Source organism: Pseudomonas sp. NPDC087697 (assembly GCF_044743155.1).
Taxonomy (GTDB): Bacteria; Pseudomonadota; Gammaproteobacteria; order Pseudomonadales; family Pseudomonadaceae; genus Aquipseudomonas.
Map to the genome: position 1 here is coordinate 114,640 of NZ_JBIUVW010000001.1, position 115,343 is coordinate 229,982.

Below are 115,343 nucleotides of genomic sequence, written 5' to 3' on the forward strand. Positions count from 1 at the left end.
TCTCCAGTGACGAGAACCCTGCGATCAGAGCCTTGATCCTGCGTCGCCTAGCATATCTGCAGAGCCAGGCTCCCGAGCTGGGCTGGGAACTTTTCCACAGCTGCATGCAAGGGGACACCACCGGGCTCTGGACAGTTGCCGAACCTTGCCTCTATTACTCCTACTATAAACATTTCGAGCGAGTTTCGCCCTTGCTAACGCGGCTTTGCGAAGAAGGTGTTGGAGAGGATTTGGAGGTTTGGGGGCGAATATCGGCGTTGGCGGCGCTGTCGGATCGTGTCGAATTTTCTGTTCTGCTACAAAATCTGGAGGCTATTGAAGCTACCACTGCGTGGAGCGGTGCGGCAGCAGTCTGGACGCACGCAGAGAATCTCAAACAACATCGCGAACAGTGCTTTGCGGGACTTGAAGCAGGTTTATCTGCGAGTGCTCCGCATGCAGGCGCCGTCGCGGATCAAATGAGTAGCTTGTTCCGTATCGATGGAGTAGGTGTTTCAATAGAACTACTTAACCATTACTTTGCTGCCTTAGAAAGCAAGGGCACGAACAACCACAACCATATCTATGGATTGGACAAATGGTTGACTACGGTTGCGCAACGTGATCCAGAAGAAGCACTTACTGCAACAGAGATCTATTTAGCCTATGTTCGACGTAACAGCTGTCATATGTACGACGATGGAAATAATTTAACTCAGCTGTTGAATCGCTTGTTTGGAGAGGCCGAAGAACGAGAAGAAGCCGACGAAGGCGTCATGTTACAACGAGTGGTTAGCGTGCAAGACGACTTATTAGCTCTAGGAGTTACAGCCGTGAGCGATTGGCTTAAAGCCGCAGAAAGACCATAGTAAACGTGGCGTCCCTGATTATCCTCCTCGTCGCCAACGAGTCTCATGCTTTTTGCTTGATTGACGCCCGACATGAGGTCGCCAATATGCAGCTAACCATGGTTTCGGCCCCCTTGCCGGAAACCACAGACACGCAAGCTAGTGTCGAGAAAAGCTAAAAATGCGAAGGCTGTTGTCAGCGTCGTTAATTAAACGGAATGCCCCGCTGCTTCCTATGCAACTGATTTTAAAGAAAAAATTTATAAGCTGCATGAGCTGTCCTCCGTATGGCCATTAATTCACCGGACATCGGCGCTGGAGATTCATACCGTTTACAACGCTGTTGACGCTATTCCGGCGAATTAATCGTGCTTTTCCGGTGATTTAAATGCTCGTTTCTGAATGCCAAGTCCCTTGTAAACCTTATGCAGCGTGCTCTGGAGCCATTTCCGTAGCGGGAATATTCCTGTTAAAAAATAATGATGGTTTGCGTTTTTCCGGTCAATTACTGCATCGAATCCAGTAACGGCTTTGCCTCATGTCGTCGTCTGACAGCGCACAAAGCTACTTCGTAGGGCTATGGATGATCCGTCATGCCCCCGCGGAGTCACGAAAAAGCAGTGACGTCGAACCCGCTGGTGCTAACACGTGCAGCTTGTGGAAAATTCAGGCGAACGGAATAATGGCAGACATATCAGGCTCGCGCACTGTCAGCCCAAACGCTAATTGCACATATTTTTTAATCATGTTGGCCGCTCTAGAACAGGAATTTCAGTGCTTTTCAGCTAGAGCTTTCTTCATATATTTCTGCGTATATTTTCAGGATTTCGTCTTGACCCTTTCTCGACGCATGAGAGCGCACCCGCTTCCCCCTTGAAACTCGACTTTATCTGCCGCATCAACGGCTATGGTACAGCTCTGAGCCTTCAACTGAGTGTTGGCGAGGCTGGATATGCAGCGCCGAAGTGGGCAGAGACAGCTCACCTCAAGAAAAAGCCGCATGCAGATGTTTTTTTATCAGTGCACTCGAGGATCGCGGATGATGAAAAATCTCGTGATTCTCTCCATGACAGTGACCTTCCAACCCACATTACCTGCTTGTAGTTTTCACCTAGATCAAGTCGCATATTCAGATATCTACCACCAGATGTAACGTAGATGCAGCTGCTTAAAAAACCACTGCTGTCGACGCCTTCGTGAGTCAGTACAAATAATCCTTTCTTGAAGTTCGTAACGCTTTCCATCGCACCGCCAACCAATACACCCACCCATTCTGCGCCGTCGCTTCTAGCTGGCGCGGTGAAAATCTCCACCCTGTTCTTGATATCTCGCGGTGAGGGGCATGATTCCTGACTGCCCGGCCAGGCTGGAGTATTGAAATATTTATTACCAGGTGCAGCAGCATGCACGAATACAAATAATTGTGAACACAGAAAACTCCAGCGTATAAATCCAAGCACGTCTATCTCCCTCGTAATTTTCAGAAGGAGACTATTTATCAGCTGGAGCAAATTTAGTATCTAGGATACTTCTTAAATTACTCGAGATGCCTCTGTAGTAGGCTACCGAAAGGTGACTGCCCTGACCTATATCTGGCATGACAGATAGTTCAGCAGGAATTCTAGATAGTTCCTAGATCTTTGGCACTGAAAATATGTAGACAATCAACTCAACGCCTGGAGCGACCAAGCTCTTGAGTTAGTTTTTACATTGAAATCAGCCCCTCAAAGCCAAAGAGAAGACCCCATGATAGAGATCACTCAGAACGTCGGTGAAGCCATACGCATCGACGACGAAATTCAAATCAAGGTGTTTGGGACTAATGGCAACAAAGTGACTCTAGGATTCAAGGCCCCGAGTCACGTCAAAATCTATCGGGCGGAGCTCTATCTGCAAGATCCGGGCAAGAAAGGCAATAACCCGAAGTAAGCGAGATAACCGTTACTAACGTCGGCTCCGACCGCGACCAACTCAGTTCGATGGTCAAGCAGGCCCGCGAAGTGATGGCGCCAAAAAATCATGCGTTGGTTCGATCAGACTGCCAGTCCGTTCATGACTTTAGAAGAGTTACTTAACAAGAAGGTTGACCAGGAGTTGAAATCGACTTCCCTTTCAACAATTTTGGTTCACCTGGGTAAACATTAAAGGGATCCACTGAAGAGCCATCCACCTTAACGCCCTTTACGGGGTAACGCACATTTCCGCTGGCGGTCAGGAGAGCGCCTGAACCTTCGCAGGTTACAGACAACCGGGATTTTTCGTCGCCCGGTAGTTGACGAACCAGTCCGCTGAAGCTGAGGTTGATCAACACGTTACCGGACGACGCCCGATGTTCTGTCTCTTTCAGGCTGATGACGGGGGTGACGTCCAGACGATACACCTGTTCCCGCTCAACTTTTTCCAGTGGCTTCAGGGTAATAGTCTTGCTTTGTCCGGGAGCCAGTGTGATGCGGAAAGGATAGGCATAGAGAATCGGCTTGCGGGCCAGCGTAATGGGCTCCAGCCGTTCGCTGCCGACCTCCACCCCGGGGTTGAGCAGACGCGACAGAGTGATGGATACGTACTCCGGACGTTCGCCTTTATTGATGATCTGGACGGAAGTCGGTTTGTCCTGGACGACGATTTCCTTCGGTGAAATGTCGATCAGCGCAAAAGCCGGCGCAGGAATAGCCCCGCAGGATAATAAAAGCAGAGCGGAATAAGCGGACAGGCGCATGTTCATTCCTCCTTAAATGGCATTTGAATGGGCATCACTCAGGGTGCCTTCACCACCGGTTCGAAGGTCAGCGACAGGACCCCACTGTAGATACCCACGGTATTCTTGAAGTTGCCGTCGGGAGGATACGCTGAGATGGCCAGCCCGTAGTAACCGACTGAATCCTCTCCTGCCGAGGGCGGGGCCGGGTTGCGAAATTCAGTGCCCTGGCCGACCGCAAGGACTTTCAGGTCCTCGCCCGCCACCCCAAGACTGACCTTCGGCGTGCGGAAGACCAGTGTGGGGTTGGCCTGGTTGCGTATCTGCAAGGGTTCGTCCAGACGCACCTGGAACAGCCCGCTGGTGGATACCACCCGCAAACGTGTGGCCACCTCGTAAGGGGTAGTCCAACCACCGAGCTGCTGCATTTCCAGCCCCTGTTCGAACCAGCCCCCCTTATCGTCGGTCACGAGCAGGTTGTTGGGGCGGCTGACATGAGCCGTCACCTTGCTGCTGGTCTTGCCGTTGAGTATCACCGCAGCCGGCGCCATTGCCGGTAACAATCCCAGTGCCAGGAACAGGTACGCGAAGGTTTGTCTTTTCATAAAGCCCCCTAGGACTTCGTGGTGACAGTGAAGGTCAGCACGTCGTTGTAGTCGCCTTCTTTCACGGTTTTCCCCACTTCAGTTCTGAAGGTGGGCACAAAACAGGTACGGTTGCCGCCATTGAGTGGGAGCGCCGTACCATTGTTAGGTAACTGAAGACGCGTGCCGCCACTGTCCAGCGTCAGGCGGTAGGGCACCGTCTGGGAGGTGTCCGACAAATGCCGGAGCCGGTAGCGATTATTCACCACACCATTGGCGTTGCGGGCGCTGATGATGAACTTCTCGCCCTGGACATCCGCCGCGCTGTAGCTGAAACAAAGCTGCTGGTCAGAACGGCTGAAGGTCGTGTCAGACTGACCTTGCTGCAGATCGCCCAGATTCCAGTCCGGTGCGGATACGCTGATGTTTATATCAAGCGGTGGCGATGTCTCCGGATTGGTAATTACTTTGCAAGAGCCATTGTTACTTGCGGTCGTGGAGATATAAGCTGCACCTTTGATCTCTGCAACATTAGTTTGAATGTTGCCATGCTCGGCATACCTGTTAGCAGCTCGAACAGAAATGGCTGGCCACGCAGAGAGTTCTTTAGTATACATAGTGGCTACGACCCTTGCGACAAATGGATCTCTATTCCACCACGAATACTCGTAACCTAAGTACATCGAGTAAGTCGAGTACGGTAGCGTTTGCCCATAACTCGTTCCATTCATATAAAGCCAATAAGCTGGCGTCGAACCTAACATGGCGTTTCCATTTTTATCGTATTTATACAACATAATCCCTCTTCCTTGGAAGCCAGCCAAACCTACATGCCCATCGGCCGCCTTATAAGAAATATCTACCGAAACTGTGCTGCTGCCATTACCATTATCTCGATAAGAACAGTTGGAGTATGAATTGCTGATATCGTCAAGCATTAAAGGCTTTGACGCACATGCCTCGCCTGAAACTAGAACTCCAAATATTGGCGATAGCACACAACCCATTAATTTTGAAAGAACTCTTCCTTCCCAATGCATCTTATTTATCTTCATAACTCCCCAACCTCCGCTTGAACATCAATCACTAGGCGTGTCGAGATTCAACATCTTTTTCTTTGTCGTTTTTACGAGACTTCTACAGGTCCCTTAACTTCTTGGAGAAGTTCTACATGCACTCATCATGGGCGCCCTAACTGATAGATCACCGCGCCATAGCCGACGCTGACGACGAGCGGCGCCGATACATCGCCGGCATCAATGATCAATCGCTCCCTCGGACGGAAAGTCACTCGCCATACCAGCGTTCGCGAGGGAGCCTCTATCTCTTTGAGCAGCATGCGGTGTTTCTGCCCCGGCGCCAGGACCAGCCGGCCAGGCGTAACCAGCAGGCCCGGTCGCTCCACCTCCTGGATCGGTACCAGGCGTTCAGGAGCCTGTCCCGGGTTGAGCAGGAGCTCCTGTTTCACATCCAGATACAGGGGCGTATCTCCGGTATTTTCGACGTACAGCTCGTGTGCTGATTTACCGGGCTCCAGCTTCAGCTCGGTACGCGAGAGCTTCAGTACGCCCGCCGCCATGCCCTGCGTGGCGAATAGGGCCAGCAACAGCCCCAGCAACGATCCGGTCACGCGGTTCATCAGAGGCAATCCAGAGTCCGGGCCTGGTCATTGTCGCGCAGGCTCAGACTCTTGCCCGGAAACTGATGGGGGGTGCCAGGGAACAGGGCCACGGTCTCTCCGATCTTGCCGACGTCCGACAGCACATGGCGCACGTTACCGGTGTTGGTCAGGGTGATTCCGCTGACGTCACAACTATGGCTCCAGCCGGTGTGCTGCTTGTCCGGGGCCGGCATATGCCGGACCAACACACCGTAGCCAATAGAGACCGACATCGGTGCGCTGATCTTGTCGTTGGGGGCATCGTCCACCTTCAGCGACCTGACCGGCACGATATACAGGCGGTACAGTTCTTCCTCCACTGGCTCGAACAACGACTTGAGGCTGACCTTACGGCTCTGGCCCGGCCCCAGCGTCAGCCTTTCCGGACTGGCCAGCATCCCGGGGTGCTCAAGCTCGCCCAGAGGCACCTTCGTTTCCGGCACCAGTCCGGGGTTCATGACCTTTTGCAGGGATATAGAGAGATACAGCGGTGCGTCCCCCATGTTTCTCACGGTGACTTTCTGCTCATGGTTGTTGAAGACCCGAGTAGTGGCTGGCATCACCATCAGCTCGCCCTCGGCCTGTGCCGACCCGCAGGCCAGGAGCAGCAAGCCGATCAGCATCGGCAGGGAAGTTCGCAGTTTCATCGTTCGTTCCTATTCGTATGATCGATCACAGGCAGTGGTAATAGCTGCCGGTGGCGTTTCTCAGGTCACAACTGTAGCGACGCCCCATTTGGTCAACGGTGATCTGAGCGAGCACCGCCTTACTGAAGATGGAAAAAAGGCCGTTGGGATGGGCTATGTCGCCAGTTTCCAGAATCGTTCCACCTATTGGACGACCGCTGGCGTCCACCAGGAAGCCGCTGTAAATCATGTTGATATCGACCTTGGCCTGTGCCGCATACACTTGGCCAGGATGGGCACGGACGATATTCGCCGGCACCTCGATGTTCATGTCCATGTCTTCACTGTTGCTCAGCACTCTTGCAAAGGTAACGTCGCTGTAGCTGTTGAGCGGGACCGCATAGGTGCTGTTACCCGCGACCGGATGGCCCTCGACGTTGAAGCCGTATTCGGTACCCGCAATATCCGGCGTCTTGAGCAGCATGGCGCTGCCGCTATTGCTGTAACGACCCAGTGCGACCCCGTCGGCGTTGGCCGCCAGCATGCCGCGGTAGTTCATGTCCAGGTTGCTGGCGGTGTCGCTATGGCCCAGATTGAGGGACGCGTCTCCTCGCGTGCCGGAACGGCTGCCGTAGAGGTTGACGTTGTTACGCTCGTTGATGCGGCTGACCGTCACCCCGCTTGTAGTCGTACCGAAACTGTCCTGGAAATCCTTGCGGTAGTCGCCGCTCAATTGGGTTTGCCCGCGGTTGTGCGCGGCGCTGAAACTGGCCTGAGCGTTGTCCAGCATCCAGCTCATGTTGAAGTACACGCCATAGTCACCCCTGGCTTGTGTGTAGCCGTCTTTCTGAATACCGACCGAGAATGTCGACCACAATCCGTTGGGGCGATAGTTCCAGCGTACTTCGGCCTGTTGCGATTCACCTCGGCTGTACTTCTGGTAGTTGTAAGCCAAGGTAGTGCCTGCCACGTTCCGGCTATAGGACAGGCTGCTACTCGGAGCCCCCCAATAGAAGCGGGACACGTTGTTGTTCTGGTAACGGCTCAGCATGAGGCTGCCCAGCTTGTCGTCGGACATCGATAGATTGAGGTAACCGCCAGTCGTGCGTTCGCCGCTCAACATACCCAACGTCGGGGTGATGTCGATGTTCCCGAGTTTGCTCGGGCGCGTTACGTTAACCTCGCCCGCCCAACTGCCCTGGCCACCACTGACAGCCGACGCATTCAAATAGAATTGACGCATGTTGCGGCTCATCGAGCCCTGGAGCAGTTGCCCTCCTCCTTCTTCCATCTCATTACCGGCGGTCACACTCCATGCATTGCCGCTGCCGTTGGCATCGAAGTTAACGTTGTTGATCTCACGGTTTTCCTGGTTCACCAGGTTACCGTTGCGGTCGACCAGACGGACCTCTACGGGGTAATACCCGCCGGGCAGGTCAACAAAACTGATCTCGTTGCGCCCCAACGATGCTGGGCGCTTGAGGATCAGACGACCGTTGCGGTAGAACTCATAATTGCCTTCGGACGTGGAATACAGAATGAGAGAACCCGCATTGCGGCTCGCATTCAGATGGGCCTGGCTGCCGAAGGTGACAAATTGGTCGAAACTGGGTGAAAGCAGTGTGCTGACCGAGCCTGAGGCATAGTCGATACTGTTCTGCTTGCCCGTCCGTAAATAGGTGCTGGTGAAGTTTTTCTGGAGGTAGTAAGACGACACCCCCTGACTGCGATTATTGGAATTGCGCGTTTGGGTGTTGTTGGCAAACCAGTTCATATAACCGAAGCTGCGCGAAGGCATACCTAACCAGGTATTACCCGCCAGGTTCAGGGCACGGTAACCTTCTGAGGAAGCACGAAGATCCAATGCCTGGTTGTTGACCAGCCCCCAAGTAGTGGTTGGATCCAGATAGTCATTATTCGAATCGCGAATGACGAGCGAGCGTCGTAACTTGTCAATAGTAACGTAGTACTCCCCCAGCTTCAGGTCACATCCATTGTGGCAACGCTTATAGTCAATCTGGGAAAATACCCCACGGATAATGTCTATGTCCTGTCGGGACACGCCATTCTCTTCATAGCCGACGGCGTCGAATACAAGCGCACCGTCCTCTGGAGAGTAGCTGGTAAAACCAGGCAGCGTTCTTCCATTGAAGGTAGCCATATATTTTGCGTTGTTGTCCATTTCGGCTGCACTGAAGCCTTCTGGCACGCCGTAAGATACTTTGACTTGCGCTCCCGCTTGAAATGAAACAGCCAGAAAAGCAACTAACCAAAGCTTATTTAGTCGAAACTGGGACCGATAAGCAAACATGCTATTTTTCTTTCAGAGAGAAAAACCTTTGAGAGGAAGCCTCGAACGAGTCGAGGCTTTACCGTGCGGAGTTAATTACGGAGTTACGATGCCGGTGGCGGTGAGGCGGCCGCAACTGGCTCAAACAACATCACCAAGTCACCGCTGTAACTGCCGTTAGTGCTCAGAGTGCCAACCTTGGCCGGGGCATCGACGCTGATATTCAGGTCATGGATTTCATCGTAACCATCAGCGGTGCTGACTACCTGGGTGATCTTCTGAGCGTTGCCAAAGGAGAGAACCTTTTCACCTTGGACGCTATCCAGGGATACCTTGGCGTTGGGCATTTCATAGCTGCCATTAGACATTTTCAACGGCTGGGCAAGGGAAACGTTGAAGTCGGCGTTCTTGGTCCAGACACGAACAGGCAGGGTCTTGCTGAATTTTTTCTGCTGGTAGTTATCAGCGTCCAATTCTTCAGTACCGTACCAGGTCGAACCATCCGGCTTGGAAACGAAAATGGCATCGTTGATCTGAGCAGTCAGGGTGATTTTCTTGGAAACGGTATTGGTAGGCAATGGCGCGGCAACGACCGTACCGACAAGTACACTACCCATTCCCAGGGCCAGAAGCAGTTGGCTGATTTTCATTTATTTAGCTCTTTATATCTGTGCGTTGCTGCTTCCAATAAAGAAGCAGGATATTTTTTGCGTGGGCTCTTGCTTTCCACGGAGAGCATTAAAAACCATATTCCCTGCACAAAAAATCAGCCCAATCCCATCAGCGCATAAGATAAATCCTACAGTCCATAGGTACAGATCCTACAGACCAATATCATTGACTCCCGCGGATTAAACCCGCGAGCCATTTTCGTCAGCATCAAAAAACGTGAGCGTGCTGTATGTCTTAAAGAACAACCCAGCTCGCACGCCAATTAATTAGCTCACTGGAAAGCCAATCTTAAAACCACCAACGATTATTCCGCATTGGGCACAGGAAGATTCAATCGCAGGCACAGGAACTTACTGCTTAGTGCTTCTAACTTATTTCACCTGCGATATTTGGTGTAATTTTTATGCCTGACGTCCGCTGGGCAGATAGGACCCCTTCCTTAATAGCGAAGCGTTAAGTTTCCTGGATAAGTCTTTTGAATTGCACCCCACTTCCATCTTTGTAGCTTTAGAAGTCCACGTAAGAAATGAGTCTATTTGATCCACAGCTTGGCTGAGTACGGCTGCGGATAGTCATTTCTCTTCGATAGGACCGGACGGTTTTTATGAGAGCTTATGTTTCAAGTATAGGGATGGCGCTGTACCTGTCCTCCCCTGCGGTCTGGGCTCATCTACCCAACGCCGGTCAGATCATGCGTGATATCGAAAGCGAGCGGCCGAGCCTGCCGGCGCCGGCAGATCTGACGCCGCCAATACCCAAGGCACAGGATGCCCCCGCAAGCGAGGCGGCCGAACAAGGCCCACGGATCAGGGTCGACGGCTTCCAGGTCGACGGTAACTTGCTGTTCGACTCGCAACGCCTTCTGGAACTGCTCGACGATCTGAAAGGACGCGAACTGAACCTTGCCGAGCTGAACGCCGCAGCCGAACGTATCGGGGAGTTCTATCAGGCACGGGGTTTTGTGCTCGCGCGCGCCTATCTTCCACAACAGGAAATCGAGAACGGTCTGGTCCGCATCGAAGTGCTCGAGGGCCGTTACGGTCAGGTTGAGCTCCTGAACCATTCGCGTACTCGGGACCACGTTCTTCGCCACCCTCTGGCGGATCTGAAGAGCGGAGCAGCCGTTCAGGGACAGAAACTGGAACGCAGCCTTCAGTTGCTCAGTGATATTCCAGGCGTCCAGGCCAAGGGCACTTTGCGCCCTGGCGCCATGAGCGGAACCACCGATCTGGTTGTCGAGACGGAGTCCGCTCCGCTGATAAACGGCAGCCTGGATGCGAACAACTATGGCGACTATTCCACCGGCGAATACCGCGTGGGGGGCAGCATCAGCGTCAACAGTCCGATGCGCCTGGGCGATCAGTTGAACCTGCGTGTGCAGAGCGGTGACTGGCGTCAGCGCTACTACCGCCTCGCCTATCAATTGCCTGTTGGCCCCTCTTCCACCCAGGTCGGAGTAGCCAGCTCGGAAGCCTACTACCACGTGACCAAAGGTCCGGAGGACCTGAAGAGCATGGGGATCCATGGCCGCGCGGGGATCCAGAGCATTTTCATCACGCAGCCGCTGCTGCGCAGCCGAACCTTCAGTCTGTCTGCACAGCTGCAATACGAAGCCAAGCAACTGCGCGACGACATCAATCAATTTTATGTGCGAGGCAAAAAGGATATCGGCCTGTGGACCGCAGGGCTCAGTGGCACCAGTCAGGATCGGCTGTTCGGAGGCGGACAGAACGGTTTTTCGCTGACCTACGGCCATGGCCGTCTGAGTATCGACGACCCGCTGCAGCGTCTCCAGGACCAGTACAGCGCCGGCAAGGCTGGCAGCTTCGACAAAGTGAACCTGAATGCCGTGCGCCTGCAAAGGCTGACCGACCGCTTCCAGCTCTTCACGCAGCTGAACGCCCAATGGGCCTCGGGCAACCTGGACAGCGCGGAAAAATTCACGCTCGGCGGTCCATACGGCATACGCGCCTATCCGGCCAGTAGCGCCGGAGGCAATGGCGATGAAGGCTGGCAGGCCAGCGTGGAACTGCGTTACAGCCTGGCGCCCGGCTGGCAACTGAGTACGTTCGTGGACCAGGGTGCCGTGAAGTTCAACAAGCAGCCCTGGACCCGGGAAGGCAATACCAACCAGATGGCCGGCGCCGGTGCTGGCGCCACCTGGTTCGCCAACAACCACCAGGTCAGCCTGACCACCGCCTGGCCGCTCGGCCAGGTCGAGAAGAACATCGAGCCGAAACGCAGTCCGCAGATCTGGATTCAGGCCACCCAGTACTTCTGAGTTTCCACCCGTTCTGCTGGGGATCAGCAGAGTTTACGTAAGAGGGATTTACCATGAACAAGACTTATGCACTGGTCTGGAACCAGGCTCTGGGCTGCTGGAATGTCGCCAGCGAGTGGGCACGACGTAGCGGCAAGGCGGGTCGAAGCAAGACGGTGGTTGCCGCTGCTGGCCTAGCACTCTTCGGAGTGCTGGGTCAGACGCCAGCCTTCGCCTTACCCAATGGGGGAGCCGTTGTCGCGGGTAACGCAAGCCTGCAAACCTCTGCTGACGGGAAACAGATGGTCATCAATCAGCAGAGCAACAAACTGATCGCCCAGTGGAACGAGTTCAACGTCGGTGCCGACGAACGCGTCAGCTTCCACCAGCCCGGCAGCGACTCCGTTGCGCTCAATCGCGTGATCGGCACGAATGGCAGTAACATCCAGGGCAACATCGATGCCAACGGCAAGGTATTCCTGGTCAACCCCAACGGCGTCGTATTTGGCAAGTCCGCCCAGATCAACGTTGGAGGTCTGGTAGCCTCCAGCCAGAACATCGCTAACACGGACTTTCTCAACGGTAACTACCGCTTCGCCGGTAACTCCACGGCCGCCGTCAGCAACGCGGGTACTCTCATCGCCAGCGAAGGCGGCAGTGTGGCGCTGCTCGGCGCGCAGGTCAGTAACACCGGCGTGATCCAGGCCCAGATGGGCAGCGTGGCGCTGGGCGCGGGCAAGGACTTCAGTGTCAACTTCGACGGCAACGGCTTACTCAACCTGCAGGTGAACAGCGGTGTAGTGGATGCACTGGCCTACAACGGCGGTCTGCTCAAAGCCGACAGTGGTCAAGTGCTGATGACTGCCAAGAGCGCCGACAGCCTGCTCAAGACCGTCGTCAGCAACCAGGGTGTCATTGAAGCCAAAACCCTGCAAAACAAGGCCGGCAGGATCATTCTGGATGGCGGCGATAGAGGCACCGTCCAGGTCGCGGGCAGACAGGACGCCAGCGCTCTAGGTGGTCAGGGTAACGGCGGCACGGTAGAGAACCGCGGTGCGAAGATCGAGGTGCAGTCAGGTGCGCAGGTCAACACTCTGGCTGACAAAGGTGCGACCGGCACCTGGAAAATCCGCTCGAACGACGTGGTTGTGGCTGAAGCGGGTTCCAATAGCGGTAATGCGGCGGTGAATACCAACGGCAATCACAGCGTTATCAGTGACGGAAATATTGTCAACAGCATCATTGGCAACAGCAACGACAACAGGATCAGCGTCTCAGGTTCCGGCCATATTGTCAGCAGTGCGATTGGTAACGGGAATGGCAACAATGTCAGTTTGAATGGCTCCGCAAGCATCGTTGATAGCCAGATTGGCAACGGCAATAACAACAATGTCAGCCTGGCTGGGGCTGGAAATATCATAGGCAGCCAAATCGGCAATGGCAGCGGCAATCACGTCAGCCTGTCGGGAGTCGGGAGCATTGTTGGCAGCCAGATCGGGAACAACAACGGCAACGGCAACGGCAACGGCAACGGCAGCAATTGGGCTGGCAACAGCATCATCGGCAGTCAGATCGGTAACAACAACGGCAACGGCAACGGCAGCAACTGGCCGAGCGGCAGCATCATTGGTCAGCAAATCGGCAACAACAACGGTACCGGCAACATCTGGTCGAACGGCAGCATCATTGGCCAGCAGATCGGCAACATCAATGGCAACCCGCTGGCCTCGACCAATGTTGCCCGCGGTAGCACCCGCAACGTCAGCGTCGGGGACAGTGTCACCAGCAGCAATGGCGGTACTGTCTCGACAGGTAACAGCACACCTACCATGCACGCCGATACGCTGGCAAAAAACCTGGCCACTACCCATATCGAACTGGTCAGCACTCACGGGGATCTGGCGCTGAACGCTCCGGTCTCCTGGAGCAGTTCCAACACGCTGGGGCTGACCGCCGAGCGCGGTAACGTACAGGTCAACGGCGTCCTGAATTCCAGTGGTTCCAACGCTGGTTTACAGTTGAATGCAAAGCAGGGCAGCCTTCAATTGAATGAGAATGTCTCATTGACTGGGGCTGGCTCCAACCTGGAGCTTAACCACGGTGGCAATGGTTATTCCCTTAAGGACGGCAAGGCGGTGACGCTGTCGGGCAGTGGCGCCTCGTTCCAGGCCAATGGCCAGTCTTATGAGGTCGTGCAGAACCTGGAACAGTTGCGCAACGTCGAAAACAACATGGCTGGCCGTTATGTATTGGGCAACGCTATTGGCGGGACCGGGCACTTCAAGACCATCGGTGATGGCAAAACGTTTACAGGCACTCTAGAGGGTCTGGGTAATACCATCAGCGACCTTTCCATCTATGGCACCACTGGCTATGTCGGCCTTTTTGGCGCGAACAAGGGCCAGATCAGTAACCTGAACCTTGAGCGCATCTCGGCCAACGGTGACTCGTCGGCCCATAACAACACCCAGGTTGGCACACTCGTCGGGCTTAATACTGGTGCTATCCGTAACGTCAAGGCTAGCGATGTCCACGTAACCGGCGCGCCCCATTTCAACACTCTCGGCGGCCTGGTGGGCATCAACCTGGGCGGCACCATTGAGAACTCAAGCGTCAGCGGACAGGTGACGGGTAACCGGAACACCTTTGCCATGGGCGGCCTGGTCGGTGAGAACATCACTGATGCCAACGGTATGGGGCAGGTCATCAACAGTCGAGCCGACACTATTATTTCGGGAGAAATGTCGGGCAGCACTTCTTATTACGGGAATAGCGCGGGCGGCCTCGTTGGGTTGAACGATGGAGGACGTATTACCAACTCCAGCAGCCAGGGTTCGGTCAATCTGGTCGGCGATAACCTGAACATCGGGGGCTTGGTAGGTCACAACATCGGCAGCATCTCGAATGCCACGTCTTCAGCCAGTGTTTCGGCCGGTAAAAATAGCCTGCTCGGTGGCCTGGTTGGCTTTAACCGGCAAGGCGCGGTAGCCAACTCCTCGGCCAGCGGCCAAGTGGTGGGCAATGCGGCACAAGCCATCGGCGGGTTGATCGGGAAAAACCTGGGCAACGCCCTTGCCAATGTTTCGGCAAGTGGCAATGTCAGCGATGGCAGCAGTCTTAATGTCGGCGGGCTGGTTGGCAACAATGATGGCGGGGCTATTGTGAATGCCACGGCAACCAACACAGTCACCGGCGGCAGCAATGCCAATGTCGGTGGTCTGGTTGGCTACAGTCGTAATGCGGCAATGACCAATGCCGCTGCATCCGGCAGTGTAATCGGTGGAAAGGATGCCTTTGTTGGCGGCCTGGTCGGCAACCTGTCTGGCGGGAGAATTAATGCATCTTCTGCAAAAGGCAGCGTTTATGGCGGGCAAGGTAGTCGTGTAGGTGGCCTGGTTGGAGTCAATAGCGGCCAGATCAGCTCGTCTTCGGCATCCGCGACGGTCAGTGGTGGTGACTATGCCACTCTCGGTGGCTTGGTCGGAATGAATAGTGGCTCTATCCTGCTGTCGTCAGCCAGTGGCAAGATCGATTTTTCGCCGACCTACGGGCAGCTCTACGGAGGGTTGATCGGGATGAACTTCGGCCAGCAGTACCTCAACAACACTTCAGGGGAAGCGCTCGCAGTACCGATGATCGGTCGTAACTTCCGCTTTTAACGCTCGCTACACGTCCAAATAGGACAGATGGCCTGTCATGCGAAAGCGTGACAGGCCATTTTTCGGTTGTATCTGGAAAATTGCCTACTCGAATCGAGCAGCAGAGCGTTCTATGGCGGTCGCCGGACCTGTGTGTCAGGTTAATGGGTATCCATAAGGTCGTTCAGGAGTGTTTGAAAGCGCCCAAGCAAACGCTTCAAACCAGGCATCGATGAAACAGTCACTCCTTGCGCCAAAGCAGTTTCTACCTCCCGACTGGCTGCTATCAGACCGGGGATTCTGGCAACAGAAAGCGCCCCGCGAATGCGATGAAGCAGACGTATGATTTCGCCGATATCGTTATGCTCCATGGCTGCGTGAATGGCATCGAGATCTTCTTCCATCGAGCTGACAAACAGTGCACGGATCCGCTCCGGTAACGCCGGGAGGTCTTCTGCATCGCCTTGTGGACGGGTTTCGTTGCGCGGCTGCGCCCTGATCATCCTGACTGCTTTTTCGTTTGTCACTTTCCTCAGGCAGGTAAAAAGGGCATGCAGACTGATGGGCTTCGTCAGCCAGGCGTTCATTCCCGCCGCGATGCAACGATCACCCTCTTCCTGAAACGCATTTGCGGTCACGGCAACAACCGGCAGAGCACAGTTGGTCAGTCTCAATCGCGTGGCAAATTCGTAGCCGTCCATTACCGGCATGTTCACATCCGTCAGCACCACATCGAACTCGGCATCTTCCAGGCATTCCAGAGCCTCCAGCCCGTTGCCGACCAGCGTAACCGAACAGCCGAGCTGTTCCAGTTGCTCGGTGAGCAGTACCTGATTGACCGGATGATCTTCCGCCAGCAATACCCTCAAACCCAGTGTTCCCTCGGGGCGGTCCGAATTCGAGGCCGTGGGCAATACCACCGGCCAACCCAGGGCCAGTATTACGGCATGGGTCACACCCAGGCGGCTGTGCACATTGACCCGCCATCGGTGCTCGCTCAGCAGCGGTCGAACACTGGCATCATGCCCGGCTACGATCCGGGGGCCCTGCCAATCCACCGCAGGCAATGTTTCTGGCAATAACTCCAGCAGCAGCGCTGACCGGTCCGGTGGCTCTTGTGTCTGTTCATCCCACGCGACAACGTTACCCACTGACATCTCGAGCCACTGGCAAACATCTTCGCTGAACTCGGTGACTGGAGAGCGGACGTGGATCTTTGTGTTCCCGGCCTGGATGACCTCTGGAAGCTGAACACTGCTTTGCATTTCCTGCAGTTCCACTTCAAAACTGAAACTGCTGCCCAAACCCGGTGCACTGACCACTTCCAGAGTCCCCTGCATCATCTGGCTGAGTTGGGAACAAATGGACAAGCCCAGTCCAGCGCCACTTGAGGCATGCTGTTGGTTATTGGCCTGAAAGAACGGCTCGAACAGATTGACTTGCTGCTCTTTGGAAATGCCCACGCCCGTATCGACAATCTGCCACTGGAGGCGTACGCGCCCTCCTTCGCGCCCGAGCACGTTCAAGTAAAGCGTGACCCTGCCAGCCTGGGTGAACTTGATCGCGTTGTTCAGCAGGTTATTGATGATCTGGCGAACCCGCATGCCGTCGCCCAGAACACCCCCTGGCAGGTCCGTATCGACGCAGCTGTACACGAGTAATCCCTTGCCATCGGCAATAGCCGAATAGTTGCGCATCGCCTCCTCCACCACCTCCAGCGGAGCAAAGTGCCCAGGATCCAGCGACATTTCTCCGGCTTCGATCTTCGAGAGATCAAGAATGTCGCTGATCAGTTGCAGCAGAATGTTGGAGGAGCCCTTGATCGTTCGCAGGTAACCCTGTTGTTGCTGGCTAAGGTGCGTCAGCCCCAGTAGCTCCAGAGTGCCGACAACTCCATACAAGGGGGTTCTGATTTCATGGCTCATGGTCGCCAGAAAGCGGCTTTTTTCCGTATTGGCGGCGTTCGCTATATTTCGGGAAACCAGCAGTTCGGATTCCGCCTCTTTATGCGCTGTTATATCAATGAACGCACACAGCGATGCAGGTTCACCTTGATAGGTCGTTGGCGCAAACCGCGCATGTAAACAGAGCGAACCAATGATGGCGCAGGTTTCGCCATAGACCGGATCGCCGCCCTCGAACATGTGCCAGTCGCGCGTCAACTGCGCAACATCGTCCCGGTCTTCGAACCACTGCAACACCAAAGTGTTGTGCATGACCAGTTGCCGGCCGCTCTCCTTTATCACACACAGTGCCACAGGTATTGCCTGGATGATGCCCTGGCTGAACTCATTGCGACTGACCAGAGAACCGTAATATTGATCGGCCGGCTTGACGATATTTTGCCGTTGCCACCGCAGCAGCAACCAGCCCAATCCCAGGCAGGTGATGAGCAGTAACGCCACGTTGAACAACTGCCATTTGGCGTCCTGGAAAAGCTGCTGATAACCGATGTGATAAAGGGCATGCCAGCTGTTCTCGGCCCCTGAACTGCGCTTGATCAACAGCCCCTTCCAGGTGAGATAGATACCGTCTTCATAGTCAGACTTCGAGCTGCCAGAGCCCAGCAAGACCATCCCATCTGGAGAGATCAGATCCAGTGCATCGAAAACCGGGGTCTGCAGCAGTGGGCTGTAATCATTGATGCTGTTCAGCTCGAAAAGCGTGGCGGCAACTACCCGGGGAGACGCGCCGTTCATGACCCAGGAATCATCGGGCACCGCGTCCGAAACGTAGGCGAGCATTTCCTGATTATGCCTTCCAAGAAACGCCTCACCCGAACGCCAATACACTCGATGAGCTACAGGATCCGGTGGGTTGTCATGTACGGCACGACTCACCCTTTCAACAACGCGTAGAAGGCCGTTACGGGCCGTTTCGCCGCGTCCAGCCCGACGCTCGATGGCCGGGATAGCCATCCCAACCTTACTGTTAAGGTCCAGCAAGAACATCTGTGGCGCTGAATAAGGTGAATCGATCCAGAATCCATTATGAAAGTTCGACAGCACCCTGCCGAATGCCAGCTTCCGGGACGTGGCCTGATGATCAGAATCTTCTGCTGCAGATTCGGGCAACACCAAAGAAAACGCTGACGTGCGCTCTCCCCCGGCCACCTCATAAAGCGCCAGATGACTTGACTCCACTTTGGTGATGATCGACGTCATAGCCTCGACATCCGGTTTGTAGGGCGCGGAGGTCGACCGGATGACTTGCAGCAGAAAAAGCTCGTGCTCGTGGATCGCGCCGATCATTCTGAAATAGTGATAGTTAACCTTGGCTCGTTGCGTTTCCAGCACCTTGTAAATGGCCCAATAACTGGCACCAAAAAAGAAGGTCGTCAGAAGAAATGAGAACAGCAAAATAAAATTGAAGCGCAGTGAAGACCTGGACAATTTGCGCAGATTTGAACGAATGGATTTCATGGACAGCCCAAGTCAAATTATCAGGTGCACCCTGTCGACGACTGCTGTCTGCCGCCAAACCGCGTGTTGTGTTTCTGCCCATCAACCCGGTAGTCGCATATAGCCCGAAATAAACCCGGTGGCAGCAGATTAACGGGTTTTGCGATAAATCCTAAGCGTTGACAGGATAAATCCTAGTCCTCGCACGGAAAGCGCTGATCGTCACCTAGGCGCTTTTCCTTCAAGGTAGGTCCATCGCTTACTTCCGGTTGACCCCTCATGCAGCCCATCAGCTTTCTTGTACTCGACGCACAGCGCTGTGAAAGGCAGCGAATCGTCGCGCTTTTGCAACCGCTCGAACCGGGGCCAGTACATCAAGCCTCGACCAGCCAGGAAGCGCTCGAAGGACTTCATCGCTGTGGCGGGGTCGATATCGCTATCTGCAATCTGCGCACGGCCGGCAGGGATTGCTTGACCTTCCTGCGCGAGGTCAGCAAAACCCACCTGGTCCGAGCCATTTTGATCAGTGGTCAAATGGACGCCTCATTGCGTAACGCGGCCCACTCCATGATCACTTGCCTTGGCATGCACGTGCTGGGGGGCCTGGAACAAACCAGCGATATCGACCAGGTACAGATTGCTATCGATGAGTTTCGTGTCTGCGGCGACAGGCTCGTGACACCTCAATTGAATACTCCGCCTTCCATCGCGCAAATCCAGCGAGCGTTCGATGACGATGAATTCGAGCCCTACTATCAACCCAAAATCATGCTGAACGGCGGCGAGCTCAAAGGCGCGGAAGTCCTGGCGCGCTGGAACCATCCGCGGTTGGGGCTCCTGTCACCCGCCTACTTTCTGCCAACCCTCGAAGCCCATCACCTCATTGACAAACTGCTCGCTCGGTTGCTGGAAAAGGGACTGATGCTACAGAAAGCCTTGGCGCTAATTCTCCCGCCCGTTGAGTTAGCGTTCAATGTGCACGCCTCGCAACTGGGCTCCACAACCTTTGTCGATCAGGTTGAAAAAGCCTTGAGTGAGCTTAGGCTACCCGCCCACGGACTACTCTTCGAGATCACCGAAACAGGCTTGGTCGATTCTACGGCCAATAGCCTGGAAAACCTGATACGCCTGCGATTGATGGGATGTGGCCTGGCGATGGACGACTTCGGCAGTGGTTATTCATCACTGCAACGACTGTGCGATCTTCCGTTCAGTCAACTCAAATTGGACGGTTCCTTTGTGTGCGAACTTGAGTCGCACCCTGGTCACCGCGCCATCATCGAAAGCGCGGTCAGGCTGGCCGACTCCCTGGGTCTGTTACTCGTGGTGGAAGGCGTGGAGACGTCGGAACAACGGGAGCACTTGCGCCAGATGGGGTGTTCCATTGGTCAAGGTTATGGCTTGGCACGACCGATGTCCGGGACGCATTTTTTCCAGTATTGCCTGGATGCTGAACGCGGCAAGCGTGATTACCTGTTTACGGCCTGAACGCCTCTCTCTGAATCGCCCGCCACATCTCTCATCTGAAGTCCATCAGGTCAGGCTCATTCGGCCTTTAATCAGCCATTTGCAAGCTGTGTGCTCGTTACCTTGAGGCCACGTTTTTTTATCCATAGACAGCGTCGTGCAAACACGCTGTGAACATTCTTATGACAGCAAGCCCATCAAGGATGGTGACGGGCGCTCGACCTCATTCTGGTAACTTCCATGTTCAAACCCGGCTCATTGATCCGTCTTTCCGTAGTGCTGTGCGCCCTGTTCCTGATGCTGCCAATCATTTCTGCCTGGGGCGCGACCAAGACACCTGAGCGCCTCCATTTGTTGAGCCAGCTCTCTTCAGAACATCAGGACATACAACTTTCCGAACAGGACTGGGCGTGGCTGAGGCGCAAACACAAGCTGACGCTTGGGGTGGCTCTGCCAAGTTTCCCTCCACTGGATATCGTGTATGGCGACGGTGATTACGAGGGTATCAGCGCCGACGTGGTTGCCTTGCTCAGCCAGCAATTGGGCATCGAAATCAGCGTGCTCAATCTGACGGATCGGGCCGAGGCACTCGAGGCGCTCCGGTCCGGAAAAATCGACCTGCTCAGCGGCGCCAACAACTTTGAACTTGACGCCTACTCCGTGGTGTTGAGTCGTCCGTACGTGGAAGACTCCCCGGCCATTTTCCGTCGCCAGGGCGACAGTCGCTTGCTTGCCAAAAACCTGAGCGGAACGACGATCGCCATGGCCGAAGATTATCGATCCCTCGAGGAAGTGCAGAATTTGTTTCCGCAAGCGCGACTTGTGCAATTCAAGTCACAGACCGAAGCCATGGCGGCGCTGGCCTTTGAGCAGGTCGATGTTTATCTGGGGGACTCGCTTTCGGCCTACTACATGATCAACCAAAGCTTTTTCAATTATGTAAAGTTCGATCGCCCCGTGGAAATGAACTCCAATGGGTTCAGCTTCGCCGTGAAGCAGGACAATACGCGTCTGCTGCAAATCCTGAATAACAGCATCGATGCGCTGGGCCAGGCAAAGCTCTCCCATATCATCAAACGCTGGGCAGGCGGCGGCTTTGTCTTGTCCGGGGACAAAGTGACCTTGAGTGCCCAGGAACAGCGATGGATAGCGACGCATCCGGTGGTTCGGATGGTCGTCAACGATGACTTGGCACCCGCCGCCTTTTTTGACGCCAACGGCAACTTCAACGGCATTGTCGCTGACTTGTTCGACATCATTTCGTTACGTACCGGATTGCAGTTCGAGGTTGAGCGCACGGGTAGTTTCAACAATCTTCAACAGGCTCTGAAAGCTGGAGAAGCCGACCTGGCGATGTTGATTCCCACGCCGGAAAGGGAAACCTTTCTGCGCTTCACCCACTCCTTTGCCAGCAGTTCATTTGCCGTGGTCAACGCCAGGGCGAACAAGACATTCAACGGACTTCAGAGTCTGAAAGGCAAGCGCCTGGCCATCGCCAAGGGCCAGGCTGTCATTGCACAGATCCGCAGCGAGCATCCGGGCATCCGCCTTGTTACGCCGGCCACCACGCTGGACTCACTCGGCATGGTGGCCGAAGGCAAGGCAGATGCGGCCATGATGCCCCTCTCCTCCGCGCGCTATTACACCAGTCGACTCTACGACAATACCTTGCAGATCGCAGGGATCACGAACGGTAACGAGGCCACCAACAACTTTGCCATGCGCCGCAGCGATACCGAATTGCAGTCGATCCTGAACAAGGCGATTCTAAGTATCCCGCCCGACGACATGAACTCGATCACCAACCGCTGGCGCGCCAATACCGCCATGAGTGGCCAGACCTGGCGAGATTACCGTCAGGTGATTGCAGAGATTATCGCCGTGGCGTTGACCGTGGTCGCGATCATTCTGCTCAAGGTGTTTTTCCTGCGTCGGGAGATCAAGAAACGTGTGGCTGCCGAACAGGCATTGAATGATCAATTGCAGTTTCTGCAAACACTCAGCGACGCCATGCCGCAACCGGTTTACGTGCGTGATCAGGTAGGTCGTATGCTTTCCTGCACGCGAAGCTATGAGCGAGCCCTTGGCCTTTCCTTGAACGACATACTAGGAAAAACCGCCCTGGAAATGCCCATCGACTGCTTCGAAACCGTCTCGGACTTCCATCGCAACTACCTGCTCGCCATGGAAAGCGGAGATCCGATCCGGCAACGCTGCGAGATCACCCTGCGTGACAGAACCCTCTGGATCGACCACTGGATTCAGCCATTCCGTGATTCGGGCGGCACAATCAAGGGCGTTATCTGCGGCTGGCTTGACACTACCGAACAGCACTCGCTGATTGAAGAACTGCGAGCGGCAAAAGTTCAGGCCGAGGATGCCAGTCGCGCCAAAACCACCTTCCTGGCCACGATGAGTCATGAAATCCGTACCCCGATGAGCGCCGTCATCGGGACCCTCGAGTTGGCGTTGAAGCGCGCGGACCAAGGCGTACTCGATCGTGCCGGTATCGAAATTGCCCATACGGCTGCGAACAGCCTGCTGGAGCTGATTGGTGACATCCTCGATATCGTGCGTATCGAGTCCGGTCGTCTTAGCCTTGCGCCCAAGCGCATCAACCTGCGGGAACTGGTGGAGTCGGTGTTCCGGATTTTCGATGGGCCGGCTCGGCACAAAGGCCTGGAGCTGATCCTGGACATTGACCCTGACATCAACGACGATGTGCTCATCGATCCGCTGCGTTTCAAGCAAGTGCTGTCCAATCTGGTCAGCAACGCGATCAAATTCACCTGCGAAGGTTTCGTAAAAATCACCGTGGGCGGCGAGTTGGTTGAACCGTTCAGCCTTGCTCTTACGTTGCGGGTTGAAGACAGCGGAATCGGCATCTCGCAGGAAGACCAGCTTCGGCTGTTCAGCCCGTTTGCGCAGGTGAATCAGGACTCGACGAACGTACGAGGCGGCACGGGGTTGGGGCTGGTCATCAGCCGCTCGCTGTGCGAAATGATGGGCGGCACGCTGCACATGACCAGTGCGCCAGGCAACGGCACCCGGATCGAGGTGCATCTCACGCTGACACGACTCGACGCGATACTGCCACTGGAGTCCCCACCCCCTTCGATAAGCGCACCACCGCGTCATGGCCGAATGCAAATACTGGTCGTCGATGATCATGTCATGAACCGCCAGTTGCTCCTTCAACAACTCCAGTTCCTCGGATATGAGGCTGCAGGTGCCGAGAACGGCGACGCGGCCCTGGCGGCATGGCGCGATCTTCGCTGCGATCTGATCATCACCGACTGCCATATGCCGGTCATGACGGGGGCCGAGCTGACCCTGGCGGTGCGCGAGGAAGAACGGCTGTCGGGCCTCACTCCGACAGTGATCCTGGGCTTGACTGCCGATGCCCGGCAAGTGGACATCGAGCGCTATCTCTCGATCGGCATGGATGACTGCCTGATCAAACCGATGAGCCTGGATGAGCTGGAAGCGCGCCTGTCCTCTTTCACGTTCAGCCGCGTGCCAACGCAAGAATACGACATTGCCAAACCTCAACAGCTGGCGAATACAGAAGACAATCGGTATCACATTGGCGTCGACGCCTTGAGTCGGCTGGCCGGAGGGAATGCTTCACGGGTGCAGGAACTGGTGCGCGAGTTACTGAGTAGTAACCGACAGGATCTGGGGACGCTCCAGGTGCTTTTGCAAAAGCGAGACATCCAGGCACTGTGCGAATTGTCGCATCGGATAAGGGGGGCCGCCAGCGTCGTTAAGGCCGAGCGGTTGATCGCCCGTTGCCGGGAAATGGAAGAGGCCTGCTCCAGCGACTTGTCGGGGCTTGGAGAGAAAGCTGCCCAGGTAGAACAGGCAATGGTCGAACTGGAGCGCGGCTTCAGCCTGATCGACTGAGGGATTGCTGACGACCGGCGCCCCATTTTTCCAGCAGGCCAAGCAAGGTCTTGCTGTCCATCGGTGGATTGGCGACATCGAGCAGCGCAATGCCCTTGTCCATTCCCCAGGCCAACAATCGGTGACGGGGCGCGGCGGCGATATGAGTCAGCACAATGATCTGCCGAGCCAACCTTCGTTCAGCCAGACGTGGCAACACATCGCTCAGACACTCCTCGACACCCGAATGGTCGTACAGCAGCAGATCGTAGCGATCGGCTGATGGCGGACGCTGCATGAAGGTTGCCCAGATGGAGCACGGTGTTACGTTGTAGATTCCAAGGGCATTGAGCGAAGCCCAGTACTGCAACAGCAGTCCCGGGGATTGGCTATACACGATGAATTTTGGATGGACAGTTTCGTTGATCGACATCAGGCCGAGCCATGGATAAGGGGGGTACCTGATGTTATCCATATACCGCCAGGCCGAATGTCAGCAGATTATTCGCGACCCTAAGGATCAATCGCAAAATCACGCAGAATTATCTGATCGCTTGCCGATCGGGGAAGTGGAGTCGAGCCTGGCTACGATCACGCAACGCCGTTGCGCTTGGCCAACTCAACCAGCGCCACGAGGTTCGGTGCGTTGAGCTTTCTCTGCAAGCGAACTTTATAAGTGCTCACGGTCTTGTGGCTGATGATCAGGGTCTCGGCGATTTCCTGGTTGCCAAGCCCTTGGGCAAGCAGCTTCAACACGGTAATTTCACGGTCGGAAAGCTGCGCAACGAGGGTGCTTTCCTGGTTGGCCGCCTGGACGTTTTCCCGCAGCATGAAAATGGTGTCCTCAGGAAAATAGGAGTACCCCGACAGCACTGCCTTGACCGCCCCCACCAGCTCATCCAGGTTATCGTCCTTGCAGATGAATCCAGCCGCTCCAGCCTGCAGGCAGCGCATGGCGAAATTACGCGAGTCACCCGAAGTGAGGATCAGGACCTTTACCGCCAGACCGATGGATTTGAGGTGGGAAATAACCGCGAAGCCATCCATGTTGGGAATGCTGAGATCAAGGATGATCAGGTCGGGCAGAAGCTTGCGCACGATCTCCAATGCATCCGAGCCATTATCGACTTCGGCCATGATCGTATGGCCTTCTTTCTCCAGCATCATCCTGACCGCCAAACGGATCAGGGGATGATCGTCAACGATAACTATGCTTCCCATGTGCAGTTTTCCCTAAAAAATCGATGCCTGTTGTCTGCAAATGTCGAAGGCGCAGTTCGAAGCTCTGGTGTTTACAGCGCAAAGGGCTCTTCCCTTCACTCCCGCGACCACGCAAGACTATAAGGTTCCGACGAATCGTCGCACAGAAAAATAAGCTGGGTGTGTAATGTAGCCATACTTAATTGGCCGGTAGATTAACTTCTGCACTTGATATCTGGGGAGCTAGAAAAATCTTACCCAAATAACCACTTGGCAAAAATTGCACGTTTCCACATACCCGCCCAGACAAAACGAACTCCCTCATCAGATGTATCCTACAGCCGCCAGCCCAATCCGAAACGCTAGCGACGCAGGCTCACCCCCTGGCGAACACGCCGAATACCCCATACCACCAGCATGCACAAGGTCAGCAGCAACGGAACCAAGGCGATATTGACGACCTTCACCAGCCGCCCCAAGGCATCGATATCGACATTTAATTGATACTGCACCTCGCGCAGTTGCTGACGTATGTGCATTTTTTCCTGCATGAACTGATGGATCGTCGACTGCCGCTGCGCATCCAGCGCCTGGGTTTTGTCTCCTCGCTGCTCCTGCAACTGCCCCAGCTTGCGCTCGGTCTCATCGAGGCGCAGTTGAAGGGCCGACTGCTTTTCCCTGAAACTTGCTTCGGCCTTTCGATGCATCTGCTCCACCACAACAAAGGGACGGTTGTAGTGGCCACGAGAGCGGAGGCTATTGAGCGCATCCGACCCGCTGAGGTTATCCAATGCATTGATCACAAAGGACGCATTATCCGTCCAGGGAAGCTGTACGGGGCGCCCGTTGGCGTCTTGAGTTTGCAGCCACATCCGGTCACTCAACAGGTCGGTATCGGCCACCACAATCACGTTGATTTGCTGCGCCTGCTTGAGGCCGTTCCGATGGCCTTCGATACCATCGGCAAATGCCGACTTCGCAGGTCCTTGAACTCGCGCAGCCATGACGTACCGCGGACTACGAAGTGGTAGCTCCTGCATCAACCGATCCGGGTCAACGGTCTTTTCGAAGCGGCTTACCTCCATGGGCATCGCGTAATCCGAGCTGTGCATCAGCGGCATAAATTGCGTGGTAGCGCCTTCTAACGGCTCGATTATTCCGGTAGTGGTCAGGCTGATGCGTTCCAATCCGGAAGTGCTCGGATCATCCTGGCTCAACGCCGCCAGTGGCAGTTCGAAGGTGAAGGGTCGGGGAATCGGGCGCAGCCCTTCCCCTGTACTGTCGAACAGCGCATAGGAGCCGTCCGCCAGAAGCTTGCCCAACTGCATCTGAACGCCCCAGGTCTTCAACAACGGCGACAGGTCCGAGGACTTGTCCTTGCTGGAGATCCCGAAGTGCTCCGCGCCGGGATCCTGTTCGCTCAGCGGGTCAACAAAGGCCAGAAGCCTGCCACCACGCAACACGAATTGATCGATGGCGTACAGCGTCGACTGCGTCAATTTTTTGGGATGCACGAGCATCAGCACAGTGACCTCAGGCGGTATCTCCTCAATGTCAGTCACCAGCTCTCGAAGGTCGAATTCCCGGCGAACTTCCTGGATCAGCACCCAAGGTGCGATCCTGCGCTGCAGGCTCGTATCGAAGCCGCCATTGACCGGTAAGGTGGAGAGCAACCCCACCACCGGCCGCTGTGGTTGGAGCAAAGTTTGTATCAGTCGGCTGATGTCGTACTCAAGCCGCTCTTCCTGCTCCTGGGGAAAGAACGGGATCACTTGGGCATTGTTCTTTGAATCGGTACCGACCAGACCGAAATAAACAGGCGCCACGCCCTGCCTCAGAGGCATCGCCTGAAGGCCGAATCCGTTCGCCCGGTCCTCCTCATCCGAAAATGGCAGCGGGTCAATGATGTGCAGACGTATCCTGCCACCGGCCTCACGCTCATAAACCTTGAGCAGCTCCTCGACACGCAAGGCGTAACCTCGCAGTGGCACCAGCTCCTTTGAACCACTGTTGGAGTAGAAAAAATACAGATCGATGGGTTTTTCCAGGCCAGCAAGAATCTGGCGGGTACCGGGGCTGATGGAGTAGAGCTTGTGCTCGGTCAGGTCCAGGCGAACGCCCGTGATCCACTTCCCGATCCCCATGTTGAACGCCAGGAACAGCAAGGCAATCATCACCAACGGGCCGGCGCCGGAATACATCGCACGTTTCATGGATTCTTCCTTATTCGGCTTTCTTCAGGTTGACAGTTACGACGGTGGCCGCCAGCCAGGCCACGATCACGCTGACAAAATAGAGCGGATCGCGCAGATCGATCACCCCCTTGCTGATCGCATCGAAATGGGTCAGGAAACTCAGCGAGGCCAAAAGGTCCAGGAGCCATTGCGGAGCCCACGAATTGAGTGCATCCAGCGCCGGAGGAAAACCGCAGGCGATAAACAGCAAGCACACCACCAAGGCAAGAATCAACGCGATGACCTGGCTCTTCGCCAATGCCGACATGCAAGAGCCAATCGCCAGATAGGCCCCGGCGAGCAACCAACTACCCAAATAGCCGGTTAGAATCGCGCCATTGTCTGGGACCCCGAGATAATTCACGGTGAACACCATGGGCACCGTCAGAACCAGGCTGATGCCGGCAACAACCCATGCCGCGAGAAACTTGCCGACCACCGCATCGAAGCAGGAAACAGGCAAGGTCATCAGCAACTCGATGCTGCCGGACTTGCGCTCCTCGGCCCACAGGCGCATGGCCAAGGCCGGAATCAGGAAAAGGTAGAGCCAGGGATGAATGCCAAAGAAAGGCGCCAGATCCGCCTGGTTACGCTCATAGAAATCGCCCAGATAAAACGTGAAGACGCCGGACAGAACCAAAAATATCTCGATGAACACATAGGCCAGCGGCGACGTAAAGTAGCTGGCCAACTCACGCTTGAAAATCACCGGCAACTGCTTCATGCCGTTTCTCCTCGGGTCAAGCACTGGAAGACTTCATCAAGGCGCCCCTGCTCCAGATCCAACCTGTTCAACCGCCATCCACGAGCAGACACCAGAGCATTGACTTGCGGAAAAATGACCGCACCAGGCTGGGCCAGCACCGTGAAACTTTGTTCTTCCTTGTTCTCTTCGACCCCGGCGACACCTGGAAGCACTGCCAGGGCCAGCCAGTCCAGCGGCTCGTCAGCCTGCAGGGTGACGGCCTGGTGATAACGAGAGCGACTTTGTAATTCGGTGGGCGGGCCATCTGCCAGGACTCGGCCATTACTGATGATCAAGGCACGCGTACAAATGGCCGAGACCTCTTCGAGAATATGCGTAGAGATAATGACCGTCTTGTCCCGCCCCAGCCCCTGGATCAGTTCGCGAACCTGGTGTTTCTGGTTCGGGTCGAGACCGTCGGTGGGTTCATCGAGAATCAACACCTTGGGGTCATGCAGGATCGCTTGAGCCAATCCGACTCGACGAGTAAACCCCTTGGAGAGTGTTTCAATGGGCTGTCTGCAAACGCCTCCCAGCTCCAGCAGGTTTATCACACGGTCCACGCGCTCACGCCTTTCTGCTCCGCGGTAACCGCGGATGCTGGCAATGAATTCGAGAAAGCTCTGGACCCGCATGTCGTCATAACAAGGGGTGCCTTCCGGCAAATAACCCATTTGGCGCTGAGCCAGAAGCCTCTGCTTGCGAATATCAAATCCGAGAATGCTCGCGGTGCCAGACGTCGGCGCAAGGAAGCCTGTCAGCATTCTCATTGTGGTGGACTTTCCGGCACCGTTTGGCCCCAGAACGCCCAGAATCTCTCCGGGTCCGATATGAAGAGACAGATCGTCTACTGCTATATGTCCTGAGAAACGCTTGGTGAGTTTGGATATTTCAATCATGGCTTCCGAATTCAGCAAAAAAGCCCTTGATAATTGAGTCTCTAAATACAACTCATACATCAGAGGGCGAAACGAATGTTCATGTCCAGGAACGTTTCGACAGCAAGCGGTGATTACGCCACGAACAGTTCTGAATAAGCCCGAGACAATAAACATTACAGCTGATGGCTGCCGGACGGATCGGTCGCTATCAGATAAATCCTGCTGAATTTAAGATTTATCAGCATCAACGCCAGCAACGGCTTAAAGCCTTGCAAGGTCAATCCTTCGTATTCTTGCATGCATATTATTTTTAACTTCGTGGTGCCCACATGCTGGTACGAACCCTTTCCATCAAACACGATGAGCAGAACGTCTTGACGGCGGCGCTGCTGTTCGGCTTCGCGATTCCGGAACTAAACCGAAACTTCCTCGCCTACAGCCTGAACGAGGACGTTGATGACAATAACTCCCGGGTTTATCTCGTCTCGTTGCATAAAGAGGTCGATGGTTACAGTCTGCACACCCTGACTTCTGATGTGGACTGGCAAGGGGCGGCGCAGGCGTTCAGACAGATCCTGCGGGAGGCCGCCACGGGGGAACCCGGAGTGACCAATGCTTCCTTCTACCTCTTGGACTTGGGTGAACAGACAGTGACCTCAGGCGTAATGAAAGAGCATCGCACCCTGAACGTCGCAAAAAACCGGATTGTTAAATTATTCAATTTCCAGCCCTCAGCCTCCTTTGGGCCGGCCCTTGAAACAGGTGTACCCGTTTCACCTGGTGATACCGAAACCCATCCGCCAACGGTTCAGAAACAGCCCGGTCCGAAATCCAACTCCGAAGGGGACGCAGACGCCGCGTTATCTGATCTGGCGTCTTTCAGTCAAGATACTCAAACCCAAGTAATAAGCGATGAGGAGTCAGTGTTCCAGGATCTTGACGCCGAGCACTTTCTGACTGAAGTACAGACAACATTTGAGGAGTTTTCTGAACTGGCAGAAAAATTGACGCTTCAAAAAAATCAACGTCAAATCCAACAAGAAACATTGGCATCCAGAGAATTACAGCTGCAAGAGAAAGAGCTTCTGTTTAATCAGAAAAAAGAGGTATTACTGCAAGAGCTGCAAAACCATAGTGAACAGCAACTACAACAGAACAGACGACAGTCCGAATTGGATCTGCGTGAAAAGGCGTTGCAACGTAAAGCCATGGAATTATCGATTAAACTGAAAAAACTGGAGGATGCGAAGAACAAGCTCAGCACTATCCTCAAGGCTTTGCAATTCGACTCAAGCAAAAACTAGGTTTGCTATATACCTATCCGCAAGCGCTGCATGACACCTCCCCACCAGCACTTCAATCATTCATCAGTCTGGTGGACCAGCGCGCCGCGCTGGTAATAACCCGCTCAATCAGCGCCCCAGCAAGGGGGCTTCGTCCCGGTGTTGACCCACTATTGGGCGCGCTGCAACCCTCACTTTACATTTAGCTATAGGCATAAGAAATTCCTAGAAGGCAGAACGCCGACGGCTCCCTACCATGCACCACGATCTGCAACACAGATCACAACTGACACTGGCCAGCGGGCATTCGACCCACGTGCCTTTGACATGCAGTTACTGGCGGAGAGCACCATGGAAAGAACAAAAAATACGGGGACTATGTATCCCCAGGCCCTGGCACTGGCGGTCGCACTGGCAATCACGCTACCGGTGCATGCCGAGAGCTTCGACATTGGGGAAATCGAAGGGAGTTTCGATTCGTCACTGTCCGTTGGCACCAGCTGGGGAATGAGCGATCCTGATCGCGCCTTCATCGGGGTGGCCAACGGTGGTACCGCTTCGACGCGCACGTCTGATGATGGGCGACTGAACTTTCACAAGGGCGAGGCGTTCTCGAAGATTTTCAAGGGTGTCCACGACCTGGCACTGAAATACGGTGATACCGGGGTATTTGTCCGTGGCAAGTACTGGTACGACTACGAACTCAAAGATGAGCATCATCACCTGTACGACATCGACGACAACGGCCGCGATCCCGCCGCAAGGTCTTCGGGCGCGCAGTTTCTCGATGCCTTCGTGTACCACAACTACAGCATTTCCGATCTTCCCGGCAGCGTGCGCGCCGGCAAGCAGGTGGTCAGCTGGGGAGAGAGCACCTTCATCGGCAACTCGATCAACAGCATCAATCCGGCCGACGTCGCCGCCTTGCGTCGCCCAGGGTCTGAGATCAAGGAAGGCCTCATCCCGGTCAACATGCTCTACGTCTCCCAGGGCGTGAGCGACAACCTCTCGGTCGAAGCCTTCTACCAACTGACGTGGCAAAAGACCGTACTGGACAATTGCGGCACATTCTTCGGAGGCGATATCGCACCCCACGGCTGCGACAAGGGCATGACGGTAAACGGCAGCGACTTTGATCGCGATGCCCCGAGCTATGGCTATGTCCCTCGCCTGGGTGACAAAGATGCCCGAGACAGCGGCCAGTTCGGCGTGGCCCTGCGTTGGACGGTTCCGGAGCTGAACGAAACCGAGTTTGGGTTCTACGCGTTGAACTACCACAGCCGCACTCCGGAAGTCTCCTGGGTGACGGGTAAGGGTGCGCTGCAAGATCCGGTCGGTGGGTTCATTGGCCAAGGGGGGGGCAGCACCGCGCGCTACTTCATTGAGTACCCGGAAGACATCCATCTGTACGGCATAAGCTTTGCCACCAACATTGGCGCCACGGCGGTGTCCGGCGAGATCAGCTACCGGCCGAACATGCCGCTGTCGCTCAACGGCACTGACGTGTCCGCTGCCGCCACCCTGGGCACTGCTGCGACCAATCCGCGGGTCAATGCCGGCCTGCCGATCTTTACCACAAACTGGGCTAGCTCCGCCTATGGCTCGGTGATCGAAGGTTACAAACGCATGCCCTACACCCAGGCCCAGATCACGGCGGTGCGCACTTTCGATCATGTGCTGGGCGGCGATCGCCTGAGCCTGGTCGGCGAAGCCGGGGCAGCGCATATCAGCAACCTGGGCAATACCGACGGCTCGGACCTGCGCTTTGGCCGCAACAGTGTCTACGGCAACGGTGAACTGGCCGATGCTGGCACCGCCGCCCTGCTCGGCGGCCTGTCCGGTAATCAGATCTGCAGCAAGGCACTGAACACGGCCAACCCCAGCCAGTGCACCAACAAGGGCTTCTACACGCCGTACTCCTGGGGCTACCGCCTGCGTGCCGTGCTGGAGTTCAACAATGCATTCGCCGGGGTCAACCTCAAGCCCAACCTGTCGTTTTCCCATGACGTCAACGGCTACGGGCCAACCTTCACCGAAGGTAATAAGGCAGTGAGTATTGGCCTGGACGCCGACTACCTGTCCAAATACACCGCCAGTGTGAACTACACCGATTACTTCGGCGGCGATTACAACACCAACACCGATCGTGACTTCCTCGCCATCAGTTTCGGCGTGAATTTCTAAGGCCCGCGGTTCATGAGGTTTACCATGACACACCAGCAACTGATGCAGATCGGCTGTTTCACCCTCAGCCTGATTGCCGGTAATGTAATAGCCGCCGCCCCGGCCGACCAGGTTGCCCGCTTGGGTGCCGACCTGACGCCCGTCGGCGCAGAGAAAGCCGGCAATGCCGATGGCAGCATTCCAGCCTGGACCGGAGGGCTGCCAACCACAGCTGGCAACAAAGACTCCAACGGTTTCCTACCCGACCCGTTCGCCAGCGAAAAACCGCTCTTCATCATCACCGCCAAAACCGCCGAGCAGTACAAAAGCAAACTGACGCCCGGCCAACTGGCGATGTTCAGCCGCTACCCGGATACCTACCGCATTCCTGTCTACACCACACATCGAAGCGTCAACCTGCCGGAAAAAAACCTTGTGACGACCAGGCTCAATGCCGCCGAGACCACCCTGATAGAAGGCGGCAATGGCCTGGAGCACTATCACCCCGGCGCTGTACCCTTTCCCATTCCCAAGGACGGTCTGGAAGTCATCTGGAACCTGATCGGCCGCTACCGCGGCGAAAACTTCAAACGCATCGTTGTTCAGGCCTCGCCGCAAACCAACGGCAACTTCACGCCCAACGTGGTCAAGCAGGAACTGGCCTTTCCGAGCGGATTGACTGACTACCAGCCTGAGGAGATGGCCAACATTCTCAGCTTCTACCGTGAAGAGTTCCTCTCCCCTGCGCGCATGGCTGGCGGCGTGTTGCTGGTGCATGAAACTATTAACCAGGTCAAGGAGCCCCGCATGGCATGGGAATACAACGCCGGCCAGCGCCGCGTTCGCCGTGCACCGCAAATTGCCTACGACAGCCCGGCGGCTGAAGGTATGCGCACCCTCGATGACTTCGACCTGTTCAATGGCGCACCGGATCGATTCAACTGGAAACTGGTCGGTAAGCAGGAACTGTACATTCCCTACAACAGCTACCGTCTGGAATCGCCGAAACTCAAATACACCGACATCATTCAGCCCGGCCACATCAACCAGGACGACACCCGCTACGAACTGCACCGGGTCTGGCACTTGCAGGCCACCCTCAAGCCAGGTGAGCGCCATGTCTATTCGCGTCGCGATATCTACATCGACGAGGACAGCTGGCAAGGCGCCGAGGCCGACGCCTACGATGGTCGCGGTGCGTTGTGGCGAGTGTCCGAAGGCCACGCCAGTTTTTTCTATGACGTGAAGGTGCCGTCCTTCGCCGCCGAAACCCACTACGACATCCTTTCCGGACGCTATGCAGTGAACTCGCTGCGCAACGAAGAGAAGAACAGCTACGAATTCAACGTACCGGTCAGCCGCAAGGAATTCACCCCTTCGGCACTGCGCGTGACGGGAATACGCTGATTTTCTTGCTCCAGTGATCCTGATATTCGGCGGCCCATGGGCCGCCTTTTTTTGGTTCATAAAAGCGCCAGATCTCGAAAAATCGATGCACATTCACCGCCAAAGGGCTCAAATTTTGCATTAAATTCAAACACTCACATTCGAAGTCCAATGGAAATCCTATGAAGCTTCATCAACTGCGCGCCCTTGTCTCCATCTGCGAAAGTGGCAGCATTCAGGAAGCCTCGCGCATGTTGCACATCTCCCAGCCGGCGCTTTCCAAGGGCATCAAAGAGCTGGAAGCCGAGCTCGGTGTGCCTTTGCTGATCCGCTCCAACCGCGGCATCACTGCCACCGAGTACGGCGAGCGACTGGTCAGGCGCGCCCGATTGATCCTTGAAGAAGTGCGCCGGGCCAGCGACGAAATCGACACGCTCAAGGGCGTGATGGACGGCAAGTTGTCGATCGGTGTGTCACCGGTCACCCCAAGTGCCCAGTTCGTCAACAGCTTGAACCGTTACCGCAAGCGTTACCCCAAGGTGAAAATCCAGATCCACGAACTGCGCCCCTCCAAGTTGATGGAGGGTTTGCGAGAAGGCCTGCTTGACATGGCCCTGACATCCCTGCCCCAGACGCGCAACACCGATGGTTTCCATTGGGTTGAGCTGTACGCGCAACCGACCGTACTGGCGGTGCGCAAGGGGCACCCACTGCGCCATGCCACCTCCCTGACCCAGCTGCGCGAACAGGATTGGCTGCTGCAGGACTCGCCGGAGCAATCCAGGGTGGGGGTGATGTTCGAAGAGAATGGCATCGCCTTGCCGGAGAACGTCATCGAATGCGCGTCGGTGGTGCTGTTCACCGAACTGGCCGCTACCAGCGACGCGGTCAGCTATTGGTCGCTGCGCATTCTGGAGAAAGCCCGGCAGCTGACGGAGGGCATGGAAGTGCTGGACATCGTCGAGCCGGTGCCGCCCATGAACATCTCCCTGGTGTGCCGCGATCAGGAGCTGATGACTCGTGAGGCCAAAGCCCTGGCCGACGAATTGATCTATGTGTACACCAGTCCGCAGACCGCCAAGGCGAACGAGTCACGCGCCATTGCTTGAGTCGCGCCCCGCCGTTTCCCTTCTTGATAACCAGCCCTGATAAGCATGCGCAGAGGTGATTATTCAGCTGCGCAGGCCTAGGGCATGCTGCGGACCCTCGTCACTGGATTGGACAAGACGCCCCATGAGTCAGCACGCATCGCCCCTGATACCACAAATCCTGGCTTGGCAAGAAGAGTTCGCGCAGATTCGCCGGCAGATCCATCAGCACCCCGAGCTGGGCTTCGAAGAACGCCAGACCAGCGAACGGGTGGCCGAACTGCTGCGTGAATGGGGCTACGACGTACACACAGGCGTGGGGGGGACCGGCGTGGTCGGCGTGCTACGCAATGGTAATGGCGCGCGCAGCATCGGCATCCGCGCCGACATGGATGCCCTTCCGATCATGGAGGAAAGTGGCATGCCGTGGCAAAGCCTGCATAAAGGCACCATGCATGCCTGCGGGCATGACGGCCATACCGCCGTTCTGCTTTGCACCGCCCGCTATCTGGCGCAGACCCGGCAGTTTGACGGTACCGTCAACTTGATCTTCCAGCCCGCAGAGGAAACCCTCGGAGGCGCCAAGCGGATGATCGCCGACGGACTGTTCGAGCGTTTCCCCTGCGATGCGGTGTACGCGCTGCACAACATGCCGACTCTGCCCGTGGGCCTGTTCGTCACCCAGGCCGGCGCCATGAGCGCGTCTTCCGATATAGCCACCATCCGTCTCAATGGTGTCGGCGGTCACGGCGCCATGCCGCACAAGGCCAAGGATCCAGTGATAGCGGCGGCGGAAGTGGTGCTGGCTCTGCAATCGATCGTGGCGCGCAATGTGCCCCCGGGCGAGGTCGGGGTGATCACTGTCGGTTCGTTGCATGCGGGCGAGGCGGCCAATGTGATTCCCGACCACGCCACGATGAAACTCAGTGTGCGTGCCACCGACCCAGTCATTCGCGCCCTGTTGAAAAAACGCATTGGCGAAGTCGCCCATGGTGTGGCCGCCACCTACGCTCTGGATCTGGATTACGACTATGAAGAGCGCATTGGCGTACTGATTAATACGCCCGCCGAGACGGCGCTGCTGCAACAAGTCACCCGCGACCTGCTGGGCCCTCAGAGCCTGCTTACCGAAGTACCTCGTGGTTACCTTGGCAGCGAAGACTTTGCCTCGATGCTCGAGCACAAACCCGGTTGTTACATCGCCATGGGCAACGGTATCAGCGGCCCCCATGGCTGCATGGTGCATAACCCCGGCTACGACTTCAACGACGACGCCATCCCCTACGGAGCCAGCCTCTGGGCGCGACTGGTGGAAACCTACCTGCAAGCAGCTTGAACAGCGCAGTTGTGCATTTGCCAGAAGGAACAGGAGCCCCCATGTCAACATCAGCCGCAAGACCCCGCAGCCTGGTAGTCGCGCTGCTGATGGCCGTGATGGTCATCAGCGTACTCGACAAGACCATCTTCGCCTTCGCTGGCGTCCAGATCATCGATGAGTTGCAGCTCAGCCCGGAACAGTTCGGTTTCGTCGGTAGCGCGTTCTTTTTCCTCTATTCGATTTCGGGAATTCTCGTCGGTTTTCTCGCCAACCGTTTCCCCACCCGCTGGATTCTGACGGTGATGGCACTGGTCTGGACCAGTGCGCAACTGCTGGTGACCTTCGCCACCAGCCTCGCGGCGCTGACCACCAGCCGCCTGCTGCTTGGCGTCGGTTGCGGGCCAGGAACGGCGGTGACCCAGCACGCCTGCTTCAAATGGTACGGACCACACGAGCAGGTTTTACCGGCGTCGTTGATTCAGGTATCGATCATGCTGGGTGGCTTGCTTGGCGCGATCACCCTGCCGTTCGCCATCAGCCACTTCGGCTGGCGTCCGGCCTACCTGGCCCTGGCGGCGCTGAGCCTGGCCTGGGTATTGGCCTGGCTGCTGTTCGGTGCCGAGGGTAACCACTGCGACGAGCAATCCGCGCAGGCACCGGCCGAGGCGCCGCTCAAGTACCGTCACCTGCTGCTCAACCGCACCTTCCTGTGGATCTCGCTGATGTGCTTCCTTGCCTACCTGCCCAACGCCCTGTCCTTCAGCTGGTTGGCGGTGTACCTGCAAAAGGGACTGGGACTAAGCCCGATGCAAACCGGCTACCTGATGTTTACCGCGACCTTCAGCATCATCGCGCTCAATCTGCTGGTGTCCGCACTGTCGCAGCGCTTGCTCAAGCGCGGCGTCAGTCTGCAACGCAGCCTGGTGCTGCCGCCCATGGCCTGCTGCATCGTCGGCGGTTTTGCGTTCTGCACCATGGGGACGCTATTCACTGACTTGCCCGCCAAACTGACGCTCTATGTGATGGGTGGAGTGCTGCTCAACGCCGTGTTCGCCTTCGGCATGACCATCACATCGCACATTTCTCCGACCCGCCAGCGCGGGGCAATGCTGGCCATTCACGTCGGCAGCATGACCTTCTCGGGCATGCTTGCGCCATGGATGGTCGGCAAGCTTGTCACGCTGTTCAACAATGACATCGCCCGCGGCTTCGAAACGGCAGTGCACGGCATTGGTGTGGCAACAGTGATCTGCGCGGTACTCGGGCTCTACGTCATCACCCCGGTGGCCACCCGCCAGCGCCTGCTGGCACGTTCGCCGCTCAACCTTGAGGGGCCACTTACAACGTTGTGACCGCAGTACCCGTTTGACCCCACCCTATCTATCGGGCCCCACAGCGCTGGCTTGCGGCTTGTGCGTGGTTTCCCTGCGTCCAGGTTTTACCGTCGATCGGCGGCAGCCTATTACTCATCAGGAACATTCCATGAACCTTTCAGTCTTTTCCGAAAGCTACGCACAGGCTCGCCAACAATTCCTCGAAAGTTGCGCCCGCCGCAATCTGGCGGCGGAATCCTATACCCACCCCCTCAAGGGCCGTGACCAGGAAACCTTGGCCATCGACGTCTGCAGAGTGGGCGCGGCCAACGCGCGCAACCTGGTGGTGATCAGCAGTGGTTGTCATGGGATCGAAGGGTTCTGCGGCTCGGCCGTTCAGGTCGATCTATTGAACGATGACACTTGGGCCACACTGATCAATCAGCCAGACCTGGCCGTGCTGTATGTACATGCCCTGAACCCGTACGGGTTTTCCTGGCTACGCAGGGTGACCCACGAAAACGTAGATCTGAACCGCAACTTCCTGGATTTCGACCAGCCGCTGCCGGACAACCCGGGGTACAGAGCCATCGCCGAGCTGCTGGTGCCCGCGCGCTGGCCGGGCAGCCTCGCCAGTACGATACAATTGATGCTGTTTGTCGCCCGCAAAGGGCGCAAGGCGCTGCAGTCGGCCATCTCCAGCGGCCAGCACAGCCATCCGGACGGGCTGTTCTTCAGCGGCACCGAGCCGACCTGGAGCAATCGTCAGATACGCGCCATCCTGCGCCAGCATGGGCAACAGTGCCAACGCATCGGCTGGATCGACGTACACACCGGCCTCGGCCCCCTGGGGTTCGGCGAGAGGATCTACAAAGGCCGCGACAACACTCAGGATCAGGCACGCGCACGCGCTTGGTGGGGCCCCCGGGTTACCAGCACTTTCGATGGCAGCTCCACCTCGACACAGCTCAACGGCACCCTGGACATGGCCGTGATGGAGGAATGTCCGCAGGCGCAATACAACGGCCTGACCCTGGAGTACGGCACCCAACCCGGCGCCCAAGTACTCAATGCACTTCGCGCCGAACAATGGCTGCAGCGCACCCCCCAAGCTGGCCAGGAGCTTCACGCGCAGATCAAGCAGCAGATATGCGAAGCCTTTTACATACAAACCCCGGAATGGAAACGCAGCGTGCTGGAACAGGCCCGCGAAGTCTGTTGGCAAACGGTTGAGGGGATGCTTGGCAAGCGAGAACTGAAGGAGTCAGTTCCAGGTTGAAAGGTGTTCTTCAGGTTGGTTGTCGTAGGTAATGCGGTCGTGATGAACGGGGAGCTGTAACGCGCCAATACGGGGCGAACCTACAGGACGTTCTCAATCAGGCCAGCCAAATGACGGCAGATACAAGACTCAACGATGCCAGTGGCCATTGAGACTACGCGCACCCACCGGACTTGTATCAGTGACGCAATCGTCGCGACTTTCGGGCAGCCATAAGCGAACCGAGCGATGAAATCGCTCAGAAATCACAGCAGGGTTCGCTGAAGCGCTTTTACACACTCGGCATTACTTGGCGACGCTCTTGCAGCATTTAATCCTGAGGCTGCTCACGGAAGGCCTGTAGAGCAATAATACTGATGACAAGGCAACTTGTCAGATACCAAGCGGGGGCCATTGGATTCCCCGTGACACTGATTAACCAAGTAACGGTGAGTTGAGCAAAGCCACCAAAAAACGTCACACCCAGACTATACACAACAGCCAGGCCACTGACCCTGATAGCACGGGGGAAGCCCTCGAGCAGGAGCAACGTACCGGCGGGAGCAATCAACGATTTGAGCATCACCACCACCCCGACGACAACTAAAATGACCGGCAACGATGGGTGTTCCTGAAACAACAGAAATGCCGGATAGATGATCACTAGAAGCAGGATCGAGAGGAACATTAACAGCGGTTTACGCAAGCGCATGCGGTCGGCAAGAATGCCGCCGAGAGGCGCGAATACGAACATGATTGCACCCGACAAACAAGACGAAAGGAATGATGTCTGTGCTGACAGGCCCAAGGTCTTGATCATGTAGGACGGCATGTAGAACACCATAATGTACATGGTTGAAGTACCGCCGATCATCATGCCGATACCCAGCAGTACACGCTTCCAGTGCCCTAAGATCAGATCTCGGAAGGCACTATGCTGACACTCTTCCTGGGTATGGGTCTCTTCTAAATGACGACGAATAAACAGGCCAACTGGGCCGATCGACAAACCCAGTAAAAACGGAACACGCCAACCCCAGCTTTCCAGCGAAGCTGGCGATAATTTAGTGGACAGGAGAGTAGCAAAGAGTGCACCAATCAAGGCGGCAATGCCTTGGCTGGCCAACTGAAAGCTGACCCGATAACCACGCCCATGATTGCTGCCGGACTCCATCAGCAGCGTAGTGGCGGCGCCCACTTCACCTCCCGCTGAAAAACCTTGAACCATCCGCCCGGCAAGAATTATCAAGGGGGCCGCAATGCCGATCTGCGCATAGGTTGGGGCCAGGCCGATCAACGCGGTACCCAAAGTCATCAATATAATGGTCAAGGTCAGTGCAGCCTTACGTCCATGCCGATCCGCATAGTTGCCAATCAATATTGCACCGATAGGACGGGTGATAAAGCCTACACCAAAGGTAGCTAACGACATCATCAGGGATGTGTACTCGCCTTCCGCCGGAAAAAACAGCTTGCCGATCAGCAATGCGAAAAAACTGTAGATGGTAAAATCGAATATCTCTAGCCCGTTACCCAGTGAGGTGGCGATGATCAGTCGCCGCTGCTTCCCTGCGCTGGCGGTAGGTGTTGTCGCCGGGGTAGACGCTGAATTTATTATAATTGTGTCGTTCATTTTGCTCGCGCACTCAGCAATGGTTTGAATATAGATCAATCTTTTTTCAAGTAGTGCTCTACCAAGTTGGCCCAGTAACTAGCTCCAACTGGCAAGGCTTCATCGTTAAAGTCATAACCCGGGTTGTGGTTCATGCAACCGCCAAATTCGCCTACACCGTTACCGAGAGCTACGTAACAACCCGGTACTTTTTCCAGCATCCAGGAAAAGTCTTCCCCTCCCATGTTTTGCATGTTCCTAGGGGGGGTGAAGATGTTCTTCTCGCCCACTTGGGCGAGGATGACTGCACGCGCAATCGCTGTTTCTTTCTCGGTATTCACCAGCACGCTAGTGACATAGTTGTATTCGATTTCGGCGGTCACCCCGAAACTAAGCGCATGCGACTCGCTCAACTCGCGAATCCGCCGCTCAAGTAGTGCGCGAACAGCGTGATCCATTGCCCGCACCGTCAGCAGCAGCGTGGCCTGTTCGGGAATCACATTGTGGGCATTACCGGCATGAATGGCGCCTACGGTAACAACCGCCGCCTCACTCGCGGGTACGTTGCGCGATACGATAGTCTGAAGCGCCATCACCAGACTAGCAGCCGCCACTATTGGATCATGACCGAAGTGAGGCTTAGCACCATGTGCGCCCTTGCCCTTGAGGGTGATAGTGACAGTATCGGAAGACGCCGCTACTGCGCCTGGCAGCACAGCGAACATACCCACCGGCAATCCTGGCGTATTGTGTAAAGCGTAGATGCCATCGCATGGAAAGCGCTCGAACAAGCCATCTGCCATCATTCGCAACGCCCCGCCCTGACCTTCTTCGGCCGGCTGAAAGATCAGGTTCAGCGTGCCAGAGAACCGGCGCGTTTTGGCCAGATAATGTGCCGCCGCCAGGAGGATAGCAGTGTGACCATCATGGCCGCAGGCGTGCATTTTCCCAACAAATTTGCTGGCATAGGAAAGCCCTGTGGCCTCCTCTATCGGCAAGGCGTCCATATCGGCGCGAAGACCAATGCTCTTTGGGCTATCGCCGAGTTTGAGGCGTCCAACCACCCCGGTTCCACCCATCCCCTCATGCACTTCGTATCCCCATTCTTTTAAATTGGCGGCAACCAACCGGCTGGTTTCGACCTCTTCAAAGCCCAGTTCAGGGTGTGCATGGATCTGCCGACGGATGCGAATGAACTCATCTTGCGTCTTCTGGATTTCAGGAATGACATAAGTCTGGTTGGGGCTGCGATTATCCATAACGGGAGTCCAGGGAGTATTTACAGGAATAACTGGCAACGCGTTGGGATATCCCAGATGTCGCACAGCCGTGCTGGCATTAAGCATTGCAGGATGCTATCCGGCCATGTACACACTGGACACTGAAAAAAAATTATTGCGATAACCAAAATAGGCAACACACAGAGCAATCGGCATAACCAGAATCACCAGACAGGCACCTACGAGAAATCGCCGCTCAACGTTAAAAAACTTCGCTGTACAGCCCCTAGATGCTTGATAACCAGTCGCGATAGGCATGCACGGAGGTGATTATTCAGCAAGACAGACCTCCGGCATTCTGCGAACTACTATCAATTGGTCGCCACTTTCGACTCTTCGAAGTGCTGCGGCAGGTAGCCGCCCTGGATATAGGTTTGCGCCTGATCCGCATAGTGCCGATCGAACAGTACACCGACTATCCGACCTTGGCCGAATCCCGATTGACGCGATGAGCCAGATCCTGAGTTAGAAGTCCGCCGGTCCCCAGACTGCTTTCAATTTCAGGGACTTGTAGAAACTAAATTTAATAATTCTTGGGCAAAAAAAATCCTCCTCTCATGCATCTTTTCGATGCATGAGAGGAGGTATGAAACGATTTATTCACCGGAAGATTGAGTCACGAATACGGCCCACTCCGACATCATTGCTTGACGCTTCTCAATCAAATCCCCGCGAAAATAGGCCGCCTCCACCTTGTCTTGCCGCACATGTGCCAAGGCCAGCTCACAGACCTCTCTTGGGTATTGAGTCTATTCCGCCGCCCAATCGCGAAACGTGGAGCGAAAGCCGTGCATGGTTAAATCGGTGCGGCCCATGCGGCGAAGCCCCATTAGCATCGACATGTTGGACAGATGCTTGCCTTCCCGAGCCCCGGAAATACGTGGGCATTACCACTGAGTCGGACTAAGCCATTGAGTAGAACTAGGGCGTCTTTACTCAATGGCACGCGACGCTCTTTCGCAACCTTTATCCGATGGGGGGTATTTTCCAGACCCTTTTCTCCAAATCGAACTCGTCCCAAGTAGCTCCGAGAACCTCGTTTGTTCTGCATGCGGTCAAGATGGTCAGTTGCATGGCTTTGTAGCTGAGGTCGTCATGCTTAATTATTTCTTTCATAGACGTAGGCATCTCTACCCAAGGTAGGGCTGGATGGTGGGTTGTGCCCGTGGACGCCTTGGAGTCTGTACGGGGGAAGCGCTGGACAGCTTTTGCTCTGTATAGGATGGTTCTCATCACGCGGAGTTAATCGTGGCACCATAATCTGTCAGGGATCGCTCTTCGGCATGGGTTTTCTGGTGCTCGGCTTACGTTTGGAGCCGGGAGCCTTACGCACCTGCGTCAGTTGTTGCTCCAGGGTTTCAGCACGGGCCTGCTGTGCCGCGGCACGTTGTTGGGTTTGACTGAGCTCGATTTGGATCGACTCCAGCCGCCGTTGCAACTGCTCCACGTGCCGACCGGCCTCTTTGAGCTGGATTGACATCGCCTTGCCCTCCTCCCGCGCGCGGTCGACCTCTCGGTGCGCACGATCTTCGACTCCGCGGACGTAGCTCTCCTGAGTGACGCGCTCCTGCTCGGCCTTGAGCCGCAGCGCTTGCAGATCCTGCTGTAATGTCTGGCTGTGCTGCTGAGCTTCACGGCGCTCGCGCAGCAAGCTTTCGCGCTGCTGTTGCAAATCCTCGATCTGCAACTGGCGCTGCGCCAGCAGCAGCTCAAGGTCGGCCAGGCGCGACTCGGCTGACTGGCGCCCAGCTAAGGCCTCCGCAGCCTGCTGACGAAACTGCGCCCCATCCCGACGCGCCTGATCCTCAACCTCGGCGACCCGCTCGCGTTCTGCGATCAGCACCTGATGTTGCTCCGCCAGCGCCTGTTCGGCGACACCCTGCGCCAGCTGGATCGCCTGCTGCCACACAGCAACAAAGGCCTGCGACACCTCTCCAGGCAATGCTGGCAGGCGGGTCTCGCCATTTAGGCGTTCGGCCAGGCGGGTCCACCATTGATCGAGCAGCCCGCCAACCCGCGCCGGGCTACCGCGACCCAACTCCAGGCGCACGCGCTCGACCGTCGGCCGTTCACCGCGGCCCAGTACCGCATCAGCAGCGGCAAACACCTCGTTTTCCGGCACCCCTACCGCCATGATTGTCCTCCCGATATATTAGGTCTGATAATCGAATGTTATCCGACGTTATTTTTTGAATTCTGGAATTATAATACGTTGAACGTACTAAATATTACAGATCAGTTGCCGCTGGTCGACGAAACCCCGCTGGACCCACATTTCCTGGCCATTAACGCGCAGGAAGCGGCGGCAGCCTTTATCGCCGCCGGTACGGCGGCCAACACCGTGCGCAGCTACCGCAGCGCCCTCGCCTACTGGTCGGCCTGGCTGCAACTGCGTTACGGCCAAGCGCTGGGCGATGCCCCGCTGCCAGCCACCGTGGCGGTGCAATTCGTCCTCGACCATTTGGCGCGGCCACTGGCGGACGGCGATTGGGCGCAACTGCTGCCCCCAAGCATTGACGCGGCGCTGGTCGCCGCACGGGTCAAAGCCAAGCTGGGGCCGCTAGCCTTCAACACGGTTAGCCATCGCTTGGCGGTGCTGGGCAAATGGCACCGGCTCAATGGATGGGACAGTCCATGTGAGGCCGCGGCGCTGAAGACCCTGCTGCGCGAAGCGCGCAAGGCCCAGTCGCGCCAAGGCATGACCGTTCGTAAAAAAACCGCTGTGGTGCTCGAGCCCTTACAGGCGCTGCTTGCCACCTGCACCGACGGCGTGCGCGGGGTTCGTGACCGCGCCCTGCTCCTGCTGGCCTGGAGTGGCGGTGGCCGCCGGCGTTCCGAGGTGGTGGGCCTGCAGGTGAGGGATGTGCGCCAGCTGGATGCCGACACCTGGCTGTATGCCTTGGGCGCGACCAAGACCGACACGGGTGGCGTCCGTCGCGAGAAGCCGTTGCACGGGCCGGCGGCGCAGGCGCTCGCCGCCTGGCTCGACGTAGCCCCGGCTACCGAAGGGCCGCTGTTTCGACGGCTGTATAAAGGAAACAAGGTCGGGTCCACGGCCCTGTCGGCGGACCAAGTGGCGCGCATCGTTCAGCGCCGAGCGAAGCTGGCGGGCTTGGAGGGGGATTGGGCGGCACACAGCTTGCGGTCGGGTTTTGTCACTGAGGCCGGGCGCCAAGGCGTGCCGCTGGGTGAGGTGATGGTCATGACCGAGCACCGCAGCGTCGGCACAGTGATGGGCTACTTCCAGGCGGGTTCATTGTTGGCCAGCCGAGCAACTCAGCTACTGCCAAAGTCCGAGACACCAGTCGAGTCGAAAGAGGGCTCGCCGGCAAACCATTCTTTTGAATAAAAGGGGGACTGGAGATACCTCCGTACGGTTGTTGCGCTTACCGGACTCGATCATCCCGGCGGCCAAGCGTTACCTCACTTGCTCTCTTTGTTTTCTAATAAATATTTTAGATCTGCAATTTCTTTTTTTAGCTTGTGCTGCAAGTCTGAAAGTTCACTAATATCATGCACATTGACCATTATTATCGTGTGAGCCAACGATAAAACCTGACTAGCCCGGCTAAATGTTTCGTCCATTCGATCTTGAAGCTCGTTAATCGCATCCAAAATCTCGACAAGCTGGCCCGGCACACCTGCGTTTTTTCTTAAATTCTCCGACAATATTGTCGCTATTAACTTATCTGAAGCTTCTGCCGCTGATAACCGGTTGATTGCAGGTTCGTTTAACAACCGCCAAAGCATCTTAATTCTTTGGCGGTCGCCGCGCCCTATAAACCTTCGAATAGCAGCGATACTCACAGGTTTATTTTGTCGTATCAGCGAATCCACCGCTATTGCAACATCCTTGAATGTGATACCGCCGTCACTGGACATACCACCTCCGAAGCTTGACTGAGAGTCTGTGTGCTGCATCAATATCTTTGATCCAAGGTATGATCGTTCGATTGTTGACTTACCCGTAGAGCCTAGAACCAAAGGCTTTCTGGACGCACGACGCTGCACTCACCAATGTAAAATAGGAATCAACATTTTAACTATGGGCTCACAGCAAAAAAGCCTCATCAGCCTACCCTCTACAATGCGCTCATGCATTATATAAATACCTCGACTACTTCTTCACCATGTGCTGATTCTTGCTTGATTATGAAGTGGTGATCCCCCAGGCGAGAAAACTGGCATTCTTCAACGATGAGTCCATTATCGCCTGACAAAGCTGCGGTGCAACTGCGTTGGGATAGCGGGACAATACCTAAGTACGTCTCACTCATGGTATTGTTTTTCATAGACCTTGCAACCAAGTCATAGAACACCCCCTTCCAAGGCTGCATGGCGATGCGGACAATATAACCAGTGCGCAAATAAAAATGGATATGAAAGAGTAGCTTTAAGAAATAGACACGAATCAGTTCGCTTGGGATAAATCTAAATCCGGCAAAGCTGTTTTCCAGCGCTCTAACATAGTCAAACGATAACGAGTCCAACTTGCTGGCGTGTCCTTGTTGAAGGGTAAGCGAGGAAAGCCGCAAACGAACAAAAAAGTACACAAGAGACATCAAGCAAACTTCGTCAGAATCGACCTTACCGCCCCAGTAACGAAGATATCCATCATAGAGGCGAAGACACTCCTCATGATACCCGAGGTGGGTTTGCACCAATCGATCACATGCTGTAAACCAGTTAAGGTCTGAATCCTCCTCACTCGGAAACATCCAGCGCAGACAACGCAGCGAACGATTCAGCGCATTGGCTTCGCTTGTCCTGTAGGGAAACAGCTTAAATCGCACGGTTAGAGCTGCGAGCGACGGCGTTGCTTGGTAACTATCTGTCGCATCTAACATCCTAAAAAAAGATTCACCATCGCGGGCCCTGGTCACGATGAAATCGAACCATTTTTGTTGGGCAAGCCCTGCGTCGTAAAGACGATAAATGAGCGCGTGATCCGCACGAGACGATAGTTGTTCGATCGCCTTACCCAAATAAAATCCACAATCATCACAGGCCTCTATGGGTGCATGCAGATTTGAAAATTTTTGGTAACAAGCGCCGCACAGCTCCTCCAGCTCTCTTCCATGGATAAGGCAAATTTCCACTTGCGGCAGACAAAAGAACACCGAATGGTAGCCGATGCGCATGCAGTCTCGGCAGAATCGAATCCTACGTTTTTTTGTGTCAAAGCGAACGGACCGGAATGCCGAAGGAAAATGCTCCACACGAGAGTGAAGCTTGTTTTTTGGTAGTAATTCCGGGGTATTGTTGACATACAATAAATCCTCCGGAAACTTCAGACGCTTTCCAGAAATTGCTTTGAAGACCTCTACTGGGCTGGAACCGTAGATCGACGCAATATTTAGGAGGATGCCGATCGCAGACTCATAAGGGTAGGCACCTCGTTCAAAATAAACGGGAGCTTTCACGCTAATTTGCCTCCATTTAATTTGGTAAATTCAGCCAGCTTGCTGTGTGCTACTGCACTGTCAAAATTACCCTTAGTAAGCGTTAAGGATGGCCTATCATTTATAATGCAGTGGCGCAGCAGGTAACGTAAGGTCATAAATACATGTTCAAGCGGGAGGTTTTTTCTGTAGGCTCCTTGGGCCTCCGCGTTCAATGAATCCCACATGAGTTTTGAATACGGAGCGAGACGAAAGCCGTACGCATAGGCCGTGGGTACTAAGCTACGCGTGTAGGGGATGCCGGAAAACTTAGGATATTCTGATGTTTCATCAAAGGTATCTAAGATGACCCGTAGTTCGCTTTCACTTTTACAACCTGGGAATTCAATAAAATCACTCATAAACCGAGAAATAAGCTTTGCTCCGTCCTTTTCTCGTGCGACGTCTTTTCGCAAGTCTGAGACGCCAGGCATGGCAAAAGATATTAACGTCATAATAACTCCCCTACCTTCCAGCATATTTAACAAGTCTGCGAGTTGGTGCAGGTCAAAGACCCTCAGCCGCTGAAACTCATCGAGTATTAAAACCCATTGATTGCAATTACGCTCCGCGCATTTTAAAGCGATCACATCGACGATACGTACAAATCGAGGAACTGCCAATTCACGGGTTTTAAACTCACAGCCTTCTGCTAACCCTATTTGGAGTGCGATACTGCTTGTGTAAGACTTATCTTTTTTTATCACTTCGATCTGGGTCACATACGCTCTAGGCATAAATCCAGCAAGTTTATTTTTCAGTATTCTCACGCAACGGGTTTTTCCTACGCGCGCCAAACCATAAAATACAAGCCCGGTCCTGCGCATGAACACAGCGTCCATGGCAACACTGCATGCTTCCGCAAGCGCAGGGGTAATCACCGTAAAATCTTTGGTGAATACAGGGTGATCGCTAAAATTTAGTGGTTGCATCATCAGTTCCTCCAGGTACTTGCCAGAATTCCTCCCCTAAAGACTTCAAACTTTCGCCCTTTCCGTCCAACTCAGTGTCGATAGGCTCATTCCCAGTAGAGTTGTTACTTGATGCCTCACCTGATGAACTAGCATCACTGGACGGGGCAGACGTACTCGGATCCTGAGGACCAAACGCGAGTTCATAGTACATTCGAGTGAACTCTAGATTATTCTTCTTGTTCGCGTTTTTGGTGAGGTGATAGATATAAGACAACACAATGTCATCCAAATAAACCAACTCAAAGGTTCGATCCAGATATGCCTTGTTAATTATTTTTCGCGTAATTACGCTATGTCGGTTTTTTCTCCAAAAGCCGAGCACGGTCAACGTACCCAATGACATGCCGTCCGGCAAAATTGCTTCGACGTAGCGATAATCATCAGGATTTATTTTTATCATCAATTCGGTATGGATCAAACTTGGGGATCTAGCCAGTTGGGAGTTTGTATACTTAGCCTTGTCTAAGGTAATATGAGGAGCAACCCCTCCGGCAATATTTCCTTGCACGCGGCGCATTTCAATATCTTTTCTGAGTTGAATTTTGCTTGTGGTGCTTTTATCTGCCAACGGAAATATTAAACGTTGTTTTTTATTGTGAATGTATGCATGCAGAAGCTCTGCAGGGCTTTTAGAGAAGTTGCTGCCAGATTTAGGTGTAATATTGTACGCCGCCACCCACACGTCTAAAACCTGTTGAGCCTCATCAACAAACACCTCATACCGCTCGGCCATCTCTTCAGGGTTTTTCACCCTTCCATCAGTCGGACTGCTCCCGGTAGTGGACGGTATCCGATGCATGATTTTGTGCGCTATTTGATTAAAAGTGTTCTCAACTAACCAGCGGCGCTCGGGATGCGCAAGCTGGCCGTAGTTAATAGAAAACCCCAAGCTGTCGCGCACTTTTTCTTTGACTTTATTAGCGTGGTGCGCCATTGCATTGTCAAGAAATAAACCGCCCCATAACATACGTTGAGTTTCAGGCAAAATATAACCAATCATACCGCTGCCTGGCGCATAGGCTAAATCTTCAACGGTAATTTCTTTCATTGGCTGCCAATCACCTACAAAAGCATCTATCAGTATGTCATGGACATCTTGAGCACGGACTTCACTACTGAAAACAAACCTACATGCAAGAATGCCTTTCGAAATTCGCTCTACAACCGCGAGTAACCAGAACCTTTCAACCAACCGCGACACATAAATCCCTGGGAGCGGCTCAACGTTTATAATGCAGTACTTGTCAACCTTGTAGGCATCCAATTCCACTATATCGAAGGGAAGATTGGCATCAATCAACCCTATTTCACCCGAAGCCAGACGAGCATGGGTTCTACCTTTCTGACCTAAAGTCAGTGATGCTCTAATAAAGTCCGTTTCGAGAACTTTATTAATCAATTTTTCGATAGTGCGACGGCCACCACGCTTTTCATTAAATGGCCACTCGTCTAACGTAGCACCAGCCTTAAGCAGTAATTTGCGAAATTTCGCATAAAGCATGGAATGATCGAATTTCATTCCTTGGTGCTCACTATGATGAGACCATATTGCCTCTATGAAGTCGGTTTTTACTTGAGGATATTTGTCGAGCGTCGCCGTTAATACGCCCGATAGTGAACCCTGTTGTGATGTACGCTTCTCGCCGAAGGGTGCCTTCCTTTGATAACCATTTATATGCGCTCTTGGAAGCAGTGCCCGATCTCCCCAATAACAGCCACTTTCATCAAGACTGATAAATCGCTTGTAATACCGCGTCTGCTCGCTGTTGCTTATTCTAGTTTGTTGATAAATTAAATCCGCACTGCATCCCGCCACCCTTAACTCCATTGCTTTCAAGCGCTTCAGAAACACCTTTCTAGTATTGAAGTCCAACCGATCTGGATCGACATATATACTTGCAGAAAAAACCAAATCCAGAGCTGATATTTTCATATCAATTCCCATCTTGTTTCATCTGCGAAAAAATGCGGATTCAATTCAACCGTGATAAACGCATCAGCGTACATTTTGGCAAACAAATAGCAGGTGACAGAACCACCATAATTTCCGAAGGTTTTTAAAATATCACCCAAGCAGCCTTCACGATGCGTTCTAACATAGACGTGCATCTCTTCAGATAAATTGAACGGGAGCACGATGTTTTTTGCTGCAGACAAGCACGCCGCCACCCGCATTAGGGGCATGATTTTATATTTGAGAGGAATTATTTGCTCTATAGTAAATGTACAGAACTGTACACCGTTTTGTTTGGCAAACTCCTTTAGCGTATTAATGGATGTGTTGTGCTCCAAAATATCCAAGCTAGCCACTTTGTGCCACTCCAGACTGCCATCTCTAAGGGCAACCTCGGCATTCAATTGTAACTGGTGAGGGCGTGGATCAAGGATCAGGCGCGGAGTAGGATAAAGGTCGAAAGTCTTAACGCGCGGATCAAATTCAAGAAACAAAAGCCAATGCGCCAGCTCAATATCACTTGTGATTCGATAATGGCTATTCGTTTTATAACTAAATACACTCCAAGCATTGCCGAAAATTTGGCCGCGATTGGTAAATGAAGACGTCTTTGATTTTTTAGTAGGCATAACCCATCTCCCGAGTTTACGGAATGATGGGTCTATTTGATCTCTTATTAAGCGAAATAACTTCGCCTCAGGAATAGCCCAATCTCACTATAGACGAAAAAAATCGACGCGTTATGAAATGATCATCTAAGAGGCATTTTTGATAAGGTGTGCTGTTAGTTTTTTATGTTTTTTTGGAATTGACCATATATTTAATTTGAAAACACTGATTTGGATTATCTCTTCGGTGGTTTTCATCTGAGGTAAAAAATGATACCAAGACAGCGAATCTCCAAAATTCGACCACCGCAACCATTCAAACCGAATGCAAAAATAATTTTAGAAATCAATAACGTATCTCATTTTGCACTTTTCGTATTTTAGTTCGGAGGGCTTCATTTTCACCATTCTATGCCCCAATGCTCGAAGGAGACTGTGCACGCCAAAGGAAGCGTACAGGCACCGCTTGTAGTAATCGTCGGGAAACTGGGCCTTTAGACATCTAAAGGCCACGCAGAGAACGCGCTCAACAACCGCAGCATCAACCAAAACAAGCCCCTTCTTGGAAACGATGAGTAAATACTAATGTGGCGGCCATTGCATGGCATAGGCTAGGCAAAATCCACCCCAAAGATTCTAGCGCCAGCGTGAAGGACGTAACGGTCTTTACAAAGGTGATAACTACTTACGGAGCTAGCTCCAGCGCTTTAGGTCGTCACACGCCAAAAGCTCCTTTCAAACCGATCGGAGAGTCATGCTCTCTCAAGCTCTTAAGGCCTTTCTGTTTGCCGATGGGACGGGCGGCCATTGATATCTGGTGCCGGCGGCATCCAGCTTCATAATCGGAGTAAGGGAGCCGAATGGCTCAACCCTTTCTATGAGCATTTGGGATAGACGCTGATGAGCGAATTTCCAATCTGATGTGCCTTCATCATGGCTACGTGGATTCCCTGTGATCTGATCCATGCTTCATCTCCTGGGTCGTTTCGAAGGCTTGGCGTGCCCGGCAACTTTCTTATCCTCTACCCCTGAGGAGGCATCGCTACCCTCCTCCGGGCCTGGCTCATCAATCCCAACCTGCCGCAGTTGCTCATTCTCTTTCTGTACAGCCGCCAGCAGCACCGCGGTTTCTTGCTCACGCAGCTCGGCTACAGCTGCGGTCTGGTGGAGTGCCTTGACCTCTTCGCGCAGCGCAGAGATCTGCTCCATGAGGTGCTCAGCCACCCCAGCGGACTTGGCCTCACCCTGGCGTAGTGCCTGAATTTGAGTGTTGAGAGACTGAACCAAGGCCTCCTGAGTGTGCAGGGCTTTGGTTTGCTGCCTGGCTTCACCGAGCAGGCGTTCATTGTCACGATTCAGTCGCGTCAAATCGTCCTGTTTCACGGCGATGGTCTCCCGCAGCTTGCGCTGCTCAACTTGCATCTCATGCAGTTGAGACTCGTGCTTGCGTTGATCCTGATCCCGCTGATCCTTCACCGCTTCCCGATAGTGCTCGAGCGCCCCACGGGCCTGAACGTGCTTTTCCTCCAGTGATTGAATGTGCTTGTCCTTTTCAGCAACCAGAGACTCTACGTCGGTGCAGCGCTGACTGAGGCCTGCGTTGCGGGTCAGCTCAGCCTGAAGCGAGGACTGGGTGGTTGCAAGTTCAGCGCTCAGCGTCTCTATCGCGGCCTGTTGGGTGGCCGACTCACGTTGAGCGGTAGCCAGCTCCGATCTGAGCTCGGTGATCTGGTTTTCCAGCGCGGCCCGCTGCAAGTCAAAAGCTGCGGTCGCCTGGGAGATTACTTCCTGGCCCTCCTCCATAAGCTGATCCAGCAGCGTTTGCACCATACCGTTGAGCGTGTCGCCTATACGTTTACGTGATGCCACGGGCTCTGGACTGGAGGGCTCAAGCTCTTTCAGGTACCGAGAAATCGTTGTCTTGGAGCCCGTATTTCCGAGCTCTACGCGCACTGCGTCGATGCTGGGGTTGGCCCCCCTGGCCAGCAGCGCCTGACGTGCTCTTTGCACAACAGCTTTATTGATTCCGCCTCGGGCCATGGGGGTCTCCTACGATTTCGTACTGTGTTACATGTCATGTAGGTACATAACACTCTATAGAAATTTTACGCCGTTTGATCTTGATTTGCTAGAAGCCCATAATAGTACTTTATGGCTTCTTGACCCGCCGTGGTGCCCGCAAAACCGCCCAATGGCGTATGCAGGCAGAAACGCTCCGATTTTGAAGGCAAAATACGATGGAAAAGGCAGACCGGTACCTCAGCGCCGGCACCAGGGAGAACACCCGGAAAAGCTATCGGGCAGCGATCGAGCACTTCGAAGTGACTTGGGGCGGCTACCTGCCCACGACTGGCGACGGCATCGTTCGCTACCTGGCCGAGTACGCTGACAAGCATGCAATCAGTACGCTAAAGCAGCGGCTGGCCGCGCTGGCGCAATGGCATATCACCCAGGGATTCCCAGATCCAACCAAAACGCCAAACGTGCGCCAAATGATCAAGGGCATCCGTGTCGTGCACCCCGCCCAAGTGAAGCAAGCCGCTCCGCTTCTGATCAGGCATCTTGAACAGGCAGTCAAATGGCTGGAGACAGAAGCCGCTGCCGCTCTGGAGCGTGGGGACTACAAGACCCTCCTCCGTCACCGCCGCTCGGTAGCAATGGTGCTCATCGGTTTTTGGCGCGGTTTCCGCGGAGATGAGCTGGCCAGGCTTACGGTAGAGAACACGAAAGCCTACAGCGGTGAAGGCATCACCTTCTTCTTGTCTCACACCAAAGGTGATCGCCAGCACGAAGGGACAACCTTTCAGACGCCGGCGCTGACGATGCTCTGCCCCGTCGAGGCCTATATCAACTGGGTTACCGTTGCCGGGATCGCCAAAGGCCCCGTGTTTCGGCGCCTTGATCGTTGGGGAAATCTGTCGGACAAGGCCATCCAACCCCATAGCCTGATTCCGATGCTGCGCCGCATCTTCAAGGAAGCTGGTCTGCCCGAAGAACTGTACAGCACCCACTCAATGCGACGAGGTTTTGCGACCTGGGCGTCAGCCAATGGGTGGGACATCAAGGGCTTGATGAGCTATGTGGGCTGGAAGGATATGAAGTCGGCGTTGCGCTACGTCGATTCAAGCGTATCGTTCGGTGGGTTATCGGCACCAGCAGCGAGGAGGCTAGCAGAGAGCCCACAGCTAGGATGATCACCCGGTACAACTGTGTTTCGCCAAGAAAAACTGTGACGAACACCGGTTCGTCACTCTGATTTTCTGATCCTATAGAGCAATTAGTGCGTTCCATCACCCCCCAAGCGTCAGTAATGCAGACGCCCCACCAAGGCCAGCCTGCTCCACGAAGCAAATATCAGCTTCAGGCTACAATTCATCCGTCTTGGGCTTAAGCTGAAGGTGGTCACGCTCGACAGTTGCCACCCCCTGATCCGTCAGCAAAACATAAACGTGGCGCCCGCGGGCTTTATTGAGGTAATCCAAAAGCCGACCTTCCGTGAGCTGAGGTTGAGCAGGATCGTTGATCAATAAAATTGAGTCGGTGAACCAGCCTTTAGGATGCTTGTAGTCCTCAACCGGTTTGGGTGTTTTAGGCTTGTCTGCATCGTTTGAACCGAAAGGGTCGGCAGGGTCGAAATCGTTCGCCCAGTCGTACGGATCGACGATGGGAGCCGCATATTCGACTGTGTAGGTGCCCACTGTGCCACTCTGATGGCCTACCATATTCTGAGTAAACTCATGATCATTCATGCTTATGGCCCGGATGGCGTGCGCTTCTATACCAAGCGCAAGGCCATCACTCAGCGGCGGCCCAAGCGTGCCAATCACGAAGCCTCACAGTTTGCATTCCCTAGTCTGTAGGCAATCATCACGCCCTCGTTACAACCGCTGTACTACATGCAATGCCAGCAACAAGAATGCGCCATTTTTTGCTGAGCCCAAAAAACCGACGCAGGGCGTCGGTTCATGTATTTCTCGGATGCGGCCTAGGGGCCGCGCCATCAGTTGTTTGCGAGCTGAGCCACTTCGCTGGATGAAACGAGCGCCTTCAGTGACGCATCAAACTGCTTCAGCGCGTTCAATTGGAGCTCGGTTTGCTGGTCGATCTGCGCGGCGATCTCCGGAGCTGCTTTGCCATGAACCCAGACCGAAGGCATTTGTTGTTCACGCGAGCCTTCGGCCTTGCCGATGTATTGCAGGTTCGAGTCGTAGAACTTGGCCATGAATCGCGCTTCAACCTGATTGTTGCGCTTTGACACCAGACGGCTGTAAGTGTCCAACATCACCACCACGTCAGGATGGGCTTGCACCAGCGCATCGAGGTTGTCGTAGACGGTCACCGAGGCGAACTCTTTCTGTAGCGAACCCATGAGCCAGTTGATCGCGAGTTTCGGATCGGAGCTGTTGACGAACGCGTTGCTAATGCGCGAATCGAGCGCAGGGTTCTTCGCGCCGTTCAGCGCTACCGAATGGTACTGCTCCAGGTATTCGAGGGTGTTGACGGTGTTTTCGCTATAGAGCACACCCACCGATTGGGCATGCTGCAGGCCAGTGCTGCTGTCAGCCATCGGTAGAAAATGGCAGGACTGTTCGGCCGCGTAGACCGGCACGGTGGCGGCAACGCTGCCGGTCAATACGGCGACAAGAGTTAGCAGGGTAGAAATTCTCATCGCGCAGGTTCCTTCAGAAGCGGCTTCGGTATAGCGCCATCCTCCTCCTTTGCCGGCAAAACAGAACTTGCATTTCTTGATGATAACTATCGACTGAACGAATGGTGGAAAGCCGCGGGTGGCATGGGCTGACGATCGCGCCGGTCTGCTACAGGCACAACCATCTCTTAATCTGAACGCCAGCTTATCCCTTCGACAAACCCTTGCTCCGAGGCCACAAGCAGTCGAACAGGGACATCGCAAACTTCCTGAGGAACAAGTAATCAACTTGGGGAGAGTTGATCATTGGGCCTGCTTCTCAGGTAAATGGGTATCCAGTTTCATTAGACCACTACAGGAAGACTCGTGTTGCGGCCCAGACTAGACGCCTCGGTCAGTTTTTCCGACAGAAGCAGTACACGAAATTTTGAGTCGTTCCAAACGGGGTATGGTGTTCTTCCTTCTCATGCCTGAGCAGTTCAAAAGGGGCTCCAAACTCATCATGCAGCTCATCGGCGGTATACCTTCTCACCGGTAAGCCACTGCACTGGGTCGGCCCATCTTCCGAAAACGTAGCCACAATCACGAAACCGCCGGGCTTAACACACTTCAAAACGGCTTCGACATAAGCTGCACGCTCAGCCTCATCAGTAAGGAAGTGAAAAACGGCTCTATCGTGCCAGACGTCATAGGACAGAGGAGGAAGCTGAACCTTCGTTATGTCTCCTTCTATCCATTTAACATCATTGGCATGCATGCCTAATCGCTGCTTTGTGGTCGCTAGAGCCGCCTCTGACAGGTCAAGGACACTCAGATGGGTAAATCCTTGCTCAATCAGGTCGTCTACCAGCGTGGAGGCGCCGCCTCCTACGTCGATTATTTCCGCCGATGAAGACACACCTGTCTGTTGGATCAGCCGCAGGGAGCTTGCCGCATGCTCCTGATACCAGCTCACACCATCGGTTGGCTTGCTGGAGTAGACCTTGTCCCAATGCTCTTTCGACTGCACAAAAGTGCCCTCTTTTGTAGCTCAATGAGTAATTCATAATCGCACAAATCTTGAATTCTTCACCTCAAAGACCGTTGATCTTGACTAGACCACGAGCAAGACGTCCAGCGAATGTGAACTGCAAGCCATAGCGAAGCCAACCGCTCACTACGGATTGTGCTCGATGCGCTGTTACTGGGAGCCCGACTTCGCAGAGTCGAACTGAGTAATGTGCTGAACATGGACAGGGGCGTAGCGCCTATGCGCTCAGTGCTCTGGCGGGCAGCATTCACGTTGCTGCTGGATCGGCGGACACTTCACCGAGCCGAACGAACAGAACACACAGCAGTCACCCGCATTAGGGCGTAACAGCGCCTTGCAGTTGCTGCATTCGTAGAAAAACTGGCAAGCGTTCGTAGGCATGGTTTCCAGCTTCGCAAAACCGCATTGCGGGCAGGTCAGCACGGACTCAAGAACGATGGTGTTCATTAACGCCTCACTTGTGGACAGTCGAGGGGTAACCCGCGTTTGTGGTTGCCTTGGTCAGTGCTTCGGGCTGGGACAGGTCAGCGTCATAGGTGACGGTGGCTGTCTTCTTGTCGAAATCGACCTTGACCGCGCTCACTCCAGAGACTTTTTCCAGCGATTTTTTGACCGTGATCGGGCACAGCTCACACGTCATGTTCTGTACATCGAGCGTGACCGTCTGGGGAGTCGCAGCCAGCACCGCGAAGGGGATGGCGGTCAGCATGGCCATTAGTAGTTTGCGCATGGGGAACTCCTAGTAAAACAGTGGAGCCAGTGACGGTACGGCAAGTAGAGCGAGTAACAGTGTGGCAACGATCCAGAATGTGAGCCGTTGACGCTTGATTATTCGAGCATCGGCGCACGGCGTACCCGGTGCGCAGACTTGTGGCGCCACATAGAGCTTGCGGAATGCCAGGCCAAGGAACAGCAGCGTTAACCCTATAAATAGAGGCCGGTATGGCTCCATTGCTGTCAAGTTTCCTACCCATGCTCCGCCGATGCCGAGTGCTAGCAATATGAGGGGGCCAACACAGCACACCGACGCGCCGATAGCGGCTAGTACGCCGGCGATCAACGAGCCTTTCCCGGTGAGTTGCATCCTATTCACGCCTTAAATTTGATAGCCCATATATCATTCTAGATCCCGTACTTAGGTACGGAGACAAGGAGTATGTAATGGTGACAGGTTTGCCGGGGTTACTCCGACCATAAGCACGCAGCCATGCCGGACTGAAAAAACGCGGCCAGAGGACATACCAGCATTGGTGCTTTAGCTGGATAGGTTTTCGAGCACATATTCGGCTGCGGCCAAATCCTGCGCACCAATACCAACGAGTTTTACCACCGTGATATCTGCACTCTTCGTGCGTCCAATCTTGTGCCCAGCCAACACCTCACCTATTTCCCCCGCTACGCTCTCAGGACGGTATTGTCCTTGTTGAATGGCGCGTAAAACATCTCCGTTCGAAACCGTCGTCTCGATCGAATCTACGAAGACCCGAGCACGTTGCAATGCCACGGCGTCTAACTCGCACTTGGTCGGATCGTCTGCGCCAACGGCTGTTATGTGCTGCCCTTCGCGTAACCATTCCCCTCGTACCAGTGGTTCCCTGGAGAGCGTCGCAGTGATGAGCACATCGGTGCTGCGAACTGTTTGCTCCAGGTCGCTGGCCACACGAATTTCGACATTGGGCAACCTCTCAATCAGGCGGTTTTTCAGAGCGTTGGCTTTGTCTGCGTTGCGTCCCCAGATCAGCAGTGTCTCGAATGGGCGCTCGCGATAAAGAGCTTGCGGCTGCCAATATGCCTGCACACCCGATCCGAGAACGGCTGCTGTTTTGATTCGGGTTGGCGCGAACGCTCGAGCAGCTAGCGCACCCGCTGCGGCAGTGCGTATGTCCGAGAGGTAATGTTCTTCATTGAGCAATGCAAGCGTATGCCCCGTGTCTGCGTCGAAGACTCCAATAAATCCCCCTTGGGGCTGGCCCCGTTCGAGGTTGACCTTAAACCAGGGTGAAACCTTGACGATGTACACGCGATGTCCGCGTAAGGTTCCGGTTTTGATGACAACATCACCCAACTCTGGTGTAGCGGCGGGAAACATTACGATCAAGCCGTTCTCGGCCTGCTTAGCGCTGGATTCCTGAAAGGCGCGGGAAACAGGTTCGATTAAGTCCTCAAATTTCACAAGTGCCCGAAGTTCATCGGCGTTTATTACGCGAACACTCATGGCAGCACCTCCAGCGTGCCACGCCCAACGAAGGCAACGTCCCCGCCGACCTTAACCGTAGTGACTGCGCTGCTGCTGCCTTCGGGCTTCACACGAAGCACACTCGGGCGCCCAGTGAAGCGCCCCTGATGAAGCGTGAATATTTCACCAGGTCTAGCCAAACCATGTTTTAAACGGTACGCACCGATAACTCCTGCGGCGCTGCCGGTGGCGACATCCTCCATAATCCCGTCATTGTTCCAGTGCCGAACTTCGAGCGCCGTCTCGTCGAGCAGTACCGCAAATTGCGCGCCTACGTCTAATAACAGTTCAGTGATGTCCGCCACGATACGCGCACGTTCAAGCACGTCGGCTTGAACTGGCACAACCAAATAGCGCAGGCCCGTACTGACCACCTCCATAGGAAGGTCGGCATGTAAATCGCTGAGTTCCAGGTTAAACGCTTGAGCGATTACATCGCGGTCACATACCGAACCGAGGAATTGCGGAGCTCCCTGATCGAGCAGACCGTAGAAGCCGCGATCAGTACGTTCGGTGGTAACGCTGACAGTTTTGCTTGGCAAGATCACTTGCCAGGTTTGGCGCACGGCCTTCTTTGTGGAATCGAAAAGCGTTGCCGCTGCCCCGATGATGGGATGACCCGCAAAAGGTAACTCTCCGAACAAATCAAAGACTCGAGCGCGAACCGTCTGAGGGTGTTCGGTCTGCTCAAGAAAAATCGCTTCGAAGTGTCGTAGTTCTTGCGTAATACGTAGCATCTGCTCGGAACTCAAGCCTCGAGCATCGGGGATGACCGCAAGACTGTTCCCGCTGTATGGAGTAGAGCTGAAAACATCAACGTGAATGAATTCAATGGTCATGGTGATCCTTCACAGCTCTTTAAGGTCTTGGGAGAATTGCGTGATTGCTACCTCATTACGTCGGTAAAACACCCAGCCTTTTTTACGTGTCGCAATAAGCAACTGAGCATCAGTTAGAAGCGTCAGATGACGTGAAGCAGTGGCAGCCGCAACGCCGAGCTTCTCGCGGATGTAATCGGCGCAGACGCCGTCAGCCTCAAAGTCGCCATCCACTTGCGGCGGGAAATGCGTCACGGGCTCTTTGAGCCATTCGAGAACACGAAGACGTGGCTCGCTGGCCAATGCCTTAAGCACAACAAGATAACTCATCATAATCCAGCCTTTTAGTCATTTCGCATAATTGCTAAATAATAACCGTCGCGCCGAGTAAGTCAATGCTGACGAGCATGCCATTCAATCCGAGCACTTTAATCCGAGCTCGACATTGGCTCGTCCACCTCACGAAAGGATTCCAATGGTGCTGATCAGTATCGAAGAAGCGGACACAAGCTCCGGCTGGCTTGTCGTGATCGACGCGTGGCGCGTCAGATTTCGTAACTATGCGGAGGCCGAAGCCTTCGTGGAAAAGCTGAAAGATCGCATAAATGCACCACACCCCTTGCCTATCAGCATCAACAGGCCTGTAGCGCAGCCGTCTTGAGGAATGATCTCGGACGCCCCAACAAATGCGTCATCATTTTGTAACCAGTCGACAGCAATACTCACCCTACACAACGCGGGCTCTTTTTTTTTGCTGCCATCTAAGGCAGCTTTTTTTTGCCTGATAGTTTTGGCAGCTGCTGCGCCAGATCTACCAATTGAGCCTCGGCTTTTTCAAGGGCGGAGGTAGCAGAAGATAACCAGGTCTGCTCCAGCGGCCGCAGGTCGGTTTCGACCAGCGCTTTTTGACACCACTGATAGTGGTCATGCCAAGAGCCCAATGCTGATTGCAGCTCCTTTAGCGATCTAGCTGCATCCCTCGACAAGGGAGATAACTCGGGGAACGCTTCGGTCAGATAACGGGTTCGTTTGACCAGGATTCTCAATTCGTGCCGATCGAATTGCACGTCATCCACGGCAGCATGTAATCGATCAATCTGCTTTCGAAGCGTTTTCTTGATTTGAGGCTGAATAGGCTTCAACCCGCCATTGATCTCAACCAAGCGAAAGCGCGACGGCCAATCATCCAGTTGAATCAGCAGGTTCTTGATGGACGAGCCTTTAACAATTTCGTCGTAGCTTGAGCCTAATCGAGACGCTCTGGATTGCGCCTGCTTCACAAAGCCTCTCTCCTCCAGCTCTTGAATCATCACCTCCAGGTCGCGGGCCGGTGTCGTCTGCCTTCCGACCTCTGCCGCAGCATCGCCCAGAGCTACAACTTCATTCATTGACCGAAATGGCTTCAACAAACTCCTGATCCGTCTGACGGCTATCCTCAGATCGTGCAACGCTTCGCTGTCGGTACGGGATTCCAAGCGAGCGTGCGCGTGATACACAGCGACCTGAAGGGTCAATATCTCCGCCACGAACTTGTCCACAAATGACATTCAGTGAGATCCCATTGAGAGGTTGTGCGATGAGGTTAGCAGAGGCCTGGAGCCCTACCAGCACCTGCACAGGGATCAAAAAGTGCTTTCCGGTTCGATTGCATCTCTTCAAATTCAACGATCTACCCACGAAAACAACACGTCCAGGGCTCCCTGCGCTGCCTACAGGGGAGACTTGCCGACTACAACGCGTGTGCACCGTAGCCATCTGTCCCTTCGAGCGTCGACGCAGCCACCGAAAGGGTCTCTGCAATCATTGATACGCTTCTGGTGGGATTTAAGGCCAATCCGATACTCGGCCCGTTGGCCGACCAACTGAAATCTCAATATCTCGACGCGATTCAACACCAGGTTGCTTCAGCTCAAGGAGGGTGAAATGACAGAACCCCAGCGTTGTTGGAAGGCCTGCTTGGCTTTAGAGATTTGCCATTAATCTGATATCGCCCGCCTGCCTTATTTCTGTCACACAAGCCCCGTAGCGTTCCATCGCCAACACGCTAGAGGGTGATCTTATGAACGCAGAGTGCCGGAAAAGAATTCGACGTTTAACTGCGAACACAGGCTCACGGAAGAGAATGATCGGCGCACCATGGAGGAATCAAATGCCGATGATGCCAACGGCTGAGTACAGAGCTGCGCTATTGCAACGATATCCAGTAGGGCTGATAGACGATGCTGAACTCGAAGCATTGCTGAAAAGCTGGCCCCATCGTGCCATCGCGCACCGAAATCTTGCGTAGGCCAATCTGGCCGGAATTGGTATCGCGTGGATACCGGAATACCACGTGACCGAGCACGTGCGCGCGGGGCGACTGGTGCACCTGCTTCCCGAGTGGAGCCCGCTACTACCGGGGTGCCGTGTCCATTACCCCGCGAATCGTCATCCGCCGTTGGCACTCAAATTATTCATGCAAGTTGTGCGTGAATGGGAGAACCGACGGAGGGAAAAGAACTAAATCCTCAGGCAGAAATGGATCGATTGCAGCCCTTCGATACAGGCAGCAATCGGCCAGAAGCCAACATTCGATCTTCATTTATTGGCCCGATATCCGAGGCAATACCTAAGTCCATATCACCTCAACGTATCCAACGAAAAGGGCCCTCGAAGGGCCCTTTTGTACTCAAAACGAATTACTTGGTCAGCCAGGACTCGACGTCATCCGGGCCAAATTTCAATGCCTTCGGCCCTTGGTGATAGGCAACTGGTACTGGAAGCGGTACGTTGATGCCAACCATACCTACCTTGATGTTGTCAGAGAAATAACGAGCAGCTTCACCATCTCTCGTAATGACTGTTCAACGGATCGATAGGCCCCCACGACAATCCGGGCATCACGTAATGATCTGGGTGAAGCCAACATGAAAACGGTCACGGCCTTTTTCACCTGTCTGCTCGCTGCCAGCGTGTGCGCGGCGACGAGCACCTGTGCAAATGCTGCGCCCCCTTCGCCAATCTTCAAGACCAGCTTCGACTGCGCCAAGGCAAGGGCATCCGTCGAAAAGCTTGTCTGTCGCGATCCGCAACTGGCGCAGATGGATATCGAACTGACGCGTCTTTATCGCCTGGCACTCACGGATGAACATTCAGTACCGCGTCCAGACAAAGTCATGATCGACCAGCAGTTCTGGATCGAGGCCCGCAATCAGTGTGCCTCCGAGCCTGCGCCCAAGGCGTGCGCGATCCGAAGTTATGCCGAGCGCGCGTACCAGCTACGCCTAGGCTCGGCAATTGTGAGAACCAAGGATCCAGACAGACTCACCGAAGGCCCCCTGGCTTTTCGTTGTACAGGGTTTAATGCACTGATTGCCGCCACCTTCTTTAGCACGCAGCCTGGTGTGGTGTATCTGAAATGGGCGAACACCTCGATCACCCTAAGCCAAGTGCCGAGTGATTCGGGAACCCAATACACTGGCAAGGATTACCTGGGGAACTACAGCTTCTGGCAAAACGACAACGTGATCCTTTTCCAGAAGCCAGGCTCAGGGGAAATGAGTTGTACGGCCGAGCCGGTCGGCTGATTGCTCTGGCGCAAGTACGGTAAAGTCGTCTCGGCTAGGCCAGATCAAGAACTTTCAAAAGGACCGCAAAGAGGATGTATAGCAAAACCATCGATGCCAACAGCCCGCGCGAGATGATGCCCTTTCGGAAAGCCAGGAACATGATGCCCACACCTAGCAGAGTGATGACTCCCGCCAAAACCAGCGACTTGTCCAGCGCCCAAGGAGTGAAGAACAAACCGAATGCAGTGGGCACTGTGGCTTGAATCATCATGGCGCCACTGATGTTGGCCAAGGCCAGTCGGTGCTTGCCCTGGCGAACCCAGATGATGGCATTCAGTGTCTCGGGTAATTCGGTCGCAATTGGGCTGAGCAACAGGGCCAGCAGTTGTGGGTGAATACCCAGCATTGGACCCAGGGCATCGAGCTGTCCAACAAAGAAGTGAGAAGCCGCAAAGATAACCGCCAATGCGATAAGCGTTTGAGTCACCGCAGCCGACGTCGACGGAGTCGCTTGGCCTGGCGATAGTTTCAGGGGCTCAAGCTCATGCTCTTCTTCATCCTGCTCAGCACGCATTTCCTTCCAGAAATACGCAGCATAGGCAGCCAGGAAAAGAACACCCAGCCAAGGTTTGTAGGCGAACACGACAAGACCGAGCGCGATCTTCGCCACAAAGATCGTGAGGAACCATCCTTGATCACGGCTGAGTCGTTTGAAGTCCTTGCGGATCGCCTCGGTATTCGCCAAGCGCTGACGACACACCAAGAGTGTCACACCCACCACCGCATAGGCGATTGTAGCCAGGACCAAAGGGCCGCCAAGTGCAGCACCGACACCGAGGGACTTCTGCTCTGGCGTGTCGCCAAACACAACGGCAATGAACGTGATTACACTTTCGGGTAACGCCGTACCGAAGGCCGCCAGAATGGAGCCCGTGGCCTGCTGCCCGACCGCAAGTTTGCGACCGACCCACTCGACGCCATTGACGAAGTATTCACAAGCCAGATAGATGACAACCGCGGAGCCCAACAGCAACGCAAACGTCATGGGCATTGAATGCATGAGAAAACCTGAGGGGTCGGACACAAGAGCCAATGGTTCAGACACCCGCGTCCGACCCACAGACAGGTATCTTCACCAATGGTCTTGCCAAGTCATACGACCGGTCACACGCCATGGCTTGCGAGCCAAGTATGTTGACGTGACCCCTTCCGGAAACGAAGGCGGCTACTCCCCAAGGGAGCGGCGATCCTAAAGATGAAGCACACATGCGTCAACGGCTTAGTTGCGAGCCTTCAAACTCAGGACCTTATTATTTTGTTGCAGGCTTATATATAGCTAGAGCAGGCGGTACTTTAAGCGCTCGACACAAATATTTGTAACATGTTATATCTAAAAAGCGCTTCAGCATAATTTTCTGAATGAACGCTGAACACTATCCATCGAGCGGGTTACAGCAAAAGCAATCCCTCTTACTCTTGTTCCTGAAGTAATCCGTTGGGGGTTGTCCAACAGTCTTGAGTGGTAATTCTTATATAGGAGGTAATCAAAAAACAGTGTGTTCACACCGGCGATGCCTGAATCCAGATCGGCCCCGCCCTGGTTTATTTAATGTTGCAGTATCTCGTTCGGCGAGGCTCCTATACAAACACAGGTCACTGATCTGACGACGTCGAGAGACGCCCAAGGTTAAGACAGGCTCTATCGGATTAAGGTTTAGCCCAAGTGACTTCCGGCCGGATTGGCCCGGATACGTTGTACAGTGCCGAAACTTAGACGTGGAGATCGCTTTCTGCACTCTCTTCTCTGGTTTACGCCCCTATGTGAGAACTGTTTGTGGTCAAAACAGCTACGGGGACTACCTCAAATGTCAATTACAAGCGCTACCCCTCCTACCCTCAAAGACATCCGCCTGAAAGACACGGTGGTGTCTTATATGAGCCCTCTCCTCATCACCGTGACCGGCAGCATGACGGTCAGTCAGGCCAGGGAGCATCTGCTCAAGCAACTGCCGGACGATGATATCCCGGCTCACATCTTTGTCACCGACCCGCGCAGCGCTTTGCATGGCCAGCTGTCGGTCAAGAAACTGCTCACCGAGAAAAGCACGGACCTTTGCGTCCGCGAACTGATGATGCCTATCCGCTTTTCGGTTTCGCCGAATCAACTGCGGCGCGACATCGTGCCGGAGCTGATCGAGAAAGGCGTGGACATCGTTCCTGTCGTCAGCGAAGGCCGGCTGCTGGGTGTGTTGTATGAGAAAGAAATCGCGGCGCTGATTCAAGACGAAGGCACCGACGACGCCCAACGCCAAGGCGCCAGCCTGCCGCTGGAAACGCCCTATCTCAGCACCAGCCCGTGGAGTTTGTGGAAAAAGCGCTTGCCGTGGCTGTTGCTGCTGTTCCTCGCTGAAGCCTACACCAGCACCATTTTGCAAGTATTCGAAGAGCAGCTCGAAGCCGCTATCGCCCTGGCCTTCTTCATTCCGTTGCTGATCGGCACCGGCGGCAACAGCGGTACGCAGATCACCTCCACCCTGGTGCGAGCCATGGCCTTGGGCGAAGTCAGCCTGAGAAATGTCGGCACGGTGCTGCGCAAGGAAGTGACCACCTCCTTCATGATCGCGCTGGCCATCGGTATCGTGGCCTGGATTCGGGCATGGATGCTGGGAGTGGGATCGGAAATCGCCATGGTGGTCTGCCTGACACTGGTCGCCATCACCATCTGGAGCGCAGTCGTTTCGTCCATCATCCCGATGCTGTTAAGAAAGATGCGCATTGATCCGGCAGTGGTCTCGGCCCCCTTCATCGCCACCTTTATCGACGGTACCGGCCTGGTCATCTATTTCAACATTGCCAAACTGGTGATGACTGACCTGCCGGTTTAAGCCGAAACCACCCTCTGTTAAATGGCGGAAGGCAGCGGGAGTCGAACCTGCCCGGGAACGGCTGCCGCCCCCAACCGGGTTTGAAGCCCGGCCGCGCCACCGGGCGCGATTGCCTTCCTTGAAGTCAGTCCTCGGGGTGCTGTGCCAGAGCGTTGTCCGCACGAATGCGGCGCTGGTCGCCAAGCCGTCGGGTCAAGCCGATCCGGTCGAAGAACTCGAGAATCTGGATGCTGCGTTTGCGACCGATCCCTACCTTGTCGCGAAACACCGCCGCCTGAATCACCGGGTTGTCGGTCACCAGTTGCATCAGCATAGTCGCCAACTGGCGCACCGTAGCGTCCACGTAAAACAGGTCACGAACGACCTGGTGAACACGCCCTAATCTGGCCATCTTGCGCAGCAGCAAGCGCACGGCAGCTTCGTCATATCCAACGGTGCTGGCCAGGTTGCGGACCCAGGGTGGATCGAAGCCTGCCTGTTCGAACAGTGGCTGCAAGCGTTGCCACAGGACCTCGTCTTCTTCGCTCAGTCGCACCTGGTGTTCGGGTAAATGCAGCCACGGTCCACTGGTGGCAATGGCGCCGCTGGACAGCAGTTCGTCGAGCAGGCTGATGAATGTCGGTCGGTCCAGCGGTGTGGCTGCGAACCTGCGCAAGCGATCTCGGTCTGGCCCCAGCTCGTCCGGTTCAAGCTGATGAAAGCGAGCCAGGTGCTCCAGCAATGAAGCTTTCAGCGCCTCCCAACGTACAGTGTTGAACAATAACGGACCTTGGCGCGTAGCAATGACACGGACATCTGCCGGTAATTGCCAGGTGCTGCGCAGTCGATTGAACTGACGCTCCAGACGCAATGGGTCGAGCCCGCTGTCACTATTGGCAAGCAGTACTGGCAGTATTTGCTCCAGACTTTCGCTTGCGGCCAGGGTTTGCAACTGCATCAGTCTGGTCGGACTGCGGCGCTGGCGGGCCGGTGCAAACGGGTCGAGCACCCGCCCGCCGCCGAGGGTGCGCCGCGCGCTCTGGTCGCGCAAAACCAGATGGTCGCCATGCACCGCCTGCAACGGCGTGTTCAGCAACAGTTGCGCGAACATCCGCTCACCCGGTTCCAGGCGTGTGCCCTCCAGTAATGCGACCCGGGCGGTGACGTCCTGAGTGCCCAGATGCACGTGCACCGGGCTGAAATGTTCGAAGGCGCGTGGTTCGCTGGCCAGCAACTGCATCTCGATGTCCAGGCGCTGCGTAGGCGCGAACAGCCACTCGGCCAATAACCAGTCACCACGGTGGATTTGTTCCAGGGCCAGGCGCTCGGCACTCAGGTTCAACGCCACCCGCTGCCCGGCCCAGGCCTCGACAACGACGTGGTTCTGCGCATGCAAACTCCGCACTCGCACAGGCTTGCCTGTCCGGCCCAACAGGAGTGTATCGCCCACCTTGACCTGCCCGGCCAACGCTGTGCCGGTGACCACAATACCGGCTCCGGCTACGCTGAAGGCGCGGTCGATTGCCAAACGGAATCCTCCGCAGGCGCTGCGCTGTCGGACCTCACGCTGGGCGGCCAGCAATGCCTGGCGCAACGCCTCAATGCCCTCCCCGGTCAGGCTCGACACAGTGAACTGCGGCGCGCCGTTATAGGACCCTGGCGCCAGCAACGCGGCGACCTGGGCTTGTACCGACTGCACTCGGGCGGGCTCGACCCGGTCACATTTGCTGATCACGACCAGCAAATGGGGGATGCCCAGTAGCTCGACGATTGCCAAATGCTCGCGGGTCTGGGGCATGACCCCGTCATCGGCAGCCACCACCAGCAACACCAGATCAATGCCTTGAGCGCCAGCGAGCATATTGTGAATGAAACGCTCGTGACCGGGCACGTCGATAAAACCGGTCAGGGCCGCACCGGGTTCCAACGGTGCATAAAGAAACCCCAGGTCGATGGTGATGCCGCGCTCGCGTTCTTCCCGGCGCCGGTCACCGGCCTGCCCCGTCAGGGCTTCGAGCAACGCTGTTTTTCCGTGGTCGATGTGTCCGGCGGTGCCGACGATCACCTTGCCTCCCCCACCCCTTGCAGCAGGTCCAGTTGAGCGAGCCAGGCCGCCTCGTCGTCCAGTTGGCGCAGGTCCAGCCACAGGGCATCGTCGTCGATACGACCGATCACCGGAATGGGCAAGGCTCGCAAAGCTGCCTCCAGAGCATGCAGCTGCCGTCCGCGCAAGCGTTTAGACACGTGTGGACGCAGGCTCAGAGCGGCGCTTGGCAAGCGTGCAATCGGTTGGCTGCCGCTGCCAATCATGCCCAGTGCCGGCAGCGCGGCTACCCCCCAGCCATCGCCCAGTACGCGCGCCAACAACGGACGCAGGCGCTCGGCCTGAGCAAGGATCTCGGCTTGCGGGCGGGTGAGCAGGCGTAGACTGGGCAGACGCTCGGCCAATCGGTCGGGGTCGCGATACAGCCCCAGCACGGCTTCGAGGGCGGCCAGGGTCAGTTTGTCCACTCGCAAGGCGCGCTTGAGCGGGTTCTTTTTGATCCGGGCGATCAGGTCCTTGCGACCGACAATCAATCCCGCCTGAGGACCACCGAGTAACTTGTCACCGCTGAAGGTGACGATATCGGCCCCGTCGGCCAGCGCCTGACGCACTGTAGGTTCGGCGGGCAGGCCCCAGCGGGTCAGGTCCAGCAGACTGCCGCTGCCCAAATCTTCAAGCAATGGCAGTCCGTGTCGGTGAGCCAGTTGCGCCAGTTCGGCGGTCGGTACCTGGGCCGTAAAGCCCTGAATGCTGTAATTGCTGGTGTGTACGCGCATCAACAAGCCACTGCGCGGGCCGATGGCGGCTTCGTAGTCTCGGGCATGGGTGCGGTTGGTGGTGCCGACTTCGTGCAGCTTGACGCCGGCCCGAGCCATGATGTCGGGAATGCGGAATGCACCGCCGATTTCGATCAATTCGCCACGGGAGATGATGCCCTCTTTGCGCGCTCCCAGACTGTTGAGCGCGAGCAACACGGCAGCAGCATTGTTGTTGACTACCGTTACCGCCTCGGCACCAGTCAGCTCGCGTATCAGGCCTTCGATCAGATCATCGCGATCACCGCGCTTGCCACTTTCCAGATCGAATTCCAGATTGAGCGGATAGCGGGCAGCCTGTTGCACTGCTTCGATCGCTTCCTCGGGCAACAGCGCCCGACCGAGGTTGGTATGCAGCACCGTGCCGGTGAGGTTGAACACCCGTCGGACCCGACTGCGGTGTTGGATTGCCAGGCGCTCGCCTGCCCTCCCCGCCAATACATGAGCCGTGAGTTCAATGGCGTCAAGCTGGCCTAGTTGAACCGGTTCGCGCAGGTCATCGAGCAACTGTCGCAGGGTGGTGAGCAAGGCATCGCGGCCATAACGTTCGGCCAGCGGCTGGCAAGCGGGGCTGCGTAGCAGGCTATCGATTGAGGGCAAGCGCGTGGGGACGGTGGCGAGTCTTGCGGGCATCAAGGGCTCCCTGAAACGGTTGACCGTCGCGGGAGCGGAATTAAACAGTTTCCTGCTCCGGGAAACCTGAGTGTAGCCGCTGCGATCAATCTCCCCCAGGCGTCAGCATCAGGTTCGGCGCCAGGCGTTGGTAGCCTTCCAGATCCAGGCGCATGTCCAGCGTCAAGCTCGCCAGATCCGCCGAGAGAGCTTCAGCTTCAGCGTCATTTTCCAGGTAGAGCAGTTTCAGATAGCTGTTGCAGCCGGGGCAGATTTCAGCCCGCAACGGCGCCTGATTGGCGGTATGGCGATCATCCTCGAAACTGACGTAATTGAGCCCCTTGCTCTGCTCGCAGTAGACGCATTTGACCCGCACCACATGCCATTCGCAGGCACACAGCGAACACACCAGATAACGCAGCCCGTTGTACTTGCCCCGCTGGTGAATCACCCCGGCCATGGCCGGCGAACCGCAGGCCGGGCATTGGCCAAGGCTGGCGCAAGGCTTCAGTTCGCAAGCCGGCATGCTGAGCAACCAGTGGCTCCATGCCGCCTGCAAGGCCGCGCCGAGAAACGGCACCAGTGCCGCCGGCAGTCCCGCGTACTGGCCGCTGAGCAAGGCAATCGCCCAGACTTTGCGCTGCCCGACGCTGGCGTTGTGCAAGGTTGCCACGGCATTTTTCACTGCAGATCGCGGCGGTGCCTGGTAACGCCGCAGCAAGACTTCCAGGTACGGTAGCCAGCCGTCTTCGCGCACCAGACTGTCGGCGGCCAGCGGTGGCAAACCATGTTCCTGGCACAACAACAGGCGTTCGGGGGCTGGGGCTGGAGTCAGTGGCGGCTCGTCCAACAGGCTCTGCTGGACGTGGCACAGACCGGCGACCAGACGCAGGTAGTCGGCCAGTGGATGCCCGCTGGCCAACTGTTCCAGTCGTGCGGCACGCAAGCTGAACAGGTTGTGCGGCGGCAGGCGCAGGAACGGCGGTGTGCTCGCCGATGCTTCGATCTGGCCGGGCTCGAGTATCGTGCTCAAGGCATCATCCTTTTTTGCTTATCGGGCGGTCGGGTGTCTCGTCGCGCGTCACCTCGCGGTACCAGAGAGCATGGTGTTTCTTCGCCCAAGCGCGGCTGACCCAGCCATGCAGCATCGCGCTGACCGAGCCCTTGATCCAGATGCCCGCATAGATGTGCACGATGATACTCAGCACCAGCACGAACGCCGCCAGGGCATGCAACAGCATCGCCAGGCGAATCGAAGTGATACCGAAGTATTGGCTGAAATAAGCCCGCCAGATCACCACCCCGCTCAGCAGCAGTACCAGCATGCAGGCCAGCAGGGTCCAGAACAGCAGCTTCTGCCCGGGGTTGTATTTGCCGATTGGCGGTACGCCCTCCTCCTCGTTGCGCATCACCCGATCGATCCGCTTGAGCCACAGGCGGTCGTTGGCGATAAAAAAATTGGCCCGCCAGAAGCTGATGACCAGCCCCATGAAAAACACGAACATCAGCACGCCCATGAAAGGGTGCAGGATGCGCGTCCAGGGCCCGCCGCCGAATAGCTGGCTGAGCCAGAACAGCGACGGGTGGAACAGTGCCAGACCCGACAGGGCCGCCATGAAGAATAGAATCGCCACCAGCCAGTGGTTGGTGCGCTCGTTGGCGTTATAGCGCTGAATCGTTTTGTCTTTCATGGTCGTTTTCCCTCCTGCGATCCAGGCGTGTTCGGGTCATAGACATGCACGGCCGGGTCGACTTCGTGCACGCTGGAGTCCTTGCCGGGAGGGTGTTCGTCTTCCTCGACGCGCTGCGGGCCGATGCGCACGTAGTGGAAGAATCCCGCCAGCACCGCTGCCCCCATGGCCAACAACGCCAGGGGTTTGCTCACGCCTTTCCACAGTCCTACCAATGGACTGATCACCGGCTGATTCGGCAAACCGGCGTACAACGATGGCTGGTCGGCGTGGTGCAGCACGTACATCACGTGGGTGCCGCCGACTCCGGCGGGATCGTACAGACCGGCGTTCTCGAAGCCCCGTGACTTGAGGTCAACGATACGTTCGGCGGCATGCTCTTTCATGTCCTCCTTGCTGCCAAACACGATGGCTCCGGTCGGGCAGGTCTTGACGCAAGCCGGCTCCAGCCCTACCGCCACCCGGTCCGAGCACAGCGTGCACTTGTAGGCCTTGTGGTCCTTCTGCGAAATGCGCGGAATGTTGAAGGGGCAGCCGGTGATGCAATAACCGCAGCCGATGCAATGGTCCTGGTCGAAGTCGACAATGCCGTTGGCGTGTTTGATGATCGCACCGGGACTTGGGCACGCTGCGAGGCAGCCAGGTTCGGCGCAGTGCATGCAGCCATCCTTGCGGATCAGCCATTCCAGGTTGCCGGCGTCGGTTTCGTGCTCGGTGAAACGCATCAGGGTCCAGGTCTCGGCGCTGAGGTCCTGAGGGTTGTCGTAGGTGCCGTGGTTGTGACCCACCTCGTCGCGCAATTCATTCCATTCCGAACAGGCCACCTGGCACGCCTTGCAACCGATGCACTTGGTAGTATCGATCAGCTTGGCGACTTCCTCCTGTTGACGTACCGAGGGTGGCAAGGTGGTGGTGGCCGAACGGGCAATGATGTCTTGGTTGGCCATCAGATTTTCTCCACGTTGACCAGGAATGACTTGGATTCCGGGGTCTGTGTATTGCCGTCACCGAGAAACGGCACCAAGGTGTTTGTCAGGTAGCCATGCCGGGTTGCCCCGGTGAAGCCCCAGTGCAACGGGATGCCAATCTGGTGCACGGTCTGGTTGTTGACCTGCAGCGGACGGATCCGCTTGGTCACCACCGCCACCGCCTCGATATGCCCACGCTTGGAGCTGACCCGCACCCGATCGCCGGCAGCAATGCCCTTCTCCTTGGCCAGGGCTTCACCAATCTCGACGAACTGCTCGGGCTGGGTGACGGCATTGATGGGGCAATGCTTGGTCCAGAAGTGGAAGTGCTCGGTCAGCCGGTAGCTGGTGGCGGCATAGGGGAAGTCCTTGGCCGTCCCGAGGCTCTCCCAGACCGAATCGAAGATGCGCCCGGCCGGGTTGCTGGTCGCCTTTTTGTTGGTGGGATGCAGCGGGTTGATGCCGATAGGCGTTTCGAACGGTTCGTAATGCTCCGGGAATGGTCCTTCGTTCATCTTGTCGAGGGCGAAGAAACGCGCCACCCCTTCGGGGTTCATGATGAAAGGGTTCATGCCTGCTTCCGGCGGCACGTCGGCCTTGTAGTCGGGCACATCGGTGCCGCCCCAGGTCTTGCCGTTCCACCACACCAGGCGCTTTTTCGGATCCCAGGGTTGCCCCTTCGGGTCGGACGAGGCGCGGTTGTAGAGAATGCGCCGGTTCATCGGCCAGGCCCAGGCCCATCCCAGGTTCTGCTTCATCCCGAAAGGGTCGCTATTGTCGCGGCGAGCCATCTGGTTGCCCTGCTCGGTCCAGCTGCCGCAGAAGATCCAGCAGCCGGACGCCGTGCTGCCGTCATCCTTGAGCTGGGCGAAACCGGACAACTGTTGTCCGGCCTTGAGCGTCGTACCCGTGGCATCGGTAACGTCGGCAATCGCGTAGCCGTTGAACTCCTTGGCAAGCTCTTCCGGCGTAGGATCGTCGGGCACCTTGTAGGGCCAGCTGAGCTTGAGAATCGGTTCGGCGAAGGCACCGCCGTCAGCCTGGTAGCGCTGACGCAAACGGATGAACAGATCGCTCATGATCTTTATGTCGGTGCGCGATTGCCCCGGGCCGTTGGCGCCCTTCCAGTGCCATTGCAGCCAGCGGCCGCTATTGACCAGTGAACCGTCCTCTTCGGCGAAACAGGTGGTGGGCAGGCGGATGACTTCGGTCTGGATGCTGGCCGTTTCGACATCATTGTAAGGCCCGACATTACGCCAGAACTCCGAGGTCTCGGTGGCTAGCGGGTCCATCACCACCAGCCATTTGAGTTTGGCCAACGCGGCCATCACACGGTTCTTGTCAGGCAAGGCGGCGATGGGATTGAAGCCCTGGCAGACGTAGCCGTTGACCTGCCCCTTGGACATCATGTCGAACACTTTCAATATGTCGTAGCCGGGGATGTCGAGCTTGGGCAGCCAGTCGTAGCCCCAGTGGTTGTCGGCGGTGGCGTTGGCGCCGTACCAGGCCTTCATCAGGCTGACGTGGAACTTGCCGTAGTTCTGCCAGTAGGACAATTGCCCGGGCCGTAACGGTTTGAGCGCTCGCTTGGCGATGTAGGTGTCGTAGTCCTGCTCGGCATCGCCCGGCAGGGTCAGGTAGCCGGGCAGCAGGTTCGACAGCAGCCCAAGGTCGGTCAGGCCCTGGATGTTGGAGTGCCCGCGCAGGGCATTGACGCCCCCGCCCGGCATGCCGACGTTGCCCAGCAGCAGTTGCACCATGGCCGCACTGCGAATCATCTGTGAGCCGGTCGAGTGCTGGGTCCAGCCCAGGGCATAGAGGATCGTCATGGTCTTGCCCGGTTGCGAGCAGGTGGCGATCTCTTCCCAGATCGTCTTCATGGCGTCTTGCGGCATGCCGCAGATCTGGCTGGTCAGCTCCAGGGTGTAGCGGCTGTAGTGCTGCTTCATCAACTGGTAGACGCAACGCGGGTGTAGCAGGGACGGATCGACTTTGGCGAAACCGTCCTCGCCGATTTCATAGCCCCAGCTGGACTTGTCGGTGTAGGTGCGCTTGGCCGCATCGTAGCCGGTAAACAGCCCGTCCTCGAAGCCGAAGCCCTCCTTGACGATGAACGACACGTCCGTATAGGCATGCACATATTCGTGCTGGATTTTGTTTTCAGTGAGCAAATAGTTGATCAGACCGCCCATGAAGGCGATGTCGGTGCCGGTGCGAATCGGTGCGTAATAGTCGGCCACCGAAGCGGTACGGGTGAAGCGCGGGTCGATCACGATCAGTCGCGCGTGATTGTGCGCTTTGGCTTCGGTCACCCATTTAAAGCCACAGGGGTGGGCTTCGGCGGCATTACCGCCCATGACCAGGACCAGATTCGCGTTGGCGATATCGGTCCAGTGGTTGGTCATCGCACCACGGCCATACGTTGGGGCAAGACTTGCCACCGTCGGGCCATGTCAGACACGTGCCTGGTTATCGAACCCCAGCATGCCCAGACTGCGAACGACCTTGTGGGTCATGTACCCGGCCTCGTTGGAGGACGCCGAGGCGGCGAGAAAGCCCACCGAAAGCCAGCGGTTGACCGTCTGGCCCTGGGCGTTCTTCTCGATGAAGTTGGCGTCGCGATCGACCTTCATCAGGTCGGCGATGCGATCCAGCGCTTCATCCCAGGACACCCGCGTCCACTCCTTGCTGCCCGGCTTGCGCACCTGCGGATATTGCAGTCGGCTGGGGCTATGGACGAAGTCCAGCAGGCCTGCGCCTTTGGGGCAGAGCGTGCCGCGATTGACCGGGTGGTCGGCGTCACCTTCGATGTGGATGATGCTCTGGGTGACGTTCTTGGCCGCATCGCCCTGGCTATACATGATCAAGCCGCAACCCACCGAACAGTAGGGGCAGGTATTGCGGGTTTCATGGGTATGGGCCAGCTTGAAGTGGCGGACTTGTTCGGCGAAGGCTGGCGCTGGTGCCATGCCCAGCGCGGCCAGGCTGGAGCCTCCAAGGCCGATAGCGGCGACCTTGAAGAACTGACGACGGTTGAGGTCCATCGTGCACTCCTGATCAGGTGGAGTTACCCGGTATTTAGCCGGGAAATCTTGGACGATCACGGTGGCTGCAATACGGCCGCCGACACTTGAAACTTTAGTCAAGATTGCACGGGATGTAACGAAACCCGATCGTCGGCGGTGTACTCAGAGTCCCAGGACACCTGTGCGCTGTCAGCGATAATCCGGGACTTCGGAGTCCGGAACGGCATTGCCGCCTTTCCCGAGCACATCGTCCACCCAGCTCATAGCCGCAATGACCGTTGGGAAACCGATGGTGCTGGTCAGTGCGATCAGTGTGTGATGGATCTCCTCTGTCGTGGCGCCCGCCGCCAGAGCTCGTCGGGTATGACTGTGCACTGCGCCCTCCGAGCGAATGGCCGACGCTGCACTGAGCTGAATCAGCTGAATGGTTTTCTCGTCCAGCGGACCGGCATGATGCACCGCTGTACCCAAGGCCTCCATGGCACTGAAGTAATCAGGGTATAGATGTTTGAGGCGTTGGTACGTGTACGGGTTGTGATCGCTCTTGCTGTCCATCTTTCATCTCCTCGCGTTGACGGTTCGATTCAGTTCTGGCCTTTCACTTCAAGCAGCGCTCTACAAGCTGCTCGGCGCTGGTGACTGGGGCTTCGCATGTGTGGTTTCGGCAGACATAGGCGCTGGTTTGCCCCGCGAGCGGATGCCGGTCCACGCCGATGGGCACATCCTCGGCAAAGGCCAGGACGCGTGCCGGCAAGTAGCGGCGCTGCAGGCTCGCCACCAAGGCATTGGCGGCGGAGCGTTCACCGGCAATGACGATGCTGATCGGACCACGCTGTACCCAATCCTGTGCCGCCAGTAGATGGGCGAAACCGAAGGGATTCTGGGCGGCTGCGGCACGGTACATCGTAAATACCTGCTCGGCACGCTCGCGGTAAAGCTCGCGGCCGGTCAGTTCAAAGAGTCGCAAGAAAGCGAACACGCAGGCCGAGGTTCCCGATGGCCAGGCACTGTCGTGCGGCGCCCGAGGCCTGTGCACCAGCGTCTCGCCATCGCTGGGCGTGAAGTAGAGTCCGTCATCCCAGAACTTATCGAGGATCCGCTCGACCAACTGCGTGGCGCGTTCGAAATAGCGTTGATCGAAGTCGCACTCGTAGAGATCGATCAAGGCGTTGGCAAGGACGGCGTAGTCATCAAGGAAGCCTGGAACCTTGGCCGTGCCCTCCCGCCAAGCCCGGTACAGGCCGCCTTCGGGAGTCAAGAGTCGGTCCAGAATGAAGTCGGCGGCGCGCCTCGCGGCGTCCAGGTGGGCTCGGGTTCCGGTCGCCTGATAGGCGGCGCAGAGCCCCTGGATCATTAGCGCGTTCCAGCTGGTGAGGATGTTCTCGTCGCGCCCCGGACGAATACGTTGGGTTCGCGCCAGCAATAACCTGTCGCGCAGACCCGCCAGTTGTACTTCCTGCCTCGCGTCCAGTACGACTGCGCGGTGCAGCACGGTGCTGCCATGCTCGAAGTTGCCGGCGGCGGTGACGCCGTAGGCCCGACAAGCCAGCGCGGCGTCCGGGTCGCCGAGCACGGCCTGCACCTGAGCGGGTGTCCACACATAGAACTTGCCTTCCTCACCCTCGCTGTCAGCATCCTCACTGGCGTAAAAACCGCCTTCAGGGTGGGTCATGTCACGCAAGATGTAGTCGATCGTCTCCTCGAACACCCGCCTCCAGGCAGATTTACCGGTCTCGCGATAGGCGTCGGCATAGAGCTTCACGAGCTGGCCATTGTCGTAGAGCATCTTTTCGAAATGAGGTATGGCCCAGCGCTCATCCACGCAGTAACGAGCAAACCCGCCGCCCAGGTGATCGTAGAGCCCACCGGCGGCTATGCGATCGAGGGTCAGCTCCACAGAACGCAGCAGATCCGGCTCATGCAGGCGCTGATAGAGGCGCAGGACGAGATCATGGCAGCCTGGGTTGGGAAACTTCGGTGCGTTGCCCAGGCCGCCATGCACAGGGTCGGTGTTTCTGGCAAACAACCGGGCTGCGGCGGCCGGCTGGTCTTGCTCCAGCGGAGTATCGCCTTCCAGCATTGACGCCTCCAGCTTGCGATACCCCTGAAGGAACTGTTCGACGTTCATCTGTAGCGCCGCGCGGTTGTTCTGCCAGGCGTCGCTCAAACCGAGCAGGAGTTGAGTGAAACCTGGCTTGCCATAACCCTCCTGTGGCGGGAAGTAGGTGCCGCCGAAGAACGGCTCGCGCTGCGGAGTCAGGAACACCGTCAGCGGCCAACCACCCCCCTGCCCCATCATCTGTACGACTGTTTGATAGATGTCGTCGAGGTCAGGCCGTTCCTGGCGGTCGACTTTGATGTTGATGAAACGCTCATTCATCAGGCGCGCGATCTGCGGGTTCTCGAACGACTCATGAGCCATCACGTGACACCAGTGGCAGGCGGCATAACCCAGCGACAGGTGGATGGGCTTGTCCTCGTCGAACGCGCGGCGGAACGCCTCCTCGCCCCAGGGATACCAATCCACGGGATTCTCTGCGTGCTGCCGCAGATAGGGCGAAGTTTCTTTGGCGAGTCGATTGCTCACGATTGGCTCCTCACACCGGGTTCCTCAGAACAGCCCCAACTGCAAGCGCGCCGCCTCGGACATGCGGCTTTGATCCCAAGGCGGATCCCAAACGATCTCGACCTCGACCTCACTGACCCCAGGGATAGTCTCGACTTTGGCGCGCGCCTCCTCCTTCAACACGTCGCCCATTCCGCAACCGGGCGCGGTCATGGACATCTTGATCTCGACTCGCTGGCCGCCGTCGGCGAGTAACCGGGTTTCACATTGGTAGATCAACCCGAGATCGACCACATTGACCGGAATCTCCGGATCGTAGACGGTGCGCAACATGTCGAGCACCTGCTGGATGTCGAAGGCACCGCTGATCGCCGGTTGGCCGCCCGCCTGGGGCTGCCCTTGCTGATGAGCATCCTGACCCAACGCATCGGCGTCACCGGAGGCGATCCGCGCCAGCCGGCCCCTGGAGATTTGAACCGTGAAGCTGCCACCGAGCGCCTGGGTCACCACCACACGCTCGCCGCGTCCCAACTGAAGCCGCTCCCCTCCGGGAATCAGCGTCACCACGCAGTCCCGCGTGAGCTCGACCGGTTGCAGATAGCCCGGCTTATTCGGGTTATCGAAGTGGAAGCCGGCGCCATGCAGGTCATACTCGAAATCGATCGATACGCCATCGGCTCGCCCTGCACTCGCGGGGTCGAGCAACAGCTTGATGCCATCTGCTTCGACCGTGATATCACCTTCGGCAGCGCGCTCGAAGAAAAACTCATGCGCGAAGTGCTCGTCGATCCTGAGCCGCACCCCGCGCACGTGCCCACCCGCCAGAGCATCGAGCAAGACTTTTCGCGCCGGGTCGCTGAGATGAATGCCGGGGATTAGTAATGGGGTTGCCATGGCTGATTACTCCGTCGTGACTTGCGAGGCGCCGCCGCCTTCGAGGGCGCTCCGCAGCGTGTGCCAGGCCAGGGTGGCGCACTTGACCCGCACCGGGAACTCCCATACCCCCGAAAGCACCGCGAGTTTGCCGAGCTCTGCCGGCGTCATCCGGGCGTTTGGCCCTTCGGTGAGCAGCGTATGCACCCGGGCAAAAAGTGCCTTCGCCTCCTCTGGCTTTTTCCCCTTCACTGCCAAAGTCATCAAGGATGCCGAGGCCTGGGAGATTGCGCAGCCGGCCCCCTGAAAGCTGATGTCCTCAATCACGCCGTCTGCAAGCTTGACGTAAATCTTGAGCTGATCGCCGCACAGCGGATTGAAGCCTTCCGCCGTACAGGTAGCATCCTCGATCTGACGGAAATTGCGCGGCCGCTTGCCGTGATCGATGACCACGTCCTGATAGAGGTCGCGCAGTTCATCGCCGCTCATCGGAACACCTCCTGCACCTTGGCCAGACCGGCCACCAGCGCGTCGATATCGCGCTCGGTGCTGTAGCAGCCGAGCGAGGCGCGAGCGGTAGCGGCCACACCGAAGCGGTTCATCAAGGGCTGTGCGCAGTGGTGCCCAGTGCGAATCGCGACCCCTTCGCGGTCGAGGATGGTACCGATATCGTGCGGGTGGATGCCGTCGAGGACGAACGAGAGGACGCCGACCTTCTCCGCTGCCGTACCGATCAGCCTGAGGCCGGGCACCGCCGCCAGCGCCTTCGTTGCATAGGCCTGCACGGCCTGCTCGTGGGCAGCAACGGCCTCTGGCCCCAGCTCACCGAGAAAGTCGATCGCCGCGCCGAGGCCTATCGCGCCGGCCATGTTCGGTGTCCCCGCTTCAAACTTGTACGGTGGCTTGTTGTAGACGGTCTTCTCGAAGCTGACCGAGAGGATCATGTCGCCGCCGCCCTGGTAAGGCGGCATGCTTTCGAGCAGCTCGTGGCGGCCGTAGAGCACGCCGATGCCGGTGGGGCCGTACATCTTGTGGCCCGACAGCGCATAAAAGTCACAACCCAGTGCTCGCACGTCGACTTTAAGGTGGGGAGCTGCCTGGGCGCCGTCGACCAGCACGCGTACGCCTTGGGCGTGGGCAAGTTCGACTATGCGCCGGATCGGGTTGATGGTGCCCAGCACATTTGAGACATGGGTGACGGCCACCAGCCGGGTCCTGGGTCCGATCAGCCGTTCCAGTTCATCGAGCTGGAGTTCGCCAGCGTCGTCGATGGGCGCCACCCGCAGTCGGGCGCCAGTCTGTTCGCAGAGCATCTGCCAAGGCACGATATTGGAGTGGTGCTCCATGGCAGTGATCAGTACCTCATCGCCGGCATGAACCTGAGTCTTGCCATAGGTTTGCGCCACGAGATTGACCGCTTCGGTCGTGCCGCGAACGAAGACGACCTCCTCGACATGCTCGGCATTGAGGAAGCCCTGGACCTTGGCCCGAGCTTTCTCATACTCCTCGGTGGCGCGCACCGAAAGATAGTGCACGCCACGGTGCACGTTGGCGTTCTCCTTCAAGAAGAAGTGCGACATGGCATCGATGACCGCCTGCGGCTTCTGGCTGGTTGCGGCACTGTCGAGGTAAATCAGCGGCTTGCCGTAGATCGTCTCCGCGAGGATCGGGAACGCCTTGCGCACGCGCTCGACGTCGTAGCCTGGCGCAAGGTCGAGCGGTTTCGATAGTCCTTGAAGGCTGTTTTCGAGGTCACTCATGCTGATACCTCCCGCCCCCGCAATTGCGCGGCAACCAGTCCTTCGACATGCTCGCGCAGCGGCGCCAGCTGGATGAGCTCGAGCATCTCGCTGACGAACGCAAAGGTCAGCAAAGACCGCGCCGCCGCCAGCGAAATCCCTCGTGAGCGCAGGTAGAAAATAGCCTGCTCATCCAGTTGGCCAACGGCGGCACCGTGAGCGCATTTGACGTCGTCGGCGAATATCTCCAGCCGAGGCTGGGTGTTGACCTGGGCCGACGTCGACATCAAAAGATTCTTGTTGGTCTGGCTGGCATCGGTCTTCATTGCATGTGGGCGCACGATGATTCGCCCGTCAAAGATCCCATGTCCATGATCATCGATCACACCCTTATAGAGTTCGCGGCTGGTGCAGCGCGGAGCCAGGTGCTCGATGGTCGTCTGGTTGTCCAGGTGCTGCTGGCCGCGCGGTAGATACAGACCATTCAGAGCCACCTGCGCACCGGGGCCCTCAAGCATGATCCGCACTTCCTGTCGTGCCAGTGCCGCGCCCAGTGCAAACGAGTGCGCAGCAAAGTGACTGCCCTGAGCCTGGCGCACGCTGAGCAGTGCGACATGGAACGCCGCCGTACTCTCGTTCTGCACCGTGTAATGTTCGAGTACAGCGTCCGCGTCGAGCACCACCTCACTGACAGCATTACTGAGGTAAACCTCGCCTCCACTACCGACGTGGCTTTCCACCAGGATCGCTCGGCTTCCTTCGCCCACCTGCACCATCGTGTGCGGATGCGATACCCGCGGCGTGGCGCCCGGGTCCGAGAAGAACACCAGGTGGATCGGTGCTTCAACCGTCGTGTGGGCAGGTATCCGCACCAGCGCCCCGTCCTCGGCGAGTGCCGCATTGAGCGCCGTAAAGGCCTGCGGCTGCGAGCGGAACGCCTGCGCAAACACGGATTCGAGCGACCCGCGGTCGGCACGCAGCAGCGGCGCGAAATGGGTGACTTGTGTGCCTGGAGGTAGCCACTCAAGTACCGAGATCTCGGCGTCGAAAAAGCCATTGACGAAAACCAGTCGCGGGCCGCCATAGTCGCCGACCAGCCGCTCCACGCTGGCAGCGGACGGGTACCGGCTCTCGGCCGGCTGGAAAGCGGTCTCGAGGAAGGGCGCGAGTCGTGTGTATTTCCAGGACTCGTCCTTGGCCGTGGGAAAGCCTTGTTCGGCTACCCACTGGAACGCTGCATCGCGCAATGCTTGCAACCAGGCAGGATGCCGGGCGTCGACCTCGGGCTTGAGCCGGGCGAGGAAGGCTACGCTCGCCGCGGTGTTCATGACCCGGCTCCGGGTACTGGCGTGGCCTGTTCATAGCTCGCATAGCCGCGCTTTTCCAGCTCGACAGCCAGCTCCTTGCCGCCGGACTGCACGATCCGGCCGTTGGCCATGACATGCACACGATCCGGGACGATATAGTCGAGCAGTCGTTGATAGTGGGTGATCACCAGCAGTGCGCGATCCTTGCTCCGCAGCGCATTGACGCCGGCCGCGACTATCCGCAGCGCGTCTATGTCGAGGCCCGAGTCGGTCTCGTCGAGGATCGCCAGCCTGGGTTCGAGAATCGCCATCTGGAAAATCTCGTTGCGCTTCTTCTCGCCACCCGAGAAGTCCACGTTGACCGAGCGGTTCATGAAGCTCTGGTCCATCTCGACCAGCGCCATGCGCTCCTTGGTGAGCTCGAGGAAATCCAGCGCATCGAGCTCTTCGAGCCCGCGCTGCTTGCGCACGGCATTGAGCGCCGTGCGCAGGAAATACAGGTTGCCGACGCCGGGAATCTCAACCGGGTACTGGAACGCGAGAAAGATACCGGCAACCGCACGCGCTTCCGGCGGCATGGCGAGCAGGTCCTGGCCGTCATAGAGCACCTCGCCACTGACCTCGTAGGTCTCAAGGCCCGCGAGCACCTGGGCCAGCGTGCTTTTGCCGGAGCCGTTCGGCCCCATGATCGCGTGCACCTCGCCCGCTTCAACCCGCAGCGTGATACCCCGCAGAATTTCACGGCCTTCGACACTGGCGTGCAGATCATTGATTTCGAGCATGCTCCCACCCCGGGCCTCAGCCCACGCAGCCCTCCAGGCTCACACCCAGCAGTTTCTGGGCTTCTACCGCGAACTCCATCGGCAGTTCCTTGAGCACCTCGCGGCAGAAGCCGTTGACGATCATCGGCACCGCGTCCTCCGCGCTGATGCCGCGCTGCCGGCAGTAGAAGAGTTGCTCGTCGCTGATTTTCGAGGTGGAGGCCTCATGCTCGACCTGGGCGCTGGGGTTCTTCACGTCGATATAGGGAAACGTGTGCGCGCCGCACTGGCTGCCCAGCAGCAAGGAGTCGCACTGCGTATGGTTGCGGGCACCGGTCGCGGCTTTCTGGATTTTCACCAGGCCGCGGTAGGTGTTTTGCCCATGGCCGGCGGAAATCCCCTTGGAAAGAATGGTGCTGCGCGTGTGCCGGCCGATGTGGATCATCTTGGTGCCAGTGTCCGCCTGCTGGTGATTGGCCGTCAGGGCGACCGAGTAGAACTCGCCGACCGAATAGTCGCCCTGGAGAATCACCCCCGGATACTTCCAGGTGATCGCGGAGCCGGTTTCAACCTGAGTCCAGGAAATCTTCGAATGCGCACCTGCGCATTTGCCGCGTTTGGTGACGAAATTAAAGATACCGCCGCGTCCTTGGGCATCGCCCGGGTACCAGTTCTGCACCGTGGCGTACTTGATCTGGGCGTTATCCAGCGCGACCAATTCGACCACCGCCGCGTGCAGCTGGTTATTGTCGCGCATCGGTGCGGTGCAGCCCTCGAGGTAGCTCACGTAGGCGCCCTCTTCGGCGACGATCAACGTGCGTTCGAACTGGCCGGTGTCTGCGGCGTTGATGCGGAAGTAGGTCGACAACTCCATTGGGCAGCGCACGCCCTTGGGCACGTAGCAGAAAGAACCATCGGAAAACACCGCCGAGTTCAGTGTGGCGAAGAAGTTGTCGCTGTAGGGCACAACTGAGCCCAGGTATTTGCGCACCAGCTCCGGATGGTTTTGCACGGCTTCGGAGAAGGAGCAGAAGATCACGCCGACCTCGGCGAGTTTGTGCTTGAAGGTGGTCGCCACCGAGACCGAATCGACCACGGCATCCACCGCAATGCCGGTCAGGCGCTCCTGCTCGGCGAGCGAGATGCCGAGCTTGCCAAACATCTCGCGCAACTCGGGATCGACCTCGTCAAGGCTATTGGGCCCCGGCGTTTTCGGCTTGGGCGCCGAGTAATAGATGATGTCCTGGTAGTCGATGGGCTCAAAGTGGACGTTCTGCCAGGTGGGCTCGCGCATCGTCAGCCAGTGGCGATACGCCTTCAGGCGCCAGTCGAGCAGCCACTGTGGTTCGTTCTTCTTCGTCGAGATCAGGCGAATGAGGTCTTCGTTGAGCCCGCGCGGGGCCGCATCGCTCTCAAAATCAGAGACAAAGCCGTACTTGTAGGCCCGGTTGCTGAGTTCGCGGATCCTGGCATTGTCAGTGCTCATCGCTGATGCCTCCTGCTGTTGGCAGGACGATTTGATCTTTTAACTATACTCCTTCCCTATTCCTTGCGACCCGAGCTCGTCCGTAGCGTTCAAACATCCGACGATTGCCGTATCAGGATGTCGTTACCGTCCACCCGGACCTCGAACTGTTCGACTCGATAAGCCGGTTCTGTGAGGCATTCGCCGCTGGTGACGTCGAACTCGTAGGCGTGAACCGGGCAAATCACCACGTTTTCCCAGAGTATTCCCTCTCCCAGCGGGCCATCTTCGTGCGGGCAGGTGTTGTGGATGGCGAAATATTCGCCATCCACATTGAACAACGCGACAGGCGTTCCCCCAAGGTTCACGGTTTTGCCGGTACCCGGTTCGATATCGCCCACGCAGGCGACCTTGACGAATTCACTCATGGTGGCAGCTCCTCTTGATTGTCATTTTAGCTTCTGGAAGCGGCTGCTGATTCGTCAGGTTTCGATCACCAAGACTTGCACACAACAACAGTAGGCTACGCTTTCAGCAGCTATTCATGGGTGTACGCGTTCGCCGTAGGAGCTGCCGCAGGCTGCGATCTTTTGCCCCGGAAGATCAAAAGATCGCAGCCTGCGGCAGCTCCTACAGGTATTGCGTACAGCTGACAGTTCAGACAGGCCCAAACATTTCACGCAGGACTGACGTGATGACCGAGCCCCTCCTCAGTTTCGAAGCACTCAAGCGCGCTGCTGCCTCCGGTGAGATCGATACCGTGCTGGTCTGCATGGTCGATATGCAGGGACGATTGGTTGGCAAGCGATTTCAGGTCGAGTTTTTCATCGACAGCGGCCATGAAGAAACCCACTGCTGCAATTACCTGCTGGCCGACGACATCGACATGGAACCGGTGCCGGGTTACGCCGCGGCCAGTTGGAGCAAAGGCTATGGCGATTTTGTGCTGAAACCCGACATGGCCACGTTGCGTCGTGTGCCGTGGCTGGAATGTACGGCGCTGGTGCTCTGCGATGTGCTCGATCACCACCACCGGCGGGACCTGCCGCACAGCCCGCGGGCGATCCTGAAAAAGCAGGTCGAGCGACTGCATGAGCGCGGCTACAGCGGCATGTTCGCCTCTGAGCTGGAGTTCTATCTGTTCGACGAAAGTTATGAGGCCATCCACGAGCGCAATTACCACAAGCCGAAAACGGCCGGCCACTACATCGAGGATTACAACATCCTGCAGACCACCCGCGAGGAGCCGGTGCTCCGGGCGATTCGCAAACATCTGCAGGCATCCGGCATTCCCGTGGAAAACTCCAAGGGTGAATGGGGCCCGGGCCAGGAAGAGATCAACATCCGTTATGCCGATGCCCTGACCATGGCCGACCACCACGTCATCATCAAGCACGCCTGCAAAGAGATCGCGCAACTGCAGGGCAAGGCGATCACGTTCATGGCCAAGTGGCGTTATGACGCCGCCGGTTCCAGCAGCCATATCCACAATTCGTTGTGGGACAAAAATGCCAAAAAGCCGCTGTTCTTCGACCCCAAGGCTGAGTTTGGCATGTCGAAGCTGATGCGCTCCTGGGTTGCCGGGCAACTTAAATACGCCAACGACATCACCTGTTTTCTCGCGCCTTACATCAATTCGTACAAGCGCTTTCAGGCCGGCACCTTCGCGCCGACGCGGGCGGTGTGGAGTCGGGACAATCGCACGGCAGGCTTTCGTTTGTGCGCCGAAGGCAGCAAAGCCATCCGCATCGAGTGTCGTATTGGCGGCGCTGACCTCAATCCCTATCTGGCCTTCGCTGCCTTGATCGCCGCAGGCCTGGCCGGTATCGACGAAAAGCTGAGCCTGGCGCCACCCTTTGAGGGCGACGCCTATCTCGACGAGCACCTGCCTGAAGTCTCTAAGACCCTGCGCGATGCCAGCGCCGCGCTCCGCGCCTCGAGCATGTTGCGCGAGGCGTTCGGCGATGAAGTGATCGACCACTACGTGCACACCGCCGACTGGGAGCAGAAAGAATACGACCGGCGGATAACCGACTGGGAACTGCAGCGCGGCTTTGAGCGCTATTGAGCAATCCATTATTGAGGCAGCCATGACGTCGATGATTCAACTCATCTCACCGGTCGATGGCCGGGTTTATGCCGAACGTCACCGCGCCGGCGCGGCACAGATCGAGCAGGCTCTGACAGCTGCCGCAACCGCCCAGGCGCTATGGAAACGTCGGCCACTGAGCGAACGCGCGGCTTTATGCAGCGCCGCCGTGGACGCAATGCTGGCAATGAAGGCTGAAATCGTACCGGAACTGGCCTGGCAGATGGGCCGCCCGGTACGCTTTGGCGCCGGCGAGCTGCGCGGCTTCGAAGAGCGAGCCCGCCATATGATCGCCATTGCGCCTGAAGCGTTGGCAGCGGTAGAACCCACGCCTGTCGCGGGTTTTCGACGCCACATCAAACGTGAACCGCTGGGTACGGTGCTGGTCGTCGCACCCTGGAATTACCCCTACCTGACGGCGGTAAATACGATTATTCCGGCGCTGATGGCCGGTAACAGCGTCATCCTCAAGCACGCTTCGCAAACGCTGCTGGTCGGTGAACGGTTCGCCGAAGCGATGCGCCGCGCCAATCTGCCAGCAGGCCTTTTCCACAACCTGCTGCTCGATCATGGGCAGACAGCCGCGATCATTGCCTCAGGACGAGTGCAGCAGGTGAATTTCACCGGTTCAGTCGACGCCGGCAAGGCCATGGAAACCGCCGCCACGGGGCGCTTCCTCGGCATGGGGCTGGAGCTCGGAGGCAAAGACCCGGCGTACGTACGGGCGGACGCCAACCTTACGCATGCGGTGGAAAACCTGGTGGACGGTAGCTTCTTCAATTCAGGGCAAAGCTGTTGCGCCGTCGAACGTATTTATGTCGATGAAAAAATTTACCCGATCTTTGTCGAGCGCTTCGTCGCCTTGACCCGCCAATACGTGCTGGGCAACCCACTGGACGAAGCCACCACGCTTGGCCCGCTGGTCACGCCGAGCGCCGCTGAATTCGTGCGCGGGCAGATCGCCGATGCACTGTCAAAGGGTGCCAGGGCACTGATCGATCCCAAAGCCTTTCCCGCTGATGTACCGGGCAGCGCCTACCTCGCGCCGCAGGTATTAGTCGACGTCACCCATCAAATGTCGGTGATGCGTGAGGAAAGCTTTGGTCCGGTGGTCGGCATCATGCCAGTTACCAGCGACGACGAAGCCATCGCCTTGATGAACGACAGTGAGTTCGGGCTCAGCGCCTCCCTCTGGACCCAGGATCTCGCCGCCGCCGAACGTATCGGCAACGAGATCGCCACCGGCACGGTATTCATGAACCGTTGCGACTATCTGGACCCGGCCCTGGCCTGGACCGGAGTGAAGAACAGTGGGCGCGGCGTCACGCTGTCACGCCTGGGCTTCGAGAACCTGACCCGAGCCAAATCCTTCCATCTGCGCCACGAGATCTGAGCCATGAGCCTGACCGCGAACTGGAACTACCCCACGAGCATCCACTTCGGTGTTGGCCGTATCGCCGAGCTGGCCGAAACCTGCCGCAGTCAAGGTATCCAGCGACCATTGCTGGTCACCGACAGCGGTCTTGCGCGTGCGCCGATCACCACGGCGGCGCTGGAGTCCTTGCGCGCCGCCGGCCTTGGCGTAGAGCTGTTCTGCGACCTCAAGCCAAATCCGGTTGAAGCCAACCTGGCCGGTGGGCTCGACGCCTGGCGTGCGGGCAAACACGATGGCGTGGTCGCCTTTGGCGGTGGCAGCGGGCTGGATATGGGCAAGCTCATCGCCTTCATGAGCGGCCAGACCCGACCGGTGTGGGATTTCGAAGACATTGGCGATTATTGGAAACGCGCCGATGAAGCCAACATCGCCCCGATCATTGCGGTGCCGACCACTGCGGGTACGGGATCCGAGGTCGGCCGTGCAGCGGTGATCATTGATGAGAGTACGCATACCAAACGCATCATTTTCCACCCGAAAATGATGCCGCGTGTGGTCATCAGTGACCCGGCCCTCACCGTCGGCATGCCGGCAAAAGTCACCGCCGGCACCGGCATGGATGCGTTTGCGCATTGCCTGGAGTCGTACTGCGCGCCCGGTTTTCATCCCATGGCCGAAGGTATCGCGGTGGAAGGCATGCGCCTGGTGGCCAACGCCCTGGTGCGGGCAGTGCGCACCCCCTCGGACCTTGAGGCGCGCGCGGAAATGCTCGCGGCGGCCGCGATGGGCGCTACCGCCTTCCAGAAAGGTCTGGGCGCGATACACGCACTCTCACATCCGGTAGGCGCCCTGTACGACACCCATCACGGTATGACCAATGCCACCTTCATGCCCTATGTATTGAAGTTCAATCGCCCGGCCATCGAGGAACGCATCACCCGCCTGGCGGCTTATCTGCGTCTGCCGACCCCAGGCTTCGACAGCTTCCTGGCCTTCGTCCTGAAGTTACGCAAGGACATCGGCGTGCCGCATACGCTGTTTGAGCTGGGGGTAGATGATCGACAAGCCGACCTGATCGCGGACATGGCGATTGTCGACCCTTGTGCCGGCGGTAACCCGCTGCCATTGACACGCAACGGCGCGGTAGAAATTTTCGACGCGGCTTACCACGGCCGTCTTTAGCGCAATCATCTGATCAAGATCAGATGCGACTGACCGACTGACCGACTCACCGCACATGAACAAACTGCACGATGACTTCAAAGCCATCGTGTTTGCCCGTCGCGGGAGACACGAGCGTCAGCGTCGCGTTGACGCCCTGGGCAATCGTCAGCGCGATGGCCAACCCAAGCCCCGAACCACTGACACTACTCTCACCTCGTACGAAACGTTCGGTCAGGCGTTTCAATACCTGCTCAGGCACCAACGAACCGGCATTCACCACCCTCAGAAGCGCCTGATTTGAAAGGCTCACCTCAATGGGGTGATCCGGCGCGCCATACTTCATCGCGTTCTCGATCAGGTTGCGCAGAAGAATGGCAAAAGCGTCTGGATCAATCGCCGACAGCACACTTTGTGCAGGGGGCAGATCCAAATGAATCCGCTGATCGGCCGCGTGATTCCACTCATCAACAACATGAACCAGTAGCGGTATGAGGTCCTGGGGCATTTCGGACAGGAGTCCGCCACCTTCGGCCTTGGCCAGTTGCATCAGTTTTTCGGAGAGCCTGGCCAGTTCTCGTAGCGAGGCCTCGATCTTTGCTGCACGCACTTGAAGCGGACCTTCAGGCGCCTCGCGGCGTAACCGCTGGATTTGCGCCAACGTCGCCGCCAACGGGGTGCGCAGCTCATGGGCACTGTTAGCGGTAAAACTGCGTTCGGCTTCCAATGCCTTGCGCAGCCGCTCCAGCAGATGATTGACCGCTACCGCCAGCGGATCGATCTCTGCGGGGAGTCGAGCGACCTTGATCGGAGATAAGTCACCGACTCCACGCGTTTCGATTGCGCGCCGGTAAGCCAGGACGCTACGCAGACTCCAGTGCACGAACAGCCAGGTGCCCACCAAGCTGATCGGAACCAGTGCCAACAACGGAAGTAGCATCGCGAGTAGCGCCTCCTGCGCCGCTTCGCGTCGATGGGCCAAGGGTTCGGCTATCTCAATGGAAACGTCTTCACGCAGAGCGCTGACCCCGTACAAGCGGTACTTGGGAGTGGTCGTGAAACCCTCCACCGGCAGCGTATTGAATACGCTCGGGTCGGCATCATGGGACTGCATAAGGATCTCGCCCTTGGCATCACGGACCAGGTACGTCAGGTATTCCTTGCGCACTTTGAGCGTTGCAATATGTCGAGACTGGCGGGGCTCAACTCGGTTGCTGATCTCGAGTACGGCCAATGGCAGAATCCGCTGTGCCGTCTCCTCCAGAGCGCTGTCGAAGGCCTCATTCAACTCGTGTTGCACCACCAGCCAGGCACCTGCGGTAGCTCCCAGCCAGAGCAGGGTCATGCCCAGAGTCAGCCCCAGACCCAGGCGCTTTTGCAGACTTGAGGCCGGCTTCATACCGGCATCAACCGGTAACCCATCCCACGGACAGTCTCAATCCTGTCGCGCCCCAGTTTTTTGCGCAAACGGCTGATATAAACCTCGATGGTGTTACTTTCAATTTCGGCCCCAAACGCATACAGACGATCTTCCAGCTGGGATTTGGAGAGCAACGCGCCAGGGCGCTGGATGAAGGCTTCGAACAATGCCCACTCGCGAGCGGTCAGGTCCACTGTAATGCCGGCGCGCTGAACCGTGCGAGCGGTCATGTCGACCTGCAGCTCTCCTACTTTGAGTTGCGGGTTGGGATTGCCGCTGTAACGCCGCGCCACCGCCGCAACTCGGGCGGACAACTCAAACAGATCAAAGGGTTTGACCAGATAGTCGTCAGCGCCCGCATTCAAGCCCTCAATACGATCGGATATTTGATCCCGAGCCGTGAGAATGATCACGGGCGTAACGTCCCCTGCCCCGCGTTGCTTGCGCAAAAAATCCAGCCCTCGCCCGTCCGGCAACATCAGGTCGAGCAAGATCAAGTCATAGCGAGTCGTTCGCACACTGGCTTGAGCGTGATCAAGGCGCTGCACCCAGTCCACCGCGTGGCCTTCATCCGCGATTTGTTCACGCACCGCTTCGCCGAGCCCCACTGCGTCCTCAACCAACAAAACCCGCATGTCACATCTCCTTGATTGTTCGTCGTACGACACGTTAGCGGGCAAACCTGACAAACGCCTGAATCACCCTTCAGGTTGCTGTCAGCTTACAGGCGCAGGATCCAGCCACAACGCTTGAACGGGAAACCCACCATGGAAAAGATTATTACTGCTGCAGTGTGCCTCGTCGGTGCCATTGCGCTGCCAGGGCTGGCCCAGGCGCGCGAAGTCACCTTGACCACGCAGCTGAAAAGTTACGACGGCAATGATGCGTATCTGGCGTTTTATGTGACCGATGCTAACGGTAAATACCAAAAAACCCTTTGGGTGGCCGGCAAGAAAGCCAAGTACTACAAACATTTGTCCGACTGGGCGCGTGGCAGCGGCTTGAATCCCGGCGAATTTGACGGAGTCAGCGGTGCCAGTGTTGGTAGCGGACGCACCCTGAAAGTCAGCGTTGAATTGGCTGATACGTTGATTGATGCCGGATATCAGATCCGCGTCGACAGTGCTGTCGAAAACAAACGTGAGGCCCGCTCCGATATCGCCGTGCCATTGACCACCCAAGGTGCGGGAAAACCTTCGGCAGGCAGCGGATACATCGAGTCCTTTACCTACGACATGTGACACCGGCATCCCCTGGAGACTGACCATGCTACGCCAGTTTCACTCACTGCCCGGCCTTGTCGCAGCCTTACTGGTCATGCTGTTGGCGATAAGCGGCGCGATCCTGTCTATCAATCCAGCCATGGAACGATTGAACGCGACAGTTCCTGCTTCCGGCCAGATGAACGTTGCCGAGGTGGCCGGTCGAGTCGCGAGCCACTACCCGGGGGTCGAACAAATCCGGCGCACCCCTTCGGGTTCAATCATCGTGTATTACACCCGCAATGGTCAGACCGGCACCGAGCGCGTCGACCCGCTGACCGGCGCAGGTCTTGCGGCCTATGCGCCCTCCGCATTCTCCCGTTGGGTAAAAGACCTGCACAGGTCATTACTGTTGGGCACGCCTGGGCATGCGGTATCAGGCATCGGCGCCCTTTTCATATTGATACTGTCGATTTCCGGAGCAGCACTCCTGGCAAAACGCCTGGGCGGCTGGCGGCGCATGATGCGGCCACTACGCGGGAATTTTAATCAGCGCTGGCACGCTGAAGTCGGGCGTTTCGCGATCCTGGGTCTACTGTTGTCCGCGTTGACCGGGATGTATATGTCCGCAACCACGTTCAGCTTTATCTCGGACGGGATGGAACGCGAGCCCGTATTTCCGACCACGATCAGTGGCGGCCCGGCAGCATCGGTTGCGACATTGCCAGCGCTATTGGCTATCGACCTGAACGACCTTCGCGAGCTGGTCTACCCCAGCGCAGGTAATCCTGACGATGTCTTTTCGTTGCGTACCGCGCAGGGCGACGGTTATGTCGACCCCGCCAACGGAGCACTGTTGTCTTACTTGCCCCATGACCGCATGCGTAGTGCTTACGAGGTCATCTACCGGCTGCATACCGGCGAAAGCCTCTGGTGGTTGGGCCTGCTCCTCGGCGTTTGCGCACTCAGCGTGCCGTTGATGAGCGTTACAGGTGCGCTGCTCTGGTGGTGCCGTTGCCAGTCAATGCCGAAAATCCGTCATAACAGTGGCGCACAAACCGCCGACACGGTGATTCTGGTTGGGAGCGAAAGCAACAGCACGTGGGGGTTTGCAAAGACCTTGCATAACGCCTTGAGTCGAGCTGGCCATCGGGTACATACCGCGACCATGAACCAGCTCAAGGCTGAGTATCGTAGCGCGCAGCGTCTGTTCATCCTGACGGCCACAACCGGCGACGGCGATGCACCCGCCTCTGCCTCACGGTTCTTGAAGCGATTGGCGAATGTCCGCGTAAAATCTGATTTGGGTTTCGCTGTACTGGGATTTGGCGATCGGCAGTTTCCGAAGTTTTGTCAGTTTGCCAAGGACACTCAGGCCGCTCTACTTGCTTCAGGTTGGTCGCAGTTGTTTGAGCTTGAAACCATCAATCGCCAGTCACCTCAGGAGTTCACACGTTGGGGCACCGCCGTCGGCCGATCAATGGGTCATGAACTGACGTTTGTACACACCCATCTTCTGCCTGCCACCACAACCTTGGCGTTGGTGGATCGCATGGAGTACGGCGAGCAAGTGAACGCGCCAACCCATATTCTGCGTTTCAAAGCGCTAACCCCTTCTCTCGCGGCGGGTGGGTTCAAGCGCCTGCGAAAAGGAGGCGACCTGCCCCATTTCGAAGCAGGTGACTTGGTAGGAGTTTTGCCGCCCGGCTGCCTGGTACCGCGATTCTACTCACTGGCCAGTGGATCGGATGACGGTGTTTTAGAAATTTGTGTGCGCAAACACGAAGGTGGTTTGTGCTCCGGCCTCCTCCATGACCTGCCGGTGGGGGCTCGGATTGAAGCCTTCATACAACCCAATCCTGATTTTCGCCCCGCGGCTGGAAAAAAGCCGGTAATTCTCATCGGTGCCGGTACGGGAATCGGTCCTTTAACGGGGTTTATCCGCAACAACAAAGCCAGGCACCCAATGCATCTGTATTGGGGTGGACGTCATCCGGCGTCAGACTTCCTCTATGAGTCCGAACTCAACTGCTATTTGGCGGATCAACGTCTCACTCGGTTACGAGTCGTATTTTCCCAAGCGCATGAGCGTAGCTATGTGCAGGACCGGCTCATCGCCGATGCCCTGGCATTACGCCGACTGATTGAAAAAGGCGCCCATGTGCTGGTGTGTGGAAGTCGCGAAATGGCCAAAGGCGTGATGAGCGCCCTGGATGAAGTGCTGGCCCCTCTCAACTTGAGCGTGCTGACGCTCAAAGCACAAGGGCGTTATCGTGAAGATGTCTACTGACCCCCACGAGCCTTCATCCTTGCAGCGCTATAGCCTGAACGGGGAGACAATGGGCACCCGTTACAGTGCGTTGTTTTATGCCGAACCACAGTTAGATGAGGCCACCCTCAACAAGAGCCTGTTTGCGACCGTCGACAATGTGGATCAACAGATGTCGACCTGGAAGGCGCAGTCCGCTCTCAACCGTCTCAACATGGCACCTGAACAGCAATGGCTACCCGTACCTGACGAACTGGCCATGGTCCTGGCAACTGCTCTGCGTGTGGGCCGTCAATCCAACGGTGCGTTTGATATCGCGGTGGGTGATCTGGCCAATGCCTGGGGCTTCGGGCCCGGCAAACAGCAACCTGCCGCAGAGCAAATCAGCGCACGGGATCGCCAGGCGCGGACGCCCGCCACTCAAGCATTGGAGATTGATACGATGCGCAACCTGGCCCGTAAACGCTCAGCGACCACCCTCGATCTTTCGGGCATCGCCAAAGGTTTCGCGGTGGATGAAATGGCACGCTGCCTCGATGGCTGGGGGATGACGAACTACCTGGTGGGAATCGATGGCGAAATGCGCGCACGTGGGGTCAAGCCGAATGGACAGCCTTGGGTAGTCGCCATTGAAAGACCCCGCCGTGGCGTTCGTGAAGTTATGGGGGTGATGGAAATCAGCGATGCGGCGATTGCCACGTCCGGGGACTATCGACACTGGATCGAGGTTGCTGGTCAGCGATACTCACATACGATGGACCCCGCTCTCGGTGCGCCCCTGTCCAACTCACTCGCCGCTGTGACAGTGGTTGCCTCCACCTGCATGCTTGCCGATGCATGGGCCACCGCATTGATGGTCCTGGGTGAAAAAGCCGGTCCCGAGCTGGCGCAGGAGCGTGGCATGGACGCATTGTTCGTACTGCATGATGGCGAGCAGTTCAGGGAAATATCGGTTGTTGCTGGACGCCTCCAGGCGCAGATTGAAGTTCGCTGAAACGACCCGGCCACCGGTTCATTTTAACGGGCAGGTTTTTAATCGGCATTGACTCAACGACAGTGAGTAGATTTCAAAGATGAAGTTCTTTCGCAAACACGCCGAGTCCCATAAACATGATCGGATCGGCTGGCTTAGAGCCTCGGTACTGGGCGCCAACGACGGCATTGTATCGACTGCCAGTCTGTTGATCGGGGTTGCCGCAGCCAATGCCACCCACAGCACGTTACTCGTCACTGGTATCGCCGGGCTGGTGGCGGGTGCAATGTCGATGGCGGCAGGAGAATACGTCTCCGTGCACTCCCAGGCGGATACCGAACGGGCTGATCTTTTGCGCGAACAAACAGAGCTTGAGACGGCGCCGGTTGCTGAGCATAGGGAGTTGGCAGCCATCTACATGGGTCGTGGCGTTGAACCCGAGCTCGCCAGAAAAGTCGCAACGCAACTCATGGCGCACGATGCACTGGGATCACATGCACGCGACGAACTGGGCATTTCTGATGTGCTCAGCGCAAAACCGCTGCAGGCGGCATTGTCCTCGGCGGTCAGTTTTATTGTTGGCGCCGCATTGCCGCTGGGTGTAACCATCCTCGCACCGACTCACAGTGTGATCCCGTGGATATCGGGCATGTCACTGATATTCCTGGGCACATTGGGGGGTATTGCCGCCAAGGCTGGCGGCGCCAATCTTCTGATGGGCGCATGGCGGGTGACGCTGTGGGGCGCGCTGGCGATGGGCATTACTGCTGCAGTAGGTATTTCATTCGGTGCGGTTGCCTAGCGTTTATATGAAATGTACTTGAATACCGCGCGGTCACGGTCGCCGACGAATGGCAGGACTTGGGGTTTCGGGCTGCCTTACTGGCGACGCTTAACTTGATATGGATCATATCGTGGCACTTCGGCGCGCTGTAGGTTGAAAAAACCAAAGCCTCCCGCCAGACCGCCTGCACGCCTTATTTTCGTTCGTTTCAACGACTATACCGACCCTCTGTGCACCGCGTGGCATTACCAGTGTTGTCCTCACCCGTTGGAGATTGCCATGCATACCTCATTGAAGTTGATCCTCGCAGCCCTGCTCGTGAGCAGCCCACTCTTGGCCTCGGCCGTCGATGAGCACCACCCGGAGCAGAACTCGACCGAACCCGCTCAAACCAGCGCACCAGCCACACCGATGCAGAACAAAGCCATGGCCGAGCAAATGCAGAAAATGCAGGCTGCACACGACAAAGTCGCCGCCGCCAAAACCCCTGCCGAGCGGCAGGCTGCCATGCAGGAGAGCCTGAAGACGATGAAGGACGGCATGACCATGATGCATACAAACTGTAATGACATGGGTATGTCCGGCAACAAGGACGGTATGGGAATGATGAACATGATGATGAAAATGATGGATCAGCAGTCGAGCATGATGAAGATGCCGATGAGCAAGTGATGCGGACAAACCTGAGTGGATCTCACCTGTGTCCATTAAGCGGGTCGTCATTCTTCTGATCTAAATCAATTCCCGGCAGGTCATTCACGTAGAAATTGAGAATCAGTGTTCGCAATGCCGCATTCGCGGTGAGCGCGAAATCTCTCGTCTCGTGGAGGCTTCCTATGGCTACGCACCTGCATGGCATGCAACCGGTAATCCCGACCGTTTCACCTCGTCCACTCGCAGGAAGCTTACCGAAACTGGAGCCCAAACGTCTGTCTTTGAGCCTGTTAATCGCCCTGGTGGTCGGTTCGATGATCGGCAGCGGCATTTTCAGTCTGCCCCAGAACATGGCCGCCAGCGCTGGTGCCGGCGCGATCCTGATTGGCTGGTTGATCACGGGCGTCGGCATGCTGTCACTGGCGCTGGTCTATCAAACCTTGTCCAACCGCCAGCCCGAACTGGACAATGGCGTGTTCGCTTACGCCCGCGCATTAGGCGGTGAATTCCTCGGTTTCAACTCGGCCTGGGGTTACTGGATCAGTGCCTGGATCGGTAACGTCAGTTACCTGGTGATTCTATTCGCGGCGCTGAGTTACTTCTTTCCGATGTTCGGTGAAGGCAATAACAAAGCGGCCATTGCTGCGGCATCCCTGGTGCTCTGGTCCTTGCACTGGATGATCCTGCGGGGCATGCGCACCGCAGCGCGGGCGAATGCGCTCACGACCCTGGCCAAGATTGTACCGTTGCTTCTGTTTATAGGCTTGGTGTTTGCGGCCTTCCAGCGCGAGACGTTCATGGTCGACTTCTGGGGCGCGCCTGCTCTGGGCAGCACTTTGGACCAGGTCAAAAGCACGATGCTGGTGACCGTCTGGGTGTTTATCGGCATCGAGGGGGCCAACGTGTTCTCCGCCCGTGCGGCAGAACGTGCAAATGTGGGACGTGCCACTGTCATCGGTTTCGCCCTCACCTTATTGCTACTGATTGCGGTGTCCCTGCTGTCACTGGGCATTCTCAGACAACCGGAACTGGCCGCCCTGAAAAATCCGTCGATGAGTGGCGTGCTTGAAGCAGTAGCCGGTCCCTGGGGTGCGATGCTGATCAGCATCGGCCTGATCATCTCGGTCGGCGGTGCCCTGCTCGCCTGGACGCTGCTGGCGGCAGAGTCCGTTTTCACACCGGCCAAAGAAAAGGTCATGCCGGGGCCACTGGCCCTGGAGAACACCCATGGCGTGCCTGCCAATGCGCTATGGATTACCAACGGTTGTATTCAGCTGTTCCTGCTGCTGACGCTGTATTCGAGTGCCAGTTATCTGGTCCTGATCTCCCTTGCCACCTCGATGATTCTGCTGCCATACCTGTTCAGCGGTCTGTATGCATTGAAGCTGACGTGGCAGGGCGCGACTTACGCAGGACACAAAGCCTTGCAACTGCGCGACATGACTATCGCATCGGTTGCAACGCTGTATTGCCTGTGGCTGCTGTTCGCCGCCGGACCTAAATACATGCTGCTCAGTGCCCTGCTCTATGCCCCCGGCTCACTGATTTACCTGGCCACCAAACGGGCTCGCCAGGGACAGGCGCTGAACGGCTTTGAGTGGGGACTATTGATCGTTATCTGGGCGGCAGCAGCCTTCGCTGGCTGGATGTTGTGGTCAGGGAAGCTGGCGCTGTGAAGCCTGGCGGCACAGTTGATGCGGGGGCTGAAGGCAAGTCAGGACGACGGGAGGCGATCTTCAAAATACCCAAACGCTACACAGCCCCTTATTTTTTGCGCCGAGTGTCGCAATGTAATGAGCGACAGATTCGGCATCGGCGTCAGACAGCGAATGAGTGACCTGCTTCACTACCGCCATCAGCAATACAGTCTCTTGAACTATGATTAATCAATCGGCTCTCGACGGGAAACTGCTATGCAGACGCTACCTGCAAGTCGCCGCCAATGACATCGTCGAATGCAACGCGCCTCCCTACGAAGTGGCGTTTTGCATCGAAGCTCTGCGTCATGGTGCCGCCCACTGACGGCGTACCCTGCATCATATGGACGATGCTGCGCTCAACGCACACTGGATATGCCTCGCTTTCGCGAGATGGGCAACGCAGGTGAAAATGACCTGCGCAGGAGCACTGACATGTACGGAAAAATCATGGTGTGTATCGACGGCAGCGTCGCGTCGCTCTTGTGCCGGCTCGCGCCCCGTCCGATCCTGTGGGCGTCAGCCACAGGCGGTGGGTTGCTTATATGAGCCGCTCGATCCGGCTTCTGGTGTGCGCTGTACTGGTGTGCATCTGCGGGCTTGCCTTGGGAGCGGACGGCACCGCGCAGAGCGCCGGAACGCGCGTCCCGATCCTCGTTTACCACCGCTTTTCGCAGACGCTGGACGACTCGATGACCGTGCGCATGAGCACCTTCGAAACCCAGCTACGCTTCCTGCACGAGCATGGTTACCACATTGTGCCACTGCGTGAAGTTGTCGACTGGCTGCGGGATCCGAATGCGACGTTACCGGAGAAACCGGTGGCGATCACCGTCGACGACGGGCATCGTTCGGTATTCGAAAAGCTGCTGCCCATCGTGCTGCGCGAGCGTTTTCCGGTCACGCTGTTCATCTACCCATCGGCGATCTCGAACGCGTCCTATGCGCTGACCTGGGAGCAATTGCGTACCTTGAGACAGACCGGGCTCATGGACATCCAGTCGCATACGTACTGGCATCCCAATTTCAACGTTGAGCGCAGACGCCGTACGCCGGCGGATTTCCAGCAATTCGTCCGCACACAACTCGACAAATCGCGTCGACGTATCGAGTCGCAAACCGGCGCACATGCCGACATGCTCGCGTGGCCGTTCGGCATCTACGATGACGAGTTGATCGCGCTCGCCTCTGACGAGGGTTACATAGCAGCCTTCACCCTGGACGCGCGCAAGGCAGACCGGCATGCGCGGCTACTCGCACTGCCGCGCTTTCTGATGATCGATGCCTATGGCGCAAGGGCGTTCGCGCACCTGCTCGGCGAACCGAACACTCTGCCGATGCCCGCAGCGGGGAACGCACGATGACCTTCATCCGCGCATTGAGACACTATGCGATCCCGGCGCTGCTCGCCGTCGCTGCCCTGCTGACCGAGCGAGGCGCCTTGGCCGTCACCGGCGTCGTGCTCGACTCAAGCACGCAGAATCCGGTCGCCGACGCAATCATCACGACATCGGCCGGCGTGATGCGGACCGACGAACACGGGCAGTTCGAAACCGCTCAGGCGGTCGAGAGCGTCGCGGCCCGCGCCCCAGGGTATCTGCGCACCGAGGCTAAGGTATCCGGCGAAACGCCCGTGACGCTCGCATTGACCCCGTTTCGCCCGAAAGCTCTCTATCTGTCGGTGTTCGGCGTGACCAGCGCGACGCTGCGCAACAAGGCCGTCAGCCTTGCCGAAAGCACCGAGATCAATGCATTCGTGATCGACGTCAAGGGCGATCGCGGCATGACGCCGTATCGCAGTGCGGCGCGCGAGGCGATCGGCGCGGCGGCCCGCGTGATCAAGCGCGCACCACAGGAACAGGACTTTCCGGCGCTGCTCGCCAGCCTGCATGCGCAACATTTGTACCTGATCGCGCGCATTGTGGTGTTCAAGGATGATCCACTCGCCGACGCGCATCCGGAGTGGAGCGTGCATACCGCAGAAGGCCAGCCGTGGCGGGATAGCGAGAACCTGCAATGGATGGATCCGTTTTCGCAAGACGTATGGCAGCACAATCTCGATGTCGCCGAGGAAGCTGCGCGGATGGGCTTCGACGAGGTCCAGTTCGACTATGTACGCTTTCCCGACAAGAGCGGGCTCCGCTTTGCCCTCTCGAACACCCGGCGCAACCGGACCGCGGCGATCGTCGGCCTCCTGCAGGCCGCGCGCGCACGGCTCGCGCCCTACAATGTTTTTGTTTCCGCGGACATCTTCGGCTACGTATGCTGGAATCTCGACGATACCGCGATCGGCCAGCAAATCGAATTGCTGGGTGAGCCGCTCGACTATATTTCGCCGATGCTCTACCCGTCCGGTTTTACCTGGGGGCTCCCGGGCTTGACCGACCCGGTCACCGATCCCGGCCAGATCGTCAGGCGCTCCCTGGCGGAGGCGATGAAGCGCACCCGTCTGCCGGGCGTGCGTTTTCGTCCGTGGCTGCAGGCCTTTCGCGACTATGCGTTCGATCATCGCCCGCTTGACGCGGCGGCGATCAGTGCGCAGGTAAACGCCGCCGACGCAGCCGGCACCGATGGATGGATGTTATGGAACCCACGCAATCACTACGACGCCGCCGATTTGCCGCACCGTTGATCGGTGCGCTGCAATGCTGGGCGATGCTGGTTGGAATAGCGGCGGCGCAGATCGCGGGAGCCGCCGATTTCGATGCGGCGGCGCGCCTGCAAGCCGCACAGATCGTCGAGGGGCAGATCGCCGCCGGACGCGTTCCGGGTGCCGTCGTCCTGATAGGGGACGCCACGCACGTGCTCTATCGCCAAGCCTTTGGACAACGCGCGACGACGCCCGCCCCCGAGCCGATGACGCTGAGCACCGAATTCGATCTCGCGTCGCTGACCAAGGTCATCGCGACCACCACGGCAATTATGCAACTGGCCGAAGCCGGCCGCATCGACCTGAACGCACGCGTTGCACAGTATTGGCCGGCCTTTGCGGCATTCGGCAAAGACGCGGTGACGGTGCGTGACCTGCTTGCGCACACCTCCGGGCTGCTGCCAGACCTGCCTGTGCGACCACTGCATCCGGGCCGCGAAGGCGTGTTGAGCGCCATCGCGGCGCAGCATCTGCGTAGCGCGCCAGGTGAGCGTGTCATCTACAGTGACCTGAATTTCGTGGTGCTTGGCGAACTGGTCGAGCGCATCACGCACCGCCCGCTCGACGCGTATTGCCAAGCTTACATCTTCGGGCCGCTCGGTATGCGTGACACGCTCTTTGTGCCGGACGCCGGGCGAGCAGCCCGCAGTGCGCCGACACTCGCGAACAAGGCCGGTATCCGCCGTGGTCGCGTGCATGATCCGACGGCCGAATGGATGGGCGGCGTCTCTGGCAACGCCGGGCTGTTTTCCACCGCGGATGACCTCGCCCGCTTCGCGCAGATGATGCTCAACGAAGGGCGCGCGGGCGGCCTGCAGATTCTGCGGCCAGCGAGCATCGCCGCGCTCACGAGTGCCGCCTCGCCGCTCGCGACTCCACCGTGGCGCGGACTCGGCTGGGACCTGGCCGCACCGTTCGCGTCGAACCATGACCGTCTGCCGCCGATTGGCCTGATCGGCCACACCGGATACACCGGCACGGGCCTGTGGATCGATCCGCTGACGCGCCAATTCATCGTTATCCTGACCAACCGCGTGTACCCGGACGACAGCGGTGACGCCCGACCGCTTCGTGCGCAGTTGCTCGCGCTGCTGGCAAGCAGGGCCGCGCCTGCGAGCGTCGAGCAAATCGGCCGGTTGCTGCCGTCGGCGTTGCCGGCGCTGCGTGCCGCCGATCGCCTGCCGACCTCGACGGGCCCGGTGCAGACCGGCATCGACGTGCTCGAGACGCAGCAGTTTGCGCCGCTCGCCGGCATGCGCGTGGGTTTGATCACCAATCGCAGCGGCTTTGACGCCGAAGGCAGACGCACCATCGACGTACTCGCACACGCGCCAGGCGTCAGGCTGGCAGCGCTGTTTTCGCCGGAACATGGGCTGAACATCGACATGGACGAGCGGGTCGGCGACACACTCGACGCGGCGACGGGCCTCACCGTACACAGTCTCTACGGCGCAGCGCGGCGCTTCCCGGCCGGTTCGCTCTATGGACTGGATGCGCTGATCTTCGACATTCAGGATGCCGGCGTGCGCTTTTTCACCTACGAAACGACGCTTGGCTACGCACTCGAGGCCGCAGCGGCGCGGCGCATTCCGCTGTTCGTGCTGGACCGGCCGGATCCGCTCGGTGCGCAGCGATTCGGCGGGCCGGTGCTGGAGAGCCGCCACCAATCGTTCACCGGCTATTTCCCGGCGCCGCTGCAGCCCGGCATGACGGTCGGCGAGCTGGCGGGTCTGTTCAACCGCAACAAGCACATTGGCGCGGATCTGCGTGTTGTGCCGATGCAGGGCTACCGGCGCGCGATGACCTTCGCCGACACCGGTCTCGGTTGGGTGCCGCTATCACCGAACTTGCGCACGCTGCCCCAGCTTGACCTATACCCGGATGTCGGTTTGCTCGAAGGTGCGAATCTGAGTGTGGGGCGCGGCACACCGCATCCGTTCGAGTGGATCGGCGCGCCGTGGATCAACGCGACTCAGCTCGCAAGCACGCTGAATGCGCTTGACGCCGGCGCGCATTTCGAGCCGGTTGACTTCGTTCCCACCGAGTCAACCTGGCGCGGTCAGCTCTGTCATGGCGTGAGCATCACTCGCGACACGGCGCCCGCGCGACGTCCCGTAGCAAGCCTGGGATTGGCGCTGCTCGTCACACTGCACGCGCTCTATCCCGACACGTTCAATCTTGCTGCGACCCGCGATTCGATCGGCTCGCAAACCGTGTGGCAAGCGATTCGCGACGGCGCAGCACCTGACGCGGCGCAAGCGCGCGACGCGGCATCGCTTGAGCACTTCGCACGACTACGGCAGGAGAACGTGCGCTATTGACGATCACGATCACGCCAACCGCCTGGCCCATCCGCTCGCTCAGCCCCTGAAAATGTCGAATGGCTCGATTCTGAGCACCTTGCGTATTCCACATAACTGGAACCCCCCGCAATCAAAAGTACCAGACCAAATGCCAGCCCCAGGTACCAGAAAGTGATGAACGTTTCAGACTGTCAAGACTGCGGCTTTACAATCATCAAACTGCACGGAGCCCGGTTCAGCGTGCTCTCGGCGGTACTGCCGATAAATACGTTTATTCCCCGATGGTGCACGGTTCCCAGAACAATCATGTCGAATGCATTACTCACTGCGAAACGCTCGATCATCTTGTGGGGAATTCCGGTCAGCAGATGCCGTCGCGCTGGTGGAACCCCATAGCGTTCGGCAAGCGTCTCAAAGGCTTCCTCCTGGGCGTCGCTGACGGCGTCCCCCAAGCTTTCTTCTATGGTCAGTGTTTGTATGTTCACCCCGGAGTCGCCTGTCACAGTCCAGCCACTGACATTGAGCAGGTGCAACTTCGCTCCACAGGATGAGGCCAGCGCCGCAGCCATGCCGAGGATCCGGTCATTGAGGCCCTGCGTCAGCTCTTCAAGATGGGAAAGGTCGATAGCCGCCAGTATTTTCAAGGGCAACGGGTTTCTTGCATCGGTAACCAGGTGCAAGAGGGCCGGACAGTCGCGCAGCAGTAACCAGTCCAGAGGCCTGTAGAAAACCCGCTTGAATGCCGACACGCGCTGTACATCCTTGATCACGATGTCCGCATGAAAGTCATTCACGTACTCAAGTACCTCCTCGATACTCGGTTTGGCCCAGATCACTTCTGTGGTCACATTCAGCCCCTTGCACTGCCCAAACCGGGCTTGCTGCTCAAGCCAGTGACGATGCACCTGCAAGTACCCCTCGCGTGCCTGTGCCATGGCCTCAGGGTCAAACAGGCCCGCGACAGCCAGTGCTTCGACATAGTCGAACGCGACGATATGCAACATCGCGCCTGTCGCTCTTGCCAGGGACTCTGCCCGATCCAACGCAGGAGTACGGGACATCTCGCTCGGGGTGATCAACAGTAAACGGCGAATTTCAAACATCACACACCTCGTCTGCAGACGTGTTATCAGTTGAGCGCGATGAACAGCACCCTGTGCTGACGATCCATCAGCAAACGAATCGATGAAAAAGCAACACTGATGAACTTCGATAGTGAGCGGCAGGCGTTGAATGAGGTTGATAAAAATCACATAAACCGCTCGTCGTGCTCTAAAGGCAGAGCATGCCCCGCTTACAAACGCTTTACTGATAAAGCTCAAGGAACCGCGCCCATCAAGGCGTAGGAATGGATCAATCCTTGCCGTGATCGGTGCCTGGATCGGCACAGGAGCTCGCACTTTCGAGGTTCGTCATGCTTGCAGTAACGCTGATCAATACGCTGGTGGTGATCGTGGCGGTAATGATCCACTACGAATGTCTGTCACGCCTGAACGACTGGCTACCCAGACTTAAGGTCTGGAGCCGATTCAGAATCGTGCTTGGCGTATTCGGTGCGCTGCTGGGCCATGTGCTGGAAGTCTGGTGCTTCGCACTGGTTTATTACCTGATGGCCGGCTCTGGCGAGTGGGGAAGTCTGAAGGGCAACTTTGACGGCTCGTTCATGGACTGTGTGTACTTTTCTTTCACCACCTTCACCACGATCGGTTTCGGCGATATATCCCCCATGGGAAAACTCAAGTACCTGACTGGACTGCAGGCACTGACCGGCCTGGTACTCATCTCCTGGACCGCATCGTTTCTGTTTCTCGAGATGCAGAGGTACTGGAAAGGCAAATGACGTTTTCCCGCTTCCTGTTGCCAATGACATCTTGAGCGAGGAGCCTCTTCGGGTTCGCGTCTTCGCATCTGGATCATCAGCGTCCCCATCCCCGTTCGTCGCCCCTCCCCTATAGCGCTCAAATGAAGTGTTTGTCTGGACTCACAACGCCTATGCTGTGTTCATCCGCTGAGGGGGCTGCATGTCACCGTCTGAGGTTCGACCACTTCAAGTTCACTATCTCAAGGCTGCCTGCTCAAACTGCAGTGTGTTGGAGTTGTGCCTGCCGATTGGTCTGAGCGGCCAGGAAGTCGAGCGGCTGGACATCTTGATCGCCCAGCGCGTGAAAGTTAAAAAAGGCGCAGCGTTGTACCGCACAGGCGATCCATTACGCTCGCTTTACGCGGTACGCATAGGCTTTTTCAAAACCAGTGTGCTGTCACTTGATGGCCGCGAGCAGGTCACCGGCTTTCAAATGCTCGGCGAGATGCTAGGCCTGGATGCCATCAGTGCAGAGCAGCACGCCTGCAATGCTTTCGCCCTTGAGGACAGCGAGGTTTGTCCCATCCATTTCGCCCAGCTGGAGAAGCTCGCCCATGAGCTGCCTTCACTTCAGCACAATCTGAACAAACTCCTGAGCAGGGAAATCGTCCGCGATCACAGCATGCTGATGATGATGGGCAACATGAGCTCGGACGAACGCCTGGCGGCTTTTCTGCTTAACCTGTCTCAGCGGTTCAGTATTCGCGGTTACTCATCCACGGAGTTTGTCCTGAAGATGCGGCGCGAAGAGATTGGCTCCTACCTTGGACTGCGTCTGGAAACCATCTGCAGAGGCATTGCCCATCTGAGGGATCAGGCACTGGTCGAGGTATCGGGCCGTAACGTCAAAATCCTCGATATGGACGGGCTCAAGCATCTGGTCGCCGGCTGTCACCGGGACACGCCTCTCTAGAAGTGACGCCGCTGGAGGCCACCGTCAAGGGTGGCTGTGTGATTTGCGCCGGCATCCATATGATGCGACACCCCCGCGCACTCCCTGACTGCCAAACCCGGTGACCTGACCGCCAGAATACTCCCGGGCACCGAATAAAGGGCCCGTTCGATGGTGCTACCGATTAACCGATCAAATCCGACCCGGTGAACAGTGCCCATCACCACCACATCGGCCATGTACTCTTCGACAAACGCACTCAGCACCGGAACTGGCTGGCCCATGACGAAGTGCCGGCGCTCGGGCGGTATACCGTAGCGGTCGGCCAGAGTCACGAACGCCAGGTGCAGGGACTCACGCAGCTCATCGATGTAATCCACGCCCCATCCACCGCTGACCAATGGTGCATCGCCATTGAAGGCTGGCGACAGGTCATAGGCGTACAGCAGATGCAGCGGTGCATCGCACTGCAGGGCAAGGTCGTTCGCGGCCTGAATGATGGTGTCGTTGAGGCCACTGATTTGGGTTTGCGGATCGAAGGGATCCACCGCCGCCACGATCCGCTGAGGCAAACCGTAACGAGCCTGGTTGACCAGGTGCACCGGCACCGGGCATTCGCGCAGCAGGTGGCAATCGAGTGGCGTGATAAACACCCGTTTGAGCACAGGCTCCAACGTGGCGTCCTTGATCAGCAGGTCAGGCTTGAACTCCTCGACATGCTTCAGGATATCCAGCAGCGGATGGGTCGTGAAAACCACCTCGACCGTGACCTTTAGCCCTTGACCGCTCAGCCGCTGGATTTCTTCCGACAACCACCGGCGATAGCGGCGCAGATAGCTCTGATAAGCCGCCTCGTCGATTTTTTCTTCCCACAAATGGATGATCGGCACCGGCTCGACAAAGGCGCATACGTCCAGCGCCGCCCCGCTCGCCTTGGCCAGGGCGACAGCGCGCAGCAAGGCGGGAGACTGATGCAGAGTTCGGTCGGCAATTAGCAGCACACGTTGATATTGACCCATGACACACCTCAGCTCGGCACCGGTCGATCCCGCCGGCATGTTCCAAGACTGCACCCATTCCACAGTCACTGGGGTTGATTTACATCAAATTCGAGCGATTGAGCACGCCCCGCCGAGTGTCTGATCCAGATCAGATTTGCTCACCGTCATCAGCGTAAAACAGTATGAACCGCGTGGCCTCTTGTTGCCGCACGCGAACCTTTTACGCTGGATGGAGGATCGCACCATGCTTAATGTCAAAGACCACAACGATCGGGCCGCAGCCGTCTATGCTGCAGTCTCCGGACACTACTGGATTGAAGCACTCACGGACGGACGGCATGTACTGATCCGGCCGCTGACGGAAAAAGACCGCGAGCGCGAGTACGCCTTCATCAAGCGCTTGTCCCCCGAATCCCGGCATATGCGTTTTCTCGCACAAATCAACGAGCCGGGTGCGGCCATGCTCGATCAGTTGATGGACATCGACTGTAAGCAGCGCATGGCTTACATCGCGCTGGTCCATGAGAACGGCAAATTGATCGAAATCGGCGTCAGCCGCTACGCGGCCACAGGGGAACATGAGTGCGAATGCGCCATCAGCGTCGCCGATGAGTGGCAGCACCTGGGGCTGGGGACGATGTTGATGGAGCATTTGATCAGGACTGCCCACAAGAACGGATTTCGTCAGATGTATTCCATCGATGCCTCAAGCAATGTCCCTATGCGTGATTTGGCAAAATCCCTGGGGTTTGAAACCCACATCGATCCTGACGATACCCGGCAGGTCATTCACCGTCTCACCCTATAAAGAAATCGCTCCCCGGAGGGCCGGACATCCAACAAGGTGTCCGCCCACATCGCCAGCGTCAGTAATACCGTATCCCTGCCTCGAAAAACTCCATCACGGCGTAATAGCGACCTTCATCACCCCGTCACGTTGCTGGGCAAACAGCTCATAAGCCGCTTCGATATCGTCCAGTTTGAAACGGTGGGTCACCAGTGGTGACAGATCGACAGCGCCGCTGGCCACCACCGCCATCAAGCGGCGCATACGCTCTTTGCCGCCGGGGCACAGCGTGGTCACGATGCTGTAATCCCCCAGACCAGCAGCAAAAGCATCCAGCGGAATTCGCAGATCGCTGGAGTACACCCCCAGGCTGGACAGCCGGCCACCGGGACGCAGTACCCGCAGGGCGGACTCGAACGTGCCCTGGGTTCCCAGCGCTTCAATGGCCACATCGACCCCCCGACCATCGGTCAGGGCCATGATCTGCGCAACTACATCGCCATCCTTGAAGTTGACCACATGGGACGCCCCCAAGCGTCGGGCAACGCTCATCCGCTCGGCCACGGCGTCGACGCCGATGATCGTGGTCGCGCCTTTAAGGCGCGCACCGGCCACTGCACACAGCCCGATCGGCCCGAGGGCAAATACCGCCACCGTATCGCCAATACTCACTTCGCCCCGCTCCGCCCCGGAAAAACCGGTGGACATGATGTCCGGGCACATCAGCACCTGTTCATCACTGAGGCCGTCCGGGATCGGACACAAATTGGCCAAGGCATCCGGCACCAGCACGTACTCGGCCTGGCAGCCATCGATGATGTTGCCGAACTTCCAGCCACCCGTGGCCCGGAAGCCATGACGGGTGTCCGGACCATCCTGTGATGCACAACCGCACAGGCAGGCATAACTTTGGCCGCTGGGGGTGATTGCCCCGGCGATTACCCGCTGCCCTTCAGTAAAACCGCGCACCTGGGAGCCGAGGCGTTCAATAACGCCCACCGGTTCATGACCGACGGTCAAGCCTTTGGCCACGGGGTACTCGCCGCGCAGGATATGCACGTCAGTGCCGCAGATTGTCGTCGTGGTGATACGGACCAGCGCATCCAGTGGGCCGATTTCGGGGATCGGTTTGTCATCAAGGACGATCCGGTTCTTCTCGACGAATATCGCCGCTTTCATCATTGCCATGACCATCTCTCCTGGCCCTGTACAGGGGCTTGAATTGAGCACAAACCTCAGACTGCGCCGGGGTCGCGGGCGAGAGATTGATCATGGTCAATAATTATCGGAAAGGACCCTGCACACGTGAAGGTGCACAGCAAAACCGACGGACGGCTCCGTACGGCAAGGTACGCAGCGCGCCATGGATTAATCTGTAGGTATCGGGAAACTCACCTTCGGACGGTGGCTGAAATGCTTGATGCTCCCAAGCCACAACAGAACCATCTGCTGGCAGCTCTTCCTGCGCAAGCGCTGGAGCGCTTGTTGCCCTACCTCGAACTGATCACCCTGCCGCTCGGCAAGGTGCTCTACGAGTCCGGAGATGCCTTGCGGCACGTCTACTTCCCCACCGACTCCATCGTATCCCTGCTGTATGTGATGGAAAACGGCGCATCGGCGGAAATTTCGGTGGTCGGCAATGAAGGCTTGATCGGCATCGCCGTATTCATGGGCGGCGAAAGTACGCCAAGCCGGGCGATCGTCCAGAGTGCCGGGCATGCGTTCCGGTTGCCCGGCCAGCGACTCAAGGATGAGTTCAACCGCCACGGGGAGATGCTCCTGTTGATGTTGCGCTACACCCAGGCGTTGATCACGCAGATGGCCCAGACCGCGGTGTGCAACCGACACCACTCCATTGATCAACAATTGTGCCGGTGGTTGCTGCTGTCTCTCGATCGCCTGCAAGACAATCAACTGATCATGACCCAGGAATTGATCGCCAACATGCTCGGCGTACGCCGCGAAGGCGTGACCGATGCCGCCGGCAAGCTGCAACGCCTGGGTGTTATCGAATACAGCCGTGGCCACATCAAGGTGCTGGACAGGGCCGTGCTCGAGCAACTGAGTTGCGAGTGCTACGCCGTGGTCAGAAAAGAAACCGAGCGCCTGCTGCCCTACGTTCCGGTAAAACCGACTCGCTGACTGCCAGCGCCCCACGCCTGCGTGTTCTAGCGAACAGACCGCCCTGCCGGCGTCGCCCACACTTAAAGCATGAGACGGCTCGGCACCTGTCCCGCCCAACCCGGGCCCACTGTGCTGCAGGATGCTCGTGTGCCAAATACAACAGGACGGCCAGTAGAAAACCGACTACTCCAGGGGCTGTCGAAAATTGACTACGGCCGGCTGGAGGCGCAGTGCGATAACGTCGAACTGACTTTTGGCACCGTCCTGTGTGAACCGGGCCATCCGATCCTGCATGTGTACTTCCCGCAAACAGCGTTCATCTCTCAAGTGGTTACGCTGTACAGCCACCCTCCTCTTCAAATGGGCCTGATCGGTAATGAAGGGATGCTGGGGGCAACGCTTGCTCTGGGGGTGAATACCGCCCCGATGCGCGCCGTGGTGCAAGGCGCCGGCACGTGTCTGAGAATGAGTGGCTTACAGCTGCAGGTCGCACTGCGCGAGAGCCCGTTATTATTGCGCAGGCTCAATCAGTACCTGTACGTGCAGATGATGCAGCTCGCTCAAACCGCCGCCTGTACCCATTTTCATGAGATCGAGCCGCGTCTGGCGCGCTGGTTGCTGATGACGCACGATCGTGCGCATTCCAATCACTTTCATCTGACCCACGTGTCCCTGGCGAACATGCTTGGGGTTCGGCGCAGTGGCGTGACGCTGGCCGCCGGTGCGCTGCAACAGCGTGGATTGATCCGCTACACCCGCGGCGATATCACAATTCTTGACCGCAAGGGATTGGAAGCGGCGTCATGCGAATGCTATAGCGACACCCACTCGACTCCGTTATGACGCGGCTATCGCAGCAAGGGAAACGTCGCCGTAAACGTGGTGCCCCCTTCTATCGAGGAGGTCACCTTCACATCGCCGTGATGCGCTCTGACAATCTCTCTCACGATGAACAGGCCGAGCCCGACACTGCGCAGTCCCGCATTATCGTGACTGCCGCGAATCATCGGTTCAAACAGGTTGTCGAGCAGCTCCGAGGGGATCGGCGTGCCAAGGTTGTGCACGGCAATAGTCACCTGGTCCTCAAACCGCGAAGACACCGTGACCCCACCCTCAGCCGTGCCATAGGCCATCGCATTGGCAACCAGATTGCCAATAAGCTGGTAGAACCGGTCACTGTCGGCGAAGAATTTACCTTGGCCGACGCAGATATGGGTCAGCGTGTGTCCGGGGAACACCAGACTCAGCTCGCCCAGGCATTCGCCCACCAGATTGTGCAAATCAACCGGTTTGAGGGAAACCGCAATGCTTCGCCCGACTTGCCTCAGGGTGAAGTCCAGCAGGTCTGCCACCAGACGCTGCGCGCGCTCTGCTGCCTGCGTGATATGGCCGAGTATTTGTGCTTGTTTAGCAGGCAAGTCACGGCATCCGAGTAATTGCGAAGCCATTTTTATCGCCGCCAGCGGATTGCGCAAATCGTGACTGACAATCCCGATCAACTGTTCGGCGAACAGCGCCCGGTCTTCTGCCGCAGCATAGTTGCTACGTACCGCGTCCCGCGCAACGTCCAATGCGTGTTGGGCCTTGAGATTCGTTGCCAGATACCGATCAGCAAGCATGCGTGCAGCGAGAGGCCGGTCGTCAGTCTTGAACAGCCTCATCTCTTGAAACGTGCCGTGATACGTAATGCTGGGTTGCACGCTATTCACTCCAATGCACGTTCAGCGTTCCGACGGACTTACCATCGAGTGCAATCGTGTGGCGCTCTTCATGGCCATTGAAACTGGCAATAACCAGGTATTTGTTTGCCGGTAACTGAACGTACACGATGGGTCCGACCTGACTCAGCGACAACAACGGGCTACCTTTCTCACTCTGGATCACCACGTCGACATTGCTTTGGTACTGATTGCTCTTACCCGTTGAAAAGGTCATGTGAAGGTTATAGCCCTGGGTCTGGAGCAAGGCCTTTGACTCATCCAGGCCAATGCCGCCTGATATATAGTGGATGCCATTCTGTTCCTGCGGATCCAACCGTACGACCGACAAGTCCGTCGATTCTTCGGTGGCTGCATGCAGCACCACGGGAGACAAACCCAGCAACAGGGCCAGGGCGAGTCTTGAAAGCGTCAGTGAATGACTGAACATCATGATGGATTTCATATTTTCTCCGATAAATGACCAGCAGCAATCTGCCTGGCACTCAGCGTGCGCGTAGTAGCCAGATTGGGTCTGTGCGCTAGTGCACGGATACCTGTTTGTTTTATTAACAGGTTAATAACGAAAAATAGCGGTAGGCGAAGATGACGCTGTCGCGCTCCCACGGCGAATATCCCCCAACTATTCACCGCAACTGCTTGAGCGCTGGGTTGTTTATCGATCGGTGTCAGATTCTCCCTAGCAATAGCAACACAATCAGGACAATAACGACGACACCCAATAAACCGCTGGGCGCATAACCCCAACTTCGGCTGTGCGGCCATGTCGGAATGGCGACAAATAGCAGCACAATCAGCAAGATCAACAGTATGGTTCCCAAGCTCATGGCTTTTCTCCTTGAGTCTGCAAGTGGATGGTTTAAGTGCAGGCAGTGAGACCCTGATATGCGCACTGCATGCCAACAAATTGGCGTAAGTACCCGGTACGGTCTGTACGGCAACACACATATCGTCATTGTTTAGTTGGTCAGAGGCGCAGTAGTTGTTATTCCGCTTGTGCAACGTCTTTTGCGTTATTTAGATTGCACAGTGTGTGATGGCGTACAGAACGCTGCGACGATCAGGCACAGAATAAAAATAACAACAGAGCAGCCTTCGCTGCAGCAGGTATGACCATGAACACAATGACCGATTCCGCCCTGGTACAGCGCATTAATGCACAGTGCCATCCATTGTTACGCTACCTCCACAAGCTAAGTGGCGTACGTTATCTGGCAGTCTATGATGCAGGCGGCAGCTATGAGCTGAGCCCTATAAACGGCCACGCAAAACACGCGACCGACAGCGAGTTAGCCAATACGGAAGTCTGGGAGAGACTGCCATAGGCAGCCTCTCTAACCCAGTTGATCGATCATCACCGCGTTGCTGTTGTCGGGCTTACCGTTTGATCAGCGAAATCTTGGTGCCTTCAATGCTGACGCCCGCCATCAGGCCTTGCTGGTCAAAGACAAACGCATAAGCATCATCCTTCAATGTAGAACTCGACAGATTTTTCGCCAGCCCTTGATCAACCAGGACCACAGTCGGACCTACGCCAACTTCCCAGCCCTTGGTCTCACGGACATACTTAACCGCCTTGTCAGTCATCAGGAACACAGCATAAGCATAGGACTGGGCACCCGCCTGCAAGCCCCATGAACCGGTCACTGTGTTGTAGTAATTGTCTACTTTTGAACCGCTGAACATGACCCCCTCACCATAGCTGCCACCAAACACCAGACCCGCCTTGATAACTTTAGGGAACACCAGCACTGCCTTGGCAGTGCGCGACATGGTCTCGGCCAATGGATTAGCTTTGTAGAGTATTTGCAAGGCATGCCGGGAATCCTGGTCCAGATCCTGGGCCGTTGCGGCGCTTGCGGTATTGAGCAAGCCTGTTGAAGCCAGCGACAGGGTTGCGAGCGCGATAAATAGAAGTGAACGTAGTGAGGTTGTCATGGTTGTACTCCGATGCAAGCGATACAAACGATGCGGTAAGCCGATAACCAGCAGGATGGGCAGCCGCCGACTGTTCATTAGAGTGTAGTAGCGACCGGCCCGCGTCTGTTCGGTGGCGCACAATACCGGCGTCTGAAACGATTCAATCCTGGCGCAACCACTCGATAACCACCCGCGAGCTGCCCACGGCACAAAGACTGTGGGAGCGGGCTTGCTCGCGAAGAGGCCATCACCTTCAACATCTTGGTTGGCTGACACGCCGCCTTCGCGAGCAAGCCCGCTCCCACAGGTTCCGTGCGTGTATACCGGCCGGCAGTGGTGTCAGTCGAGGGCTACGCGGCCTTGCGTTGTGACCTACACCTGCGCCAGAATCCGCCGGCTTGCGCGCCTGGCACCGGGTCTCTATCGTTTCCGTGTCGCTGAATCTTCAGTGACCAGGTGTGAGAACCTGAAGAAATCAAAGCGCAAAAGCGCCCCAGAACCTATCGCAGAGTTTTTCTCTCTGCGAGAACGTTTTATGGCGGCTGTGCGTGGGAGACCCTCGGGTCTACCGGTTTCTTTGACTGCCGGTTTCTCACCCTGCGTACAGCTGCCACCCAAACCTGTGAGACGGTTCGTGGCAGCTCCTCAAGTCAAGGAGCTAGACAATGCCCCACCCTCTGCCTCTGAAAACCGCCGGCCTTACCCCGTTTTCCATCCACAACGATCAAGCCCTGTTCCGCGTCAACAGCGGCGTGCCGATCCGCGAAGCGCTGTCCCACGTTTCCAATTTGCTGCACCTGTCCAAGATGCTGGCCGAAGATGCTGCCATGGAACGCGGCACCGACCGTTATGCCTGGGCATCACATTACTTGCAGGAGATGAGCAAGGCGGTGATTGATGATGTGGTCAAAGTGCTGGGCGCGGCGGACGGCAAGCGCACCCAGTAGAAAGGAATAGCGTCGATCCCATCATTGTGATCCACGCATAACCTAATGTGGGAGCGAGCCTGCTCGCGATACGGTGTTTCATTCAACATCAATGCTGACCGACAGTCCGCTATCGCGAGCAGGCTCGCTCCCACAGGTTATGTGGTCTTTATCAGGCGTCGGCGGCTGCCGGTTTGCGCAGCGGATACAGCTGTTCGTCGAACTGCGACAGACGAGGAAACTCAAGGGGTTGTTCATCGCCAAGGTGCTCCAGCCGCAGGCGATAATCCTCAAGGAATGCCTGGCGCGCCTCATCGCTGATGTAAGGCACATGCCAGGCCACGAATGGTTCCAGCACGTCGAACCCGACGTAGGCCAGCGTGCCACGCAGGATCGGTCGCAGCATGTCCTGCAACGGGCCGTGAATCGCGTCCTCGCCGAACATGTGCTCACGTCCGCCGAGGGTTACGCTCACCAGGGCTTTCTTGCCGCTCAACCCGCCCTGATCGTAAAAGCGCTTGCCGCCGTAGCAGACACCGGACACCAGCACCCGGTCGATCCAGCCCTTGAGCATTGCCGGGGTGGAGAACCAGAAGATCGGGAAGTTGAGAATCAGCAAATCCGCCCACAGCAGCTTGTCGAGTTCTTGCTGGATATCCGCCGCCAGCGACTGGCTCTTCACGCCCAGACGTTGCTCCAGTGCGTAGACCAGATATTCCGGGTTTTCCCGCGAAGAAAAGTCATCGGCGCTGGCCACCGGGTTCCAGTTCATGGCGTACAGGTCACTGACCTGGACCTGATGCCCTTGGGCTTCAAGGGTCGCGACAGCCTGGTCACGCATAGCAGCGGTAAAGGATTTCGGCTCTGGGTGGGCATGGACGATCAGTACTTTCATGGTAATTCCTTAGACGTTTGCAAGCTTTGTGTTTGAAGACAGCGACGCGCGCGTGGCCAGCAACCGGTCCAGCCAGTCGGGGTCCATTTGCGGTTCGGATGAAAACAGCAACCCGGTGTAATCCTGATGTGGCGGCGTGAAGATCGCATTGCGCGAACCGTGGTCGACCACCCTTCCCCGCTGCATCACCAGCACCTCGTCGGCAATCGCCCGCACAGTGGCGACATCGTGGGTAATAAACAGATAAGCGACGCCCAGTTGCTGCTGAATCCGGTTGAGCAATTTCAGCACGCCTTCGGCGACCAATTGGTCGAGCGCCGAGGTCACTTCATCGCAAATAATCAATTGCGGATCAGCCGCCAGCGCCCGGGCGATACAGATGCGTTGCTTCTGCCCACCGGACAACTCGCGGGGTTGGCGCTCCATGAAGGTCGCTGGATCGAGCTCGATCATTTCCAGCAGCTCGGCCACCCGTGCACGCATCGCCTTGCCCTTGAGCCCCAGGTAAAAGGTCAGCGGCCGACCGATGATGTCGACGATGCGCTGACGCGGGTTCAGCGCGGTATCGGGAATCTGGTAGATCATCTGGATGCGCCGCAACTGCTCCTTGCTGCGCTGCCGAAAGTCCGCCGGCAGTGCCTCGCCGTCATACAACACCTGACCGGAAGTCGGTGGTAGCAACCCGGTGATCAAGCGCGCCGTCGAGCTCTTGCCGCTGCCGGACTCGCCGATCACCGCCAGGGTCTGGCCGCGATACAGGCTTAGTGAGACATCGTGCAATACCGGCTGATGACCGTAACTGGCGCAGCTGTTGCGCAATTCCAGCAGCGGTTTTTCCTGCTGCGGGCACGGTTTGGGCTCGGTGCGAAAACTGCGAACCGCCCACAG

99 protein-coding genes, 1 tRNA gene, 4 pseudogenes and 2 riboswitches (2 of these 106 only partly in view) are annotated in these 115,343 nt (G+C 57.0%); of the genes and pseudogenes, 39 read left to right on the forward strand and 65 right to left on the reverse strand.

Annotated features, from left to right (window positions below):
- Nucleotides 1-848 carry the 3' portion of an AAA family ATPase gene (locus tag ACIPIN_RS00510; protein ID WP_401113810.1) on the forward strand. It extends 3,718 nt beyond the left edge of the window, so only the last 848 of its 4,566 coding nucleotides appear in the window; its start codon lies beyond the left edge, outside the window; its stop codon occupies nt 846-848.
- A 959-nt stretch (nt 849-1,807) separates the two neighbouring features.
- On the opposite strand, the gene ACIPIN_RS00515 is transcribed toward ACIPIN_RS00510, so the two are convergent.
- Nucleotides 1,808-2,287 carry a DUF3757 domain-containing protein gene (locus tag ACIPIN_RS00515; RefSeq protein WP_401113813.1) on the reverse strand — a complete coding sequence of 160 codons (480 nt, stop codon included), beginning with the start codon at nt 2,285-2,287 and terminating at the stop codon, nt 1,808-1,810.
- A gap of 286 nt (nt 2,288-2,573) precedes the next feature.
- Between ACIPIN_RS00515 and ACIPIN_RS00520 the strand changes: the two genes are divergently transcribed.
- On the forward strand, nt 2,574-2,756 hold the full coding sequence (locus ACIPIN_RS00520; protein WP_401113816.1) for a carbon storage regulator: 183 nt from the start codon (nt 2,574-2,576) through the stop codon (nt 2,754-2,756).
- A gap of 142 nt (nt 2,757-2,898) precedes the next feature.
- Here the strand turns inward: ACIPIN_RS00520 and ACIPIN_RS00525 are convergent, their stop codons facing one another.
- The 7 genes from ACIPIN_RS00525 to ACIPIN_RS00555 form a co-directional block, all read right to left on the reverse strand.
- Complete coding sequence (locus ACIPIN_RS00525) at nt 2,899-3,543, reverse strand: hypothetical protein (RefSeq protein WP_401113819.1); 645 nt, start codon at nt 3,541-3,543, stop codon at nt 2,899-2,901.
- Between the two features lie 38 nt (nt 3,544-3,581).
- Nucleotides 3,582-4,127: a hypothetical protein gene (locus tag ACIPIN_RS00530; protein WP_401113822.1), complete on the reverse strand. Its 546-nt coding sequence runs from the start codon at nt 4,125-4,127 to the stop codon at nt 3,582-3,584.
- Between the two features lie 8 nt (nt 4,128-4,135).
- A complete protein-coding gene (locus ACIPIN_RS00535; protein WP_401113825.1) occupies nt 4,136-5,161 on the reverse strand; it encodes a hypothetical protein in 1,026 nt (341 codons plus the stop codon).
- 125 nt (nt 5,162-5,286) lie between these two features.
- Nucleotides 5,287-5,745 (reverse strand): hypothetical protein, encoded by a 459-nt coding sequence (locus ACIPIN_RS00540; RefSeq protein WP_401113828.1) that lies wholly within the window; start codon nt 5,743-5,745, stop codon nt 5,287-5,289.
- On the reverse strand, nt 5,745-6,413 hold the full coding sequence (locus tag ACIPIN_RS00545; RefSeq protein WP_401113830.1) for a hypothetical protein: 669 nt from the start codon (nt 6,411-6,413) through the stop codon (nt 5,745-5,747). The genes ACIPIN_RS00540 and ACIPIN_RS00545 overlap by 1 nt, the downstream gene beginning before the upstream one ends.
- A 25-nt stretch (nt 6,414-6,438) precedes the next feature.
- Entirely contained in the window at nt 6,439-8,703 is a 2,265-nt protein-coding gene (locus ACIPIN_RS00550; RefSeq protein ID WP_401113833.1) for a TcfC E-set like domain-containing protein, read from the reverse strand.
- 83 nt (nt 8,704-8,786) lie between these two features.
- Complete coding sequence (locus ACIPIN_RS00555) at nt 8,787-9,332, reverse strand: CS1 type fimbrial major subunit (protein WP_401113835.1); 546 nt, start codon at nt 9,330-9,332, stop codon at nt 8,787-8,789.
- Between the two features lie 653 nt (nt 9,333-9,985).
- On the opposite strand from ACIPIN_RS00555, the gene ACIPIN_RS00560 reads away from it, so the two are divergent.
- Both ACIPIN_RS00560 and ACIPIN_RS00565 read left to right on the forward strand, forming a co-directional pair.
- Nucleotides 9,986-11,635 (forward strand): ShlB/FhaC/HecB family hemolysin secretion/activation protein, encoded by a 1,650-nt coding sequence (locus tag ACIPIN_RS00560; RefSeq protein WP_401113838.1) that lies wholly within the window; start codon nt 9,986-9,988, stop codon nt 11,633-11,635.
- A 53-nt stretch (nt 11,636-11,688) separates the two neighbouring features.
- Nucleotides 11,689-15,273, forward strand: a complete 3,585-nt coding sequence (locus ACIPIN_RS00565) for a GLUG motif-containing protein (RefSeq protein ID WP_401113841.1) — start codon at nt 11,689-11,691, stop codon at nt 15,271-15,273.
- A 140-nt stretch (nt 15,274-15,413) separates the two neighbouring features.
- Here the strand turns inward: ACIPIN_RS00565 and ACIPIN_RS00570 are convergent, their stop codons facing one another.
- Both ACIPIN_RS00570 and ACIPIN_RS00575 read right to left on the reverse strand, forming a co-directional pair.
- Entirely contained in the window at nt 15,414-18,674 is a 3,261-nt protein-coding gene (locus tag ACIPIN_RS00570) for an ATP-binding protein (RefSeq protein WP_401113844.1), read from the reverse strand.
- Between the two features lie 201 nt (nt 18,675-18,875).
- The gene (locus ACIPIN_RS00575; protein WP_401113847.1) at nt 18,876-19,187 is read right to left on the reverse strand and encodes a hypothetical protein; all 312 of its coding nucleotides are present in this window, start codon (nt 19,185-19,187) and stop codon (nt 18,876-18,878) included.
- A gap of 33 nt (nt 19,188-19,220) precedes the next feature.
- On the opposite strand from ACIPIN_RS00575, the gene ACIPIN_RS00580 reads away from it, so the two are divergent.
- Together ACIPIN_RS00580 and ACIPIN_RS00585 are read left to right on the forward strand one after the other, a co-directional pair.
- Complete coding sequence (locus ACIPIN_RS00580; RefSeq protein ID WP_401113849.1) at nt 19,221-20,141, forward strand: EAL domain-containing protein; 921 nt, start codon at nt 19,221-19,223, stop codon at nt 20,139-20,141.
- A gap of 219 nt (nt 20,142-20,360) precedes the next feature.
- Nucleotides 20,361-24,026: a transporter substrate-binding domain-containing protein gene (locus ACIPIN_RS00585; protein ID WP_401113852.1), complete on the forward strand. Its 3,666-nt coding sequence runs from the start codon at nt 20,361-20,363 to the stop codon at nt 24,024-24,026.
- On the opposite strand, the gene ACIPIN_RS00590 is transcribed toward ACIPIN_RS00585, so the two are convergent.
- The 5 genes from ACIPIN_RS00590 to ACIPIN_RS00610 all read right to left on the reverse strand — a co-directional run bounded on the left by ACIPIN_RS00590 (nt 24,010) and on the right by ACIPIN_RS00610 (nt 29,083).
- Nucleotides 24,010-24,438, reverse strand: coding sequence for a hypothetical protein (locus tag ACIPIN_RS00590; RefSeq protein WP_401113855.1), 429 nt, complete (start codon nt 24,436-24,438; stop codon nt 24,010-24,012). The two genes, ACIPIN_RS00585 and ACIPIN_RS00590, sit on opposite strands and share 17 nt — an antisense overlap.
- Nucleotides 24,439-24,596: 158 nt before the next feature.
- The gene (locus ACIPIN_RS00595; protein WP_401113857.1) at nt 24,597-25,226 is read right to left on the reverse strand and encodes a response regulator; all 630 of its coding nucleotides are present in this window, start codon (nt 25,224-25,226) and stop codon (nt 24,597-24,599) included.
- A 341-nt stretch (nt 25,227-25,567) separates the two neighbouring features.
- Nucleotides 25,568-27,418, reverse strand: a complete 1,851-nt coding sequence (locus tag ACIPIN_RS00600) for a GldG family protein (protein WP_401113860.1) — start codon at nt 27,416-27,418, stop codon at nt 25,568-25,570.
- Between the two features lie 10 nt (nt 27,419-27,428).
- On the reverse strand, nt 27,429-28,163 hold the full coding sequence (locus tag ACIPIN_RS00605) for an ABC transporter permease subunit (protein WP_401113863.1): 735 nt from the start codon (nt 28,161-28,163) through the stop codon (nt 27,429-27,431).
- Nucleotides 28,160-29,083, reverse strand: coding sequence for an ABC transporter ATP-binding protein (locus ACIPIN_RS00610; RefSeq protein ID WP_401113866.1), 924 nt, complete (start codon nt 29,081-29,083; stop codon nt 28,160-28,162). Before ACIPIN_RS00610 ends, ACIPIN_RS00605 begins: the two co-directional genes overlap by 4 nt.
- 311 nt (nt 29,084-29,394) lie before the next feature.
- Here ACIPIN_RS00610 and ACIPIN_RS00615 point away from each other — a divergent pair, with 311 nt between their 5' ends.
- From ACIPIN_RS00615 to ACIPIN_RS00645, 7 genes are all read left to right on the forward strand, one after another.
- Nucleotides 29,395-30,369 (forward strand): hypothetical protein, encoded by a 975-nt coding sequence (locus ACIPIN_RS00615; protein WP_401113867.1) that lies wholly within the window; start codon nt 29,395-29,397, stop codon nt 30,367-30,369.
- A gap of 330 nt (nt 30,370-30,699) precedes the next feature.
- Nucleotides 30,700-32,532 carry a DUF1302 domain-containing protein gene (locus ACIPIN_RS00620; RefSeq protein ID WP_401113870.1) on the forward strand — a complete coding sequence of 611 codons (1,833 nt, stop codon included), beginning with the start codon at nt 30,700-30,702 and terminating at the stop codon, nt 32,530-32,532.
- Nucleotides 32,533-32,556: 24 nt separating this feature from the next.
- Nucleotides 32,557-33,918, forward strand: a complete 1,362-nt coding sequence (locus tag ACIPIN_RS00625; RefSeq protein WP_401113873.1) for a DUF1329 domain-containing protein — start codon at nt 32,557-32,559, stop codon at nt 33,916-33,918.
- Nucleotides 33,919-34,079: 161 nt separating this feature from the next.
- A complete protein-coding gene (locus tag ACIPIN_RS00630) occupies nt 34,080-35,006 on the forward strand; it encodes a LysR substrate-binding domain-containing protein (RefSeq protein ID WP_401113876.1) in 927 nt (308 codons plus the stop codon).
- Between the two features lie 124 nt (nt 35,007-35,130).
- A complete protein-coding gene (locus ACIPIN_RS00635) occupies nt 35,131-36,321 on the forward strand; it encodes a M20 aminoacylase family protein (RefSeq protein WP_401113879.1) in 1,191 nt (396 codons plus the stop codon).
- Between the two features lie 41 nt (nt 36,322-36,362).
- Complete coding sequence (locus ACIPIN_RS00640; RefSeq protein WP_401113882.1) at nt 36,363-37,655, forward strand: MFS transporter; 1,293 nt, start codon at nt 36,363-36,365, stop codon at nt 37,653-37,655.
- Between the two features lie 130 nt (nt 37,656-37,785).
- Nucleotides 37,786-38,895 (forward strand): M14 family metallopeptidase, encoded by a 1,110-nt coding sequence (locus ACIPIN_RS00645; RefSeq protein WP_401113884.1) that lies wholly within the window; start codon nt 37,786-37,788, stop codon nt 38,893-38,895.
- A 310-nt stretch (nt 38,896-39,205) separates the two neighbouring features.
- Here the strand turns inward: ACIPIN_RS00645 and ACIPIN_RS00650 are convergent, their stop codons facing one another.
- The 4 genes and pseudogenes from ACIPIN_RS00650 to ACIPIN_RS00665 all read right to left on the reverse strand — a co-directional run bounded on the left by ACIPIN_RS00650 (nt 39,206) and on the right by ACIPIN_RS00665 (nt 43,900).
- Nucleotides 39,206-40,546: an MFS transporter gene (locus ACIPIN_RS00650; RefSeq protein ID WP_401113886.1), complete on the reverse strand. Its 1,341-nt coding sequence runs from the start codon at nt 40,544-40,546 to the stop codon at nt 39,206-39,208.
- Nucleotides 40,543-41,745, reverse strand: coding sequence for a M20 aminoacylase family protein (locus tag ACIPIN_RS00655; RefSeq protein WP_401113889.1), 1,203 nt, complete (start codon nt 41,743-41,745; stop codon nt 40,543-40,545). Before ACIPIN_RS00655 ends, ACIPIN_RS00650 begins: the two co-directional genes overlap by 4 nt.
- A 332-nt stretch (nt 41,746-42,077) precedes the next feature.
- A pseudogene (locus ACIPIN_RS00660) lies at nt 42,078-42,179 on the reverse strand (hypothetical protein); the annotation flags it as partial.
- Nucleotides 42,180-43,030: 851 nt separating this feature from the next.
- Nucleotides 43,031-43,900 carry a DNA-binding protein gene (locus tag ACIPIN_RS00665; protein WP_401113890.1) on the reverse strand — a complete coding sequence of 290 codons (870 nt, stop codon included), beginning with the start codon at nt 43,898-43,900 and terminating at the stop codon, nt 43,031-43,033.
- Between the two features lie 78 nt (nt 43,901-43,978).
- On the opposite strand from ACIPIN_RS00665, the gene ACIPIN_RS00670 reads away from it, so the two are divergent.
- Nucleotides 43,979-45,115, forward strand: a complete 1,137-nt coding sequence (locus ACIPIN_RS00670) for a tyrosine-type recombinase/integrase (protein ID WP_401113892.1) — start codon at nt 43,979-43,981, stop codon at nt 45,113-45,115.
- A gap of 74 nt (nt 45,116-45,189) precedes the next feature.
- Here the strand turns inward: ACIPIN_RS00670 and ACIPIN_RS00675 are convergent, their stop codons facing one another.
- From ACIPIN_RS00675 to ACIPIN_RS00705, 7 genes are all read right to left on the reverse strand, one after another.
- Nucleotides 45,190-45,648, reverse strand: coding sequence for a DNA-binding protein (locus ACIPIN_RS00675; protein ID WP_401113894.1), 459 nt, complete (start codon nt 45,646-45,648; stop codon nt 45,190-45,192).
- Between the two features lie 218 nt (nt 45,649-45,866).
- On the reverse strand, nt 45,867-47,189 hold the full coding sequence (locus tag ACIPIN_RS00680; RefSeq protein WP_401113896.1) for a hypothetical protein: 1,323 nt from the start codon (nt 47,187-47,189) through the stop codon (nt 45,867-45,869).
- Nucleotides 47,186-48,142 carry an ATP-binding protein gene (locus ACIPIN_RS00685; RefSeq protein ID WP_401113899.1) on the reverse strand — a complete coding sequence of 319 codons (957 nt, stop codon included), beginning with the start codon at nt 48,140-48,142 and terminating at the stop codon, nt 47,186-47,188. Before ACIPIN_RS00685 ends, ACIPIN_RS00680 begins: the two co-directional genes overlap by 4 nt.
- The gene (locus tag ACIPIN_RS00690) at nt 48,120-50,126 is read right to left on the reverse strand and encodes a hypothetical protein (RefSeq protein ID WP_401113902.1); all 2,007 of its coding nucleotides are present in this window, start codon (nt 50,124-50,126) and stop codon (nt 48,120-48,122) included. The genes ACIPIN_RS00685 and ACIPIN_RS00690 overlap by 23 nt, the downstream gene beginning before the upstream one ends.
- On the reverse strand, nt 50,111-50,764 hold the full coding sequence (locus tag ACIPIN_RS00695) for a hypothetical protein (RefSeq protein ID WP_401113904.1): 654 nt from the start codon (nt 50,762-50,764) through the stop codon (nt 50,111-50,113). The genes ACIPIN_RS00690 and ACIPIN_RS00695 overlap by 16 nt, the downstream gene beginning before the upstream one ends.
- Nucleotides 50,765-51,505: 741 nt before the next feature.
- Complete coding sequence (locus ACIPIN_RS00700) at nt 51,506-51,709, reverse strand: hypothetical protein (RefSeq protein ID WP_401113907.1); 204 nt, start codon at nt 51,707-51,709, stop codon at nt 51,506-51,508.
- Nucleotides 51,710-51,712: 3 nt separating this feature from the next.
- Nucleotides 51,713-52,783 (reverse strand): DNA-binding protein, encoded by a 1,071-nt coding sequence (locus ACIPIN_RS00705; protein WP_401113910.1) that lies wholly within the window; start codon nt 52,781-52,783, stop codon nt 51,713-51,715.
- Between the two features lie 197 nt (nt 52,784-52,980).
- On the opposite strand from ACIPIN_RS00705, the gene ACIPIN_RS00710 reads away from it, so the two are divergent.
- Nucleotides 52,981-53,937 carry a tyrosine-type recombinase/integrase gene (locus tag ACIPIN_RS00710; RefSeq protein ID WP_401113912.1) on the forward strand — a complete coding sequence of 319 codons (957 nt, stop codon included), beginning with the start codon at nt 52,981-52,983 and terminating at the stop codon, nt 53,935-53,937.
- Nucleotides 53,938-54,108: 171 nt separating this feature from the next.
- On the opposite strand, the gene ACIPIN_RS00715 is transcribed toward ACIPIN_RS00710, so the two are convergent.
- Nucleotides 54,109-54,492 (reverse strand): hypothetical protein, encoded by a 384-nt coding sequence (locus ACIPIN_RS00715; protein ID WP_401113915.1) that lies wholly within the window; start codon nt 54,490-54,492, stop codon nt 54,109-54,111.
- On the opposite strand from ACIPIN_RS00715, the pseudogene ACIPIN_RS00720 reads away from it, so the two are divergent.
- Nucleotides 54,487-54,603, forward strand: a pseudogene (locus tag ACIPIN_RS00720) (hypothetical protein); the annotation flags it as partial. The gene ACIPIN_RS00715 and the pseudogene ACIPIN_RS00720 overlap by 6 nt on opposite strands.
- A gap of 140 nt (nt 54,604-54,743) precedes the next feature.
- Here ACIPIN_RS00720 and ACIPIN_RS00725 read toward each other — a convergent pair.
- The 8 genes from ACIPIN_RS00725 to ACIPIN_RS00760 all read right to left on the reverse strand — a co-directional run bounded on the left by ACIPIN_RS00725 (nt 54,744) and on the right by ACIPIN_RS00760 (nt 59,805).
- Complete coding sequence (locus ACIPIN_RS00725; protein ID WP_401113918.1) at nt 54,744-55,412, reverse strand: ATPase; 669 nt, start codon at nt 55,410-55,412, stop codon at nt 54,744-54,746.
- 373 nt (nt 55,413-55,785) lie between these two features.
- The gene (locus ACIPIN_RS00730) at nt 55,786-56,400 is read right to left on the reverse strand and encodes a class I SAM-dependent methyltransferase (RefSeq protein ID WP_401113921.1); all 615 of its coding nucleotides are present in this window, start codon (nt 56,398-56,400) and stop codon (nt 55,786-55,788) included.
- Between the two features lie 246 nt (nt 56,401-56,646).
- Nucleotides 56,647-56,868, reverse strand: coding sequence for a GDCCVxC domain-containing (seleno)protein (locus ACIPIN_RS00735; protein ID WP_401113927.1), 222 nt, complete (start codon nt 56,866-56,868; stop codon nt 56,647-56,649).
- Nucleotides 56,869-56,875: 7 nt separating this feature from the next.
- On the reverse strand, nt 56,876-57,151 hold the full coding sequence (gene merP, locus ACIPIN_RS00740; RefSeq protein WP_401113929.1) for a mercury resistance system periplasmic binding protein MerP: 276 nt from the start codon (nt 57,149-57,151) through the stop codon (nt 56,876-56,878).
- Between the two features lie 9 nt (nt 57,152-57,160).
- The gene (locus tag ACIPIN_RS00745) at nt 57,161-57,505 is read right to left on the reverse strand and encodes a mercuric transporter MerT family protein (protein ID WP_401113932.1); all 345 of its coding nucleotides are present in this window, start codon (nt 57,503-57,505) and stop codon (nt 57,161-57,163) included.
- 171 nt (nt 57,506-57,676) lie between these two features.
- On the reverse strand, nt 57,677-58,636 hold the full coding sequence (locus ACIPIN_RS00750; protein WP_401113934.1) for an ornithine cyclodeaminase family protein: 960 nt from the start codon (nt 58,634-58,636) through the stop codon (nt 57,677-57,679).
- The gene (locus ACIPIN_RS00755) at nt 58,633-59,496 is read right to left on the reverse strand and encodes a PhzF family phenazine biosynthesis protein (RefSeq protein ID WP_401113937.1); all 864 of its coding nucleotides are present in this window, start codon (nt 59,494-59,496) and stop codon (nt 58,633-58,635) included. Before ACIPIN_RS00755 ends, ACIPIN_RS00750 begins: the two co-directional genes overlap by 4 nt.
- Nucleotides 59,497-59,505: 9 nt before the next feature.
- Nucleotides 59,506-59,805, reverse strand: coding sequence for an ArsR/SmtB family transcription factor (locus ACIPIN_RS00760; protein WP_401113939.1), 300 nt, complete (start codon nt 59,803-59,805; stop codon nt 59,506-59,508).
- A 145-nt stretch (nt 59,806-59,950) separates the two neighbouring features.
- Between ACIPIN_RS00760 and ACIPIN_RS00765 the strand changes: the two genes are divergently transcribed.
- A complete protein-coding gene (locus ACIPIN_RS00765) occupies nt 59,951-60,136 on the forward strand; it encodes a hypothetical protein (RefSeq protein ID WP_401113942.1) in 186 nt (61 codons plus the stop codon).
- Between the two features lie 100 nt (nt 60,137-60,236).
- Here the strand turns inward: ACIPIN_RS00765 and ACIPIN_RS00770 are convergent, their stop codons facing one another.
- Nucleotides 60,237-61,022: a CHAD domain-containing protein gene (locus tag ACIPIN_RS00770; RefSeq protein WP_401113944.1), complete on the reverse strand. Its 786-nt coding sequence runs from the start codon at nt 61,020-61,022 to the stop codon at nt 60,237-60,239.
- 755 nt (nt 61,023-61,777) lie between these two features.
- Between ACIPIN_RS00770 and ACIPIN_RS00775 the strand changes: the two genes are divergently transcribed.
- Complete coding sequence (locus ACIPIN_RS00775; RefSeq protein WP_401114685.1) at nt 61,778-61,978, forward strand: LysR substrate-binding domain-containing protein; 201 nt, start codon at nt 61,778-61,780, stop codon at nt 61,976-61,978.
- A 208-nt stretch (nt 61,979-62,186) separates the two neighbouring features.
- Here the strand turns inward: ACIPIN_RS00775 and ACIPIN_RS00780 are convergent.
- Nucleotides 62,187-62,315: pseudogene (locus tag ACIPIN_RS00780) on the reverse strand (hypothetical protein); the annotation flags it as partial.
- Nucleotides 62,316-62,381: 66 nt separating this feature from the next.
- Between ACIPIN_RS00780 and ACIPIN_RS00785 the strand changes: the two are divergent.
- Nucleotides 62,382-63,041 (forward strand): MliC family protein, encoded by a 660-nt coding sequence (locus ACIPIN_RS00785; protein ID WP_401113947.1) that lies wholly within the window; start codon nt 62,382-62,384, stop codon nt 63,039-63,041.
- 34 nt (nt 63,042-63,075) lie between these two features.
- Here the strand turns inward: ACIPIN_RS00785 and ACIPIN_RS00790 are convergent, their stop codons facing one another.
- On the reverse strand, nt 63,076-64,068 hold the full coding sequence (locus tag ACIPIN_RS00790; RefSeq protein ID WP_401113949.1) for a sodium:calcium antiporter: 993 nt from the start codon (nt 64,066-64,068) through the stop codon (nt 63,076-63,078).
- 29 nt (nt 64,069-64,097) lie between these two features.
- A riboswitch (yybP-ykoY riboswitch) is annotated at nt 64,098-64,262 on the reverse strand.
- A gap of 375 nt (nt 64,263-64,637) precedes the next feature.
- A riboswitch (M-box (ykoK) riboswitch) is annotated at nt 64,638-64,812 on the forward strand.
- Between the two features lie 145 nt (nt 64,813-64,957).
- Here ACIPIN_RS00790 and ACIPIN_RS00795 point away from each other — a divergent pair.
- Complete coding sequence (locus ACIPIN_RS00795; protein ID WP_401113952.1) at nt 64,958-65,908, forward strand: magnesium transporter; 951 nt, start codon at nt 64,958-64,960, stop codon at nt 65,906-65,908.
- Between the two features lie 22 nt (nt 65,909-65,930).
- On the opposite strand, the gene ACIPIN_RS00800 is transcribed toward ACIPIN_RS00795, so the two are convergent.
- From ACIPIN_RS00800 to ACIPIN_RS00875, 16 genes are all read right to left on the reverse strand, one after another.
- Nucleotides 65,931-66,026 (reverse strand) — tRNA-Sec (locus tag ACIPIN_RS00800).
- 6 nt (nt 66,027-66,032) lie between these two features.
- Nucleotides 66,033-67,952 (reverse strand): selenocysteine-specific translation elongation factor, encoded by a 1,920-nt coding sequence (selB, locus tag ACIPIN_RS00805; RefSeq protein WP_401113954.1) that lies wholly within the window; start codon nt 67,950-67,952, stop codon nt 66,033-66,035.
- A complete protein-coding gene (gene selA, locus ACIPIN_RS00810) occupies nt 67,949-69,379 on the reverse strand; it encodes an L-seryl-tRNA(Sec) selenium transferase (protein WP_401113957.1) in 1,431 nt (476 codons plus the stop codon). Before selA ends, selB begins: the two co-directional genes overlap by 4 nt.
- 85 nt (nt 69,380-69,464) lie before the next feature.
- Nucleotides 69,465-70,391 (reverse strand): formate dehydrogenase accessory protein FdhE, encoded by a 927-nt coding sequence (gene fdhE / locus ACIPIN_RS00815; RefSeq protein WP_401113960.1) that lies wholly within the window; start codon nt 70,389-70,391, stop codon nt 69,465-69,467.
- A gap of 4 nt (nt 70,392-70,395) precedes the next feature.
- Nucleotides 70,396-71,049, reverse strand: coding sequence for a formate dehydrogenase subunit gamma (locus ACIPIN_RS00820; RefSeq protein ID WP_401113962.1), 654 nt, complete (start codon nt 71,047-71,049; stop codon nt 70,396-70,398).
- Entirely contained in the window at nt 71,046-71,996 is a 951-nt protein-coding gene (fdxH, locus tag ACIPIN_RS00825; RefSeq protein ID WP_401113965.1) for a formate dehydrogenase subunit beta, read from the reverse strand. The genes ACIPIN_RS00820 and fdxH overlap by 4 nt, the downstream gene beginning before the upstream one ends.
- Complete coding sequence (gene fdnG / locus ACIPIN_RS00830; RefSeq protein WP_401113968.1) at nt 71,996-75,061, reverse strand: formate dehydrogenase-N subunit alpha; 3,066 nt, start codon at nt 75,059-75,061, stop codon at nt 71,996-71,998. Before fdnG ends, fdxH begins: the two co-directional genes overlap by 1 nt.
- Nucleotides 75,062-75,232: 171 nt before the next feature.
- Nucleotides 75,233-75,598: a carboxymuconolactone decarboxylase family protein gene (locus tag ACIPIN_RS00835; RefSeq protein WP_401113971.1), complete on the reverse strand. Its 366-nt coding sequence runs from the start codon at nt 75,596-75,598 to the stop codon at nt 75,233-75,235.
- A 43-nt stretch (nt 75,599-75,641) separates the two neighbouring features.
- Nucleotides 75,642-77,630, reverse strand: a complete 1,989-nt coding sequence (locus ACIPIN_RS00840) for a thioredoxin domain-containing protein (RefSeq protein ID WP_401113972.1) — start codon at nt 77,628-77,630, stop codon at nt 75,642-75,644.
- 24 nt (nt 77,631-77,654) lie between these two features.
- The gene (gene sufT / locus ACIPIN_RS00845) at nt 77,655-78,503 is read right to left on the reverse strand and encodes a putative Fe-S cluster assembly protein SufT (RefSeq protein ID WP_401113975.1); all 849 of its coding nucleotides are present in this window, start codon (nt 78,501-78,503) and stop codon (nt 77,655-77,657) included.
- Nucleotides 78,504-78,509: 6 nt separating this feature from the next.
- A complete protein-coding gene (gene sufU / locus ACIPIN_RS00850; protein WP_401113977.1) occupies nt 78,510-78,971 on the reverse strand; it encodes a Fe-S cluster assembly sulfur transfer protein SufU in 462 nt (153 codons plus the stop codon).
- Nucleotides 78,968-80,242, reverse strand: a complete 1,275-nt coding sequence (locus ACIPIN_RS00855) for a SufS family cysteine desulfurase (RefSeq protein WP_401113980.1) — start codon at nt 80,240-80,242, stop codon at nt 78,968-78,970. The genes sufU and ACIPIN_RS00855 overlap by 4 nt, the downstream gene beginning before the upstream one ends.
- Nucleotides 80,239-81,549, reverse strand: a complete 1,311-nt coding sequence (gene sufD, locus ACIPIN_RS00860; protein WP_401113983.1) for a Fe-S cluster assembly protein SufD — start codon at nt 81,547-81,549, stop codon at nt 80,239-80,241. Before sufD ends, ACIPIN_RS00855 begins: the two co-directional genes overlap by 4 nt.
- The gene (sufC, locus tag ACIPIN_RS00865; protein ID WP_401113986.1) at nt 81,546-82,310 is read right to left on the reverse strand and encodes a Fe-S cluster assembly ATPase SufC; all 765 of its coding nucleotides are present in this window, start codon (nt 82,308-82,310) and stop codon (nt 81,546-81,548) included. Before sufC ends, sufD begins: the two co-directional genes overlap by 4 nt.
- A 16-nt stretch (nt 82,311-82,326) precedes the next feature.
- Nucleotides 82,327-83,775: a Fe-S cluster assembly protein SufB gene (sufB, locus tag ACIPIN_RS00870; RefSeq protein WP_401113989.1), complete on the reverse strand. Its 1,449-nt coding sequence runs from the start codon at nt 83,773-83,775 to the stop codon at nt 82,327-82,329.
- 89 nt (nt 83,776-83,864) lie between these two features.
- Complete coding sequence (locus ACIPIN_RS00875; RefSeq protein WP_401113991.1) at nt 83,865-84,182, reverse strand: Rieske (2Fe-2S) protein; 318 nt, start codon at nt 84,180-84,182, stop codon at nt 83,865-83,867.
- Nucleotides 84,183-84,448: 266 nt separating this feature from the next.
- Here ACIPIN_RS00875 and ACIPIN_RS00880 point away from each other — a divergent pair, with 266 nt between their 5' ends.
- The 3 genes from ACIPIN_RS00880 to ACIPIN_RS00890 are packed head-to-tail and all read left to right on the forward strand — an operon-like array spanning nt 84,449 to nt 88,400.
- The gene (locus ACIPIN_RS00880; RefSeq protein ID WP_401113994.1) at nt 84,449-85,822 is read left to right on the forward strand and encodes a glutamine synthetase family protein; all 1,374 of its coding nucleotides are present in this window, start codon (nt 84,449-84,451) and stop codon (nt 85,820-85,822) included.
- Between the two features lie 22 nt (nt 85,823-85,844).
- Nucleotides 85,845-87,236, forward strand: coding sequence for an aldehyde dehydrogenase family protein (locus tag ACIPIN_RS00885; protein WP_401113997.1), 1,392 nt, complete (start codon nt 85,845-85,847; stop codon nt 87,234-87,236).
- 3 nt (nt 87,237-87,239) lie between these two features.
- Complete coding sequence (locus ACIPIN_RS00890) at nt 87,240-88,400, forward strand: iron-containing alcohol dehydrogenase (RefSeq protein WP_401114000.1); 1,161 nt, start codon at nt 87,240-87,242, stop codon at nt 88,398-88,400.
- Between the two features lie 46 nt (nt 88,401-88,446).
- Here ACIPIN_RS00890 and ACIPIN_RS00895 read toward each other — a convergent pair whose 3' ends face one another.
- Together ACIPIN_RS00895 and ACIPIN_RS00900 are read right to left on the reverse strand one after the other, a co-directional pair.
- Nucleotides 88,447-89,778: a sensor histidine kinase gene (locus ACIPIN_RS00895; protein WP_401114002.1), complete on the reverse strand. Its 1,332-nt coding sequence runs from the start codon at nt 89,776-89,778 to the stop codon at nt 88,447-88,449.
- Nucleotides 89,775-90,434 carry a response regulator gene (locus tag ACIPIN_RS00900; RefSeq protein ID WP_401114005.1) on the reverse strand — a complete coding sequence of 220 codons (660 nt, stop codon included), beginning with the start codon at nt 90,432-90,434 and terminating at the stop codon, nt 89,775-89,777. Before ACIPIN_RS00900 ends, ACIPIN_RS00895 begins: the two co-directional genes overlap by 4 nt.
- A 132-nt stretch (nt 90,435-90,566) precedes the next feature.
- Between ACIPIN_RS00900 and ACIPIN_RS00905 the strand changes: the two genes are divergently transcribed.
- From ACIPIN_RS00905 to ACIPIN_RS00950, 10 genes and pseudogenes are all read left to right on the forward strand, one after another.
- Nucleotides 90,567-91,040, forward strand: coding sequence for a DUF2271 domain-containing protein (locus ACIPIN_RS00905; RefSeq protein WP_401114008.1), 474 nt, complete (start codon nt 90,567-90,569; stop codon nt 91,038-91,040).
- Between the two features lie 25 nt (nt 91,041-91,065).
- Nucleotides 91,066-93,291, forward strand: coding sequence for a PepSY domain-containing protein (locus tag ACIPIN_RS00910; RefSeq protein ID WP_401114011.1), 2,226 nt, complete (start codon nt 91,066-91,068; stop codon nt 93,289-93,291).
- Nucleotides 93,281-94,264: an FAD:protein FMN transferase gene (locus ACIPIN_RS00915; RefSeq protein WP_401114687.1), complete on the forward strand. Its 984-nt coding sequence runs from the start codon at nt 93,281-93,283 to the stop codon at nt 94,262-94,264. The genes ACIPIN_RS00910 and ACIPIN_RS00915 overlap by 11 nt, the downstream gene beginning before the upstream one ends.
- Before the next feature lie 79 nt (nt 94,265-94,343).
- Nucleotides 94,344-95,045, forward strand: coding sequence for a VIT family protein (locus tag ACIPIN_RS00920; protein WP_401114014.1), 702 nt, complete (start codon nt 94,344-94,346; stop codon nt 95,043-95,045).
- A gap of 261 nt (nt 95,046-95,306) precedes the next feature.
- Nucleotides 95,307-95,699, forward strand: coding sequence for a hypothetical protein (locus ACIPIN_RS00925; RefSeq protein WP_401114017.1), 393 nt, complete (start codon nt 95,307-95,309; stop codon nt 95,697-95,699).
- 164 nt (nt 95,700-95,863) lie between these two features.
- Nucleotides 95,864-97,357: an arginine-ornithine antiporter gene (arcD, locus tag ACIPIN_RS00930; RefSeq protein ID WP_401114019.1), complete on the forward strand. Its 1,494-nt coding sequence runs from the start codon at nt 95,864-95,866 to the stop codon at nt 97,355-97,357.
- Nucleotides 97,358-97,604: 247 nt separating this feature from the next.
- A pseudogene (locus ACIPIN_RS00935) lies at nt 97,605-97,703 on the forward strand (phosphoribosyltransferase); the annotation flags it as partial.
- 220 nt (nt 97,704-97,923) lie between these two features.
- Complete coding sequence (locus ACIPIN_RS00940) at nt 97,924-98,742, forward strand: polysaccharide deacetylase family protein (protein WP_401114022.1); 819 nt, start codon at nt 97,924-97,926, stop codon at nt 98,740-98,742.
- Nucleotides 98,739-100,010: a putative glycoside hydrolase gene (locus ACIPIN_RS00945; protein ID WP_401114024.1), complete on the forward strand. Its 1,272-nt coding sequence runs from the start codon at nt 98,739-98,741 to the stop codon at nt 100,008-100,010. Before ACIPIN_RS00940 ends, ACIPIN_RS00945 begins: the two co-directional genes overlap by 4 nt.
- Nucleotides 99,962-102,349: a serine hydrolase gene (locus ACIPIN_RS00950; RefSeq protein ID WP_401114027.1), complete on the forward strand. Its 2,388-nt coding sequence runs from the start codon at nt 99,962-99,964 to the stop codon at nt 102,347-102,349. The genes ACIPIN_RS00945 and ACIPIN_RS00950 overlap by 49 nt, the downstream gene beginning before the upstream one ends.
- Before the next feature lie 173 nt (nt 102,350-102,522).
- Here the strand turns inward: ACIPIN_RS00950 and ACIPIN_RS00955 are convergent, their stop codons facing one another.
- Nucleotides 102,523-103,434: a universal stress protein gene (locus tag ACIPIN_RS00955; RefSeq protein WP_401114689.1), complete on the reverse strand. Its 912-nt coding sequence runs from the start codon at nt 103,432-103,434 to the stop codon at nt 102,523-102,525.
- A 311-nt stretch (nt 103,435-103,745) separates the two neighbouring features.
- Between ACIPIN_RS00955 and ACIPIN_RS00960 the strand changes: the two genes are divergently transcribed.
- Both ACIPIN_RS00960 and fnr read left to right on the forward strand, forming a co-directional pair.
- A complete protein-coding gene (locus ACIPIN_RS00960) occupies nt 103,746-104,171 on the forward strand; it encodes a potassium channel family protein (protein ID WP_401114029.1) in 426 nt (141 codons plus the stop codon).
- Between the two features lie 181 nt (nt 104,172-104,352).
- The gene (gene fnr, locus ACIPIN_RS00965; protein ID WP_401114032.1) at nt 104,353-105,105 is read left to right on the forward strand and encodes a fumarate/nitrate reduction transcriptional regulator Fnr; all 753 of its coding nucleotides are present in this window, start codon (nt 104,353-104,355) and stop codon (nt 105,103-105,105) included.
- On the opposite strand, the gene ACIPIN_RS00970 is transcribed toward fnr, so the two are convergent.
- A complete protein-coding gene (locus tag ACIPIN_RS00970; protein WP_401114035.1) occupies nt 105,102-106,103 on the reverse strand; it encodes a universal stress protein in 1,002 nt (333 codons plus the stop codon). The genes fnr and ACIPIN_RS00970 overlap by 4 nt on opposite strands.
- Nucleotides 106,104-106,329: 226 nt before the next feature.
- On the opposite strand from ACIPIN_RS00970, the gene ACIPIN_RS00975 reads away from it, so the two are divergent.
- Nucleotides 106,330-106,893, forward strand: coding sequence for a GNAT family N-acetyltransferase (locus ACIPIN_RS00975; protein ID WP_401114691.1), 564 nt, complete (start codon nt 106,330-106,332; stop codon nt 106,891-106,893).
- 93 nt (nt 106,894-106,986) lie between these two features.
- On the opposite strand, the gene ACIPIN_RS00980 is transcribed toward ACIPIN_RS00975, so the two are convergent.
- Nucleotides 106,987-108,060 carry an NAD(P)-dependent alcohol dehydrogenase gene (locus tag ACIPIN_RS00980; protein WP_401114038.1) on the reverse strand — a complete coding sequence of 358 codons (1,074 nt, stop codon included), beginning with the start codon at nt 108,058-108,060 and terminating at the stop codon, nt 106,987-106,989.
- 225 nt (nt 108,061-108,285) lie between these two features.
- On the opposite strand from ACIPIN_RS00980, the gene ACIPIN_RS00985 reads away from it, so the two are divergent.
- Together ACIPIN_RS00985 and ACIPIN_RS00990 are read left to right on the forward strand one after the other, a co-directional pair.
- Nucleotides 108,286-109,014: a Crp/Fnr family transcriptional regulator gene (locus ACIPIN_RS00985; RefSeq protein WP_401114041.1), complete on the forward strand. Its 729-nt coding sequence runs from the start codon at nt 108,286-108,288 to the stop codon at nt 109,012-109,014.
- 129 nt (nt 109,015-109,143) lie between these two features.
- The gene (locus ACIPIN_RS00990; RefSeq protein ID WP_401114044.1) at nt 109,144-109,839 is read left to right on the forward strand and encodes a Crp/Fnr family transcriptional regulator; all 696 of its coding nucleotides are present in this window, start codon (nt 109,144-109,146) and stop codon (nt 109,837-109,839) included.
- Nucleotides 109,840-109,844: 5 nt separating this feature from the next.
- On the opposite strand, the gene ACIPIN_RS00995 is transcribed toward ACIPIN_RS00990, so the two are convergent.
- The 4 genes from ACIPIN_RS00995 to ACIPIN_RS01010 form a co-directional block, all read right to left on the reverse strand.
- The gene (locus ACIPIN_RS00995) at nt 109,845-110,696 is read right to left on the reverse strand and encodes a sensor histidine kinase (RefSeq protein ID WP_401114047.1); all 852 of its coding nucleotides are present in this window, start codon (nt 110,694-110,696) and stop codon (nt 109,845-109,847) included.
- A 1-nt stretch (nt 110,697) separates the two neighbouring features.
- Complete coding sequence (locus ACIPIN_RS01000) at nt 110,698-111,147, reverse strand: carboxypeptidase regulatory-like domain-containing protein (RefSeq protein WP_401114694.1); 450 nt, start codon at nt 111,145-111,147, stop codon at nt 110,698-110,700.
- A gap of 235 nt (nt 111,148-111,382) precedes the next feature.
- A complete protein-coding gene (locus ACIPIN_RS01005; RefSeq protein WP_401114050.1) occupies nt 111,383-111,541 on the reverse strand; it encodes a DUF3309 family protein in 159 nt (52 codons plus the stop codon).
- A gap of 550 nt (nt 111,542-112,091) precedes the next feature.
- A complete protein-coding gene (locus tag ACIPIN_RS01010) occupies nt 112,092-112,652 on the reverse strand; it encodes a YSC84-related protein (RefSeq protein WP_401114696.1) in 561 nt (186 codons plus the stop codon).
- A gap of 647 nt (nt 112,653-113,299) precedes the next feature.
- Between ACIPIN_RS01010 and ACIPIN_RS01015 the strand changes: the two genes are divergently transcribed.
- On the forward strand, nt 113,300-113,581 hold the full coding sequence (locus tag ACIPIN_RS01015; RefSeq protein ID WP_401114053.1) for a DUF3077 domain-containing protein: 282 nt from the start codon (nt 113,300-113,302) through the stop codon (nt 113,579-113,581).
- Between the two features lie 151 nt (nt 113,582-113,732).
- Here ACIPIN_RS01015 and ACIPIN_RS01020 read toward each other — a convergent pair whose 3' ends face one another.
- Together ACIPIN_RS01020 and ACIPIN_RS01025 are read right to left on the reverse strand one after the other, a co-directional pair.
- Nucleotides 113,733-114,455: an NAD(P)H-dependent oxidoreductase gene (locus ACIPIN_RS01020; RefSeq protein ID WP_401114056.1), complete on the reverse strand. Its 723-nt coding sequence runs from the start codon at nt 114,453-114,455 to the stop codon at nt 113,733-113,735.
- Between the two features lie 9 nt (nt 114,456-114,464).
- A protein-coding gene (locus ACIPIN_RS01025) for an ABC transporter ATP-binding protein (RefSeq protein WP_401114059.1) crosses the window boundary here: on the reverse strand, nt 114,465-115,343 show its 3' portion. 777 nt of this gene lie beyond the right edge of the window; the window shows 879 of its 1,656 coding nt (coding positions 778-1,656); the start codon falls outside the window, past its right edge; the stop codon is at nt 114,465-114,467.

Coding starts and splice junctions, on each gene's coding strand:
- ACIPIN_RS00595 (WP_401113857.1), bottom strand. CDS start 25,226: ATGGGAAGCATAGTTATCGTTGACGATCATCCCCTGATCCGTTTGGCG.
- ACIPIN_RS00625 (WP_401113873.1), top strand. CDS start 32,557: ATGACACACCAGCAACTGATGCAGATCGGCTGTTTCACCCTCAGCCTG.
- ACIPIN_RS00580 (WP_401113849.1), top strand. CDS start 19,221: ATGATCACTTGCCTTGGCATGCACGTGCTGGGGGGCCTGGAACAAACC.
- ACIPIN_RS00770 (WP_401113944.1), bottom strand. CDS start 61,022: ATGTCATTTGTGGACAAGTTCGTGGCGGAGATATTGACCCTTCAGGTC.
- ACIPIN_RS00950 (WP_401114027.1), top strand. CDS start 99,962: ATGGAACCCACGCAATCACTACGACGCCGCCGATTTGCCGCACCGTTG.
- ACIPIN_RS00695 (WP_401113904.1), bottom strand. CDS start 50,764: ATGCCTACTAAAAAATCAAAGACGTCTTCATTTACCAATCGCGGCCAA.
- sufD (WP_401113983.1), bottom strand. CDS start 81,549: ATGAACACCGCGGCGAGCGTAGCCTTCCTCGCCCGGCTCAAGCCCGAG.
- sufT (WP_401113975.1), bottom strand. CDS start 78,503: ATGGCAACCCCATTACTAATCCCCGGCATTCATCTCAGCGACCCGGCG.
- sufC (WP_401113986.1), bottom strand. CDS start 82,310: ATGCTCGAAATCAATGATCTGCACGCCAGTGTCGAAGGCCGTGAAATT.
- ACIPIN_RS00550 (WP_401113833.1), bottom strand. CDS start 8,703: ATGTTTGCTTATCGGTCCCAGTTTCGACTAAATAAGCTTTGGTTAGTT.
- ACIPIN_RS00975 (WP_401114691.1), top strand. CDS start 106,330: ATGCTTAATGTCAAAGACCACAACGATCGGGCCGCAGCCGTCTATGCT.
- ACIPIN_RS00570 (WP_401113844.1), bottom strand. CDS start 18,674: ATGAAATCCATTCGTTCAAATCTGCGCAAATTGTCCAGGTCTTCACTG.
- ACIPIN_RS00690 (WP_401113902.1), bottom strand. CDS start 50,126: ATGGGAATTGATATGAAAATATCAGCTCTGGATTTGGTTTTTTCTGCA.
- ACIPIN_RS00745 (WP_401113932.1), bottom strand. CDS start 57,505: ATGCAACTCACCGGGAAAGGCTCGTTGATCGCCGGCGTACTAGCCGCT.
- ACIPIN_RS00855 (WP_401113980.1), bottom strand. CDS start 80,242: ATGAGTGACCTCGAAAACAGCCTTCAAGGACTATCGAAACCGCTCGAC.
- ACIPIN_RS00525 (WP_401113819.1), bottom strand. CDS start 3,543: ATGCGCCTGTCCGCTTATTCCGCTCTGCTTTTATTATCCTGCGGGGCT.
- ACIPIN_RS00945 (WP_401114024.1), top strand. CDS start 98,739: ATGACCTTCATCCGCGCATTGAGACACTATGCGATCCCGGCGCTGCTC.
- ACIPIN_RS00985 (WP_401114041.1), top strand. CDS start 108,286: ATGCTTGATGCTCCCAAGCCACAACAGAACCATCTGCTGGCAGCTCTT.
- ACIPIN_RS00600 (WP_401113860.1), bottom strand. CDS start 27,418: ATGAAACGTGCGATGTATTCCGGCGCCGGCCCGTTGGTGATGATTGCC.
- ACIPIN_RS00895 (WP_401114002.1), bottom strand. CDS start 89,778: ATGAAGCCGGCCTCAAGTCTGCAAAAGCGCCTGGGTCTGGGGCTGACT.
- ACIPIN_RS00560 (WP_401113838.1), top strand. CDS start 9,986: ATGGCGCTGTACCTGTCCTCCCCTGCGGTCTGGGCTCATCTACCCAAC.
- ACIPIN_RS00960 (WP_401114029.1), top strand. CDS start 103,746: ATGCTTGCAGTAACGCTGATCAATACGCTGGTGGTGATCGTGGCGGTA.
- fdxH (WP_401113965.1), bottom strand. CDS start 71,996: ATGGCCAACCAAGACATCATTGCCCGTTCGGCCACCACCACCTTGCCA.
- ACIPIN_RS00535 (WP_401113825.1), bottom strand. CDS start 5,161: ATGAAGATAAATAAGATGCATTGGGAAGGAAGAGTTCTTTCAAAATTA.
- ACIPIN_RS00640 (WP_401113882.1), top strand. CDS start 36,363: ATGTCAACATCAGCCGCAAGACCCCGCAGCCTGGTAGTCGCGCTGCTG.
- sufU (WP_401113977.1), bottom strand. CDS start 78,971: ATGAGCGGCGATGAACTGCGCGACCTCTATCAGGACGTGGTCATCGAT.
- ACIPIN_RS00635 (WP_401113879.1), top strand. CDS start 35,131: ATGAGTCAGCACGCATCGCCCCTGATACCACAAATCCTGGCTTGGCAA.
- ACIPIN_RS00940 (WP_401114022.1), top strand. CDS start 97,924: ATGAGCCGCTCGATCCGGCTTCTGGTGTGCGCTGTACTGGTGTGCATC.
- ACIPIN_RS00785 (WP_401113947.1), top strand. CDS start 62,382: ATGAAAACGGTCACGGCCTTTTTCACCTGTCTGCTCGCTGCCAGCGTG.
- ACIPIN_RS00705 (WP_401113910.1), bottom strand. CDS start 52,783: ATGGCCCGAGGCGGAATCAATAAAGCTGTTGTGCAAAGAGCACGTCAG.
- ACIPIN_RS00590 (WP_401113855.1), bottom strand. CDS start 24,438: ATGTCGATCAACGAAACTGTCCATCCAAAATTCATCGTGTATAGCCAA.
- ACIPIN_RS00750 (WP_401113934.1), bottom strand. CDS start 58,636: ATGAGTGTTCGCGTAATAAACGCCGATGAACTTCGGGCACTTGTGAAA.
- ACIPIN_RS00725 (WP_401113918.1), bottom strand. CDS start 55,412: ATGAGAATTTCTACCCTGCTAACTCTTGTCGCCGTATTGACCGGCAGC.
- ACIPIN_RS00610 (WP_401113866.1), bottom strand. CDS start 29,083: ATGATTGAAATATCCAAACTCACCAAGCGTTTCTCAGGACATATAGCA.
- ACIPIN_RS00555 (WP_401113835.1), bottom strand. CDS start 9,332: ATGAAAATCAGCCAACTGCTTCTGGCCCTGGGAATGGGTAGTGTACTT.
- ACIPIN_RS00925 (WP_401114017.1), top strand. CDS start 95,307: ATGCATACCTCATTGAAGTTGATCCTCGCAGCCCTGCTCGTGAGCAGC.
- ACIPIN_RS00715 (WP_401113915.1), bottom strand. CDS start 54,492: ATGAATGATCATGAGTTTACTCAGAATATGGTAGGCCATCAGAGTGGC.
- ACIPIN_RS01010 (WP_401114696.1), bottom strand. CDS start 112,652: ATGACAACCTCACTACGTTCACTTCTATTTATCGCGCTCGCAACCCTG.
- ACIPIN_RS00545 (WP_401113830.1), bottom strand. CDS start 6,413: ATGAAACTGCGAACTTCCCTGCCGATGCTGATCGGCTTGCTGCTCCTG.
- ACIPIN_RS00605 (WP_401113863.1), bottom strand. CDS start 28,163: ATGAAGCAGTTGCCGGTGATTTTCAAGCGTGAGTTGGCCAGCTACTTT.
- ACIPIN_RS01015 (WP_401114053.1), top strand. CDS start 113,300: ATGCCCCACCCTCTGCCTCTGAAAACCGCCGGCCTTACCCCGTTTTCC.
- ACIPIN_RS00645 (WP_401113884.1), top strand. CDS start 37,786: ATGAACCTTTCAGTCTTTTCCGAAAGCTACGCACAGGCTCGCCAACAA.
- arcD (WP_401114019.1), top strand. CDS start 95,864: ATGGCTACGCACCTGCATGGCATGCAACCGGTAATCCCGACCGTTTCA.
- sufB (WP_401113989.1), bottom strand. CDS start 83,775: ATGAGCACTGACAATGCCAGGATCCGCGAACTCAGCAACCGGGCCTAC.
- ACIPIN_RS00955 (WP_401114689.1), bottom strand. CDS start 103,434: ATGTTTGAAATTCGCCGTTTACTGTTGATCACCCCGAGCGAGATGTCC.
- ACIPIN_RS00920 (WP_401114014.1), top strand. CDS start 94,344: ATGAAGTTCTTTCGCAAACACGCCGAGTCCCATAAACATGATCGGATC.
- ACIPIN_RS00700 (WP_401113907.1), bottom strand. CDS start 51,709: ATGGATCAGATCACAGGGAATCCACGTAGCCATGATGAAGGCACATCA.
- ACIPIN_RS00585 (WP_401113852.1), top strand. CDS start 20,361: ATGTTCAAACCCGGCTCATTGATCCGTCTTTCCGTAGTGCTGTGCGCC.
- ACIPIN_RS00875 (WP_401113991.1), bottom strand. CDS start 84,182: ATGAGTGAATTCGTCAAGGTCGCCTGCGTGGGCGATATCGAACCGGGT.
- merP (WP_401113929.1), bottom strand. CDS start 57,151: ATGCGCAAACTACTAATGGCCATGCTGACCGCCATCCCCTTCGCGGTG.
- ACIPIN_RS00540 (WP_401113828.1), bottom strand. CDS start 5,745: ATGAACCGCGTGACCGGATCGTTGCTGGGGCTGTTGCTGGCCCTATTC.
- selA (WP_401113957.1), bottom strand. CDS start 69,379: ATGCCCGCAAGACTCGCCACCGTCCCCACGCGCTTGCCCTCAATCGAT.
- ACIPIN_RS00765 (WP_401113942.1), top strand. CDS start 59,951: ATGGTGCTGATCAGTATCGAAGAAGCGGACACAAGCTCCGGCTGGCTT.
- ACIPIN_RS01005 (WP_401114050.1), bottom strand. CDS start 111,541: ATGAGCTTGGGAACCATACTGTTGATCTTGCTGATTGTGCTGCTATTT.
- ACIPIN_RS00520 (WP_401113816.1), top strand. CDS start 2,574: ATGATAGAGATCACTCAGAACGTCGGTGAAGCCATACGCATCGACGAC.
- ACIPIN_RS00565 (WP_401113841.1), top strand. CDS start 11,689: ATGAACAAGACTTATGCACTGGTCTGGAACCAGGCTCTGGGCTGCTGG.
- ACIPIN_RS00685 (WP_401113899.1), bottom strand. CDS start 48,142: ATGATGCAACCACTAAATTTTAGCGATCACCCTGTATTCACCAAAGAT.
- ACIPIN_RS00905 (WP_401114008.1), top strand. CDS start 90,567: ATGGAAAAGATTATTACTGCTGCAGTGTGCCTCGTCGGTGCCATTGCG.
- ACIPIN_RS00530 (WP_401113822.1), bottom strand. CDS start 4,127: ATGAAAAGACAAACCTTCGCGTACCTGTTCCTGGCACTGGGATTGTTA.
- ACIPIN_RS00885 (WP_401113997.1), top strand. CDS start 85,845: ATGACGTCGATGATTCAACTCATCTCACCGGTCGATGGCCGGGTTTAT.
- ACIPIN_RS00910 (WP_401114011.1), top strand. CDS start 91,066: ATGCTACGCCAGTTTCACTCACTGCCCGGCCTTGTCGCAGCCTTACTG.
- ACIPIN_RS00655 (WP_401113889.1), bottom strand. CDS start 41,745: ATGGATAATCGCAGCCCCAACCAGACTTATGTCATTCCTGAAATCCAG.
- ACIPIN_RS00880 (WP_401113994.1), top strand. CDS start 84,449: ATGACCGAGCCCCTCCTCAGTTTCGAAGCACTCAAGCGCGCTGCTGCC.
- ACIPIN_RS00760 (WP_401113939.1), bottom strand. CDS start 59,805: ATGAGTTATCTTGTTGTGCTTAAGGCATTGGCCAGCGAGCCACGTCTT.
- ACIPIN_RS00755 (WP_401113937.1), bottom strand. CDS start 59,496: ATGACCATTGAATTCATTCACGTTGATGTTTTCAGCTCTACTCCATAC.
- ACIPIN_RS00665 (WP_401113890.1), bottom strand. CDS start 43,900: ATGGCGGTAGGGGTGCCGGAAAACGAGGTGTTTGCCGCTGCTGATGCG.
- ACIPIN_RS01000 (WP_401114694.1), bottom strand. CDS start 111,147: ATGATGTTCAGTCATTCACTGACGCTTTCAAGACTCGCCCTGGCCCTG.
- ACIPIN_RS01020 (WP_401114056.1), bottom strand. CDS start 114,455: ATGAAAGTACTGATCGTCCATGCCCACCCAGAGCCGAAATCCTTTACC.
- ACIPIN_RS00735 (WP_401113927.1), bottom strand. CDS start 56,868: ATGAACACCATCGTTCTTGAGTCCGTGCTGACCTGCCCGCAATGCGGT.
- ACIPIN_RS00890 (WP_401114000.1), top strand. CDS start 87,240: ATGAGCCTGACCGCGAACTGGAACTACCCCACGAGCATCCACTTCGGT.
- ACIPIN_RS00630 (WP_401113876.1), top strand. CDS start 34,080: ATGAAGCTTCATCAACTGCGCGCCCTTGTCTCCATCTGCGAAAGTGGC.
- ACIPIN_RS00675 (WP_401113894.1), bottom strand. CDS start 45,648: ATGTCCAGTGACGGCGGTATCACATTCAAGGATGTTGCAATAGCGGTG.
- ACIPIN_RS00615 (WP_401113867.1), top strand. CDS start 29,395: ATGCTGGTACGAACCCTTTCCATCAAACACGATGAGCAGAACGTCTTG.
- ACIPIN_RS00915 (WP_401114687.1), top strand. CDS start 93,281: ATGTCTACTGACCCCCACGAGCCTTCATCCTTGCAGCGCTATAGCCTG.
- ACIPIN_RS00980 (WP_401114038.1), bottom strand. CDS start 108,060: ATGGCAATGATGAAAGCGGCGATATTCGTCGAGAAGAACCGGATCGTC.
- ACIPIN_RS00835 (WP_401113971.1), bottom strand. CDS start 75,598: ATGGACAGCAAGAGCGATCACAACCCGTACACGTACCAACGCCTCAAA.
- ACIPIN_RS00790 (WP_401113949.1), bottom strand. CDS start 64,068: ATGACGTTTGCGTTGCTGTTGGGCTCCGCGGTTGTCATCTATCTGGCT.
- ACIPIN_RS00900 (WP_401114005.1), bottom strand. CDS start 90,434: ATGCGGGTTTTGTTGGTTGAGGACGCAGTGGGGCTCGGCGAAGCGGTG.
- ACIPIN_RS00620 (WP_401113870.1), top strand. CDS start 30,700: ATGGAAAGAACAAAAAATACGGGGACTATGTATCCCCAGGCCCTGGCA.
- ACIPIN_RS00795 (WP_401113952.1), top strand. CDS start 64,958: ATGAGCCCTCTCCTCATCACCGTGACCGGCAGCATGACGGTCAGTCAG.
- ACIPIN_RS00820 (WP_401113962.1), bottom strand. CDS start 71,049: ATGAAAGACAAAACGATTCAGCGCTATAACGCCAACGAGCGCACCAAC.
- ACIPIN_RS00710 (WP_401113912.1), top strand. CDS start 52,981: ATGGAAAAGGCAGACCGGTACCTCAGCGCCGGCACCAGGGAGAACACC.
- fnr (WP_401114032.1), top strand. CDS start 104,353: ATGTCACCGTCTGAGGTTCGACCACTTCAAGTTCACTATCTCAAGGCT.
- ACIPIN_RS00970 (WP_401114035.1), bottom strand. CDS start 106,103: ATGGGTCAATATCAACGTGTGCTGCTAATTGCCGACCGAACTCTGCAT.